Origin of the sequence: Novacetimonas sp. GS1, assembly GCF_036686925.1 — a bacterium.
Classification (GTDB): domain Bacteria; phylum Pseudomonadota; class Alphaproteobacteria; order Acetobacterales; family Acetobacteraceae; genus Novacetimonas; species Novacetimonas hansenii.
The window spans coordinates 3,377,501-3,462,033 of record NZ_VSZP01000001.1 but is presented as its reverse complement, the minus strand read 5'-3'; the positions used below and the strand labels follow the sequence as shown (position 1 = coordinate 3,462,033).

The 84,533-nt window shown below is 60.6% G+C and carries 95 protein-coding genes, 2 tRNA genes and 4 pseudogenes (1 of these 101 cut by a window edge); 67 read left to right on the top strand and 34 right to left on the bottom strand.

Translation table 11 applies throughout. From position 1 onward, the window contains the following. Positions 1–60 precede the first annotated feature (60 nt). Together FYB92_RS15355 and FYB92_RS15350 are read left to right on the top strand one after the other, a co-directional pair. A complete protein-coding gene (locus tag FYB92_RS15355) occupies positions 61–555 on the top strand; it encodes a hypothetical protein (protein WP_332828947.1) in 495 nt (164 codons plus the stop codon). A 23-nt stretch (positions 556–578) separates the two neighbouring features. Further along, on the top strand, positions 579–821 hold the full coding sequence (locus tag FYB92_RS15350) for a hypothetical protein (RefSeq protein ID WP_332828946.1): 243 nt from the start codon (positions 579–581) through the stop codon (positions 819–821). Positions 822–851: 30 nt separating this feature from the next. Here FYB92_RS15350 and FYB92_RS15345 read toward each other — a convergent pair whose 3' ends face one another. After that, positions 852–1,049: a hypothetical protein gene (locus FYB92_RS15345; RefSeq protein WP_332828945.1), complete on the bottom strand. Its 198-nt coding sequence runs from the start codon at positions 1,047–1,049 to the stop codon at positions 852–854. A 96-nt stretch (positions 1,050–1,145) separates the two neighbouring features. On the opposite strand from FYB92_RS15345, the gene FYB92_RS15340 reads away from it, so the two are divergent. From FYB92_RS15340 to FYB92_RS15255, 19 genes and pseudogenes are all read left to right on the top strand, one after another. Beyond that, positions 1,146–1,763 (top strand): S24 family peptidase, encoded by a 618-nt coding sequence (locus FYB92_RS15340; RefSeq protein WP_332828944.1) that lies wholly within the window; start codon positions 1,146–1,148, stop codon positions 1,761–1,763. Between the two features lie 93 nt (positions 1,764–1,856). Further along, positions 1,857–2,144: a hypothetical protein gene (locus FYB92_RS15335; RefSeq protein ID WP_332828943.1), complete on the top strand. Its 288-nt coding sequence runs from the start codon at positions 1,857–1,859 to the stop codon at positions 2,142–2,144. Next, entirely contained in the window at positions 2,141–2,431 is a 291-nt protein-coding gene (locus tag FYB92_RS15330) for a hypothetical protein (RefSeq protein WP_332828942.1), read from the top strand. The genes FYB92_RS15335 and FYB92_RS15330 overlap by 4 nt, the downstream gene beginning before the upstream one ends. 51 nt (positions 2,432–2,482) lie before the next feature. Next, positions 2,483–2,812, top strand: a complete 330-nt coding sequence (locus FYB92_RS15325) for a hypothetical protein (protein WP_332828941.1) — start codon at positions 2,483–2,485, stop codon at positions 2,810–2,812. A 47-nt stretch (positions 2,813–2,859) separates the two neighbouring features. Continuing rightward, a complete protein-coding gene (locus tag FYB92_RS15320; RefSeq protein WP_332828940.1) occupies positions 2,860–4,197 on the top strand; it encodes a DUF6745 domain-containing protein in 1,338 nt (445 codons plus the stop codon). Next, positions 4,194–5,147 carry a hypothetical protein gene (locus FYB92_RS15315; RefSeq protein ID WP_332828939.1) on the top strand — a complete coding sequence of 318 codons (954 nt, stop codon included), beginning with the start codon at positions 4,194–4,196 and terminating at the stop codon, positions 5,145–5,147. Before FYB92_RS15320 ends, FYB92_RS15315 begins: the two co-directional genes overlap by 4 nt. Beyond that, complete coding sequence (locus FYB92_RS15310) at positions 5,144–5,281, top strand: hypothetical protein (protein ID WP_332828938.1); 138 nt, start codon at positions 5,144–5,146, stop codon at positions 5,279–5,281. The genes FYB92_RS15315 and FYB92_RS15310 overlap by 4 nt, the downstream gene beginning before the upstream one ends. Then, positions 5,278–6,156: a DNA adenine methylase gene (locus FYB92_RS15305; protein WP_332828937.1), complete on the top strand. Its 879-nt coding sequence runs from the start codon at positions 5,278–5,280 to the stop codon at positions 6,154–6,156. Before FYB92_RS15310 ends, FYB92_RS15305 begins: the two co-directional genes overlap by 4 nt. Continuing rightward, the gene (locus FYB92_RS15300) at positions 6,153–7,049 is read left to right on the top strand and encodes a hypothetical protein (protein ID WP_332828936.1); all 897 of its coding nucleotides are present in this window, start codon (positions 6,153–6,155) and stop codon (positions 7,047–7,049) included. Before FYB92_RS15305 ends, FYB92_RS15300 begins: the two co-directional genes overlap by 4 nt. Continuing rightward, on the top strand, positions 7,046–7,726 hold the full coding sequence (locus FYB92_RS15295) for a DUF2786 domain-containing protein (protein WP_332828935.1): 681 nt from the start codon (positions 7,046–7,048) through the stop codon (positions 7,724–7,726). Before FYB92_RS15300 ends, FYB92_RS15295 begins: the two co-directional genes overlap by 4 nt. Beyond that, positions 7,723–8,181: a hypothetical protein gene (locus tag FYB92_RS15290; RefSeq protein ID WP_332828934.1), complete on the top strand. Its 459-nt coding sequence runs from the start codon at positions 7,723–7,725 to the stop codon at positions 8,179–8,181. The genes FYB92_RS15295 and FYB92_RS15290 overlap by 4 nt, the downstream gene beginning before the upstream one ends. Beyond that, on the top strand, positions 8,178–8,447 hold the full coding sequence (locus tag FYB92_RS15285) for a hypothetical protein (RefSeq protein WP_332828933.1): 270 nt from the start codon (positions 8,178–8,180) through the stop codon (positions 8,445–8,447). Before FYB92_RS15290 ends, FYB92_RS15285 begins: the two co-directional genes overlap by 4 nt. Continuing rightward, a pseudogene (locus tag FYB92_RS15520) lies at positions 8,419–8,589 on the top strand (helix-turn-helix domain-containing protein); the annotation flags it as partial. The gene FYB92_RS15285 and the pseudogene FYB92_RS15520, both read left to right, overlap by 29 nt. A 23-nt stretch (positions 8,590–8,612) precedes the next feature. Continuing rightward, positions 8,613–9,614 (top strand): site-specific integrase, encoded by a 1,002-nt coding sequence (locus FYB92_RS15280; protein WP_332828932.1) that lies wholly within the window; start codon positions 8,613–8,615, stop codon positions 9,612–9,614. 871 nt (positions 9,615–10,485) lie between these two features. After that, positions 10,486–10,983, top strand: coding sequence for a metallophosphoesterase family protein (locus tag FYB92_RS15275; RefSeq protein WP_003617408.1), 498 nt, complete (start codon positions 10,486–10,488; stop codon positions 10,981–10,983). A gap of 45 nt (positions 10,984–11,028) precedes the next feature. Continuing rightward, positions 11,029–11,592 carry a thioredoxin gene (locus FYB92_RS15270; RefSeq protein WP_332828931.1) on the top strand — a complete coding sequence of 188 codons (564 nt, stop codon included), beginning with the start codon at positions 11,029–11,031 and terminating at the stop codon, positions 11,590–11,592. A 71-nt stretch (positions 11,593–11,663) separates the two neighbouring features. Further along, positions 11,664–11,816, top strand: a complete 153-nt coding sequence (locus FYB92_RS15265; RefSeq protein WP_332828930.1) for a hypothetical protein — start codon at positions 11,664–11,666, stop codon at positions 11,814–11,816. A 139-nt stretch (positions 11,817–11,955) separates the two neighbouring features. After that, positions 11,956–13,167 carry a phage integrase central domain-containing protein gene (locus tag FYB92_RS15260; protein ID WP_332828929.1) on the top strand — a complete coding sequence of 404 codons (1,212 nt, stop codon included), beginning with the start codon at positions 11,956–11,958 and terminating at the stop codon, positions 13,165–13,167. Between the two features lie 455 nt (positions 13,168–13,622). After that, the gene (locus tag FYB92_RS15255) at positions 13,623–14,666 is read left to right on the top strand and encodes a helix-turn-helix domain-containing protein (protein ID WP_332828928.1); all 1,044 of its coding nucleotides are present in this window, start codon (positions 13,623–13,625) and stop codon (positions 14,664–14,666) included. Between the two features lie 305 nt (positions 14,667–14,971). On the opposite strand, the gene FYB92_RS15250 is transcribed toward FYB92_RS15255, so the two are convergent. The 3 genes from FYB92_RS15250 to FYB92_RS15240 all read right to left on the bottom strand — a co-directional run bounded on the left by FYB92_RS15250 (position 14,972) and on the right by FYB92_RS15240 (position 16,283). Then, the gene (locus FYB92_RS15250; RefSeq protein WP_332828927.1) at positions 14,972–15,250 is read right to left on the bottom strand and encodes a transcriptional regulator; all 279 of its coding nucleotides are present in this window, start codon (positions 15,248–15,250) and stop codon (positions 14,972–14,974) included. Between the two features lie 440 nt (positions 15,251–15,690). Continuing rightward, entirely contained in the window at positions 15,691–16,032 is a 342-nt protein-coding gene (locus tag FYB92_RS15245; protein WP_110557907.1) for a type II toxin-antitoxin system HicB family antitoxin, read from the bottom strand. Beyond that, complete coding sequence (locus tag FYB92_RS15240; RefSeq protein WP_019087476.1) at positions 16,029–16,283, bottom strand: type II toxin-antitoxin system HicA family toxin; 255 nt, start codon at positions 16,281–16,283, stop codon at positions 16,029–16,031. The genes FYB92_RS15245 and FYB92_RS15240 overlap by 4 nt, the downstream gene beginning before the upstream one ends. A gap of 454 nt (positions 16,284–16,737) precedes the next feature. On the opposite strand from FYB92_RS15240, the pseudogene FYB92_RS15235 reads away from it, so the two are divergent. Next, a pseudogene (locus tag FYB92_RS15235) lies at positions 16,738–16,899 on the top strand (integrase); the annotation flags it as partial. Between the two features lie 8 nt (positions 16,900–16,907). On the opposite strand, the gene FYB92_RS15230 reads toward FYB92_RS15235, so the two are convergent. The 3 genes from FYB92_RS15230 to FYB92_RS15220 form a co-directional block, all read right to left on the bottom strand. Next, on the bottom strand, positions 16,908–17,498 hold the full coding sequence (locus tag FYB92_RS15230; protein ID WP_332828926.1) for a hypothetical protein: 591 nt from the start codon (positions 17,496–17,498) through the stop codon (positions 16,908–16,910). A 21-nt stretch (positions 17,499–17,519) separates the two neighbouring features. Further along, positions 17,520–18,008, bottom strand: coding sequence for an ImmA/IrrE family metallo-endopeptidase (locus tag FYB92_RS15225; protein WP_332828925.1), 489 nt, complete (start codon positions 18,006–18,008; stop codon positions 17,520–17,522). Between the two features lie 656 nt (positions 18,009–18,664). Continuing rightward, positions 18,665–19,156 (bottom strand): hypothetical protein, encoded by a 492-nt coding sequence (locus FYB92_RS15220; RefSeq protein ID WP_332828924.1) that lies wholly within the window; start codon positions 19,154–19,156, stop codon positions 18,665–18,667. Positions 19,157–20,114: 958 nt separating this feature from the next. Between FYB92_RS15220 and FYB92_RS15215 the strand changes: the two genes are divergently transcribed. The 11 genes from FYB92_RS15215 to FYB92_RS15165 all read left to right on the top strand — a co-directional run bounded on the left by FYB92_RS15215 (position 20,115) and on the right by FYB92_RS15165 (position 27,251). Then, entirely contained in the window at positions 20,115–20,351 is a 237-nt protein-coding gene (locus FYB92_RS15215) for a hypothetical protein (RefSeq protein ID WP_332828923.1), read from the top strand. Beyond that, entirely contained in the window at positions 20,348–20,608 is a 261-nt protein-coding gene (locus FYB92_RS15210; protein WP_332828922.1) for a hypothetical protein, read from the top strand. The genes FYB92_RS15215 and FYB92_RS15210 overlap by 4 nt, the downstream gene beginning before the upstream one ends. Continuing rightward, a complete protein-coding gene (locus FYB92_RS15205) occupies positions 20,605–20,829 on the top strand; it encodes a hypothetical protein (RefSeq protein ID WP_332828921.1) in 225 nt (74 codons plus the stop codon). Before FYB92_RS15210 ends, FYB92_RS15205 begins: the two co-directional genes overlap by 4 nt. 120 nt (positions 20,830–20,949) lie before the next feature. Further along, positions 20,950–21,246: a hypothetical protein gene (locus FYB92_RS15200; RefSeq protein WP_332828920.1), complete on the top strand. Its 297-nt coding sequence runs from the start codon at positions 20,950–20,952 to the stop codon at positions 21,244–21,246. Continuing rightward, positions 21,243–21,572 (top strand): hypothetical protein, encoded by a 330-nt coding sequence (locus tag FYB92_RS15195; protein ID WP_332828919.1) that lies wholly within the window; start codon positions 21,243–21,245, stop codon positions 21,570–21,572. The genes FYB92_RS15200 and FYB92_RS15195 overlap by 4 nt, the downstream gene beginning before the upstream one ends. Positions 21,573–22,163: 591 nt before the next feature. Beyond that, on the top strand, positions 22,164–22,415 hold the full coding sequence (locus FYB92_RS15190) for a hypothetical protein (RefSeq protein WP_332828918.1): 252 nt from the start codon (positions 22,164–22,166) through the stop codon (positions 22,413–22,415). 82 nt (positions 22,416–22,497) lie between these two features. Continuing rightward, positions 22,498–22,656, top strand: a complete 159-nt coding sequence (locus tag FYB92_RS15185; protein WP_010515824.1) for a hypothetical protein — start codon at positions 22,498–22,500, stop codon at positions 22,654–22,656. Positions 22,657–22,775: 119 nt separating this feature from the next. Next, entirely contained in the window at positions 22,776–23,123 is a 348-nt protein-coding gene (locus tag FYB92_RS15180; RefSeq protein ID WP_332828917.1) for a hypothetical protein, read from the top strand. Then, on the top strand, positions 23,120–25,660 hold the full coding sequence (locus FYB92_RS15175; RefSeq protein WP_332828916.1) for a DUF927 domain-containing protein: 2,541 nt from the start codon (positions 23,120–23,122) through the stop codon (positions 25,658–25,660). Before FYB92_RS15180 ends, FYB92_RS15175 begins: the two co-directional genes overlap by 4 nt. Positions 25,661–25,948: 288 nt before the next feature. Further along, entirely contained in the window at positions 25,949–26,449 is a 501-nt protein-coding gene (locus FYB92_RS15170) for a hypothetical protein (RefSeq protein ID WP_332828915.1), read from the top strand. Position 26,450: 1 nt separating this feature from the next. After that, positions 26,451–27,251, top strand: coding sequence for a hypothetical protein (locus tag FYB92_RS15165; RefSeq protein ID WP_332828914.1), 801 nt, complete (start codon positions 26,451–26,453; stop codon positions 27,249–27,251). A 284-nt stretch (positions 27,252–27,535) separates the two neighbouring features. Here the strand turns inward: FYB92_RS15165 and FYB92_RS15160 are convergent. The 4 genes from FYB92_RS15160 to FYB92_RS15145 all read right to left on the bottom strand — a co-directional run bounded on the left by FYB92_RS15160 (position 27,536) and on the right by FYB92_RS15145 (position 30,544). After that, positions 27,536–27,626: transfer RNA gene (locus tag FYB92_RS15160), tRNA-Ser, on the bottom strand. A 133-nt stretch (positions 27,627–27,759) separates the two neighbouring features. Next, positions 27,760–29,565: a translation elongation factor 4 gene (gene lepA, locus FYB92_RS15155; RefSeq protein WP_003617413.1), complete on the bottom strand. Its 1,806-nt coding sequence runs from the start codon at positions 29,563–29,565 to the stop codon at positions 27,760–27,762. Between the two features lie 96 nt (positions 29,566–29,661). After that, the gene (locus tag FYB92_RS15150; protein ID WP_003617416.1) at positions 29,662–30,327 is read right to left on the bottom strand and encodes a helix-turn-helix transcriptional regulator; all 666 of its coding nucleotides are present in this window, start codon (positions 30,325–30,327) and stop codon (positions 29,662–29,664) included. Position 30,328: 1 nt separating this feature from the next. Beyond that, on the bottom strand, positions 30,329–30,544 hold the full coding sequence (locus FYB92_RS15145) for a hypothetical protein (RefSeq protein ID WP_003617418.1): 216 nt from the start codon (positions 30,542–30,544) through the stop codon (positions 30,329–30,331). Between the two features lie 113 nt (positions 30,545–30,657). Between FYB92_RS15145 and FYB92_RS15140 the strand changes: the two genes are divergently transcribed. Continuing rightward, positions 30,658–30,843, top strand: coding sequence for a hypothetical protein (locus FYB92_RS15140; RefSeq protein ID WP_003617419.1), 186 nt, complete (start codon positions 30,658–30,660; stop codon positions 30,841–30,843). A gap of 109 nt (positions 30,844–30,952) precedes the next feature. Further along, positions 30,953–31,435, top strand: coding sequence for a hypothetical protein (locus FYB92_RS15135; RefSeq protein WP_003617421.1), 483 nt, complete (start codon positions 30,953–30,955; stop codon positions 31,433–31,435). Positions 31,436–31,851: 416 nt separating this feature from the next. Here FYB92_RS15135 and FYB92_RS15130 read toward each other — a convergent pair whose 3' ends face one another. From FYB92_RS15130 to FYB92_RS15110, 5 genes are all read right to left on the bottom strand, one after another. Continuing rightward, positions 31,852–33,633: a DEAD/DEAH box helicase gene (locus tag FYB92_RS15130; protein WP_003617424.1), complete on the bottom strand. Its 1,782-nt coding sequence runs from the start codon at positions 33,631–33,633 to the stop codon at positions 31,852–31,854. A gap of 444 nt (positions 33,634–34,077) precedes the next feature. Then, complete coding sequence (locus FYB92_RS15125; RefSeq protein WP_062808524.1) at positions 34,078–35,064, bottom strand: zinc-dependent alcohol dehydrogenase family protein; 987 nt, start codon at positions 35,062–35,064, stop codon at positions 34,078–34,080. Positions 35,065–35,367: 303 nt separating this feature from the next. Continuing rightward, on the bottom strand, positions 35,368–36,543 hold the full coding sequence (locus FYB92_RS15120; RefSeq protein WP_075632401.1) for a GNAT family N-acetyltransferase: 1,176 nt from the start codon (positions 36,541–36,543) through the stop codon (positions 35,368–35,370). 65 nt (positions 36,544–36,608) lie between these two features. After that, positions 36,609–37,076 (bottom strand): RidA family protein, encoded by a 468-nt coding sequence (locus FYB92_RS15115; protein WP_003617435.1) that lies wholly within the window; start codon positions 37,074–37,076, stop codon positions 36,609–36,611. Between the two features lie 38 nt (positions 37,077–37,114). Then, entirely contained in the window at positions 37,115–38,743 is a 1,629-nt protein-coding gene (locus FYB92_RS15110) for a vitamin B12-dependent ribonucleotide reductase (RefSeq protein WP_239015804.1), read from the bottom strand. 230 nt (positions 38,744–38,973) lie between these two features. Between FYB92_RS15110 and FYB92_RS15105 the strand changes: the two genes are divergently transcribed. The 7 genes from FYB92_RS15105 (at position 38,974) to FYB92_RS15075 (ending at position 43,731) form a co-directional block, all read left to right on the top strand. Further along, a complete protein-coding gene (locus FYB92_RS15105) occupies positions 38,974–39,342 on the top strand; it encodes an NADH-ubiquinone oxidoreductase subunit NDUFA12 family protein (protein ID WP_040511351.1) in 369 nt (122 codons plus the stop codon). A gap of 58 nt (positions 39,343–39,400) precedes the next feature. Beyond that, on the top strand, positions 39,401–40,045 hold the full coding sequence (locus FYB92_RS15100) for an outer membrane lipid asymmetry maintenance protein MlaD (protein ID WP_062808527.1): 645 nt from the start codon (positions 39,401–39,403) through the stop codon (positions 40,043–40,045). Positions 40,046–40,047: 2 nt separating this feature from the next. Continuing rightward, the gene (locus tag FYB92_RS15095) at positions 40,048–40,278 is read left to right on the top strand and encodes a hypothetical protein (protein WP_003617442.1); all 231 of its coding nucleotides are present in this window, start codon (positions 40,048–40,050) and stop codon (positions 40,276–40,278) included. Beyond that, positions 40,275–41,018, top strand: coding sequence for a DUF2155 domain-containing protein (locus FYB92_RS15090; protein ID WP_332828913.1), 744 nt, complete (start codon positions 40,275–40,277; stop codon positions 41,016–41,018). Before FYB92_RS15095 ends, FYB92_RS15090 begins: the two co-directional genes overlap by 4 nt. Before the next feature lie 107 nt (positions 41,019–41,125). Then, the gene (otsB, locus tag FYB92_RS15085) at positions 41,126–41,878 is read left to right on the top strand and encodes a trehalose-phosphatase (RefSeq protein WP_003617445.1); all 753 of its coding nucleotides are present in this window, start codon (positions 41,126–41,128) and stop codon (positions 41,876–41,878) included. Next, positions 41,866–43,218 (top strand): trehalose-6-phosphate synthase, encoded by a 1,353-nt coding sequence (locus FYB92_RS15080; RefSeq protein WP_003617447.1) that lies wholly within the window; start codon positions 41,866–41,868, stop codon positions 43,216–43,218. The genes otsB and FYB92_RS15080 overlap by 13 nt, the downstream gene beginning before the upstream one ends. A gap of 27 nt (positions 43,219–43,245) precedes the next feature. Then, the gene (locus FYB92_RS15075) at positions 43,246–43,731 is read left to right on the top strand and encodes a disulfide bond formation protein B (protein WP_040511357.1); all 486 of its coding nucleotides are present in this window, start codon (positions 43,246–43,248) and stop codon (positions 43,729–43,731) included. On the opposite strand, the gene FYB92_RS15070 is transcribed toward FYB92_RS15075, so the two are convergent. Continuing rightward, a complete protein-coding gene (locus FYB92_RS15070; RefSeq protein ID WP_200146825.1) occupies positions 43,688–43,858 on the bottom strand; it encodes a DUF1328 family protein in 171 nt (56 codons plus the stop codon). The genes FYB92_RS15075 and FYB92_RS15070 overlap by 44 nt on opposite strands. Positions 43,859–44,106: 248 nt before the next feature. Between FYB92_RS15070 and FYB92_RS15065 the strand changes: the two genes are divergently transcribed. The 3 genes from FYB92_RS15065 (at position 44,107) to FYB92_RS15055 (ending at position 48,547) form a co-directional block, all read left to right on the top strand. After that, positions 44,107–46,152, top strand: a complete 2,046-nt coding sequence (locus FYB92_RS15065) for an NAD(+) synthase (protein ID WP_062808529.1) — start codon at positions 44,107–44,109, stop codon at positions 46,150–46,152. 243 nt (positions 46,153–46,395) lie between these two features. After that, positions 46,396–47,763, top strand: coding sequence for a hypothetical protein (locus tag FYB92_RS15060; RefSeq protein ID WP_332828912.1), 1,368 nt, complete (start codon positions 46,396–46,398; stop codon positions 47,761–47,763). Positions 47,764–48,277: 514 nt separating this feature from the next. After that, the gene (locus tag FYB92_RS15055) at positions 48,278–48,547 is read left to right on the top strand and encodes an HU family DNA-binding protein (protein WP_003617455.1); all 270 of its coding nucleotides are present in this window, start codon (positions 48,278–48,280) and stop codon (positions 48,545–48,547) included. Positions 48,548–48,636: 89 nt separating this feature from the next. Here the strand turns inward: FYB92_RS15055 and FYB92_RS15050 are convergent, their stop codons facing one another. The 3 genes and pseudogenes from FYB92_RS15050 to FYB92_RS15040 all read right to left on the bottom strand — a co-directional run bounded on the left by FYB92_RS15050 (position 48,637) and on the right by FYB92_RS15040 (position 51,365). Continuing rightward, positions 48,637–49,221 carry an LUD domain-containing protein gene (locus FYB92_RS15050; protein WP_003617457.1) on the bottom strand — a complete coding sequence of 195 codons (585 nt, stop codon included), beginning with the start codon at positions 49,219–49,221 and terminating at the stop codon, positions 48,637–48,639. After that, positions 49,218–50,625, bottom strand: a pseudogene (locus FYB92_RS15045) (lactate utilization protein B). The gene FYB92_RS15050 and the pseudogene FYB92_RS15045 overlap by 4 nt, the downstream one beginning before the upstream one ends. Further along, on the bottom strand, positions 50,622–51,365 hold the full coding sequence (locus FYB92_RS15040; RefSeq protein WP_332828911.1) for a (Fe-S)-binding protein: 744 nt from the start codon (positions 51,363–51,365) through the stop codon (positions 50,622–50,624). The pseudogene FYB92_RS15045 and the gene FYB92_RS15040 overlap by 4 nt, the downstream one beginning before the upstream one ends. Positions 51,366–51,468: 103 nt before the next feature. On the opposite strand from FYB92_RS15040, the gene FYB92_RS15035 reads away from it, so the two are divergent. Next, positions 51,469–52,413 (top strand): LysR family transcriptional regulator, encoded by a 945-nt coding sequence (locus FYB92_RS15035; protein WP_075632397.1) that lies wholly within the window; start codon positions 51,469–51,471, stop codon positions 52,411–52,413. 282 nt (positions 52,414–52,695) lie between these two features. Here the strand turns inward: FYB92_RS15035 and FYB92_RS15030 are convergent, their stop codons facing one another. The 3 genes from FYB92_RS15030 to FYB92_RS15020 form a co-directional block, all read right to left on the bottom strand. Then, on the bottom strand, positions 52,696–52,968 hold the full coding sequence (locus FYB92_RS15030) for a hypothetical protein (RefSeq protein WP_062808532.1): 273 nt from the start codon (positions 52,966–52,968) through the stop codon (positions 52,696–52,698). Between the two features lie 205 nt (positions 52,969–53,173). After that, positions 53,174–54,250: a putative zinc-binding peptidase gene (locus tag FYB92_RS15025; protein ID WP_332828910.1), complete on the bottom strand. Its 1,077-nt coding sequence runs from the start codon at positions 54,248–54,250 to the stop codon at positions 53,174–53,176. Between the two features lie 56 nt (positions 54,251–54,306). Beyond that, entirely contained in the window at positions 54,307–55,209 is a 903-nt protein-coding gene (locus tag FYB92_RS15020; RefSeq protein ID WP_081378624.1) for a transglutaminase family protein, read from the bottom strand. 300 nt (positions 55,210–55,509) lie between these two features. Between FYB92_RS15020 and FYB92_RS15015 the strand changes: the two genes are divergently transcribed. Together FYB92_RS15015 and FYB92_RS15010 are read left to right on the top strand one after the other, a co-directional pair. Continuing rightward, positions 55,510–56,982: a circularly permuted type 2 ATP-grasp protein gene (locus tag FYB92_RS15015; RefSeq protein WP_332828909.1), complete on the top strand. Its 1,473-nt coding sequence runs from the start codon at positions 55,510–55,512 to the stop codon at positions 56,980–56,982. Beyond that, complete coding sequence (locus FYB92_RS15010; RefSeq protein ID WP_040510386.1) at positions 56,964–58,013, top strand: alpha-E domain-containing protein; 1,050 nt, start codon at positions 56,964–56,966, stop codon at positions 58,011–58,013. The genes FYB92_RS15015 and FYB92_RS15010 overlap by 19 nt, the downstream gene beginning before the upstream one ends. Before the next feature lie 289 nt (positions 58,014–58,302). Here FYB92_RS15010 and FYB92_RS15005 read toward each other — a convergent pair whose 3' ends face one another. From FYB92_RS15005 to FYB92_RS14975, 7 genes are all read right to left on the bottom strand, one after another. Beyond that, the gene (locus tag FYB92_RS15005; protein WP_275881281.1) at positions 58,303–59,139 is read right to left on the bottom strand and encodes an IS5-like element IS1031C family transposase; all 837 of its coding nucleotides are present in this window, start codon (positions 59,137–59,139) and stop codon (positions 58,303–58,305) included. A 116-nt stretch (positions 59,140–59,255) separates the two neighbouring features. Further along, entirely contained in the window at positions 59,256–61,814 is a 2,559-nt protein-coding gene (locus FYB92_RS15000; protein ID WP_110550136.1) for an EAL domain-containing protein, read from the bottom strand. 791 nt (positions 61,815–62,605) lie between these two features. Next, a tRNA-Gln gene (locus tag FYB92_RS14995) sits at positions 62,606–62,680 on the bottom strand. Between the two features lie 98 nt (positions 62,681–62,778). After that, positions 62,779–63,435, bottom strand: coding sequence for a hypothetical protein (locus tag FYB92_RS14990; RefSeq protein WP_062808535.1), 657 nt, complete (start codon positions 63,433–63,435; stop codon positions 62,779–62,781). Positions 63,436–63,569: 134 nt separating this feature from the next. Further along, positions 63,570–64,400: a pyrroline-5-carboxylate reductase gene (gene proC / locus FYB92_RS14985; RefSeq protein ID WP_332828908.1), complete on the bottom strand. Its 831-nt coding sequence runs from the start codon at positions 64,398–64,400 to the stop codon at positions 63,570–63,572. Continuing rightward, positions 64,400–64,903 carry a YbjN domain-containing protein gene (locus tag FYB92_RS14980; protein ID WP_110095508.1) on the bottom strand — a complete coding sequence of 168 codons (504 nt, stop codon included), beginning with the start codon at positions 64,901–64,903 and terminating at the stop codon, positions 64,400–64,402. The genes proC and FYB92_RS14980 overlap by 1 nt, the downstream gene beginning before the upstream one ends. Before the next feature lie 300 nt (positions 64,904–65,203). Next, the gene (locus tag FYB92_RS14975) at positions 65,204–65,497 is read right to left on the bottom strand and encodes an accessory factor UbiK family protein (RefSeq protein WP_003617484.1); all 294 of its coding nucleotides are present in this window, start codon (positions 65,495–65,497) and stop codon (positions 65,204–65,206) included. Here FYB92_RS14975 and FYB92_RS14970 point away from each other — a divergent pair. The 15 genes and pseudogenes from FYB92_RS14970 to FYB92_RS14900 all read left to right on the top strand — a co-directional run bounded on the left by FYB92_RS14970 (position 65,478) and on the right by FYB92_RS14900 (position 79,126). Next, positions 65,478–65,717, top strand: coding sequence for a hypothetical protein (locus tag FYB92_RS14970; RefSeq protein ID WP_332828907.1), 240 nt, complete (start codon positions 65,478–65,480; stop codon positions 65,715–65,717). The two genes, FYB92_RS14975 and FYB92_RS14970, sit on opposite strands and share 20 nt — an antisense overlap. A 179-nt stretch (positions 65,718–65,896) precedes the next feature. Beyond that, positions 65,897–66,877, top strand: a complete 981-nt coding sequence (gene rfaD, locus FYB92_RS14965; protein ID WP_332828906.1) for an ADP-glyceromanno-heptose 6-epimerase — start codon at positions 65,897–65,899, stop codon at positions 66,875–66,877. Between the two features lie 335 nt (positions 66,878–67,212). Then, the gene (lgt, locus tag FYB92_RS14960) at positions 67,213–68,076 is read left to right on the top strand and encodes a prolipoprotein diacylglyceryl transferase (RefSeq protein WP_003617490.1); all 864 of its coding nucleotides are present in this window, start codon (positions 67,213–67,215) and stop codon (positions 68,074–68,076) included. Then, on the top strand, positions 68,073–69,176 hold the full coding sequence (locus FYB92_RS14955) for a class I SAM-dependent methyltransferase (RefSeq protein WP_075594865.1): 1,104 nt from the start codon (positions 68,073–68,075) through the stop codon (positions 69,174–69,176). Before lgt ends, FYB92_RS14955 begins: the two co-directional genes overlap by 4 nt. 77 nt (positions 69,177–69,253) lie before the next feature. Then, positions 69,254–70,069, top strand: coding sequence for a peptidoglycan editing factor PgeF (pgeF, locus tag FYB92_RS14950; RefSeq protein ID WP_332828905.1), 816 nt, complete (start codon positions 69,254–69,256; stop codon positions 70,067–70,069). Between the two features lie 37 nt (positions 70,070–70,106). After that, positions 70,107–71,549 carry a hypothetical protein gene (locus tag FYB92_RS14945; RefSeq protein ID WP_332828904.1) on the top strand — a complete coding sequence of 481 codons (1,443 nt, stop codon included), beginning with the start codon at positions 70,107–70,109 and terminating at the stop codon, positions 71,547–71,549. A gap of 202 nt (positions 71,550–71,751) precedes the next feature. After that, on the top strand, positions 71,752–72,735 hold the full coding sequence (locus FYB92_RS14940) for a ribose-phosphate pyrophosphokinase (protein ID WP_003617498.1): 984 nt from the start codon (positions 71,752–71,754) through the stop codon (positions 72,733–72,735). A 176-nt stretch (positions 72,736–72,911) separates the two neighbouring features. Continuing rightward, positions 72,912–73,502, top strand: coding sequence for a histidine phosphatase family protein (locus tag FYB92_RS14935; protein WP_003617501.1), 591 nt, complete (start codon positions 72,912–72,914; stop codon positions 73,500–73,502). 242 nt (positions 73,503–73,744) lie between these two features. Then, complete coding sequence (locus FYB92_RS14930) at positions 73,745–74,365, top strand: 50S ribosomal protein L25/general stress protein Ctc (protein WP_062808541.1); 621 nt, start codon at positions 73,745–73,747, stop codon at positions 74,363–74,365. A gap of 32 nt (positions 74,366–74,397) precedes the next feature. Then, positions 74,398–74,970 (top strand): aminoacyl-tRNA hydrolase, encoded by a 573-nt coding sequence (gene pth, locus FYB92_RS14925; RefSeq protein WP_040510392.1) that lies wholly within the window; start codon positions 74,398–74,400, stop codon positions 74,968–74,970. A 5-nt stretch (positions 74,971–74,975) separates the two neighbouring features. Beyond that, the gene (ychF, locus tag FYB92_RS14920; protein ID WP_003617507.1) at positions 74,976–76,070 is read left to right on the top strand and encodes a redox-regulated ATPase YchF; all 1,095 of its coding nucleotides are present in this window, start codon (positions 74,976–74,978) and stop codon (positions 76,068–76,070) included. 91 nt (positions 76,071–76,161) lie between these two features. Further along, positions 76,162–77,431: pseudogene (locus FYB92_RS14915) on the top strand (glutamate-5-semialdehyde dehydrogenase). Between the two features lie 20 nt (positions 77,432–77,451). Beyond that, positions 77,452–78,078 carry a nicotinate-nucleotide adenylyltransferase gene (locus FYB92_RS14910; protein ID WP_332828903.1) on the top strand — a complete coding sequence of 209 codons (627 nt, stop codon included), beginning with the start codon at positions 77,452–77,454 and terminating at the stop codon, positions 78,076–78,078. Between the two features lie 124 nt (positions 78,079–78,202). Next, positions 78,203–78,658, top strand: coding sequence for a ribosome silencing factor (gene rsfS / locus FYB92_RS14905; RefSeq protein WP_040511377.1), 456 nt, complete (start codon positions 78,203–78,205; stop codon positions 78,656–78,658). 15 nt (positions 78,659–78,673) lie between these two features. After that, positions 78,674–79,126 carry a 23S rRNA (pseudouridine(1915)-N(3))-methyltransferase RlmH gene (locus FYB92_RS14900; RefSeq protein WP_003617515.1) on the top strand — a complete coding sequence of 151 codons (453 nt, stop codon included), beginning with the start codon at positions 78,674–78,676 and terminating at the stop codon, positions 79,124–79,126. A 193-nt stretch (positions 79,127–79,319) separates the two neighbouring features. Here FYB92_RS14900 and FYB92_RS14895 read toward each other — a convergent pair whose 3' ends face one another. The 4 genes from FYB92_RS14895 to FYB92_RS14880 all read right to left on the bottom strand — a co-directional run bounded on the left by FYB92_RS14895 (position 79,320) and on the right by FYB92_RS14880 (position 82,629). After that, the gene (locus tag FYB92_RS14895; protein WP_332828902.1) at positions 79,320–80,078 is read right to left on the bottom strand and encodes a CHAP domain-containing protein; all 759 of its coding nucleotides are present in this window, start codon (positions 80,076–80,078) and stop codon (positions 79,320–79,322) included. Positions 80,079–80,406: 328 nt separating this feature from the next. Further along, on the bottom strand, positions 80,407–80,757 hold the full coding sequence (locus FYB92_RS14890) for a RidA family protein (protein ID WP_003617519.1): 351 nt from the start codon (positions 80,755–80,757) through the stop codon (positions 80,407–80,409). A gap of 106 nt (positions 80,758–80,863) precedes the next feature. Next, positions 80,864–81,520 carry a nucleotidyltransferase family protein gene (locus FYB92_RS14885; protein WP_332828901.1) on the bottom strand — a complete coding sequence of 219 codons (657 nt, stop codon included), beginning with the start codon at positions 81,518–81,520 and terminating at the stop codon, positions 80,864–80,866. 11 nt (positions 81,521–81,531) lie between these two features. After that, a complete protein-coding gene (locus tag FYB92_RS14880) occupies positions 81,532–82,629 on the bottom strand; it encodes an XdhC family protein (RefSeq protein WP_003617522.1) in 1,098 nt (365 codons plus the stop codon). 146 nt (positions 82,630–82,775) lie between these two features. Between FYB92_RS14880 and FYB92_RS14875 the strand changes: the two genes are divergently transcribed. The 4 genes from FYB92_RS14875 to FYB92_RS14860 form a co-directional block, all read left to right on the top strand. Then, positions 82,776–83,156 carry a host attachment protein gene (locus tag FYB92_RS14875; protein WP_003617524.1) on the top strand — a complete coding sequence of 127 codons (381 nt, stop codon included), beginning with the start codon at positions 82,776–82,778 and terminating at the stop codon, positions 83,154–83,156. An 80-nt stretch (positions 83,157–83,236) separates the two neighbouring features. Then, a complete protein-coding gene (locus FYB92_RS14870) occupies positions 83,237–83,905 on the top strand; it encodes an MBL fold metallo-hydrolase (protein ID WP_003617525.1) in 669 nt (222 codons plus the stop codon). A gap of 48 nt (positions 83,906–83,953) precedes the next feature. Continuing rightward, positions 83,954–84,463 (top strand): DUF192 domain-containing protein, encoded by a 510-nt coding sequence (locus tag FYB92_RS14865; RefSeq protein ID WP_062808546.1) that lies wholly within the window; start codon positions 83,954–83,956, stop codon positions 84,461–84,463. A gap of 12 nt (positions 84,464–84,475) precedes the next feature. Beyond that, a protein-coding gene (locus FYB92_RS14860) for a hypothetical protein (protein ID WP_332828900.1) crosses the window boundary here: on the top strand, positions 84,476–84,533 show its start. Its footprint extends 98 nt past the window's final position; only the first 58 of its 156 coding nucleotides appear in the window; it begins with the start codon at positions 84,476–84,478; its stop codon lies off the right edge, out of view.

Here is an 84,533-nt window from a genome sequence, read left to right as displayed (position 1 = left end):
GACATTGGCGATATGGGAGGCCGCTAAAGGGCGGCATGCGGATGAAGGACGGCGTGGCCGATGGGCCTGATTCTCATCCTTTTGATGCTGTCTCTGCCCGGCATTATCGCTGCCGTGAAGGGACGTTCGTTTTTCCTGTGGCTGATCTACGGCTGGCTTCTGTTCCCAGTAGCCATGATCCACGTCCTGTTTGCCAGAACGGGTGCGCAGAAGATCGTCCACGACTGGAATACGATCGAGGTCGCGCCGCCCAATCCGCGCCAGCCTCGCACCAAGCAGGAAATCACCACGGTCGAGATCCACAGGACGCGGATCATCATCGACTACGAGGATGGGGCAGGGGAGGCCACGCAGCGCACGATCGTGCCGCAGAAGCTCGATTTTTACGTCAACAAGGATAACGTGGTGATCATCACCGACATCCATGCGTATTGCGAGCTGCGCAGGGCACCGCGCCAGTTCAAATACAGCCGTATTCAGGGTGCAGCCGATGCCGAGACGGGAGAGGACATTCCCAATCTGGGCGCATGGCTTTGGTCGCACCGCGCCCGTTAACCAACCAAAAACAGAGGTAAAAGATGGCAATCCGTACAGTTCACTCTCTGAAATATACGCAGCTTTACGATAAGGAGAGCAAGAAGCCCTACTTTCTGGTGAAAGCCGTGGTTGTGATTCAGGACGCGAACACGACAAGCCTTCCGGCCTACCCGGATGAGATGATGACCACGTTGAGGTTTCAGGTATCGGCGCTGCCGGAAAAGAGCAGCATGAACGACCCAATCCCTTGGCTATCAGCCATTCTGCGGATGAGCGCGGCATAGAAGGAGGGTGGGCGGTATGAACCGGTAAGCTCATGCCGCCAATCCTTCTTCATTTGGGCTTCCGTAAGCGGCATTAACAATCCGGGTATAAACCCCAATCCGGGGCTCTGATTTTTTCTGCCGCCAGCGCGTGAATGTCGAAAACGCCACCCCCGCTAACCGGCACACCTGCGGCATGGTCAGGCCATTTTCCTTGGCGATCTCTTCAATCTCGTGGGGTGTGAGCAAGGGGTGCATAGGGCAACCGTAATTGCGCGAATGCAAACGCGTCAAGTGCGTAACTGCAAACGGACTTATTTTGCGCGGTGTGCGAAAATGCAATTCATGGATGACACACACAAAAAAGCTGTTGATTTCATTAAGAAGGCAATGGAGAAAACCGGCCTTGATGCGAGCAATTTGGCGCGAGCCGTTAAGTTATCTCCGTCCACCCTTACACGCGTAATTAAGGGGACCGCGACGACGACTTCGAGCGCCAAAACCATGCTCAAGATTGCCGAATTTGCTAGTATCCCGATCCCTCTTTCAGAGAACGGGAAACTGACGTCGAAGTCAGTACCGATTTATGGATATGTCGGGGCTGGCGAAAAAGTAATTCCCCCCGGTGATGATTGTGCGCTGGACATCACCGAAGCTCCGATCTGGGCGGAAGACGGCACATCGGCCCTTATTGTTAAGGGCGACAGCATGTTCCCAGCTTACTGGGCTGGAGACATCGTGTTCTTCGATGCCGACAAGCGTATGCCGCCAAATGACTGCTTATTTATGGAGTGTATTGTCTATCTGCGAACCGGTGAAGTTTACGTCAAGCAGATCCAAAAGGGCCGCGAATCGGGCAAATATGTTCTTTCGAGCTACAATGCACCGCCGATTTTGGAGGCAGATATAGAGTGGGCGTCCCCAATAACCTTTGTGGACCGACGAAACAGAAAGATGCCCTGATCGGGATGTTTGCATAAACGCAAATTTCCTCTTGTCGTATCGTTTGCGCTTATGCAAACTACCTCCATCGCCACCCGCGATGGAGGTTTTTTCGTGTCAATCGCTATTCTCAATCCCAGAGGCCCCGGCGCGCCGCCGGTGCGCCCTGATGCCCTGCAGGCTACCATTAACCGTCGACAGGCCGCAGCCCACGCATTGCGCAGCGTCCTGCCGCAACAGGCATGCGACGGCATTGTCCTGCTGATGTCCGAACGCCGCGCCATCCGCGCGGCCATGGCCCACCTCGAAAGCATGATCGTCGAGGAGGAGGCGCAGCTCGCCCGCCTCGCCCATCACCACGCCGCCAGCCGTCTGCTCCTGACCGGGCGAGGTGCGGCATGACCTACAATTTCACGCCCGTGGCCGCCGGCGAACTAGTGGAACGCCTGCCGCAGGCCGGGCAGGCCGCGGTCATCAACCTGCATGCGCAGTTCCGCACATATTTCCTGACGGTCAAGGATCGGCGCGTGGCGGGGCAGCGCGGCGTTGCACGCTTCCACGCCCGCCAGGCCGATGCGCGCATGCGGGACCTGGAGAATCTGGTCATGACCGCCTTCCGCGCCGACGGGCCGGAGATCGAGGCCCAGAACTGGGCCAACCGCGCGGCGACTGCCCGCAATCGCACCTGATTTTCCTACCAATTTCCCCCGGCACATGGCCGGGTATGGAGCCCATACCTCATGACCAAAATGTTTCTTGCCGCCCAGGGCGATATCCTGATCCAGCAGGTCGAGCATCTGCCCGACGCACTGGTCGATGTCGCGCCGGAGAATAACCGCCTGATCGTCGCCTATGGAGAGGCGACGGGCCATCACCATTCATTCGACGCCCATTCGGGCATGACCCTGTTCCGTGAGGACGGAACTAGCAACGGTCTGTTTGGTGTCGCGACCACGCCAGTTGCGCTGGAGCACCAGGAGCACAGCACGATCACCCTCCCGCCGGGCAAGTTCCGGTTTATCCAGCAGCGCACCATGCACAGCGGCATCGTCCAGCGGGTAGCCGACTGATGGCGCGCAGGAAGATCGAAACCCTGACGGACGCGGAAAAGGCTCTGATGCCCCGCTGCGTCGAGGAATGGACCCGGATCGGCCTCTCTGCAGAGGCCGCCGACCGCCCGCGTGCTGAGGCTGCGATCAGGCAGATGTATCGACAGGCGAACCTAAAGGAGCCGCGCATCGTGTGGTGCGGATCGCCACTCAGCATGGTGCTCACGCGACATGCGCTGAAAAGCGACGAGTTTCGTGAAGCGATGGAGCGAAGCCGGAACAGCGTCGGGGCCAGCGTCGGGGCCAGCGTCGGGGCCAGCGTCGGGGCCAGCGTCCGGGACAGCGTCCGGGCCAGCGTCGGGGCCAGCGTCGGGGCCAGCGTCCGGGCCAGCGTCGGGGCCAGCGTCTGGGACAGCGTCGGGGCCAGCGTCGGGGCCAGCGTCGGGGCCAGCGTCGGGGCCAGCGTCTGGGACAGCGTCCGGGCCAGCGTCGGGGCCAGCGTCTGGGACAGCGTCGGGGCCAGCGTCGGGGCCAGCGTCGGGGCCAGCGTCGGGGCCAGCGTCTGGGACAGCGTCTGGGACAGCGTCGGGGCCAGCGTCGGGGCCAGCGTCGGGGCCAGCGTCGGGGCCAGCGTCTGGGACAGCGTCTGGGACAGCGTCGGGGCCAGCGTCCGGGCCAGCGTCCGGGCCAGCGTCGGGGCCAGCGTCTGGGACAGCGTCCGGGACAGCATTTATGGTCAGCACGACGTCTCGTGGCTGAGCTTTTTCTGGTATTTCCACGAAATTCGCCTGCGCGACGAAACCGCGCCCCTGTCGGGAATGTGGGAACTAGCACGTTCGGCCGGATGGGCGCTCCCGTGCGAGGGCATTTGCTTCATCTCGGAGCGCACCAGCCTATTGAATCGCGACGAAAGCGGGCGGCTGCATTGCGAGGACGGTCCTGCGCTTGCCTATCCCGACGGATTTTCGATCTACGCCATCCATGGCGTGCGCGTTCCGTCGGAGATTGTTGAACGGCCTGACGCAATCACGATTGATGCGATTCATGCGCAGCGTAACAGCGAAATCCAGCGCGTGATGATCGAGTGCTATGGATGGGATCGCTACGCCGAGGACTGCAACGCGGAAATCGTCGACCATGATGAGCGATATGGTACCCTGTGCAGGTATACCCAGGCGCGGGGCGAACCGATCATGTTTCTGCGGGTCGTGAACGGGTCGCCCGAGCCTGATGGCTCATTCCGTAAATACATCCTGCCGCTGGCATCGGGACTGGAACCGCTTCCGGATCCAGATGATCCAGACGGGGAACTGGGAGCGCCACAGGATCTGACCGCGCTCAACGCCGTAGCATCGACTTATGGTCTGCGCGGGGAGGAATACGCAGCGCTGGCGGTGCGGACATGATTACCCGACGCGATCGTTACATGGACGCCCGTCGCGCACTGGCGGCGGCTGTTCGGGATCATGACGCCAGCCACGCACGCGGTGATAACACCGACGCCGACTATAAGGTTGATCTGGATCTGCGCGCGGCCCGTCATCTGTTGGCGGGCTGGCCGCCGCCGTCTGATCCGCATGACAGCGCCACCTGTTTTTCTGCCCGCTATGTGCCGTTCCTGCGTGGTGTGTTGTTGGATTTTCCCCCATGGAACATAAAATATCGTGGGATTACCGTGCTGCCGCATCCGGATGGCGGCGTTTCGCTGTGCGCAACAAACGGTCGGGTAATGCTGATCGCGCACGACCGTGCCGGGAGAGTGACGGCCGGCGGGTGCCGCGTCGTGATGAGCGCGGCAGCGATGGATGCCTGCAACCCACCTGAACCGTTTGAACTCTGGTTTGAGGGGGAGGAAATACCAGTTGGGGATGCGCCAGACTACGCGATCCCGGGAGAGGTTATGTGCGCTGGCGTCTCAATGCTCGTCATGCCGCAGGGGCAGCCGGAACAGGCCGAGCCAGATAACGGCGGCGCGCTGTATGCCGCGCCTCTGGAAACCGATAACTGGTGTGGCGGTGATCGCAGGGAGGCTCCATTTGACTGGAGCGGTTTCAGGAGGCGGTTCAGCGCAGCGGATCCGCCACTACAGCCCTGCGCCGTTACCGGTGTCACCCAGTCCGTTGTGGCAGCGGCCATGGTCGCTGCTGATTCCGAGCATGAAAAACTGGTGTGGGATATCCGCACAACGGCAGAGCAAATCACCTATATCCCGCAAGGGCGGGACGATCTGCTGATCGTTATCGCCACAGCCAGAAACCCGGTAGACAACCCGCAGATCCCCGAATGGGTTCTCCACGCATTGGAGGAACCGGAATTCGCCCCACCCGCCTCTCAGACGCAGGGGGGCACGCCATGACCCCGCTGTCAGACCGGCAGGTCGAACGCCTGCGCGATCGCCTGCCGACGTCCGAGGAAATCGCGGCCTATGCTCTGCTGTTTTCCGTGATCTGGGGCGCGCTGGTGCTGATGTTCATCGGGTGCCTGCCATGACGCGGCGAACACGCACGCTTGTCACGCGACCGCTGCTGCGGTGGCATGGCGGGAAATGGCGCATCGCACCGTGGGTTATCGAGCATTTCCCGCAGCACCGCTGCTATGTCGAGGCATTTGGCGGGGCGGCATCCGTACTGCTGCGCAAACCCCGTGTCGGTGCCGAGGTCTACAACGACCTGGACGATGACGTGGTCAATCTGTTTCGCGTGCTGCGCGATCCTGATTGCGCGGCGCAGCTGCTGCATGCCCTGGAACTGACGCCGTTCGCCCGCACGGAACGCAACGAATGTTGCGCCCTGGCTGATACGCCGGTGGAGCAGGCGCGTCGGTTGATCGTGCGCAGTTTCATGGGGTTTGGGTCGGACTCATCACGCATTGATCGCTGCACCGGGTTCCGGTCGTCATCCAATCGGGACGGCGGGGGCAGCACCCCGGCCCGCGACTGGGCGAACTATCCGCCCGCGCTGGAGGCGATCGTCAACCGGGTGCGCGGCGTGGTGATCGAACACAGGGATGCGCTGCAGGTCATGCAGACCCACGATCAGCCGTGGACGCTGCATTACGTGGACCCGCCATACCTGCCCGCCACGCGGCGCATCCATTCCGGCCACGGCTACGTGCACGAACTCTCGGCACAGGATCACCGCAGGCTGCTGCAGGGACTGCGGGACCTGCAGGGCATGGTCATCCTGTCCGGATATCCGCACGCCAGCTACAGCCGCGCCCTGCGCGACTGGCGTCCGGTTTCCCTCCAGACCTACGCCGACGGGGCGCAGCCCCGCACCGAAATGCTGTGGCTGAACCCAGCCACCCAACGCGCCCTGGCGCAACAGGAACTCCCGTTCGGGATCAATACAGGAGCAGCCGCATGACACGCCTGCAGACACCACCCGAAATCGCCGATCACCTGATGACGGAAGCTGAGGCCCGGACGTTCCATTTCCGGAAACCGAGCGGCGGATCGGCCTACTGGTTCAACCTGACATGGATACGCGGGAAACTGATCCTGTCCGGTGATTTCGGCGATATCACCCTGACCTGTTTCCCCGCATGCGCGACGTTCGCAGGCGCGATCACGTGGGCGGTCGACGCCGAGTTCGAATATCTGATGGAAAAAACAGGGGAGCGCCGGTCCTACGACGAGGTGCGTACGCTGGAGGACATCATCGCCTGGGCGAACGCGCCCGTCATTGAGGAGTTGAACGGTACCGAGAGACGGCGCGATGTCCTGGTCGAAAAGGACGGTCGCAAACGGTACGAGGTCATTCGCACGAAACTGCGCGACGGTTATCGCCACGCCTGCCAGGACTACCGCCGCGCGGTCGCGGCAGGCACGCGGGACGATTGCCGCACCGGTCTGGATGAGACAGATCCGCGCAGGTTTACCCTGCAGGTTCCCGAGGACGCGGTCATGTCCATGTGGTTCGACAAGCCCGATATCAGCCGGTTCTACAGTTACGAGCCGTGCTGGGATCGCTGGCTAAGTCTGTGGCGGGATACATACGGTCGCGACTGGAGCGGGCTACCGAAATATGATCCGCCATCCATGGTCACCACACATATGGGCCGTTGGGGAATCAAGGATGAACTGGAGCGCCGTCTTACTGACCCCGGCAGGGCCGATCTGACCTGCCTGTGCGAGGGTAGCGTGGAGGAAACCTACGACTACACCTATTCGCAGCGCCGACAGATCGGAGCCGTCCAGTTCGCCTGCCGCAAGATCATCGAGGCTGGCCTGGTAGATGCCGGGGAGTGCGCGGCATGAGCCAGAAAATCGTCATGGCGCGCATCAGGAAACTGCTGGCGCTGTCCAAATCGGGCAACCCGCACGAGGCGGCCGTCGCCCTGGAGCGTGCGCAGCAGCTGATGCGTGAACATGTCATCAGCGAGGATGATCTGGAACTGTCCGGCATCGGCGCGTTCCGCAGCCATCTGCCAGGCACCGCGAAATTGAGGCCTGCGCAATGGCAGGGGCTTCTCGCTGGCATGATCTGCCGGACGTTCGGCGTACGTGCAATGTTTGTGGTGGGGAAAGGGGCGTTCAGGTTCTACGGCAGGATCGAGCGTGCAGAGCCTGCGGCCTACACGCACGCAGTCCTGGGACGTCAGCTGCGCGAGGCGCGGTCTGACTTCCTGCGGAACCAGAACAAACGGATCAAGCGGACCACCAAGATCGCCCGTGCCGACAGTTTTGCCGAAGGGTGGATCTACGTGGTGCGATCCAAGGCGCAGGCCCTGTCCATCCCGGCTACGGAACTGCAGCTGATCGAGACATGGGCCGCGCGGGAATGCGGGACAATGGACACGGTAAAAACACGCAAGGCGCGCGACGTGCGCGGATCCGGCGGTGCCTTCATGTCTGGCGCCATAGCCGGGCAATCCGCCCAGTTGCACACCCCGATGCGCGCCGGTCAGCAGCCCCTGGCGCTGGGGAGGGGATGACGATGGACGTCACTCATTTTGTCGTGCCGGGAGAACTGACTTATGAACAGCGCGAGGCATTTTATCACGCGCTCGACTGCGTGACCCCTCTTGAGCAAGCATTTGCCATTGTCGGCACGCCCGTCCAGCCGTGCGCGGATGTGGAGACGGTAGGGTACGCATACGGGAAATACTTGAGCGCAGATCATTCTTATAAAATGATCGATCCAGTATCTCGCGTAGCCCCCCAGACAGAGGGACATTTTGATACGCCTCTCGTCCGCCGGACTGACATGGAGGCACAGGTTGCTGTCCGTGATGCGGAGATCGCGCGGCTACGTCGTGCGCTAACCAAGCTGCTGCCGAAAGCGAGCAATGCTGCCTGTGGCCGATCACTCTCGGGAAGGGAATGTAGGTTGCTGGCAGGCGCTTGTGTAGATGCGCGCGCAGCCCTCAATGAAGGAACAGCGGGATGACCGGGCATCGCAACGCAGGGGAACAAGACCTGTTCCACGACCTGCAGTTCGGACGGGAGGTCTACGACGTCGAAATCCAAGGCATCGGAAACGGACAGTTCATCGGACTCGTGAAAGAGGATGGCGGTCCATGCCGGATCGCATTCCGTGGCAACACTGTGGTGCGTGATGGTCGCAGGGTCGCGCTGGCGCGCGGATCGGCTGCGTGGATTGATCGGGGACTGCTGACTGGAACAAATGATACGGGGGAAGAAACCAGTGGGTAAGCGTATCCAGTTGCCCCGGGCCGCTGAGTTGCTGGGCGTTTCCCTGCGCCTGACACAGAAGCTGTGCCAGATGGGAAATCTAAGAGCCTGCAAAGTTGGGTCTCGCTGGACCACCACCGAAGCCGACGTTGATTCCTACCTCGAAAAACAAAGACAGATTGAACAGTGCCCAACGATAAAAACCTCTGGCGACACGACAACGGCACGTATTATGCCCGCATCCAGGTCAACGGTCGAGACGTGCGCAGGTCGTTACGCACAACTGATCTCCGGTCAGCTCGCAAACTCCTCAAGAAAGTCATCGAGCAGGCGGAGAAGCGCCGCGCGGGCATAGCCGAACCGGAGAAGCATACCTGGGAAGAAGCAGTCGTCCGCTGGTCCGATCTGCAAATGGGGGATCTGCGGCCGGGCACCCAAAAGCGTTATCTGACCAGTCTGGGGCAGATCCACCCCTATTTCGCTGGCCGCGATGTTGCCAGCATCACGTCCGTGGATGTCCATGACTATACAGCAGCCCGCAGGCGCAAGGGTGTCAGCGGCGCTACAGTGCGCCGCGACCTGACGATCATGAGCCGGGTAATGCGGGTGGCCAAGCGGGCAGGATGGATAACAGCCAATCCTGTACCTGAAGAAATGGAAGAGATCCCGGAACGTCGCGAACCGATTCGGCCAGTGCCGATTCGGGCGCTGGCGAAGCTGACCCGTCGCGCACCACCGGGATTTCGTGACTTGATCCGATTTCTGGCGCGGACTGGGTGCCGCCAAGAGGAGGGAGCATCGCTGGAATGGTCGCAACTGGATCTGAATTCGATCCCGGCGACCTGCACCTTTTCCCGGACCAAGACCCGGTCACCCCGCGTGATAGAACTGATGCCAAGACTGGCGGATGAACTGCGCCGGATGCCACGTGATCCTGATTCGCCCTATGTCTTCAGGTCGCCAGCAGGGAATCGCTACACCAATGTGCCTGGCCGATTCCGGGTGCTGGTACGCAAGGCCCTTGGAAAGGAGGAGGATGTCTTCCGCTGTCATGACCTGCGGCATACCTATGCCATCCGTGCATTGCAGAAGAAGACGCCTATCTATGATGTGGCTCGTCAGTTGGGCCACAGCTCCGTCAAAACAACGGAGATATATGCCGGGTGGCTAAGCCGGTCGATAAGGTAAAAGCCCAAAGACGTATGTTTAAAAATGTTCCCGAGCATGCGATTCCGCCAACCCGCGAGTGGCAAAAGTCTTATCCACGGCTTTGACTCCATTCTTGTGGATTTCCCATACGGCACTTCCTGGGATGGGCATGTCGTTATGGTCTAAGCGCGTAAACTCTCGCAGGCTCACTCCTTGCTTGTAGGCTTCAGTGTTGAAAGTGTTGACGCGATCACTGCACATGTTGGACTAACTTCTCGTTCTGAAAGGCACCGCAAATCCGAACAGCCGTTTGCGCATCGGCCCTTTCGAAGTGGGATGCAGATACGCAGAAAACAAGGAGATCATCATAACAGCCCGGCAAAAAACCCGTCATAGTCTTATAAATCTACGTATAATCAACCTGATAAAATGTATAAATAACAAGGTTCTATGTGATATTTCCTGCTTTATGATTCCGGTTTTGTAAACCGAAGGCCGGGGGTTCAAATCCCTCACCCGGCACCATATTTTCAAAAAACAAGATCGCTCGTGCGGATTTCGCGCCCAAGAGACTGTTTGAAAAGTCAGGCTCGATAACACCCTGAAATTATAAAGGTTTTTGGTGAAGCTTTTTCTAAAAAGCTTCAGAAGACGCCGCCTTTTTAAAAAAAAGGCGGCACCCAAAAACTTTTCTTGTTTTTTGTCAAGGACTTGTTTTCAAACACTCTCTAACGTGTCGTCAGCATCATCGCTGTCGCGGCGGGCTGCCCGTTGTTGGGAGATCAAGGTTCCCAAGGGACGAATCTTTCAAAATTCGTAGCGAAGGGGGGCACGGGATCAATGATGTCGTTCGTCGCTTCTGGGAACAGGCATCATCAAAAATATTCTGATGATCTGCTATGGTTGGGGAATGACAAAAATCTGGTTCACGTCCGATCAGCACTTTGGTCATGCGGGCATTCTCACATACTGTTCCCGCCCCTTTGCGGACGTGCAGGCGATGGATACCGCCATGGTGCAGCAGTGGAATGACCGGGTTGGCCCGATGGATGAGGTCTGGTGCCTTGGTGATTTCTGCGCCGGCAGGGATGCCGGGCATTATGCGCGCCACCTGAACGGGCGCAAACACCTGATTGTCGGCAATCATGACCGTCACGCCCGTAAATGGCAGGGCTGGGCCTCCATCCATGACTATCATGAAATGTCTGTTGCCGGCAGGCGGGTCGTCCTGTTCCATTATCCCATGCGGGTGTGGAATGCGTCCCATTACGGGTCGATCCACCTGTATGGGCATATGCATAATGCCCTGCCCCCTACGGCGCAGTCGTGCGATGTCGGGGTGGATGCCTGGTCCTTTGCCCCCGTTGGTTTCGATCAGATCACGCATCGCATGGCGCAGGCAACCTGATGCCCGCGCGTCCGAACCGTTTGGAAAATATCAAGGAGCCATAACATGCCTGGCATTTCCGCATCCCCTCATATCGATCCACTGGTCTGGGGGCATGGTCCCCGCCTGTTCGAGATTTTCGTGGAACCAACCTGCCCGTTTTCGGTCCGGGCCTTGGGCAAGCTGGATGCGTTGCTCCGGCAGGTGGGGGAGGAGCGGATTACGGTCCGTATCCTGTTTCAGTCGCAGCCATGGCATATGTTTTCAGGTGTGATCGTGCGTGCCATTCTTGCCGCCTCCACGCTGAAGGGCGGCAAGGAGACCGCGCGTCGGGTCATGGATGCCGTCGGTGCGCACCGCGAGGAATTCGAGTTCACCAATCATTGCGCCGGCCCCAATATGGACGCGACGCCCAACGACATCCTCCGTCGCATGGAACAATATAGTGGCGTAGCACTGGAGGAGGCCTTTGCCCTGCCGGACCTGCAGTCAGCCATCAAATGGCACTGCAAATACGCACGCCAGAATGGCATCCATGTCTCCCCCACCTTTATGGTCGATGGCTTGATTGATCCCGCCATCAGCAGTGGGGACAGCGTGGATGCATGGATCGAACGGATTTTTTCCTGATCCCGGATCATATCCGCAAATGCGGGCTGTGATCTTTGAACCCTGCTGAAAAAGACAGGAAGAAGTTTCTGATGAAGCTTTTTCCTGCACAGCATCCAAAAGACAGATCGCAGGCTTCTGCGCCTGTCATCATGCCGATGCTGCCCGAGCAGACTGACAGGGGCAGGATCATCAACAGGTTTTTTGTGAAAAACATGACCGTGGCGGAGAGAGTGTCCGCTTAACCCGCGTCCCGGAGTGTTTCAGGACGTACCAAAAACATAAGGTTTTCTAAGGTTTTGCTGGCGTGAGTGTCCCAGAGCGTCCCAGAGTGGCCCACGCAATCCCCGATTCTAAGAGGGGTAATAAGAGGGGTAAACTGGATTGAGCAGACTCGGACCCAATCAACTGACGGCCCTGCAGGTGTCACGTCACAGGGATGGCAGCATATGCGACGGTGGCGGGCTGTGGCTGGTGGCGTCTGGTGGATCGCGCCTGTGGGAGATGCGCTATACGTCGCCCGCCACCGGCAAGCGCAGGCAGATGGGCCTTGGCAGCTATCCCGGCCTTTCGTTGGCCGGTGCGCGTGACAGGGCTGTGGACCTCCGCCGCATGATTAAGGAGGGCACTGACCCCCTGGTGGAGCGGGCAAAGGAAAAAGCCGCCCGGAAGATGGAACAGGGCGGCACCTTTGCGGAGGTAGCGCAGGCATACATCACCGAACAGGCTCCGGCGTGGAAGGACCACAAGGCCGCCGCCACATGGAGTGGATCGCTTGCCAACCATGTGTTCCCGGTCTTTGGGGACAGGCCGGTCAAGGACATTGATACCGATGCCGTGCTGTCCGCCCTCCGTCCGATCTGGACAGACAGGACAGAGACAGCCGGACGGCTCAGGGGGCGCGTGGAGCGTATCCTTGATTATGCCCGTGTGCGTGGCTGGCGGGAGGGCGAGAACCCGGCCCGATGGAAAGGGCACCTGTCCGCATTGCTTCCGGCTCCCTCCAAGGTGGCGAAGGTCCAGCATCACAAAGCCATCCCGTGGAAGGACATTGCATCGGTCATGGCGGCCCTGAGCATGTCTGACGGACTGGCGGCCAAGGCTGTCCGCTTTGCCTGCCTGACAGCGGCGCGGTCTGGTGAGGTCCGGTCCTGCCTATGGTCTGAAATTGATATGACCACCCGTGTGTGGACGATACCGGCGGAGAGGATGAAGGCGGGGCGGTTGCACCGTGTTCCCCTGTCCATACCCGCAACGGATATTCTCGATAGCCTGCGCCAGCCAACAAATGGGATCGGCTTTGCCTTTCCCGGCTACAGGCCATCACGCCCCCTGACTGACGTGGCGCTGTCCAAGGCTTTGCATCTGGCGGCGGGCACGAAGGATGCAACCGTGCATGGCCTGCGCTCCACGTTCCGCGATTGGGCGGCGGAAGCGACAGACTACCCGAATGAGGTTGTGGAGATGGCCCTTGCACACGCGGTCGGAAACAAGGTGGAGGCGGCTTACCGGCGGGGCGACCTGTTTGAGAAGCGCCGCGCCCTGATGGATGAATGGGCTGCCTACTGCGGCGGATCACACCGGAACCGCCTATGACGCAACAGGTTGCACCCTCGATCTCCATTCGGGGTCTGTGTTTTCGGGTGTGACCGGTGTGACTGGTGTGACCAAGCAAAAGAATGGCGGAATACGGTCATTTTTCAGGGATGGATTTGGTCACACCTGCCTGTAATGGGTGTGTGACCGGTGTGACCGGCAATGGATCGGGGGCGGATAACAGCGTGATGGCACAGGCTCGTGCCCATGAAGGAGAGATACACGTCGGGCCACTGGCAGCCACCATGCCGCATTCTTCCAGTGCGATGGAAGGGGCCTGAGCGCCGTGCCTCTGTTTTGCGGGTGACCCCGAAAACCGCGCTACACCCCTAACACGTCCCGTCGATGTGTTATCAAAACCCAACGCCTTTAACATGTCCCCCCGGCGACGTGTTCAACTTGTACACCCTCCGCCCCTCCTGTAATGTTCAATTTGAACAGGGCGAGGGCAGGCAATGGCGCAATCCAGTATCAACCTTGAGCGTCTGGCGAAGGTCTGGGCACTGGCGGAGGGCGGGAAAGAAGGCGAGGCAGATGCCGCCCGGACCCGCGCCGCCGCAATGATCGAACCGTATGGCTATGTACTGGATGACATTCCGGGCCTGCTGGCGGATGGCGGGTTCGGTGACGGCGCTCCCCAGCCGGGACCGGGTGGTTTGCGGTTCTATGACATGGGCAACCCGGCCCATATGCGGGCCTACCAGCGGGAGTGTGATGCCAAGCGGCGGCGCTGGATGCGCGACAATGCAGACCGCATTGCGGAGGTGATCGCCCGCTATGGGTCAGAGGAAGCCGTGTTCGCATCCACGCCGGAAGAAAAGGCCATGGATGCGGCTATCGAGCCATTCCGCGAAACCCACCCCGATAATCAGGCGGATACGTTTGACGGTTCGCATTTCAGCCCCTCCGAACGGATGGTTGAGGCAATGGGCCGCGTGATCCCGTGGCCCGATACCATCCCGGCGGCACTGGCTGAATATGAGGCGTGGGAAAAGCTGTCTGATGACCGCAACGTGGCGGACGGGAATAACCAATATGATTACCTGAGCAATGGCGCTGACAAACGGCGGTGGCACCTGTGCGACATGGTGGAGAAGCTCATCCCGGCCCGTGACCTGTCCGACGTGATTGTGCGCCTGCGCTTCCAGTTGGACGGACAGGGAAGCCGCGATAGTCCCCAAGCTGTGCTTGATGACCTTGAGCGGTTACAGGCGGCAGGCTTCGGGGCATCGGAAACACGGGAGTCTCCCAGTTTATCACCCAATGCCGATATTCCCGGCAATGAGAGCGATAAGGTGGGAAATCCCCATGTTTGTGCCGGTCCAAATCTGGACACACCCCCTCCGTTCAAATTGAACACGGCAGGACAGCGACGGGCGGAGGTGGAGCGGATACTTGCCACCCCGGAAGGCAGGCATATGCCATTGCGCGAGATTGCCGCCCGTGTGGGCGTGTCACCCTCAACCGTGCTGAACATCAAGCGGCGTATGGCAGCATGACGGAGGTATGTTCAGATTGAACAGGGGTAGGGACCGCTTACTGTGCGGACCCTTTGGTTTATCTCTGCGGCCCAAACCGTACGCGAGTTACACAGGTGTGGCCGTTACAAATGGGACAGACCCTACGCGCGATGCGACTGACGACGAATTTCGTCGGCACAAACCGCACAAACCGCACAGGTCCAACGCGCGATGCACGCGCGCGAGACACGGATGACACACACCCTACGCGCAATGCGCACGAGGGACAGCACGACACAATGTACACAGGGTCTACGCGCGATGCGCGCGCGAGGCTACCCCATCTACTTAGGGGGGGCAGCGTCCTTGTGGCCCAATAGTCGGTCCACGGCCTGCTGATCCTTCTGGATCATCGCCAGCAAGGTCCGGGCTGCTGGATCAGGCTTCCGGCGTCCCTGCTCCCAGTCGGCCATAGCAGAAGCGGTAAAGCCATACCGCCGGGCAAAGGCGGCCTGTGACATTGGGTAGTACCGGTTTTGTGGGTTTCGTGCCCCTTGCCTGATGCTGAACACGTCCACCACCTCCGGCGGCGTCCATTCGGATATGGGTTTGGTGCCTGTCATGCCGCATCATATTGCAGGTTCATCTACCCCGGCAATGCCGGGATTAATGGCACAGTACGCGCGCGCACGCGAGGGAGTATGTTATTTTTGGCTGTATTCCGCCATTCCTGTGCAAAGTGCCTGTTAGCAAATGTTAGCATTGAGACGCTGGAATCCGCCACTCGGGAAATACCCCGACTGGGGGCATTTGCTGCCTGGCAGAAGGTATCAGGGCGCGGATGGGCGCGTCTAAAGTAGACGAAAATAGACCATGACCCACTGACTGGCTTTGCTGCGAGTTGCACAATACGCGCACGCGCGCGAGAGGATTGGTTCGCCAGTTCCGGCGGATTAAAACGACAGGCAGCGTTTGATTGTTTTTTCAAAGGAAATCAAATCGGCAGGTCGTTTGATTGTTTTTTAAACGATGGCTGTTTTCTGCCGGTTTTAGCGCGATTAAATCAAAACGGCTCCCCCGCAACCTGTTCCAATGCGTCCTGGACAAGCCGGTTGAGGCTAACGCCACGGGCGGCAGCGATCTCAGCCGCACGGGCGTGCTCATCTGGCGACAGGCGGACCTGAAACTTGCCGGAGTAGCGTTTCGTAGGGTCGATCCCCTTTTCCTCGCACATCTCCATAAACACGCGTAGAGAGGTCTCACCTTCCTTGCGCAATCCCTGCACGCTGTCCGCGTAGAAGTCCGCCCCACCGTGCAGGCCAAGGAACTCGCCCCGGAACATGCCGATTTCCGGGTCAAACTGGATGACGGCCCGGTGGCCGCCAATCTCCATCATGTTGTTCATGGCGTTACTCCGTTCTGCTCCAGCCATTTCCGCACCGATGCCACCGCGCCCTTGTCCGTGTCCGGCTTGGGGTGGGGCCGATGAAAGACCCTGATTTCCCCGAACAGGACCACGCCAATGCGCGATCCCTCCCGCTCCGACACCTCGGCACCAAGCGAGACGAACAGGGCTTCAATATCGCTCCACGGCACATTGCCGGAGACAGGGCGCTTGAAGATCAGTTCGAGGGTGCGGCGATGCTTGGCTTTCATCAATGGATGATACCATATTATGGTATCACTTCCAACAAAAAACCATTGAGTGCGAAGCGCGAGTAAGGCCGTGACCATAGGTAGGGTCACACATCTTGCCGATCCGTTTTCTTTCTTATTCGGCCTCAAACGGCCCGGTTTGGCATCAACTTGTTCCTTTTCATTCTTTTTCGTTCTTTCGGGCCAAGCCGGGCCGAATAGGAACGAGATGGAACAAAATCGGATAGGCAAGATATGTTGCCCCATACGGGGCACCGGCCTGACTTGCATTCCATGCTCGACGTTGATGCGGGTGATCTGCTGGTGTGCCGCAATGCTCCAAGCCCCCTGGAAGGGAGTAGTGCCGACACAGATGCCCGCCACAGCCTGTCAGGGACGCGCTCAGGCGTGTGTAACGGAATGCCCGTCTCTGTATTGCATTGGGCGTTTTTGGGCTTTCTGCGTGCCTCTGAGGGCGGCAGAGGGAACCGACTATCCCCGAGAGGTGGCTGAGATGGCGCTGGCTCACGCTGTCGGGGATAAGGTTGAAGCAGCTTATCGGAGAGGAGACCTATTTGATAAGCGGAGAGCGATGATAGAAGGATGGGGAGAGTTAATAAATTTCTATAAATTATGAAATTCTATTCATTTCATCCCGTCTTTCCAAGCATCTTTTACATTTTTTACAATAAATGACAGAGTTGATATTAATGATTTTATTGAATCAGATATATTTTCCGGCTTTTTTACATTGATAGATGAGGTTTTTTCATCGTTTTTATCATTTGATTTTTTCTTAAAAAGCTGCGCAAGGGTAATGAAAATGGTTAAAGGAACCGCTCCGACAACAGCAAATATTACGTTTACTGAAATAATTGCATAGAGAGAAGCAGTTGTATTGCGTTGCGATATTTTTTCTAGACCATTATTTATGTAGCTATAAACTTCAAAAGGTATAGCAAGAAACGATCCAAATGCAATTATTCCGAACATAAGAAAAAATACCCGCCGAGTGCCGCGAATATCTTCATTTTCTTTGAGGAGTTCGGCGCGTTCTAAATCAGAGATAGGGCGGCCAGCATCATCTGTGGGTGCTACTGGGCGAGCGCTGTCATCATGAGTGTCGCCACTGTCTGTAGAATATCCTGGAATATCGTCTTGTTCATCAGTGTTAGATGCATCATCTTTTCCTAAATTTTTTGAAGAAGATGATGCATTTTCACTGTTGCTAGACAATTTACCAATTTCCGCTAAGATTTAGAGAGAGTAATAGCCTAAGTTTTTCAGTCGATAATCCATTGCAGATGTAGATACACCTAAGATATGGCTTAATTTTTCAACAGAAGTAACCTTCCGCTGATTTATGAGGATGCTGACATAGTCCTTTGGCATTAAAAGATCGGCTGCAAATCGGTTAGCAGATACCTCATAAAAATCATTTTGATTGCCTATGACTTCACGCGTGTCTCTCATTCTGCGCCCATGACGCAAAAAATGGTGACCAAGTTCATGAGCGACAGTGAAACGGATCCTATTAATATTTTCAGTTGGATTATAATGGATGACTGGTCGACCTGAAGGACCAGTAGGGATGTATTCCCCGCTTGCGCCTTCACATTTGCCAGGAGAGAAGGGAATCACTTCAATGCCAGCGGCCTGTGCGATACTGACAGGGTCAACTGGCAGAGTGCCATGTCTCCAATAGGTGGAGAGCACCTCAGCCGGTGTCATGATATGAGCCGTCATACTTCCCTCCCTTTTGCTAATTAAGTCGATTCTCCCCGTAGGTTTACACGGTGATTTTGGCAAATGTTTATGCTGGAGGCTCCTCCGCATATTTTTTCCTGTGTGTAAAGTATGTTTTTTGGTGAAAACATCAATGCAGCCTGTTGATAAATATCATTAACGGGATTTAATGTTGTGGATTGCGTTAGTACTGGGGATAGCGTGGTGGGTTCATTCACTAGTTGCGTGATCGCCGTCCAGCAAGGCCGGAAAGGGCCGGATCCGTGGAATGGCGGGCAAGGGGATCGGGCAGCGATCTTCTGCAACTGGGTAAGGCTGATCGACCTCTGGTGCCTTCTGCATTGGCATAGTGCATGGGTTGTCTATCGCCGCCGAGATGCCTCGCATCGTGCCTCCAGCCTTCTCATCGCATCCGGCGGCATGGGTGCAGTCATCATGGCCCGGTAGTTCATGCACTCCGGCGTATCGTGCTGCCTATGTGGGGGATGCTGTGTGCAGCCCGCCAGCGTGAGACCAAGCACGATTGTGAGGCATCAGTTCCTGAGCTTTTGCATCCTGTTAGTCTTTCCTTCACCCTACCCCAGCACAGACCTGCCAAAACGAGAAAAGCGCATCTCCTGCAGGTGTCTACCGAAACGCACATAGTCGTCGGACTGTTATGTAGGAACCGGCTTCGCCTGCGGCATTTCGGCAGGACCAAGGTAGCCAAATCCTTGGTGCATCAGGCCGGAGGGGTCAGTCTGTAGTCCGTTATATCCCGCAAGCATCCAGGTACTGCTTCCAGCCGGGTGATACATCCACCATGCCCAGACCGGTTTACCATGCTTGTCGATCAGAGCATGAGGTCCGGTTTGTGTTGGCTGTGAAGGCTCTCCGGGGCGTTTCGGGTTAGGCCAAGCATGATTTTTGGTCGTCATTATATCAGCCTCAACATCATCTAACGTCAGGACTTCAAATTCGACATATTCTCCATCTTCCCACCGAGAGAGGGATGCATACTGATAATTTCCGGCTTTTAGGACTGTAAGGGCTCGCTCTCGTATTTCCTGTGCCGTGTCCCCAAATTCCTCCTGGTCCGCCTCTTCTTCGCTTTCTGGGTCCAACCAGTAGTCGATCCCAAACAGGCCATCTTCATGATTAATAGGCATTCCTAATCCTTCCTCAACCGCACCCCAGTCTCACTATTCCCCATCGACTGAGTGAAGAAATTCATCCGCAAGCTGACGGCGACTTGCGTAGAAGTTGACGTGCGCGCCTTTCGGAGCGTCGCTTGGAACAAGCTTGTGTTTGTAGTCCTTAACCATCCATCCCAGCTCATAGCCAAATAAGGGAGTGCATGGAGTCGGGAAATAGATTTCCCCAGGAGTCTTTCGAGGCTCGTGCTTTGCCAAGGGCATTCTAATCGCTTCGAGTTTCTCGAAAAGTGGCTCCAGTGAGGGGGATGCGGGAATCTTTCGATCCCTAATCATTACCCTACATGCCTCATACAGTCCCATAATCCACAACTTGGAATGGGCCTGGCATTCGCAAAAGATTGTATTTGGCTGCTGTCCTTTCATATTTTCACCCGCTCGCAAGGCTCGCGATACCTCACTTTCCAGCGTGATTAGATTTCGTTCCACCCATGCGAGATCCTGTATGGCGACAACCAGCCACGGATCTTCCTTCGGAGCCAACTGACGGCTCGCCTTCACCCAACGAGCATGACGACAGTCCCATTCCTCAGGAGTCATTTTGCACGCCCCCTCAGCCTCACCCCAGCCCCACCACCATTCTCAGCGATGAACTCGACCCCAGCCGCCTCCATGGCGGTGCGAATGGCAGTAAGCGTGGATTGGCGTGGTGTGACAGCATCGCTTTCCACTCGAACTAAAGTACTCTTGGGGACGCCGCTTTTTTCGACCAGGTGATCGCGTGTCCAGTCGAGAAGACCTCGAGCCGCTCTTATCTGAGATGCTGTAATGGTATCCACAATATCATTTCCGCTTGCAATGTAGCGGACAGAATGACATTCTGAGTATCACTTCGCAATAGCGGAGTGGCCGAACGGAAAGGGGTAGGAGCCTTCCCGTCCGGCCTAACCACAACCGAACCGGAGTTTCGGCAATGGCTAACCGTGCCTATAGCACGCCCAGACACACATGGGCATGCTTCCGGCTGGGTACAAGCGTACTCGGCTTCCTTTTTCCCAAAGCTGGGAAAAACCTCGTAAGCACATTTGAGCATCTGGCAGCCGGATTGATCTTCCCTGCGCTGCTCATGCTCGCCCTGGCTGGGTTCGCCCAGCCGGAGGTTCTGCGTCACGGCGGCGCGAAAGTGCAGATGATGGAGGCGGCCCGATGACCAGCCCCATCCGTAAGGCCACCATGGCCGCCCTTGCCGCTGATCGCCGGTGCTGGAAAGAACCCGCCACCTCCGACGCGGAAACACAGATGCGGCGCTTTGGCGTGGCCTACCGCAAAGCCATCCGCACACGCGCCCGGACCCTTGCCGATCTACAGGACAAGGCCCGGCTTGTAATGCTGTGCAATCCGAAGCCCGACACCATAGAGGGCAGCCTTGCCCGTGACATTCTGGCAATGAAAGGCGGTGCGGAATGAGCGACCTCCTACAGATCGACATCAAGCAGGTCAGGGCCGCCCAGGACGCCAGCCGGTCGCTTGCACGTCTCGCCATTCTCATGCGCTGGGCAGGTGAAGGGGTGGCCACTGCCAGCCGGTCGGACCTGACCCCGGCGCAGGCCCAATCCTTCGGGCTGGCTGTCACATGGGCCGGTGAAGAAATCGAGCGGCAATGCGCTGCCATTGATGAGGCGATTTGAGATGAAGCGCCTCTTTATCAATACCGCTCTGTTCGTTCTGATCCCCCTTACCGGCATCGCCGTCCGTATCAGTGGCACGATGGTCCGGCTCTCAAGTCGCATGTGGCAGGAGGTGAAGTCATGACGCCGGATGAAGCATACGCCACGCTGTTCGGGGTGCCTGACCCGATCCAGAGCGGGAAGCAATGGGCAGAATCCGTGTGGGGTGTGGACGGTCTGTCCTTACAGGAAGCGAAAAGGCTGGTGCAGGCGGAAGCCGAGGCTATGCGGCACAGGTTGAAAGACGCCCCCTGTGCCCGGTTTGAGCATGAGGGTATCCCGTTGGTGGACCGGCGTGTGGATTATTTCACCGTTGCGGCCAAAGCGCGTCTGTATGACCTCTATATGGCCCGCCAGCATCACAGGGGGCACGCATGAGCCGCCCCGCACGCACCTGGTCTGCTCGCGACCTCCGCCGGATTGAACACCTCCGCAAAGAGGGCCTGTCATGGCGCAAGGTAGGCGAGGCGATGGGCAGCAGTTCTGCGTCCTGCCACCGGGCATGGCGCGCGCATACCGTGCCGCCCTGCTTCGCCACACCCGACCGGCTGGCGGCCATACAGGCTGCCACCACGGAAATCAGCGTCATGGCCGGGATACTGGCCCGCATGGCGGATGGGGACAAACAGACCGGCACGGAACTGGCATGGCTGGCCGATGGGATTGGTCGATATGCCCATGCCATTGAGGACTGCATTTCATGAGAGACGATGTCCGGCTTAACCGTGGGGTTAACCCTCTTTGATGTTTGCCCGGCAGGGAATTGGCACTTGTGAACAAAAACCGGATTCCCCAAGCGGTTTGTCCTCATTTCGTTCTGATGGATGCAAAGGCAGTTTCCTATGCGATCAACAACATGCCCATAAGAGGCCCATAGAAGGCCGTACAGGTGGATCAAATATCTTTTTGTCTACCTGTAGCCGTACATTTCCAAAGCCGTTCTGTGCGACGTAGGAAGGACGTGCGGCATTAGGTGTTGGAACAGGCATGTTTTGGGGTGTATAGAGAACGGGTGGCGCGTGACTCGCTTCTTCGGGAGCGAATCGCCAAAAGAAAAGCCGCCCGGTGCGCCAACACCGAAAGCGGCTTCTCATTGGTAGTGTCATTGCTATCAGGACGGCGGAAAACCGCCAATTCTGTTAGAAAAACACGGGCTCCATCTCCATGGGTTCCTGTCGGTTTTCCTAACAGGAGTCTGATTTGGTTGACAAGGGAAAATCTGTGCATCTTTGCACAGGCCCTTGTGCTTTCCGACGTCCTGATAGCACCCTGAAACCCTTGGTTTACGGTGCTTTATGACCGAAGAAAACGACGACCTGATCCCTTTTGCGGATGCAATTGCGGAACTGAACAGCCAGCGTGCGACTCGGGGCGCGGGCAGCAGCTTCCATGCGATGACGACGGCTTACTCCTACGCGGCAAGCGGGATGATCCCCACAATCAAGCGGGGCCGCTTCCGCTTCGTGCGCCGGTCTGACCTGCCCGTCATTGCCGCCCGTCTGCCTGTTGGCCGCACTGGCTGCACGACCTCCCACGCGATGGCTTGAGGGGGTGCGCGTGATCGCTGGCAGCAATGAGAAGGCACCTCCGCATTATGTATCGGTGGTTGAGTGGGTGGCGCGGACGGGCATGTCCCGCACGGAAACATATCGCAAGTTGAATGACGGCAAGCTGATCGCAAAGAAGCTGGGACGCCGGACGGTGATTGATTTCCGGGCAGGACTGGCATGGCTCGCGTCCCTTCCCAGCGCAACATTCATCCCAAAAAGCAACGGCCCCCGTCATTAACTGAGGGAGCCGCGCCGGTGATGTATGATATCCAGAGGTCGCAATCATCATACATCACCGGGGCTGGATTTCCCAAGTAAAATGACGGGCGGCACCTGCATTAAGGTGGCACGCCTGACATGGCACAGACACATGCACACCCGGACTCCGTACACCCGAATCCGGGGGGTAAGATAGACTTCCAGGCAGTCAATAGCGCGGCCCTTGGCGTGCTGACGGCACTCCTCCTGCGCTGGCTGCCAGACGGCAGGCGTGAGGGGCACGAATGGGTATCACGCAACCCGCGCCGGGGGGACCGTAACCCCGGTTCGTTCAAAGTGAACATGAACACGGGGCGATGGTCTGATTTCGCTACGGGCGACCGGGGCGGTGATCCCGTCTCCCTTGCGGCCTATCTGTTCGGGCTGTCCCAGATCGAGGCGGCAAGGCAGTTATCCCTTATGCTTGGCGTGGGGGTGCAGACATGACCGGCATGACCTCCGAAGCCAGCAACCTTCCCGCAATGGCGTGCCTGTCTGGTGCGGCTCCGCTTGCGCCCCTGACAGATGAGGAAAAGGCGAAAGCCCGGACCCTTGGCGGCTCATCTGGCGAACAGTGGGAGCCGATCACCCCCGCCCCCTGTGAACCTGAATTGCCGCGTGGTGCATCGGTCATGTGGGTTTACCGGGATGCGGAGGGCCGCCCCCTCTGTGCCCGGTTCCGCAAGGAACGCGAGGACGGCGGCAAGGATATCCTGCCCCTGTCCTATGGCCGCCGTGTGTGGACGGACAGTAAGGGCAACCGCCGTGACGGCACAGGCTGGCACTGGAAGCAGGGACGCAAGCCGCTGCCGCTTTATGGACTGGATCAGTTGGCGGCCTTCCCTGACGTGCCCGTGCTGCTGGTGGAAGGCGAAAAGACGGCGGATGCGGCAGCCCGGCTGTTCCCTGATTATGTGGTCATGACCTCCCAGGGTGGCAGCAAGGCGGCAGCCAATAATGACTGGTCGCCTCTGGCGGGACGTAGCGTGACCATCTGGCCAGATAATGACGACGCTGGCAGCGGGTATGCCGATGCGGTCATTGCCGTCCTTGAGGATGCCGGGGCTGCGGTGGTGCGTACGGTGGCGGTCCCAGACAACCTGCCTCCCGGCTGGGATTTGGCCGATGACGTGCCGCTTGACCTGACAGGCGGAGATGACACCTCCGATGTGGACTTCCTGCGCCCCTATCTGGATCAGGCCACGCCAGCCGTCGCAAACGTCAGGATGCCGCACGGTTACAGCATGGAGCGCGGGGGGCTGTATTTCACCGAGGAACAGGGTGGCGACCTGCCCCCGAAGAAGTTTTGGATATGCATCCCCTTCAACGTGATTGCCGAAACGCGGGACGTGGATGGCAACGGATGGGGCGTCCTGATTAGCTGGCTGGACCCGGACGGAAGGCCTCACCAATGGGCATTACCGAGGCGCATGGTGCATGGGGACGGCAAGGACATTGCCGGTGAACTTGAGGACGCGGGTTTCGGGTGCGCTGTTTCTGGGACACGATTCCTTCGCCAGTTCTTTTCCTCCGTCCATACCGTGCGCCGCCTGCGCTGTGTCGATAAGTCGGGATGGTATCATGACAATGGCAACGCCACCTTTGTCCTGCCCAATGGGGTGACGGTTGGCGCAGGGCGGCGTGATGTGGTGTTCCAGACAACCCGCATGGCACGGGGCGCGGAATACGGCACAGCCGGGACACTGGCGGACTGGCAGCGCGATATTGCCGCGTATGCCGTGGGCAACAGCCGCCTTGCCTTTTCCCTGTCTGTGGCCTTTTGCGGGCCGCTGCTTGACCTGATGGGCGAACAGTCGGGTGGGTTCCACATCGTGGGCAAGAGCCAGTCCGGCAAGTCCACGTCCCTGTTCGCGGCGGGTTCGGTCTGGGGCAAGGGCGACCGTGACGGGCAGGTGCGGTCATGGCGTGGCACGTCCAACGGGACGGAGGGCATCGCGTCCGAGACCTCCGACACCCTGCTTGTCCTTGATGAGATGGGACAGGCCAACAGCCGCGAAGTGGGTGAAATCACCTATATGCTGGCGAACAACAGCGGCAAGCAGCGTGCCGGGCGCAATGGCGAAGCCCGTGCCCGCAAGAGCTGGCGCGTGCTGTTCCTGTCCACCGGCGAAATCACGCTGGCAACCAAGATGGGGGAGGCCGGACAGCGCCCGATGGCAGGGCAGGAGGTCCGCCTTGTGAACGTACAGGCCGATGCAGGGGGCGGGATGGGCCTGTTTGAAAACCTGCATGACATGACCTCACCGGGCGACCTTGCCGATCATATCCGCCGTGCGGCCCGGACAAGCTACGGCACCGCAAGCCGTGCCTGGTTGCAGGCCCTTGTGATGGACCGCAATGAGGATGAGGCTGCCCTTACCGATACCATCAAGCAGATCGTGGCACGGTTTGAGGAACAGGCATTGCCTGATGCTGCCCCTGTCGATGGGCAGGTGCGCTCTGTGGTGCGACGGTTCGGACTGGTGGCTGCTGCGGGGGAAATGGCAACCGCGTATGGCGTTCTGCCGTGGCAGCATGGGGAAGCAACACGGGCCGCTCTGGTGTGCTTCCGTTCATGGCTTGATGAACGCGGGGGCACCCAGGCGGCGGAGGACAGGACCGCAATCGAGCAGGTCCGCCTTTTCATTGAGGAACACGGGGAAAGCCGCTTTACCCTGCTGGGTAGTCCCGATGGTGACGGCGATGACAGCCGCTCCCGCACGATCAACCGCGCCGGATACCGCCGCAAGGTGACGACAGAGGGCGGTGCGGAGAAATGGGAATACCTGATATTCCCCGCCGTGTGGCGTGAGGTCGTGTGCAAGGGTCTGGATGCGAAGCGGGCCGCGCAAAGCCTGATCGCCGCCGGGTATCTGAGTTCGGGCAGGGGCGGCAAGGCATCCTCATTCCTCAAAGACCCCGAACACGGCAAGTCCGTGCGCGTCTACACAATCACTGACGACATTATGGGTGGGGACAAATGATGGCCCATCCGGTCCCGGTCACACCGGTCACACCGCGTGTTTTTGCTGGTGTGACCGAAAGTAATCCTGAAAAACGGCGGAAAACAGCTAATCAGAACGCTGGTCACACCGGTCACACCGGTCACACCGCATTTTACAGACCCCAAACCGGGTTGGCGCTGTTTTCACCTGATAGCAGGTGGTCTGAGGGACTGCCCGCTGCTGAGAACAGCGCAGATAACAGCGCGAGGCATTCGTTGAGAACAACGGGCCTGAACGGGACGCACATGCACATCGGAGGTGGGCATCATGGTTAGTGTCGCCCTTGCCGGACTGATGGAGTGGGCAAAGTCGGATTGCGCCCCGGCGATCCCGGACCCCTCCGCCCTGCTGGCGCAACTGGATGATCTGGGGTGCCGTGTCGTGCTGGTGGATGGGCAACCGGCCATAAGGGGCAATACCGCCGCCATTACCCCGGACCTTATCCGGATGATGAAGCACAGTCGGGACGCCATCATCCAGATGCTGGAAGCAGCCGGACCATCCACAGCGCAGCCCCAGCCGGATGAAAACCGTTCGGGCATCCGGCTCGACCCAAAGACCGGCAAGCTGCACCTATTCGGCTCACCAGACCCGCAATGGCTCAAAGAGCAGGGGTGGTCATGGGACCAGAACCGCCGCCGCTTCATGGCTCCCTATCCACACGACCGGGATGACGCCACGCCCGAACACATGATCGGCGGCGGCCCGCGTCTGCCTGATGACTTCCCCGAAATTACCTATGCCCCTGACAGCAATGAGGACGCCTGACATGACCAATCCCAAATATGCAACGGCCCGCGCTGTGCCGACCGTGATGGCTGATCCCGCAACACTGGACCCGAAGGCTGTGCGATGCCTGTGGACGCGGCCTGTCCCGGTGGCGGTGGGTGATGCTGCCTATCTTCCCTCTGTGGTGTTCGTGGACGGCACGGAATGTCCGCTTGCCTGTGCGATGGACGGGCTGGCGGCTCGCCAGTTCTGCCAGAAGATTGCCGCTGTCCATGACTGGCCCGTGAAGGATGGCCGTGCGCTGGATGAAAGCCGGGAAGTCGCACAGGCCCGTATTATGGCGTCACTGGATGATAATGACCGCAAGGAAGTGGATGGCGTGGGTATGGTGAACATGCCTGGCACAGGCAGGATCGCGGCCATGTTCGCGCATGATGCCGGGCTGCCATATGGATTCGCTGTGGAGGCAGTGACGCGACGGCTTACGGCGCTGTTTCGCCAGATGGTCATACCAGGGCAGGACACGGACGAACACAGGCAGGTGGCAATGGATGCAGCCACAGACAAGATGGCTGAACTCTACCGGGGCGAGAAGCCACAACCGGGCCTGTCTGAACTGGGCACGCACGGCGCTGGCGTGGTGATTGCCGATTACTGCCATGACTGGAACCGGACAGACGATGACTACCAGCGTGCCCTGACAGCAACCCTTGAGGCATTGGGTGATTTGTGGACGGAGCGTGGCATCGGGGAAGTGGAGCGCAACCGCATGACCGATGAAGTGATGGATACCAGCCTACGCCGCTGGTTTGCCCTCACAGGAAGGGCCGTGGCGGGGTGATGGCAGGCGGGCGGAGGTCAGCATGACCCGCAAAGGAATATGGATTAGACAGGCAAGGGGCTTCCAGAAATGGAGGCCCTTTTTTTATGTGTATGGGAAACACCCGTACACCGACCTTCTTACTGTGTAGGTCAACCTTTTTCATTACGATATCAAAACAATTATACACCCCATCCTGCCTGTCAAAGCCATCCAAGCGACAGTTTTAAGAGGGGTATTAAGGGGGGCAATCCAAAAGGCTACCCCTGAAAAATGGCTGTATTCTGCTGTTTTCTGGAAATGAATGGCGGAGAGAGTGGGATTCGAACCCACGGTACGCTATTAACGCACACACGCTTTCCAAGCGTGCGCCTTAAGCCGCTCGGCCATCTCTCCAACCGGTCAGTAACGGGACGCTAATCCTGCCTGACGGGTGCGGAACATAGCAGCAATTCGTCCAAGCGCAAGGGGAAAACGGCACGATTATCCCACTGATTCACGGGATAATCGTGCGGTGCCGCGTCGTGTGTCAGTGATCCATCTTCAGCGCGGCAAGGAACGCACTCTGCGGGATTTCCACCTTGCCGAACTGACGCATGCGCTTTTTGCCTTCCTTCTGCTTGTCCAGAAGCTTGCGCTTGCGCGAGATGTCGCCGCCATAACATTTGGCCGTCACATCCTTGGACATCGCGCCGAGTGTTTCACGTGCGATGATACGGCTGCCGATGGATGCCTGAATTGCGATCTTGAACAACTGCCGGGGGATCAGCTCCTTCAGCTTTGCGCAGATCGCACGTCCCCGCGTTTCGGCTGCCGAACGGTGCGCGATAAAGGACAGCGCATCCACAGGTTCCTGATTGACAAGGATGGAGATGCGCACAAGCTCGCTCTCTTCATAAGTGTCCATCTGGTAGTCAAAGCTGGCATACCCGCGTGAGACGGATTTCAACCGGTCATAGAAGTCAAAGACCACTTCATTCAACGGCAGGCGATAGACCGCCATTGCCCGGTTGCCAACATAGGTCAGGTCCTGCTGTATCCCGCGCCGTTCCGTACACAGCGTCAGCACCGCGCCCAGATATTCGTCCGGCACCATGATCGTCGCCTTGATCCACGGTTCCTCGATACGTTCAATCAGCGATCCGTCGGGCATGTCGGCGGGGTTATGCAGTTCCTCCATCGCGCCATTGGTGCGCCACAGGCGATAGACGACCGATGGGGCCGTGGCGATCAGGTCGAGGTTGAATTCCCGGCTGAGGCGTTCCTGGATGATTTCCAGATGCAAAAGCCCAAGGAAACCACAGCGGAAACCAAAGCCCAGCGCGGCGGAGGTCTCGGCCTCGTAATGGAACGACGCATCATTCAGGCGCAGTTTGGCAAGGCTGTCGCGCAGCTTCTCGAAATCATCGGCGACGATGGGATACAGCCCGCACCATACCACCGGTACGGATGGCTTGAACCCCGCAAGGGGCATGTCGGCGGGACGCCGGTCATCGGTCAGGGTATCGCCCACGTTACAATCGGCCACCGTCTTGATCGCCGCGTTGATATAGCCGATTTCCCCCGGGCCAAGTTCATCCATCGGGGTCAGGCGCGGGGCGAATACGCCCACCTGGTCAACATTGTGAACCACGCCGGTGGACATCATGCGAATGCGCATGCCCTTCTTCAGGCGGCCTTCCTTCACACGGACCAGTGTGATGACCCCAAGATAGGGGTCATACCAGCTATCGACCAGCAGCGCCTTGAGCGGGGCTTCGGCATCGCCCTTTGGCGGGGGCAGGCGCGTGACCAAGGCTTCGAGTACCGCCTCGATGTTCAGGCCGGTCTTGGCGGAAACTTCCACCGCGTCCTCGGCGTCGATGCCCACGACTTCCTCGATCTGCGCCTTGACGCGTTCGCAGTCAGCGGCGGGCAGGTCCACCTTGTTCAGGACGGGCACGATCTCATGGTTGGCGTCGATGGCCTGATACACATTGGCCAGCGTCTGCGCCTCCACCCCCTGTGACGCATCAACCACCAGCAGCGATCCCTCGCATGCCGCCAGCGAACGGCTGACCTCATAGGCGAAGTCGACATGGCCCGGCGTGTCCATCAGGTTCAGGATATAGGTCTTGCCATCCTTTGCCGGATAGGTCAGGCGCACGGTCTGTGCCTTGATCGTAATGCCGCGTTCACGTTCAAGGTCCATGTTGTCAAGGACCTGGTTCGTCATCTCGCGCTGTGTCAGCGCGCCACAGGCCTGGATCAGGCGATCGGCCAGCGTCGATTTCCCATGGTCGATATGGGCAATGATCGAGAAATTGCGGATCAGGGAAAGGGGCGTGTCGGTCATGCGCGAGACATAAGGTAAAAATTGCCAAAAGTCAGCCGGGACATCATGAATTAATCCTGTTTTCAGGGGCCGTCGCGCCTGAACCTGCGGCAATGGTCAAAGGCAGGCCATCGCAATGCGGTGAACACGTGTATCGCCGTCCATTTCGATGGTTTCCCCCTCTATGCGCCCAACGCCACGAATACGGATTCGTTCATGCAGCGGCGCGGTCAGGGGCACGTCATGCCACCGGTCGGTCACGATCCCGCAACAGGCATGGGAATCAGGACCATGCAGCAATACGCGGTCATGCTGCCGGATCGCAGCGGTGGGGGAGACCACAAGTACGGTCCCGGCGCGAAAGATCGGTTCCATGTTATCGGAATCGACCAGTACCGCGTAGGAATGATGGTCCGCCAACCCATGGAAATCCCATGTTTCCCAACGGTCGCCACTGGGCAGGCCGGATTCGTCAAACAGTTCGGCCTGCCCCAGTTCCGAAAATGGCACGATCATGAGGTGCGCATGATGCGTCCCGCCCAGCCTGTCGCCATGGCCCGTCATCAACCGCCCGAACCCTTCGAGCGAGATGCCGGTGGCCGACAGTGTGCGCGCCAGACTTTCGGTCCCGGGCCAGCGTGGCCGCCCCGATGATGTCATGCGTTTGGAGGGGTTGAAGGTCGTGCTGTCCAGCCCCGCCGCGCGGGCCAGTCCCGATGGGGTCATGCCGCGTTCCGTCGCCAGAAGATCCAGCGCCCGCCAGATGTCTTCATGGCTGATCATGTCAGGGCCGTTTCATGATTTCGCTGCAATGCCGTTTGGTTCCTGTTGCTGAAATTACAAACCGCCCGTCATCGCGTTGCAGGGCCAGCCCCATTCCCGCCAGCCGTTCCAGGCACGGTGTATCCGGCAGACCCGCCGGGCGCCCGGCCTGTTCACTCAGGCTCAGGCGGTGCAGGGCCGAACGGCAGCAGGTCTCAAGATAAGGCTGGTCCCACATGGCGTCAGTCACCCTGTCGCATGGGCACAGCGCCAGCCGGTGCCGATGCGGCAGGCTGGCGGGGCCCAGGGACGCAAAGCCCGCGTCGGTGGCCGCATGAAGGACGTATCATCATGAATGTCGATAAGAAAATGCAAAGCTTTCAATGGCGAACCATCAGTATACATCATCACAATATTTTAATAAATATGCTATTTTTCAATATAACCGAATTGGGCGGGTTTCGTGTCCCTTGTGCCACGGAAAAGGCAGCCATGTGTTATGGGGTCTCCCGTCCGGCGGAGGGGGACATTATGTGAGGTGCAGGGCGACAGGGTGCGATTTTGACACAACCTTGTCCAAATGCAGCCATATGTCCGTGGTTGTTTCCAGTCGGACCAGCTTATCTTGCAGTTGATGAGGGTAATAATGAAGTTTAATCGTTTTTTTCTTGCAGCGAGTCTGTCCGGTGCTGTTTTCGCCCTTTCCCCTGCGGCGCACGCCACGGATTGCAGCCAGAACTCAACCACGCCAAGCTGGGACGTGCTGGATCGTGCGGCGCAGGCGGGGGATTGTGCGAATAACCGTCTGCAGGCCTATCGTGACAAGAGCAACGCGCAGATGCAGCAGCGCCAGCAGGCCCTGAAGGACAAGGAAAACCAGTTGCGTGATAATACGACCGGCCGCTGGGACCGTGCCCGCAAGGCAGAGGAGCAGAAGCTGGCGAACGAACGTTCGAACCTGGACCAGCGCGTGCAGAATGGTCGCAATCGTCTTGATACGATCCGTAATGCCCCACAGCAGAAGATGGACCAGATCCGCAATGCTGGCGCCGCGGAAAAGCAGAACTGGAACAACATGCGCAACCAGACGCGTTCCGATGTCGATAGCCTGCTGGGCGGCGGGCAGTAACGCCTGATCCCTTAACGCCTGATCCCTTTCCCATCACGGGGACAGGGAACGACAATGGCGCGTATTGCGGTGTGCCCCGCGATACGCGCCATTTCTTTTTGTCCCCGGGACTTGTCCCAAACAACCGTGGGTATCCTGCCTGGGGATCACAATTTTTCTGGGGCAGGGTCCAAGATGTTGGGTTCTGTCCCGTCGCAAAAGGACAGCACCCAATATTCCTGAGAGACTGTTTGAAAAGTCAGGCTCGATAACATCCTGAAATCATAAAAGTTTTTGGTGAAGCTTTTTCCAAAAAGCTTCAGAAGACGCCGCCTTTTAAAAAAAGGCGGCACCCAAACACTTCTCTTGTTTTTTTATCAATGAGTTGTTTTCAAACACTCTTTTAGTTGTCTCGGAACGCCGTCAGGTCAGACCGTTCAGGCCGGTCGTGCGCTGCGCTTGCGTGACGATCCGGGTGCGCCCCCACGCGGGCCACCATGCCCACCCCCGCCACCAAAGGGGCGCGGACGACGGGCACCGGCGGGCGGGCGTCCACCAGGGCCACGCGGCCCCATGGAACGGCGCGGGCCCATGCCGCCACCGGGGGGGGCGGATGCCGGGGCGATCTGCACCTCGTCATTGTCGATCGCGGCGATGCAGGAACTGAACTTTTCCGCCGTATCGGGCGTGATTTCGAACAGGGTCTGCGTATCGGCGATGCGAATCGCGCCGATATCGGACTTGCGCACCCCGCCAAGGCGGCAGATCAGCGGCACCAGCCATTTCGGGTCTGCCTTGTCCTGCCGTCCGACGCTCATGGAAAACCATGATCCCGGCTCACGCGGGGCATGATCGCGGCCTTCGCGCGGCGCACGGGGGCCTTCGGCGCGCGGTGCGCGGGTGTCAGGCGTGATCTGGCGCACATTTTCCGGCTGCGGCAGGTGTGCGCGATAACTGCGCAACAGGGCGGCCGCCAACTGTTCGGGGGAATGGCCTTCCGTCAGGCGGGCAATCAGTTCATGATCCGCCTCGGGCACGGCGGCGGACAGGGCCGGGTCCGCCAGCAGGCGCTGTGTATCAAGCACACGGATTTCTTCCGCGCTGGGCACGGCGGACCATGTGGCCGAAATCTTGGCCCCCATCATCAGACGTTCCGCGCGGCGGCGCTGCGATACCGGCACCATCAGGACGCAGACGCCCTTGCGTCCCGCGCGGCCCGTGCGGCCCGAACGGTGCAGCAGGGTGGCCGGGTCGGTCGGCAGGGAGGCATGCACCACCAGCGCCAGCGCGGGAATGTCGATGCCGCGCGCCGCCACGTCGGTTGCGACGCAGACGCTGGCCTGGCCCTTGCGCAGGCTGTCGATCGCGCGGGTGCGTTCGGCCTGCCCCAGTTCGCCAGACAGCGCAACGGAGGAGAAGCCGCGTTCCACCAGCGCGGATTGCAGATGGCGCACCAGTTCACGCGTGGCGCAGAACACCATCGTCGTCGGGCTGTCGGTTTCGCGCAGGACATTGACAACGGACGGAATGATTTCCCGTGCATCCGTCAGCAGTGCGCGATATTCGATATCCGCATGTTGCTTGGTGCCCGACAGGGTGTCGATACGCAGGGCATCATGCTGGTAACGCTTGGCAAGCGAGGCGATCTCGCGCGCGATCGTGGCGGAAAACAGCAGTGTGCGCCGCGTTTTCGGCATCGCGTCAAGCAACTGTTCAAGCTCGTCACGAAAGCCGAGGTCAAGCATCTCGTCCGCTTCGTCCAGCACGACCACCCGCAGGTCCGTCATGACCAGACGCCCGCGTGACAGATGGTCACACAGGCGGCCGGGCGTGCCGACGACGATATGCGCGCCGATCTGCAGGGCGCGTGCCTCGCGTCGGGCGTCCATCCCCCCGATGCACGAGACGATGCGCGCGCCTGCCGCCGCGTACAGCCATGTCAGTTCACGCGTGACCTGCATGGCCAGTTCGCGCGTGGGGGCGATGATAACCGCAAGCGGTGCGCCGGCGGGACCCAGGCGTTCGTCACCGCCCAGCAGCGTATCGGCCATCGCCAGGCCAAAGGCGACCGTCTTGCCCGACCCGGTCTGGGCCGACACGAGGAGGTCACGCCCGTCGGCGGCGACGTCGAGAACGGCGGTCTGTACGGGCGTGGGGTTTTCATACCCCTGTTCGTCCAGCGCGCGCTGAAGTGCGGGATGGGTTTCAGGAAACGGCATATTATGAAGCAATCCGGGCAGAGTAAATTCAGGGCGACGCAGGAGGAGAGGCCGCCGGCCCTTCATGCGTCATGGGGGAAGGGGGTGCATAAAGAAAGATGGCCCGAAATGCCAGCAATAATGACGGGCCATGCCCAACGTCGCTTTGCGCGGGATGCTCACGCACGGCTTGTCACGCATGATCGGGGGCCCTCATGACAGGCCCGCCCGCGCCCGTTCCCGGCCGTGATGCACCTTCGACCCATCTCAGTGACCAGCCGTGGAGCGTCGTGAAAAAACGGTCAGGGCTGCTTTTGGCGCCCTGATTTCCCGGACCTGTTCCAAGGCGCGCCGCCTGATTTGGGCCGGGAGGCTTTTGGACATGGCCGCTTCGGGAGAAGGGGGGCATCGAAGAAATTTTGCATTTTCATCAATGCCGCGAAAATTCCTTGCGATCCGCACGTATCAGGGAACGAGGACGGCTGCCCCTTCGAAACGGCCATGGCGCAGGTCATCAAGCGCACGGTTGGCATCACGCAGGGGATAGGGCGTGGTTTTCGTGCGAACCCCCACGCGCGGGGCAAGTTCGAGGAAGTCTATCCCGTCCTGTCGCGTCAGGTTCGCGACCGAGACAAGCTGCCGTTCCTCCCACAGCAGGTCATATGAGAATGCCGGGATCTCGCTCATATGGATGCCCGCGCATACGACGCGCCCGGCCTTGTGTACGGCCTTCAGCGCAGCAGGCACGAGTGCGCCTACCGGGGCGAAGATGATCGCCGCGTCAAGCTGTTCAGGTGGGGCCTCATCAGATCCGCCCGCCCATGTCGCGCCAAGGTCGCGGGCGAAATCCTGTGTCTTCGTATCGCCAGGCCGGGTAAAGGCATAGACCCGGCGTCCCTGCCACAGTGCAACCTGTGCGATGATGTGGGCGGCGGCGCCGAACCCGTACAGGCCGATACTCTGCGCGTCCTTGCCTGCGATCACCAGTGAGCGCCATCCGATCAGGCCCGCGCACAGCAGGGGGGCCATGGCCACGTCATCTGTGCCATCGGGCAGGGGGAAGGCGAAATGCGCATCCGCCACGGCCATGGTGGCATAGCCGCCATCACGCGTATATCCGGTGAAGAGCGGGTGATCGCACAGGTTTTCCCGCCCGGTATCGCAATAATGACAATGCCCGCATGTATGGCCCAGCCATGGGATGCCGACGCGTTGGCCGATATGCAGGTCCGTGACATTGGCGCCAAGCGCGTCGATGCGACCGACAATTTCATGTCCCGGCGTCAGGGGATGGCCGGGAAAGGGCAGGTCGGCATCCACAACATGCAGGTCGGTGCGACAGACGCCACAGGCCCCGACCTTGACACGGATTTGTCCCGGTCCCGGGGCAGGGTCCGGCAGGGCCGTCCATTGCAGCGCTGTGTGCGGGGCGTTCAGTCTCATGGCATGCATGGCGTTATTCCTCCCTCGTCATCAGGCCCGTATGTGCGGGGCGCTGGAGAGGGGGCATCCTACCATCATGATGCGCGCGTGCGCATGACATGCGTCACACCGCCATACAACACCGACGCATGCGGCACATGCAGGCCACGGACAGGTCTCTGTCGGGAGCGCGCGCATATGATTGACAGGGTGCTGGGGCAGTCGTTCTGGAGCCGTCGTTGCTACATGGCGCCGGAAGGCGATGTCCGGGTTGGACGATACCTGCTGTAAAAAGGGATGCCATCCGCGCCGTCAGGCTGTTTCCGGCAGGGGTCAGTCAGATGTGCGGTAAGGGGTCATGGCATCAAGGGCCTGCATCTCGCCAAGGATGGCGGTACGTTCATGGCCCAGGAATTCCGCCACCGCATGGCGCAGGCCCGGATGTTCGATCCAGTGCGCGGAATGGGTCAGGCATGGGCGATAGCCACGTTGCAACTTGTGTTCGCCCTGTGCGCCCGCCTCCACCCGGCGCAGGCCGTGGCTGATGGCGAAATCCATGGCGCGGTAATAACAGAGTTCGAAATGCAGGAAGGGCCAGTCGCCACGTTCACAACCCCAGTTGCGGCCATAGAGCGTATCGCGGCCCATCAGGTTCAGCGCCCCGGCAACCGGCGTCCCGTCCTGTTGTCGCGCGATCATCAGGACGACCCGCGCGCCCAGACGTTGCGACAGAAGGGAGAAGAACGGGCGACGCAGGTAGGCGCTGCCCCATTTGCGGTCCACGGTGGAAAGGTAGAAGCGATAGAAATGATCCCACAGTTCCTCGGTAATGTCGGGGCCGCGTAGGGTTTCGAACACCAGGCCACAATTGTTGGCGTCGCGGCGTTCGCGTCGGAGTGTCTTGCGCTTGCGCGAGGCAAGGGTGCCAAGAAAATCGTCAAATCCGCCATAACCGGGATTGTCCCAGTGATACTGCACCCCCAGCCGCTGAAGCCATCCTTCGTCCCCCATCAGGTCATATTCGCCCGGTTCGCAGAATGTCACATGGGTGGAAGACAGACCCAGTTCGCCACAGACCTGCCGCAGGGCCGCAATCAGCGTACGCGCCATGTGTGCATCCCCGCGTAGGTCCGCGTGCACCAGCAGGCGCGGCCCTGGCACCGGGGAGAACGGCACGGCGACCTGTAGTTTGGGGTAATAGGCGCCACCCGCATCCTCGAATGCGCGGGCCCATTGCTGATCGAACACATATTCGCCGAATGAATGCGATTTGACATACATCGGGGCCACCGCGGCGATGGACCCGTCGGCCATGCGCAGGACCATATGCTGTGGCAGCCATCCGGTGCGTGCATCGACCGACCCGCTATCTTCAAGCGCGCAGAGGAAGGCATGGCTGACGAACGGATTGTCGTCGCCTGCGCACAGATCCCACTGCGTGGCCGCAATCTCCGCGATGCGACGGTGAAGGGTCAGGCCCGGCCGGGCCGGGGGGCGGGTGGAAGACATCGCGTTATCCCCGCATGTCGTGCGGCGGGCCTTCGCATTTCGACAGGAAGGCCCGCAATCGTGGATCAGGCGATTTCGAACAGGCCTTCGACCTCCACCGCCGAATCCAGCGGCAGGGAGGGTACGCCGACGGTCGAACGCGCATGACGCCCGGCATCGCCAAACACGGCAACGGCCAGGTCGGATGCGCCGTTCATGACAGTCGCATGCTGTGTGAAGTCAGGCGTGCAGGCAATGAAACCACCAAGGCGCACGACCCGCTTTACGCGCGACAGGTCGCCAATGGCGGCCTTTACCTGCGCGATGACGTTGATCATGCTGTATCGTGCGGCCTCCACCGCCAGTTCCACTGCGACATTGTCGCCCAGCTTTCCGGTGGCATACAGCTTGCCATCCACCAGCGGTAACTGCCCCGATACAATCAGGGAGGAGCCGTTGATGACGGCGGCGACGTAATTGGCAACCGGGGCGGCAGGCGTCGGCAGGACAATGCCATGCTGCTTGAGGCGCTCTTCGGGGGTGTGTGCGGACATCGGATCAATCCCTGTTTTTCACTGGCGCACGTGCGCCGTCATACAACCAGCCGCAGCCTGCCGCGTCGCGGTGGCGGCGTTTCGTCATTGTCACCGCCCGAATGCCCATTGGCCGGGTGTCCCTTGGCCATGTGCCCCTGTGCGGCATGTTCACGCGCAGGAAGGTCCAGCGGCAGCATGGGCGATGGCGTCGGTATCATGCTGTCCTCATGCGGGGCATCAGGCAGCCTGCGGCCAAGATAGGCATCGGACAATGCCCTGAAGGCGTAGTCCAGCATGGATGTCGCATAGGATGCAACCGCATCACCTTCGACCGTCCCGGCTGGGCCGAAATGGCTGTAGGCAAAGGCCTCGATATAGGTTTCCAGCGGCGCGCCATATTGCAGGCCGATGCTGACGGCCTGTCCCAGACTGTCCATCAGGCCACGTGTCATCGGGCTTTCGCGCGTGGGCGTGATCGAGATTTCGCCCAGCGTCCCGTCTTCGTATTCGCCAGTGCGCAGGTACAGGCGGTGACCGCCGACACTGGCCTTTTGGGTAAAGCCGCCATGGCGGGGGGGCAACGGGCGGCGCACGCCACGTTCCAGCAGTGCGCGGGTCTGCAACGTGTCACGCACGCAATCGGGGCGTGGTGGCATGCGGTCGATAAACCCGGCAAGCGCGCGATACATCGACTGGTGGGAGGACGCATCAGGCAGGGGCAGCACGACATCGCCCGCCAGTGTGGCGGCAAAAGCAGCCTCCAGCGTCAGGCCACGGCATGCCAGTCGCGCCAGCGTGCTTGTCGCCAGGCGCCCGTCGGGACGCAGGGGGGAAAATGCCGGGGCCAGCCCGCATGCTTCGACCCCAAGCAGTGCGTCGATCGGGCCGGGGGCGGAAAAGCCGGTTTCCACACGCGCCATGGGGCGTTCGGTTTCCACCGCCGCATCCTGCCATACGGTGCGTGCGATCTGGTTCACGCCGGGGACAACGCTGCGCACGGGCGGCAGGGGCAGGGCGTCCGCGCCTTCGCCTGCGTGGGCCACCAGCGTCGCCAGCGCGACAAGGCTGCATGCCGCGTCGCGTCCGCCCTCGCTATTGTAATCAAGGCCAAGGCCCGCAAGGCAGGCATCAAGGTTGGTCAGCAGGATTTCCCCCGCGACCATCGTGCGTGTTCCCGCCATGTCATCGGGCATCGTGGCCGGGGTCGGTGCGGGATCACCAAGCGGCAGTTCCCCGTTGCGCAGCGCCGCCTTCTGTTGCGCGATGGCGCGCAGCACGCGGGCCAGCAGGCGCAGCGCGGCCACAAAATCATCGGCACGGAAGCCGATGTCGGGATGCACGAATGCGGCAAGGTTGACGATAAATCCCGGCCTGCGGTCGAAATGCCCGTGCCACAGCGCCTCTGTCGGGGCGGCCTGGCGCAGCAGCAGCAGGCACGAGAGCGAGCGCGCGACCGGTTCGATGGCCGGCCCGGCGGTATCGCCCGCGCACAGGTCATCAATCCATCGCGCCGCCTCGTGCGTCAGGTCGATGGGACGGTGGCCCGGCGTCAGCCGCGCAAGCGCTTCCGCCGCCGTATCGTCCCAATCGGCGGGAAGTGTGACGGTGCGGGGGGTATCGTCGGGGTCCGCGGCGGCCTGCACGGTACGCATGCGAACGCCGTTCCAGTGGCTTCGTGCTGTCATGGGGGCAGTTTATCCCCGCCTGCCATCCGGCCGGAACCCGGTGGAAGGGGAGTCGCAACTATACATTCCACTGTATATCGTGGATATGGGGGATAACTTTGTGTGAATGACGCATGGGGCCATTGGCGGCGGCACGGTCGCGGCGTGATGCGTGCGATATGGGCACGATATGTGCGCGATCCCGCAGATGTGACGCCGTGTTCGCGGAAAATGCCGCTAGGTTGCGGGTCATGGCAAATCTCGGCACCCGTATCTATACCAGATTCAAGGGCCGGCTGGTTGGCAAGGATGCCGATGGCCGGTGCTATTATGAGGCCCGCACGGCCAACCGGACCGGTGGAGGTCTGAAGCGGCACGAACGCTGGGTCATCTATCACAAGGGGGAGGATGCGTCCGCCGTCCCGCCGGAATGGTGGGGATGGCTGCATCATGTCGATGACGCCCCCTTGCCCGAAAGCGCGCGCAAGGCGTGGCAGGCCCCGTACCAGCCCAACCAGACCGGCACGCCCGATGCCTATCGCCCGCCCGGCAGCGATTATCGCGGCGGGCAGCGGGCTTCAACCACCAGCGATTATGATGCATGGTTCCCCGAAGGGTGAAACGCACGGCATAACCTGTTATGGGTGATGCTGATCGATTTTGGGAAAGCATCGCGTCATGGTTGCTGCGGTTTCAGCGCGTCCGGAACGGAAGCCGGCTGATCTTCTGGCCGGGTTCGCGGTCCTTGCATTGCTGGGCGGGTTTCTGGCCTATGCCGTGATTGACAAGGGTCGGCCCGCCGAAAGTGGATACCGCCTGAATGCATCGTTCGCGCATATCGACGGGCTTGCCGTCGGGTCGGACGTGCGCCTTGCCGGGATTACGGTGGGACAGGTCGTTGAGGAACGGGTTGACCCCAAAACATTCGCCGCGGGCGTGACCTTTACGGTGCGCCCCGATATCAGGCTGCCCGATGATACGGCGGCCATCATCACCAGTGACAGCCTGTTGGGCGGGAAATATATCGCGTTGTCCCCCGGCGGGGATGACAGGATGCTGCGCCCCGGCGCCACGATCGGGGAAACGCAGGGGTCCATCAGCCTCGAACAGTTGCTTAGCAAGTTCATCTTCTCCGTCACCGACACATTGACGCAGGCCAATCAGGCGCGTGCCCATGCGCAGCAGTCCGGCGCGTCCCCTGTAGTAACTTCCCCTGTTGCGCCTGCCTCTGTCGCACCTTCCCCTGCCACGTCTGGCACTCCCACATCTGCCCCACCCCCTCTTGCGCCACTTGATGCGCCTGCCGTGGGCAAGGCGCCGTGACGATGGGACACGGTGAGAGTGAAGATGATGCGATTCCCGCGATCTGGCCCCAACCCGATGGACAGCCGGTGTCATGTCGGGAAAAACTGGTGGTGCTGCGTGAAAATTATGTCGAACTGCATGATGTCATGCGCGACGCGTTCGAGGATGCGATCCTGATGGGTGTGGATGAGGCGCAGATGCGGCGTATCCTGACTGAACTGGTCAACAGGATGCGGAGCCCGCACGCATGATCCGGCAGATGCGTGTTGCCGCCTTCGCCAGCTTGCTGCTGTGCGGGGGCATGGTCCTTCCTGTTGTGGCCCATGCCGATGCGCCGCAGTGGCTGGCGCCCCCCGTGATGTATCCGCCTGATACGTGGAAGGGGCGTGGCGTCGCGATCGTGCGTATCCTCGACAAGCTTGATGCCCATGTGCAGATCCTCAATATTCCCGCCGGGCAGGATGCGACCTACAAAAGCCTGACGCTGCATGCGCGGGCCTGTCTTGAACGGCCGCCGACGCTGCCTGCTGACACGGCGGCGTGGCTTGCCGTGCGTGACGCGCATGAGGGCATGACCCCCTTTGATGGCTGGATGCTGACGCAGGAACCCGCGCTCGGCCTTTTTCAGAATCCGCTTTATGACGTGCAGGTTGTCGGGTGTGCCGGGGCGGATGTCGCCCCGATTCCCCCGCCGCTTGCGGTGGTGCAGCAGCAGGCCACCCCTGCCGACGTTCCTGCCGCCCCCTCTGCCGCGGCGTTGGGGACAGCCGCCATGACACCCGATGGTGCGGCGTCCCCGGCCACACCGCAGACGGCCACACCGCAGCAGGCGACGACCCTGCCGCCGTTGCCGCCCCTTCCGCCTCAGCCGTCATCGCCGCCCCCGGCGCGCCCGGCAGCCCCTTCGCTGTCGTCCCCCGTTGCGCCCATGGCCGCCCCGCCACCGGCAGCGGAAGATAATTCGGCGGCTGCCCCACTCTTGCTGCATTGATATGCAAGCATGGTTCGACGCCACGTAAACGGGGGGCGGGCAGTACCGTTCCCTTCGTTTGCGTCGATATTTTCGCCTGTTCGGTTTCCCGGAGGTCATGAAACATGATGAGCCTGATGTCTTTCCTGCCTGGCCATGGCGACATGCCCCCCCCGGACAAGACCGCGTTCTTGCTGGATTTCGACGGGACTCTGGTGGAAATCGCGCCGACACCCGAATCGGTGAAGGTGCAGGCCGGGCTGCTGGCGACATTGCGGCGGTTGCGGGCGAAATGCGGGAATGCGGTGGCGGTCATTTCGGGCCGCCCGATTGACCAGATCGACTTCTTCCTGGGCGATGTGCCCTATGCCGTGGCGGGGGAACATGGCATCGCCGTGCGCCGCAGCCCCGGCGGTTCCATCGTGCGCGCCAACCTGCCGGCCGTGCCGTCCGCATGGCTGGTGCAGGCGGACGCGCTGGCGGCGGAATATCCCGGCGTGCGGATCGAGCGCAAGAAGGCGGCCGTTGTCCTGCATTTCCGTGGCGCGCCCGATGCCGGTCCGGCCCTGCGTGAGGTGGCCGATGGCTGGGTCGTGTCCGACCCGCGTTTCCATGTGCAGGAAGCCAAGATGGCGTGGGAAATCCGTCCCGCCGGTATCGACAAGGGCCACGCGGTGCGTGATCTGATGAAGGCGGCGCCGTTCGCGGGGCGTTATCCCGTGTTCATCGGCGATGATGTAACGGACGAGGACGGGATACGCGCGGCGGTCGCACTTGGCGGGATCGGCCTGCGTATCCCGCGTGACTTTACCGATCCCGCCGCCGTGCGGGCATGGCTTGGGGCACTGGCATGTGGGGGGGCTGACACATGGGGCGCCTGATTATCGTATCGAACCGTGTTCCCGCCCCGCGGGAGCGCAACCAGCCCGCAGGTGGGCTTGCCGTCGGGTTGAAAGATGCCCTGCGTGAAGGCGATGCCCTGTGGTTTGGCTGGTCCGGTCGGCAGGTGGAGCAGATGGAGGGGGACCCCACCCCCGGTATCGACCAGGTGGGGAACGTCACCTATGCCACCATCGACCTGACCCGCGCGCAGCATGACGGGTTTTACCAGAATTTTTCCAACGGCATCTTGTGGCCGCTGTTCCATTATCGTGTCGGGCTGATGAACTATTCCCGCATGGACTGGGAGATGTATCTGGGCGTCAATGCCATGTTCGCGCGCACGTTGCGCCCGCTTTTGCGGTCCGACGACACGATCTGGATCCATGACTACCACCTGTTTCCGCTTGGGCAGGCGCTGCGTGACCTTGGGGTAAAGTGCCGCATCGGATTTTTCCTGCATATCCCCTTCCCGCCATGGAGTCTGGTGCGCGCACTGCCGGGTGCGGAATTGCTGCTGGAGGATATGCAGAGCTATGACCTCGTTGGTGTGCAGACGCCCGAGGACGCGGAAAACCTGAACCATGCGCTGCGTATGAATCACATGGCCGAACGTGGGCAGGCGTTCCCGATCGGCATAGACCCGGTGGAATTCCGCGCGCAGGCCGAAACCAGCATGGAAGGGCCGGAGGTCAGCCGGTTGCATGACAGCCTGCGCGGGGCGCAACTGGTGCTGGGTGTGGACCGGCTGGATTATTCCAAGGGCTTGCCCGAACGTTTCAAGGGATACGAGGCGCTGCTCTCGCGCTATCCCGAACATCGTGGCAAGGTCACGTTCCTGCAGGTCGCCCCGATTTCACGCGGCAATGTGGAGGAATACCGACAGTTACGCTGTCAGCTTGATGAACTGACGGGACGGATCAACGGGGCCTATTCCGAATTCGACTGGACGCCGATCCGCTATATCACCCGTCCGATTTCGCGCGACGTGCTGGCCGGGTTCTATCGCATGGCGGATGTGGCGCTGATTACGCCGCTGCGTGATGGCATGAACCTTGTGGCCAAGGAATATATCGCGGCACAGGACCCGGCAGATCCCGGTGTGCTGATCCTGTCGCATTTCGCCGGGGCGGCGCCCGAACTGGACGAAGCGATTCTGGTCAATCCCTATGACACGGACGAAATTGCCGATGCGCTGCATCAGGCGCTGACGATGCAGCGCCCCGAACGCCAGACCCGCTGGATCGCGTTGGAAAAGGAAGTCAGCCGCACGACTGCCGTAAGCTGGGCCAATGATTTCCTGCAGGCGCTTGACGAGGCACCTGTTTGTGTTTCTTCGTAAGGAATGATGAAAGGCACAGGATTTGTGATGGCGCTGGCGGGTGCGCTGGCGCTCGCTCTGGCGTGGTGGACGGAACACGTGCTGGGACATGTCCCATGCGGGTTGTGCCTGTGGGAAAGATGGCCCTATCGCGTGCTGGTGGGGCTGGGGCTTGGGACCATGGTGCTGCCCCGTGATACGGCCCGCGTCATGCTGTGGCTGTGCATGCCGGTTCTGCTGGTGTCATGTGGGTTGTCCGTGCTGCATGTCGGGGTGGAACAGGGGTGGTGGCCCAGTCCGCTGCCGGAATGCATGGCCCCCACCTTTCATGGTGGCACCTTTGCCGAACGGCTGGCGTCGATGCCCGCGCGTCCGGCAAAGCCATGTGATGCCCCGACCTACCTGATTGCGTGGCTGCCGGTTTCCATGACCGCACTTAGCGGGCTTTACGCCCTTGGGCTGCTGTTGCTGGTGCCACGGGGGCTGAAGGTCAAGGGACGCTTCCGCGGCCGCGGCCGAAAAACAATCCAATGACGAACAGTATGATAAAGATAAAGAACAGGACCTTCCCGAAATAGGCGAAGGTCGATGAAATCCCGCCAAACCCGAAAACCGCAGCGATCAGGGCCAGGACGAGGAAAGTGATGGTCCAGCGTAACAGGTCCATATCCGCGTTCCTTCAGTTGGTATGTCGCATGGTGCCTGTGCGTCGCCGACGCCCATGCATGCAGTATAAATGTTTCACTCCCGATGAAGTTCATCGCGATGGGCATATCGTGAAGGCCGGGGGTTTGTGACGGGCTGGATGTAGGACTACATCTGACGGTCCGTGCTGCGTGCGCTGTCCCGTGGGGGCGGTACGTAGGGGCGCTACGTGGCCGGGTTGCGGCATCAGGCGGAGGCAGTTTCATGACGGATTTCCACGCACTCTATCGTCATGGGTTCGCGCGGGTCGCGGCCTGCACGCTGCCGGTGGCGCTGGCGGACCCGCAGGCCAATGTCGCGCGCACTGTACAGCAGGCAGGCGCCTGTGACGCGGATGGGGTGGCGGTTGCGGTTTTCCCCGAACTCGGCCTGTGCGGTTATGCCATTGAGGACCTGCGCCAGCAGGATGTCGTGCTGGAGCGTGTGGATGCGGCCGTGGCCGAACTGGCGGCGGCCACGGCCGGGCTGTTGCCGGTGCTGGTGGTGGGTGCGCCGTTGTGTCATGGGGGCGAACTGTATAACTGCGCCATCGTGATCCACCGTGGCCGCGTCCTTGGCGTGGTGCCCAAGTCCTACCTGCCCAATTACCGTGAATTCTATGAGGCGCGGCAGTTCGCCCCCGGCGCGGGCGTGCGCGACAGGCATATCCGCGTCGGCGGACAGGACGCGCCGTTCGGGACGGACCTCCTGTTCGATGCGGCTGACGTGCCGGGCCTGACGCTTGGGGTGGAAATCTGCGAGGATATGTGGGTGCCCCAGCCCCCCAGCACCCATGCCGCATTGGCGGGGGCAAGCGTGATCGCCAACCTGTCCGCCAGTGACATCACGGTTGGCAAGGCGCAGACCCGCACCCTGCTGTGCCAGGCCCATACGGCGCGGTGCCTCTGCGCCTATGTCTATGCCGCCGCGGGTGAGGGGGAATCGACCACAGACCTTGCCTGGGACGGACAGGTTTCGGTGTTTGAAAATGGGGCGGTCCTTGCGCGCAGTGCCCGCTTTCCCACAGGTGCCGTGCGTGCGGTGGCGGATGTCGATCTTGACCTGCTGCGGCAGGAACGCATGCGCATGGGCACATTTGGCGACAACCGCCGCGCGGCAGGCGGGGATGGCACATGGCGGCGGGTGGGGTTTGTCCTTGATCCACCGATGCGTGACATCGGGCTGCGGCGCGACATCGCACGCTTTCCCTTCGTGCCGTCCGATCCCACCCAGCTTGAGCAGGACTGCTACGAGGCATTTGCCATTCAGGTGTCCGCGCTGAAGCAGCGGATGCGGACATCGGGCGCACGACGCATGGTGATCGGCATTTCGGGGGGGCTTGATTCCACGCACGCACTGCTGGTCGCGGTCAGGGCGGCGGATGAACTCGGGCTGGGGCGCGATGTGGTGATGGCCTATACCATGCCCGGATTCGGTACGACGGCGGGAACACGTTCCAACGCACTGGCGTTGATGGAGGCCCTTGGCGTCACGGCGGCGGAAATCGACATCCGGCCAACCGCACGCATGATGCTGGAACAGATGGGGCACCCCTTTGCCGGGGGGGCGGCGGTATATGATGTAACGTTTGAAAATGTGCAGGCCGGGTTGCGCACCGATTTCCTGTTCCGGCTGGCGAACCAGTCAGGGGGCATCGTCATTGGCACAGGTGATCTGTCCGAACTTGCGCTGGGGTGGTGTACCTATGGCGTGGGGGACCAGATGTCGCATTACAATGTCAATGCCGGCCTGCCCAAAACGCTGATCCAGCACCTGATCCGCTGGGTCATGTCCAGCGGGGCAGAGGATGCGCGGACCTGTGTCATCTTGCGTGACATCCTCGATACGGAAATTTCGCCCGAACTGATCCCCGCGCATGAGGGGCACCCGGTCCAGAGCACCGAGGCACGAATCGGCCCATACGCCCTGCAGGACTTTAACCTGTATTATATCCTGCGCCATGGGTTCCGCCCGTCGCGCATCGCGTTCATGGCGTACCATGCCTGGGGTGATGCCACGTGTGGGGCATGGCCACCCGGATTCCCCGATGATCGCAAGGTGGCCTACCCGCTGGAGGAGATCCGTCGCTGGCTGCTGGTGTTCGTGGAGCGCTTCTTTGGCTTCAGCCAGTTCAAGCGTTCCGCCATGCCCAACGGCCCCAAGGTGCTGGCGGGTGGGGCATTGTCACCGCGCGGCGACTGGCGTGCGCCATCAGATGGGAATGCGCGCTTGTGGGTCGAGGAAATAGAGCGCGCTGTTCCCCTGAAGTAACGCCTGCCGGCCAATTTGCGCAATCCGTCGGCCCGGCCTGCCGTCTTCGAGAATTGTTAACTTCCTTCTGTCTAATTCCTGCGTGCGGGATCGGGTACGCCGCGCTGGTGACGGCGGCGGCCCCATTCACGGTGGGATGCAGGCGGTTGTTCCGTAACGCATGGATATCCCCCCACAGGTCGGAACAGGTTGGTGGCAGGGCGCGTGGCCCATGTCCGCACCACGGAACAGGGAGCGCAAAGCATGCAGGCTGTAAGCATCACGGGTGCGCAGGGCAGTACCGTATCCATTGCCACTGACAGTACGTTCACCAATACCCTTGCCCAGCAATATGCGCAGCAGGTGACTGCGACGCTGGCGGATGACACGATGGTCAGTGCGACGACCGGCACGAACCAGGCCACCGCCGCCCGCACCTTCGTCGATATCACGTCAGGCGGGACCTATACCCTTGATGGCAGCGATGCAGGCATCGTCATCGGTGGCCTGAACGGGCAGACGCTCAGTCAGGCCGTATCCGTCAACGCCACGGGTGTCACGACGCCGGTGGATGTGATCGCGGGTGACAGCGGCGGCGTGACCTATACCGCCGGCAGCCAGTCCGGGGTCTTTACGGCGGCATCAGGCAATAACGTGTTTGTCGGCGGGTCGGGTGATTACGTCATCAATACCGGTGCCGGGCGCGACACCATCAGCACCGGCACCGGTCAGGACACGATCAATGCCGGCATCGGGGCGGCCGCGATCTACCTTGCCGCCGCCAACAACACGCTGGACCTGAAAGGCGCGGATACCGTTTATTCCGCTGCTGGCGCGGCACAGAACGTCACGCTTGAAAGCAAGGGGTCGGTTTCTGGCGGTTCCAGCCTTGACCTTGGGGCAAAGTCGCGTGTGACCGATACCGGCAGCGACAACAGCATGACCGTGCATGGCGGCAGCACGATCACCGGCGGCACGGATGACAGTGTCACCCTGATGAACCAGCAGGGCCTGTACGGGCTTGAAGACCTGCTGGAGGCGCAGACGATGAACAGCGAGGCGGGGGATACGATTTCCGCCACCGGATTCGTGACGATCAACGATCCGACCGGCGGCGATGTCAGTGTCGATGGCTGCCTGCGGTTCCTCAATGCCCGCGGTAGCGCCACCGTAAGCGCATGGCGCAGCACCATTTATGGCGCGGCTGGCACCGATGACCTGAACATTACCGCCAGCGATGACACCTATACCGATTTTGATGGCAGCCAGGGGGCAGGCAATGAACTGTTCGATGGCAGCAATTCGACGGGTGACATCACTGCCATCGGCGGCAGCGGCCATAACACCCTGATCGGTGGCAGTGGCAACGACACGATGTCCGGCGCCAATGGCATCAATGATTTCATCTTTATCAAGGGGCATGCAGGCGGCCAGGACATCATCAAGGATTTTGGCAAGTCATCGGGAAATGTCGTGCAACTGAGTGGGTACAACATGACGCAGGCGTCCCTGCAGGACATGATCGCCGCCGCAACCGTGGCCGGTGGCAATACCACGGTGTCCCTGTCGGACCATACGCGCGTGACCTTCGTGGGTGTGACAGACCTCGGCGCACAGAATTTCAAGGCATAGGGTCTGATGACGGCGCTGTTGCCTGCCAATTGATCCACAGATGATCCGTCCCGGGAAATGGCCGGGGCGGATTTTTTATTTCCCTCACGTGACGGGGCGGGGTATCTGGGGCGATTTCAGGTATGCGCGCATATGATGCCATGATGCCATGATGCCATGATGCGACATGTGGCATGGTGTTGTCCCTGATTCCTGCTGGTCTTTTCGGGCATTTTGCGGGGATGCCTGTCCGGGGAAAGATGACAGGAATGTGAAATAATGATGCATATTCGATATAAAACATTCCCTCTTCGCCAAAGTTGGTATCATATCGTCTACTTCGGTAAGGGATGACGCTTTTGCTGATCAGAACAGCAATATTTGGCATGTAATGACAAAAATTCTCTGGCGTAACTCTATCTGCCGCGTTACAACCCGCGACCTCCCGGCCATGATGGTTCATGCACCATCGCGGGCGGGGACAGGATATGACCTGATTTTATACAGCATGGTTTGAAAGGAGCAGACAGTCTCGATGAGCAAAGCCTTTATTGCCGCCGTGATTCAGGATTCGATCGATTGCACTGGCGTGGCCGCCAACCAGGCTGCTTCGGACCTGATGGAAGCTATTATCAAGGAACTGAAGCGCGAAGGTGGGTTCACCCTGCCGTCATTCGGTACTTTTACCGTCAAGAAAACCAAGGCTCGCAAGGCGCTTAATCCGCGCACTGGCGAACCTGTCAAGGTCAAGGCAGGCAAGACCGTCCGTTTCAAGGCGAGTCCCAACCTGAAAAAGGCTGTCTGATATAACTTTGCCCGCCGACCGTCATGTGACGGTCGGCGGGCACATATATCATGTGACATCTATCACTGTGGCACGGCCCGTGGGCCGGATCAGGTGAACCATACGCTCAGGCTACGTACGCCCTGCGCGCCGCGGATCAGCACGCCCTGGATATCCGCCGTTGCGGAAGGGCCGCTCATCAACACGCCATAATGCGCAGTGTGGAATTCCGGCCGCGTCTGATAGGCCGTGTGCATATTGGCCGTGATCTCGCCCGGCGACAGCAGGATGACGATATGCTGTGCCAGATGCGCCAATGAATTCAGGGGCAATTGCGCCTCGCTCAGGAAAATTGACCCCGTCTCCGCAATGCCGAAGGCCGCGCGTACGACCGCGATGTCCACATCCTGGGCGTCCTGTGGGGTTTTCAGGGTTTCCGCGCGCATCGTGCCGTTGGTTTCGGGCACGGCGGAACAGACATTGCGCGCATCGGGGAAACGTCGTGCGATTGCCGCGTCAAGCGTTTCGTCACCCTGACGTTCCATCACGTCCCCGCCCAGGAGCTTGAGCGAGGCAACGAACCGTTCCACGCTGGCGTCAAGATTGCCCAGCGTCACAACGGGCGGCAGGGGATACTGCTCTGGCGCGGGGCGGTTGGTGCGCAGGGCCTGAAGGATTGTATCGCGCGCGTTCATCGTGAGTCCTCGGTCTTGCTGGCCTTGTCTGTCCGGTTGGCCTTGTACCATGCATGGAATGTCTGTTTGACCGGATGGGGATTTTCGCGGTGCTTGCCCCATGGATTGAGCCAGTTATACAGCGCAAAGCGTGGCAGCGTGCCCAGGGCTGTTTCCGTGGCGCTGATGGCGGCGCGGTACAGCTTTGGCTGTCCCATCAGCTTGCCCGCCATGTGCATGATCTCACGCTTGACGAACGGCATTTCATGGTGCTGCACCAGCACGCGGCGCCATTTGTACAACTGTTCGTGGATGTTGATCTTGACCGGGCAGACATTGGTGCAACTGCCATTCAGCGTGGAGGCATAGGGCAGGGTGCTGTATTTGCGTTCGTTGAAGGTCGGGTCGATGATCGCCCCGATCGGTCCCGAATACACCGCGCCATAGGACAGGCCACCCGACCGGCGATAGACGGGGCAGGTATTCATGCACGCCCCGCAACGGATGCATTTGAGCGAGGTCCAGAAATCCTCCATCCCCAGCCGTGCGGAGCGCCCGTTATCGACGAAGACGACATGCATTTCGCCCCCCTTCTGCGGGCCACGGAAATGCGTTGTGTATTGCGTGATGGGCGATCCCAGCGCACTGCGTGACAGCAGGCGGATGAAAACACCAAGGTCGGCCATGCGCGGCACAAGGCGTTCGATGCCGATGGTTGCGATATGCAGGTTTGGCACGGTGGCGCTGAGGTCGGCATTGCCTTCGTTCGTACAGACGACAAAGGTGCCGGTTTCCGCGACGACGAAATTGCCGCCCGTCATCCCCGCATCGGCGTGCAGGATTACGGGACGGGCCGCCTGTCGTTGTGCCTCCGCCAGCAGATGGGGGTCGCGGATGTCGGGGTCGGTCTTGTAATCCTTGGCAAAGATGCGTGCGACATCCGATGTCAGCTTATGCACGGCGGGTACGACGATGTGGCTGGGAAGCTGATCGTCAAGCTGCTGGATGCGTTCGCCAAGGTCGGTTTCGGTGACGGTGACGCCGCGTTTTTCAAGGTAGGGCCGCATGTCACATTCTTCAGTGACCATCGACTTGCTTTTGATCAGGCTGCGTGCGTTGTGGGCTTGGAGGATCTCGCCCACGATACGGTTATGTTCCGCCCCGTCACGTGCCCAGTGGACGTGAATGCCGTTTTTCTTTGCGTTCTCCTCGAACTGCTCCAGATATTCCGGCAGGCGGGCGAGCGTATGTTCCTTGATGCGCGAGGCCTCGGTGCGCAGTTCCTGCCATTCGGGCAGCATGTGCATCTGGTCATCGCGTTTCTGGCGCATGTCCCACAGGCGTTCATCATGGAACTGCAGGTGGGGGGCATCTTCGAGGAATTTTTTCGGCGGCTCTGGCGTGGTTGACCGGCCTGTTGCTCATGACCGTGCTCCGTTCAGGATCTGTGCGATATGGATGAAGCGGATCGGGATACCGGCACGTTCGGCGCAGCCCTGCTGGTGCATCACGCACGACGAATCCGCCGATACGATATATTCCGCGCCGGCCTGGTAATGGTCGCGCACCTTGTCCACGCCCATCCGTGCGGACACCGCTTCTTCCGTGACGGAGAATGTGCCGCCGAAACCACAGCATTCGTCAGGCCGCTTGGGGGTCGCAAAACGGATGCCCTTGACCTTCGTCAGCAGGTCCATCGGCTTGGAAAACGGCTTTTCACCCAGTTCCGACATGCTGGCGGTGCGGAGTGAGCGCAGGGTGCCGCAACTGTTATGCAGGCCGACTGTGTGGTTGAACTCCGCCCATGGGAATTCCTCCACCTTCAGGATGTCATGCAGGAATTCCACCAGTTCATAGGTGTTTTCACGCACATGACGGACCTCATCGGTCTGGAGGATGGCGTCGAAATTGTCGCGTACATGATGCGTGCAACTGCCTGATGGCATGACGATCTTGTCAAACCGGGCGAAGTTGCGCACGAACAGGGCCTCGGCAGCGGCGGCATCGGAATTGCAGCCGGAATTGCCCATTGGCTGTCCACAGCACGTCTGGTCAAGCGGGTATTCGACATCCTGTCCCAGTTTTTCCAGCAACTCCAGCGTGGCAATGCCGGCCTGCGGGTAGAAAGCATCAATATAACAGGGAATAAACAGGCCAATCTTCATCAGGGAGCACTCATCCGTAACAGATGGGGGGAACGTGGCGCATGGTATGTTATGGCGTCAAATATATATTGAACTAGGTTTCCATATATTATTTATATGGCAAATGGATTTAAGACATCTACGCTATTTTGTCGCTGTCGCGGAAAATGGCAGTTTCACACGCGCGGCCGAACAGTTGGGGATAGAGCAGCCCCCCCTGAGCCAGCAGATCAAGCAGTTCGAGAACGAACTTGGCGTCCTGCTGTTCCAGCGGCTGACACGTGGGGTGCGTCTGACGGATGTGGGCGTCGTACTGATGGATCAGGCCAAGGCCATCCTTGGCATGCAACAGCAGTTCCTGTCCATCGCGACCGGCCTTGCGCGGGGTGAACGTGGGCACCTGCGGGTCGGGCTGGCGGGGGCGGTGTCGCTGTTGCCGCTGATCCCGCAGACGGTGCGCCACTTTCGCGAGGAATGGCCTGATGTCACCATCTCGCTGGAGGAAAGCAATACGCCCGCCCTGCGCAAGGCGTTGCATGACCGGGCCATCGACATCGCAATCGTCCGCCCCCCTGTGCCCGATGGGGGGGAGGGGCTGGTTGTTTCGCCCCTGCTGGCGGAACCAACGGTGGTGGCGCTGCCCAAGGGGCACGAGCTGGCCTCCCGCCCAAGGCTGGAGCTTGAGATGCTGGCGGATGAACCATTGATCATCTTTCCGCGCGAACTTGGTCCCGGGTTTCATGACGCCATCCTGTCGGCGTGCCAGAATGCGGGCTTTACCCCCCGTATGGGACAGCAGGCCCCGCAGATCGCCTCGACCGTACCGCTGGTTGCGGCGGGTCTTGGCATTTCTGTGGTGCCACAATCACTGCACCAGATCCATTCGGGGGGGGTGACCTATCACTCGCTGGGGCCCAAGGCGCCCAAGGCGGACCTGGCGATTGCAATACGCGCGGGGCAGCATTCGCCGCTGATTGCGCATTTCGTGGCGATCTTGCGTGATTCGTGCCGTGATATGCAATTGCCAGAGGGGGACGGGATGACGTCCGATCCCCCGGAGAGTACCTGAAAAATTGCCCTAAAAGCTGACGCCTACAGGACAGTGGGCGATAGGGGCGGTTGGGCAATGGCCGGTTGGGAAAGAACAATGAAAGCTTTTGGACGCGGGCTGTTCAAAAAGACAATGTTTTTGTGATGTTTTTGAAAGCGGATTCTTTGGGAATCTGAACTTTCATTCTCATTTACCCGTGGGTCGATTTCAGATGGACATGGTAAAAAGGGGGAACCCCTCTATGGGAGTTCTCCCTTCATAACCAATCACGGCCCGCCATTCAGGCGGGATCACGGCAGGTCAGTTGTTGTTGCTGTCGTTGCTGGTGTTGCCGTCGTGGTTGTGGTGCTTGCCGCCATGGTGCCTGCCCTCGTGATGTTCACCTTCATGGTGCTCACCTTCTTTATGCTCGCCACCATTTTCGCCATCGCGATGTTCGCCGTGGTTGCCCTGCTCTTCATGGCGCTCTTCGTGGTGGTGGTTGTTTTGCTCGTCCTGCGCCATGGCGGGAACGCCATACGCACCAAGGGCACCAGCAACACCGGCAATCATCAGGAAACGTGTAAACTTCATGAAATGTCCCTCCTATTTATTTCATCAATAAAGCATTATGAACGCGACCTTATAGTGTCTTTAATGTGTACAAATGTTTCAGTCCGAAATAATTGAAAAATAAATTTATAGTTTTTTAATAAATATATTAAGGGCGGACAAGACTATACGATTCTGGACATGGATCATGGGTGTTCCACAAGATTTGTTTGCGGTGTGACGGGTTTTACTGTCTGTCACGTGCCGCATGTACCAGCGTATGGATAAATGACAGCTTGCGCAGAATGGCCGGTGTCAGCACGAAAGGATAGAAATCCGCCAGTCCCATGGACCGGTTCAGGCTGTTGACGGCATAGGTCAGTGGCAGCCACCCCTGCGCAATGGTATCGAATGCCGCCACGTCATAGGGATTGTCGTCAATCATGGCGCGCTGGCTCTGTGGATTGCCGGGCTGTTCACGCACCGTCATGCCATAGGCCCATGCCGTTTCCAGCGTGGAGACGATGTGCAGGTAATGCGCCCATGTCTCTGCAAAATCCTCCCACGGGTGGCAGGTGGCGTATTCGCTGACATAATGCGTCCGCCATCCCTGTGGTGGCCCATTTTCATAATGCCGTTGCAACGCCTGTTGGTAATCCATGCGGTCATCGCCGAAAATGGCCCTGCATTGCGTCAGGAACTGCTCGTCGCGTACCAGCAGGTTCCAGTAATAATGTCCGATTTCATGGCGGAAATGGCCCAGCAGCGTGCGGTAATGTTCGCCCATTTCCATGCGCATCTTCTCGCGCTGGGCATCATCGGCTTCGCGCAGGGCGATGGTGATCAGGCCGTTCTGGTGCCCCGTCATGACCGGTGGCCCCTTGGGTGCGTCATCAAGGAAATCGAAGGCCAGCCCCTCTGTGGGGTCCTGTTGGCGCGTATGCATCGGCAGGTGAAGGCGCAGCAACGTATAGAACAGGCGATGCTTGGCGATTTCGATCTTGTGCCATCGTTCCAGGTTGCCGGGCACGGACAGGTTGGGGATGATGCGGTTGAACTGGCATGCAACGCAGAATGCCTGTCCGGGCTGGCTGGCGGGGATCAGCCAGTTGCAGGTTCCATGGGCATGGTTGGCGCAGAATCGGTAAGGGCCGTCATCTGCACGTGTATCAAGCGCATGCCATGCGTTGCCATCTTCGGTCGGGGTCAGTGCAGACAGGCTGTTAAGGGTGGGGATATAGCCTAGCCGGTGCCCACAGCGTTCGCAGGCCGTATTTTCGAAAAACAGGACCTGATCGCAAGACTGGCATGAAAAGAGTTGCACGGCTGTTTGCTTTCCGTAACGCGAAGGGGTGCATGTGCCACGCCCCATGGGGAAAGTCAGGATATGGCATTCCCGTGTGGGTCGTGACAGTCCTTTATCTTCTGGGCCTTTATCTCATGGGCCTTTGTGTTGTCGCTGCGGCCTGCATGATGAAGGGTCATCGAAACGTCGAGGGTTGCGTTACAACTGTCGAGCAGCCCTGAAACCGGGGCGACCTGTTCGGGATGTGCCGCCGCTGCCAGCGCGATGTGTCCCCGTGACGTCAGCAGTCCCGACGTGGTGTCGAACCCCACCCATCCGATGTCGGGGATATGGGCCTGTGCCCAGGCATGCAGGTCGCATGTCGTGCCGCTGGCATCGGGTTGTATCAGGTATCCCGACACGAAACGCGCGGGTATGCCCATGTGGCGCAGGACCTGTATGAACAGCCACGCGCTGTCACGGCATGATCCCGTCTGGCGGCCCAGTGTTTCTTCGGCGTCCCAGACACCGGCCTCCATGCGGGTGCGGTAGGTGGTGCGGGTGGCAATCATCCGGTTGATCGCCGCCAGCCGGGCGCATGGGTCGGCAGTGTGGATCGACGCGGCCTCCGCAACGAAGGCGCGCAGGTGCGGCCCGGCGGCCTGTGGCGTCATGAAGGTGCCAAGCGCCGGGGCCGGGGTGGGGATAAGCTCGGCGCACGGGGCGGAACCTGTTGCTGGGGCAAGGTCCGCCGTCAGGCGCACCGTGATGTCGAAATCACGAACCTGCCGGTCAAATGTGATGTGGGCTTCGTGGTTGCCAAAATCATCATGTCGCCATGTCCTGTGGTGGTCATGGGGCGCAATATCCATGGCATAGGATACGATGGGGGTCGGGCATGCCGCGTGCGGGCGCAGGCGGATGGTCTGGGGGCCAAGGAAAACCGGGCGGTCGTAATGGTAGCTTGTCCGGTGAACCAGCGTGACGGGCCGGTTCATCACAGGGGGGCTTTCACGAAAGCATGTCGTACAAGAAAAGGCATCATGTTCCCGGACCGCCATGCGTACAATGTATCAGGCACGCGCCCCCCATGCATTGCATGACTTTGCCAGCAGCACCATACGCTGTGGTCATTTCGTTGAAGGAATGGCGAAAAAAGGAAATGGCATGCAGATTTCACCTTGGCAAGAACGTGTTTTCTTGCTCCGCTAAGTCGTAAGCGTAACGAAATGGCAGGTGGGTGGGCATGTTTCCGTCACGCCTGACCCCCCTTCCGCCAAGGGTACGGGAGCAGGGGCATGAATGATACGGTGGGGCGCGGCCAGGGACAGGGCGCGGGGCTGTTTGCGACATATGACGTGCCATCGTCCTTTTGCGAACTCATGCACCGTGCCGATCCCGCCACTCCGGGCCTGCGCTGCGTGCGCGACCGGCTGGCGCATTTCGAGCTTGATGAGCTGCGCCGTCGCACCGCGGCGGTGGAGGCACAGCTTTATCGCCTGGGTATTACCTTTACCGTCTATACCGATAATCAGGCCATCGACCGCATCCTGCCCTTTGACGTGGTGCCGCGGATCCTGACGGCGGCGGAATGGGATCATGTGGAACGCGGCGTGCGTCAGCGCGTGCAGGCGATCAACCTGTTCCTGTGGGACATTTACCATGACCGCCACATCCTGCGTGACGGGATCATCCCGTCGGAAATGGTGCTGGGCAATGCCAATTACTGTTCCGCGATGGTGGGGCTTGACGTGCCGGGCGGGGTCTATGTCCATGTCAACGGCACGGACCTGGTGCGCGACCCCGCCGGGCGTTTCCTGATATTGGAGGATAACGCCCGCACGCCGTCGGGCGTGTCCTATGTCATTGAAAACCGGCACATGATGTTGCGCATGATGCCTGACCTTGCCTCCGGTCTGGATATCCGCCCGGTTGACGAATATGGCCCCCGCCTGCATCGCGCGCTGGCGGAAACCGCGCCGCAGGGCGTGGACGACCCGCAGGTCGTGCTGCTGTCGCCGGGTATTTATAATGCGGCGTATTTCGAACATGTCTTCCTTGCACGCGAAATGGGCATTCCCCTTGTAGAGGGGCGTGACCTCATGGTTGTCGATGGTCGCGTTTTCATGCGTACGGTCGCGGGGCTGTCGCCGGTCCATACGATCTATCGTCGCCTGAATGACGATTTCCTTGACCCGGAGGTCTTCAATCCCGACAGCCTGCTTGGTGTGCCGGGGCTGGTGAATGCCTATCGCCGGGGGAATGTCACCATCGCCAATGCCCTTGGGACCGGTGTTGCCGATGACAAGGCGGTCTATGCCTATATGCCGCGTATCATCCGGTATTATCTGGATCAGGACCCCATCCTTGATAATGTGGAAACCCATATCTGCGCGGAGAAGGCGGGGCTGGATTACACGCTGGCGAATCTTGAACATCTCGTGGTCAAGCCGGTTGGGGAATCCGGGGGGTATGGGCTGCTGATCGGGCCGCATGCCACGGCGGCCGAACTGGATGATTTCCGTGCGCGCCTGATGGCTGATCCCGCCAATTATATCAGCCAGCCCGTCATCAACCTGTCGGTTTCACCCACATTGTGTCCGGCCGGGCTGGAGGCGCGACATGTGGACCTGCGTCCCTTCGCCGTGACGGGCAAGGATACATGGGTGCTGCCCGGTGGCCTGTCGCGCGTGGCGTTGCGCAAGGGATCGCTGGTGGTCAATTCCTCGCAGGGGGGTGGTTCAAAGGACACATGGGTGCTTGCGTCATGAAAAATCTTTCGGTTTTCCCCACACCCGTCCTGCCGGGCCTTCATAACCTGCTGTCACGTTATGCCGAGAGCATGACATGGATGGCGCGTTATATGGAGCGCATCGAAAACCTTGCCCGCCTGATTGAGGTGACGGGCACCTTTGTCCGTCCCCGCAATGGTCATGCGGGGTGGGAATCCCTGCTGCAGATCAACGCGGACGAGGACCGTTTCCATGCAATACATGAGGAGGCTTCGGAACATGCGGTCGTGGGATTTTATATCACCGAACGTGACAATCCCGGTTCCATTGCCGGGATGGCCCATGGCGTGCGTGAAAATGCCCGGGCGTTGCGTCCACTGATTTCCACGGAAATGTGGATGCACCTGAACGTCTTTACGCAATGGGTGCGCGACCTGACGCCGCGCGATGTCCGGGCCGGCAGCCTGTCGGGCATCTGCACGCGCCTGAAACAGGAATGCCAGACCCATTTCGGCATTACCGAAGGCACGTTGTACCGTGATCAGGCATGGCTGTTCTATGTGCTGGGCAAATATCTGGAACGGGCGGACCAGATCACCCGCCTGTTGGATATCAAATATCACATCCTGTTGCCGCGCGGGGTTGATGTCGGGTCTGATATCGACACCAGCCAGTGGACATCCGTCCTGCGATCTGCTGCGGCCTATCACGCGTTCCGCCGTGTGCTGCCATCGGGGATGACACCGGTGAACATCGTCGGATTCCTGCTCAAAAATGATGGGTTTCCGCGTTCACTTTCCACCAGCCTGCGTCAGGTTCATTCCGCGTTGGGGTTGCTGTCGGGGGAATATCGCCTGCGCCACAGCAGCCACATCCTTGAACGGGTGGAGGAATTGCGCGTAACCCTTGCGGAACAGACCGCCGAGGAAATCATCGGGCGCGGCCTGCATGAATATATGGAATGGATGCAGTGCCAGTTGCGCCAGATTCAGGAGGAAATCATGCAGGCGTTCTGGCCTGCCGTGCCGGTGCCTGTATCGGTCGCGATGTCAGGGGGGCAGGTGCAGTAATGCGCGTGGCCATGCCCCCGCCGGGGGTGGGTGACCCCATATAAAATGCAAGGGCGTGCCGCGCGCGGATATTTCCACTCCCCCCCGGGTCACGCCGCTTTTTTAAAAGACTGTTTGAAAAGTAAGTCTCAATAACATCCTGAAATCATAAAAGTTTTTGGTGAAGCTTTTTCCAAAAAGCTTCAGAAGACGCCGCCTTTTTAAAAAAAGGCAGCACCCAAAAACTTTTCGTGTTTTTTATCAGTGAGTTGTTTTCAAACACTCTCTAAGAACCTGATTCGAAAGTTTTTCAGCACTGACAATGCCTTGCGGTTCTGCGGGTCAGCATGCGGATTGAGGCGATCAAAGTCCACGCTGTTGATGAGGCTATGGACTTTTCCCAGTCTTTGGCGAGCCGCCTGCATCGACCGAGCCAGGCGAATGTTCGTTCGACCACCCAGCGGCGAGGCAGGATTTCAAAGCCTCTGGCTGTGTCTGATCGCCTGATGATTTCGACCGTCCATTTTCCCATGCTGGCGAGCGCGGATCGCAGTTTATTACCGGCATAGCCGCCATCGGCGAAGATGTGGCGAAGCCATGGAAAGTGTTTGCGTATTGCCGCCAGGACATCGACAGCCCCGTCACGATCCTGAATGTCAGCGGCATGAACAAGGAGGAAGATCAGGAAGCCGCAGGTATCCGTCAGAATATGGCGCTTGCGACCTTTGACCTTCTTTCCAGCGTCATAACCGGAAATTCCCCCACTTTCCGTGGTTTTCACCGACTGGCTATCAATCACGCCCGCGCTCGGGGAGGCCTTACGCCCTTCGATCTCCCGCAGGTTCATGACCAGTACTGTGTTCATCGCTTCGAACAGTCCGGCATCACGCCATGCGTAAAAGTAGCGCCTGACGGTCGAGACCGGTGGAAAGCATTTCGGCAGCAGACGCCACGCACACCCACCCGAGGCGATATAGAGTATCGCGTTTACAACCTCGCGCATATCCGCCGTGCGAGGCCGTCCGCCCCGTTTCGCCGGGGGCACGAACGGCATAATCAAAGCCCACTCCGCATCCGTCATATCCGATGGATATCGCAATCCCTCCCGGCTATGTTCGTGTCGGGCAATACCAGTCCATGCCACCATTCACTCCATCTCTTCGCAAAGACGGATGAATCACAACATGCTGGTATTGTTCAAAAACTTTCGGATCAGGCTCTTAGAAAAAGGCGGCACCCGGAAGCTCTTGCTCACCCCTGCCGTCAGGCCGGGGCAATTTCCTTGGGCGTATAGCCCGCAAGCCATGTGATGAGGTCGTCAGAGGCAAGCGGCTTTGAGAACATGTAGCCCTGCAGCACATCGCAATCCATGTTGACCAGGATCTGGCGCTGTTCTTCATGCTCCACCCCTTCGGCAACCACGGTCATGCCCAGACTCTGGCCAATGCGGATCACCGCGGTTACGACCGAACGGACCTTGTCCACTGTTTCCAGACCGTTCATGAAGCTGCGGTCGATCTTCACCTCATTGACCGGCAGGCCAGCAAGGTTCGACAGGCTGGAGAAGCCGGTCCCGAAATCGTCCATCGACATGCCGACCCCCAGTTCACGCAACGCCTGTGCGGCCTTGATGGTGCGGTCATAATTGTCGATCATCGTGCTTTCGGTAATTTCCACCATCAGGCGTGCAGGCGGGATACCTGTTTCTTCCAGGACTTCCGCCACGAATTCCGGCAGCTTTTCATCGCGGAAATGCAGCGGGGACAGGTTGACCGACACGGTGGGGACATCAATCCCGTCGCGGATCCATTCGGCCATCTGGCGGCATGCCGCGCGCATCGACCATTTGCCGATGGCCTCGATCTGTCCTGTTTCCTCCGCCACGGCGATGAAGCGCGCAGGGGAAATGAAGCCAAGGGTCGGGTCGTTCCAGCGTGACAGCGCCTCCACCCCATACATCTTGCCCGTGCGGGCATGTACCTGCGGCTGATAGACAAGGCGCAGGCGATCATGCGCAATCGCATCACGCAACGCCGCAGCAAGGATCAGGCGGTCCGTAGCCTGCTGGTTCATCTTGGGGCTGAAGAAGCAGTAATTGGCCCCCCCATGCGCCTTTGCCTGGAACATCGCCGTTTCGGCATGCTTGAGCAGTGTCTCCCCCGCCTCACCATTCTCGGGATAGACGCTGATCCCGATGCTGGCGGAAAATGTGACGGATACGTCGCCTACCTGCATCGGTTGGGACAGCAGGCGCAGGACCATGTCAGACAGGGATGACGCATGCTGCTGGATGCCGCTGGTGATGATCGTGAACTGATCGCCGCCGGACCGTACGATCGTGTCGTCGATGCCGATCGCATCACGCAGTTGCGTCGCGATATAGGAAATCAGGTCATCGCCCGCCGCATGGCCGAAGACATCGTTGATGTTCTTGAAATTATCCAGTCCCAACGACAGCAGCATGAAATTGCCGCGTGTGGGACGGCGCAGCATCTTGTCGAGGTGCTGGCGCAGCCACATCCGGTTCGGCAGGCCCGTCAGCGTATCGAAATGCGACAGCTTGGCGATATGTTCCTTTGCCTCGTACCGCTCCAGCGCCAGCGTACACAGGTGCAGGCTGGCGCTGACGGCCTTCTGGCACCATGATTGCGGCTGGCGCTTGGTGCGGAAATACAGGGTGAACACCCCGGCCACCCTGCCGCCACGCAGCACGATGGGGGTGGCCCATGCGGCGCGGATGCCGTTGCGCATGGCCGCCGAACGCAGCGTCAGCCATTTGGGGTCAATCTCGATATCGGGGGAGGTAATGCTTTTCCCGGTATAGGCGGCGACGCCGCTGCTGCCGACATCCGGCCCGATTTCAAGGGAATCGAACAGTTCGACCAGCGACAGCGGCAGGCTGGCGCGACCGACGCATTTCAGCTTGGAACTGTTATCCACCGTAAAGATGGCGGGCATCACGTCGAGGCCGTTATTTTCAATGCGGCGGCAGATGAAATCCATGATTTCGCGCAGGCTGAGATCGCTGGAGATTGCCTCCAGCGCGTCGCGCTGCAACGTTTCGAGGAAATGGTTTTCTGTAATGTCCGTCAGCACGACGACGATATTCTCGATATCGCCATGGTCTTCGAACACCGGGTTCATCGTGGCCGAAACCCAGATGTCGCGTCCGTTCTTGTGCCGTGCGCGGATGTCCAGGGTAAAGCCCTTGTCATTCTGCGCCCCGGCATGAAGCTGGTTCAGCGTGCTGATATCCGTCGTGTCGCCCGCCAGGATGACCGACAGGCCATGGCCGATGACGTGGCTGGGTTCATAGCCGAACATGTCGGTAAAGGCCCGGTTGACGTAAATCAGCCTGAATTCAGGATCGAGGATGACCACCCCACGATCGGTTTCGCGTACCACAAGTGATAGCAGGCGGATTTTTTCGCGGTCCGCCACCTCCTGGGAAATGTCACGGATCAACGCCATGTAGCCGATCTTGCCGCTGACTGAAATGCGTGACAGCGACAGTTCCGCCCAGAAGCTGGTACCGTCGAAACGTTCCACCTGCACCTCGCGCGAGGTGCCGACGATCTTGTTGATGCCCGTGTCGCGATTATGCTTGATCAGGTCATCATGGGATGAGCGGATCTTGCGCGGGACCAGCACGTTGACGTTGCGGCCCAGCACATCCGCGCGCGTGCAGTTCCACAGCCGTTCAGCCGCGCTGTTGAAGAATGTAACCGTGTTGGTCTCATCAATCAGGACGACCCCCAGAATGGTCTGTTCAAGGGCAGGCAGGACTGTGACCTGCGTGTCATCGAGGGTGTCCCGGGGCATGGCGAACTCCACAATTTCAGATGCGAACCAGATTACAGGCAGAAAATGCAAAAAGCCCCGCGACGGAAATGACGGGTCGCAGCGGGTGGGAATGAAGGGAATGAAATGCGGATGTGCGGGCGTATCATCGCGGCCCCGTGCCCATGTTGCATCGGGGCCAAGCCTGCAGCAAACAGGCGGGGCATTGTAAACGGGCAGCAGGAGACTGATTGTCGTAAAGAGGCATCCAGCAGTCTGATTTTATCATGGCACCAGAAGTAGATTTGTAAATTCGTGAAATAATATCAAAAACTTATGATCCTCTCTATAAGTTTAAAAAACATTAATAACTGTTGCGGCTAATTTAAATCACATTTTTGTGATATTTGCGTGTCATATCATATTCATACCGGCATCACGGGACCGGAACGTTCCCGTCCCGCGACTGTACACCGCCAGCGCACATTACGGGCAGTCCGCACTCTGGTGGGGGAATTCCCCCAACGTTCCTGTGTGCATGACGGGCAACGGCCATATGTGAACACATGTATGATAAATGTTAAAAAAGAATATCGGAAATACGGAAATCCAAGCGCTGACCCGGTCCTGATTGGCGTGGGGCCTGCGCATCATGCGCCATGCGGATTTTGCGTCGTACGATTCGAACAGAAGGGGCATTTGTCCCCCGTATCGCAATGGACGCGTCACAGTCGCAACGGTGCGCCACAAAAACAGCAATGCTGCCTGCACCCGGCAGGGGCCTCTCCAGAGAGGGGCGGCGTGCGGGGATAGGGATGATTTGGAAAATCGGCTGGCTGGGGCGGGAGGATTCGAACCTCCGCATGGCGGAATCAAAATCCGCTGCCTTACCGCTTGGCTACGCCCCAATCTTTACGAACGATTCGTCGTTGCTGCCGCACTTCTAAAGCGCGAAGCGGGTGCGCGTAAAGGGGCAACAGCACTTCGACGGATGGAAAAGCCGTTTTCAGGCAAAAGGTTCCAACGGCAGGTCCACACTCGGGTCCGTGGAGAAGTCATGCGCCCCGAGGCCCGTGGCGGATTCCGGTGCATCAGTGGCCTTGCCGCGTCCGGGCAGTGCGCTGAAACGCAGCGCCTTGTCGAGTGCCTTGTCGAGGGTGGCCATGGTGGTGCCCATGTCCTGGCTGTCATCCTTGTCCCATGCACGCAGTGTCAGGGTCCATGCCCCAAGCAGCGCCTGGACACGCAGCGCGCCCGCCAGTCCGCTGACTTCCAGACCTGCGGCGCCAAGCATCCATTTCATGCTTTCGACCGTCGCCCCACCCAGCAGCAGCGCCAGTGGCGGGTCGAACGGCAGCGCACGCAGCGCGGCGCGCACACCGGGGCGGTACTGTTGGAATACATCAAGGCGACGCATCAGCAGGTCGAACAGTTTTTCACGCGGGGTGCCGGTTGATCCGTCATCCACCAGCGCTGCTTCATCCGCAAGGCGCCCCAGCGTCAGCAGGATATTCGCCTTGAACGCAAAGCGCTTGCGCGCGACATCCAGACTCAGTCCCGCATCGCGTGCGGCATCAACAACCGTCATTCGCCGCCAGCCGTAAAGGGCGGCGCGCTCCATCGCGGCGCGGAGAAGGGCATCGTCAAACTGGTCGTTGTCCATGGAAATCACGATCTTCCGGATGTCTTGTCTGCCCGGGCGTGTCGGGTGCGCATATGATGCAATGACACGGGCCGGGCGCTGACGTGATATGGCGAAAGGTTTCGCCGGGTTGTGGCCGTTATATTGCGCGTATCTCAGGATGCAAGTTCACGTGCCCGTTCGGTTGCCGCCCGTACTGCCGCATGCAGGGCGGCAGGCCACGCATCGGGGGCCATCAGGACCGACAATGCCTGTTGCGTGGTGCCGCCCGGGCTTGTGACGTTGCGGCGCAGTTCGTCCGCGTCGATCCCGCTGCGCTGCATCAGCACGCCCGCGCCCGAAACCGTCTGGCGTGCGATCTGGCGTGCAAGGGCGGGGGGCAATCCCCCCTCTATGCCCGCCTGTTCAAGAAGTTCCGCCAGCAAGAAGACATAGGCCGGGCCGCTGCCGGAAATGGCGGTCACGACATTGATGTCATCTTCGTGCGTAACCCATGCGGTCTGTCCCACGGCGGACAGGACCCGGTCGCATAGCGCGCGTTGCGCCGCGCTGGCGCATGGTGGCGCATAGGAGACGGTCATGCCTTCGCCCACCGCCGCAGGGGTGTTGGGCATCGACCGGATGACGACGGGGTGCGCGCCGGGGGGCATATGGGCACGCAATGCGTCCGTCAGGCCACCGACCGTTCGCCCCGCGAGGACCGACAGTACCGGTGCATGGGTGGCCAACGGTGCGACGGCGGCGATGGCGGCCGCCACCTTCTGTGGCTTCATGGCCAGTACGATCAGGGCAGGGCGGAAATCCGCCGGCAGGTCCGCCACGTCACGGACCAGGCGGTGTGGCGCGGGCAGCGTGTCACGATGGCGATCGACGACGACGGAGGGGGCAAGCCCCTCCGCCAGCCAACCTTCGAGCATCGCGCCGCCCATTTTCCCGCATCCGATCAGCAGGATGGACGGAAGGGGAGTGGCCTGCGCATCCGCCATCACGCCATACCCGCACAGTCGAGCATTGCGGCTTCGAGTGCTTCTGCGGGGGATTTCCCGCCCCATAGTACGAACTGGAACGCGGGATAGAAGCGCTCGCACTCCGTCAGGGCGATGTCGATCATGTCCTCAAGGCTTTCGACCGATGCGCCGGGCGCGCCACGCAGCAGGACGGCATGGCGAAACAGGGGCATGCCATTGTCCAGGTCCATGCCAAAATGTCCGATCCACAGGCGTTCGTTCGCCAGCGCAACAAGTTCGAACAGGTTGCGCCGCTGCGCATGGGGGACCTTCAGGTCAAAGGTGCAGGTGAAATGCATCGCGCTGACTTCGCGTGACCACGAGAAGAACAGGCCGTAATCGCACCATTTGCCAGGTGCCTCGGCCGCCATTTCCGAATCATTGCGCCGGTCGAAAGCCCATTCATACCCGCCGACGATCTGTTCCATCAGATCAAGCGGGTTGGAGTCCTTGGGCGTGGTCGTGAAATTCAAGGCAGGCATTTTGGGACTCCCCGAAGCCGTCGTGGAGGGAATCCGGCATTCCCCGGATCCCGAGCGTCTGCAACCCGTCCCCCGCCACAATGGGGGCGTGGGAACGTAATCCCAACCCTATTGCCGGTATGGTCGTGGTGGCAAGCCTGTGGCGATGTGGCGGCGGCTGCATGTCCGGGGCGCATGTTGCGGATTCATGCGCCGGGGGCCGCACCAATGGCGGCAACCTGCGGGCGCGACCCGTCGGCGCGTCCACAGGTCATGCACGCGCTGCCCGCGATGGCGTGTCGCGCCGGACGCCGTGCCGCGTCAGCCGCGATAGGATGTGGCGGCGGGCGTCGTCATGCTGGCTTCAAGGTCGGCGATGCGGGTTTCAAGGGCCGCAATCTGCTTTTCGGTCGTTTCCTGTGCGATTCGCGCACGGGTCGCCATTTCGCGCACGACCTCGAATTCATCGCGGCGGACAAGGTTCAGGTTCGCAAGCGCCTCATCAACGCGGGCGCGGACCATGGCGCCGATTTCCTCGCGCACGCCGGACAGGGCGGAAAAGGCACCGCCGGCAACACCGGCAAGGTCATCAAAAATGCGTGGTCTGGCGGACATCGCGCGTAACTCCTTAGGTCATGGACCGGATGGGCATGGCACGCCGGGTCGCGACGTGCGGGGCATAAGTATAGCCCCATACCCGTCGCAGAGCCATCCGTGTGGCCATCCATGCCCGTGCGCCATCCGCGCGGCGGCATGGATGGCATTGTGGCATGACGAAGTTGGCGCTGTCTTTGTGGTGGTTTATGGCATGGTGTTGCGGCGTTTGCGGACATAAGAGAGTGTTTGAAAACAACCCATTGATAAAAAACAAGAAAAGTTTTTGGGTGCTGCCTTTTTTCAGACAAGGTGGCGTCTTTCGAAGCTTTTTGGGAAAAGCTTCACCAAAAACCTTTATAATTTCAGTATGTTATCGCGCCTGACTTTTCAAACAGTCTCTAATGGGATTTTGGCGTCATGATCATCATTACAGGCGGAGCGGGGTGTATCGGGTCGTGCCTGCATCAGGCGTTGCAGGCGCGGGGGGAACAGACCGCCATTGTCGATTCGCTGGGTAATGGCGGGAAATGGCATAACCTGTGCAAGCATGTGCCGGATTTCCTGATCGCACCGGCAGACCTGGATACTTTCCTCGACAGTCGGCCTGACGTGACGGCGGTTTTCCATCTTGGCGCGGTCAACGACACCACCGCCACCGATGGCGACATGGTGTGGCGCACCAATGTGGACCTGTCGCTGCGCCTGCTGGAATGGTGCACGCATGAAGAAGCCCGCTTCATTTATGCATCATCCGCCGCGACATATGGTGCGGCGGACCGGGCGGGAATGTTTTCCGATGATCCGGCGCACCTGCACACGCTGCGCCCCAACAGCCTGTATGGATGGTCCAAGCACGCATTCGACTGCCTGTTGCAACGCCGCCTTGCGCAGGGCGACCTGCAGGGGCTGTCATGGGCGGGGCTGAAGCTGTTCAACGTCTATGGCCCCAATGAATATCACAAGGGGGCCATGGCCTCGCTTGTGCATGCGAAATACGTCGAACTGCGTGCCGGTGGCCCGGCGCGCCTGTTTCGTTCCGACAGGCCGGACGTGGCTGACGGGCATCAGGCGCGTGATTTCATATGGGTGGGGGATGTGGTGTCGGTCATGTTGTGGCTGCTGGATCACCAGCATGTCCACGGGCTGTTCAATTGCGGGACCGGGGTGGCGCGCACCTGTCTCGACCTTGTGGATGCGGTGTGCGATGCGGCGCATGTCGCGCGGCGGGTCGAATTTATCGACATGCCTGCCGCCCTGCGCGGGCAGTACCAATCCTATACCTGCGCCGACATGACGCGCCTGCGCACGGCGGGTTACACACAGGCTTTCACTCCGCTTGCACAGGGTGTGGAACGCTATGTCCGTGCGTATCTTGCCGCTGCCGACCCGTATCTTTAAAGGTTTTGGGTATCGCCTCTTTTTGACATGATGACGCCTTCTGACCTTTGGGTTTGACAAAGCTCCGCCACGACATTGGGGAAATTCGCGATGGTGTGGGATTTTTCATGTCAAACGGATGTGGGGGATTGCCGGATGTGGCAGACCCAATAACATCTTGGGATTATGTGGGACCCTGGGAATGGATTTTCCGCGAACCTTCAGGTAACGCCGCCTTTGCCGCAGGTGGGGATGGCATCGGAAAACGTTTACTTTATTTATTATCAACGGGTTATTTTAATGAAGCAGGCACTGCGGTCCCGTGCCTGTAAAATCCCGATTGTGAAAGTCGCTGCATGCTGCCTGTCCTGATATTCCCGCAATTCGACCCGGTCATGGTGCATTTCGGACCGTTTGGCCTGCGCTGGTATGCGATGGCCTATATCGTGGCACTGGTGGTCGGGTGGCGCGTGGCGCGGCGCCTTGTGGCGCTGGCACCACGTGCGGCGTCCGCGCTGCAGGTCGATGACTTCCTGACCTGGGCGACGCTGGGTGTGGTGCTTGGCGGCAGGCTTGGCTACATCCTGTTTTATCAGCCGGGATACTATCTGTCCCACCCGCTGGCGATCCTGGAGGTCTGGCACGGGGGAATGTCGTTCCATGGCGGGGCCGCAGGGGTCATTATCGCGCTGATCATCTTTACGTGGCGTAATAAACTCAGCTTCCTTGGCTTTTCGGACCGGATCACCACGGTGGTGCCCATCGGGCTTGGGCTGGGGCGGGTCGCCAATTTCATCAATGGCGAATTATGGGGGCGTGAGGCCCCGGCCACCCTGCCGTGGGCGATGATCTTTCCCGATGCCGGGCCGGTGCCGCGCCATCCCTCCGAACTGTACGAGGCTTTTGCCGAAGGGCTGGTGCTCTTTACCGTGATGTGGCTGGTGTCACGCAGCCAGAAGGTGCGTGAACATCCCGGCTTCCTCGCGGGGCTGTTCCTGTTCGGTTATGCCATCGCACGCACGGTGTGCGAACTGTTTCGCGAACCGGACTCCTTTATCGGCTTCCTGCCGTTTGGCGTTACCATGGGGCAGGTACTGTGCGTGCCCATGGTGATCGGCGGGCTGGGGCTGATGCTCAATGCCTGCCTGCGTCCCGCGCGCACGGAGCTGATGCCCCCCGATGCCCCCGGGCTGGAGGAGGACGGGGACACCGCCCGATGAATGTTCCTGCCGCGCCTGTCCGGCTGGACCGTTTCATGGCCCGTGCCAATGCGGCGTATTACAGCGGGCGTGACCCGTTTGCCGATTTCATTACCGCGCCCGAAATCTCGCAGATGTTTGGCGAACTCCTTGGCGCATGGGTGGCGGTCACATGGCAGGCCATGGGCACCCCCACGCCCTTTGTCCTGGCGGAGGCCGGGCCGGGCCGCGGGACGCTGATGGCCGATGCGCTGCGCCTGCTGGCGCGCGTGGCCCCCGCCTGTTACGCTGCGGCGCGGGTGCATATGGTCGAAACCTCCCCCCGCCTGCGTCAGGTTCAGGCCACGTCGCTGGCGCCGCATGTGGGGGTGTGTGCGCCTGTCTGGCATGATGCGGTGACAGGACTGCCACCGGGGGCGATGATCCTGCTGGCCAATGAATTCCTTGATGCGCTGCCCATCCGGCAGTTCGTGCGCACCGCGCGGGGATGGGACGAACGCAGTGTGGTGGGGGAGGTGTTCGTGACCGCCCCCGCCACTGACCTGCCTGCCGATGGCCCCCTTGCGACACGCGATGTGCCCGAAGGCGAGGTGCTTGAAACCTGCGAGGGCGCGCTTGGCATCGCGCGTCAACTCGGGCGGCGGCTGATGGATGGGATGGGGGCCGCGCTGTTCATTGATTACGGGTATGACGGGCCGGGATGGGGCGATACGTTGCAGGCCCTGTGCGATGGGCGTCCGGCATGGCCGCTGGCCCGGCCGGGGATGGCGGACCTGACGGCGCATGTCGATTTTGCGGCATTCGGTATGGCCGCGCGTGCGGGCGGATGCACCACATGGGGCAGTGTGACACAGGGGGCGTTCCTGTCGGCGCTGGGCCTGTTTCCCCGTGCGCAGCAGCTTGCACGCAACCAGCCGCATGAGGTCGCACGCCAGATTGGCGAGGCCGCGCAGCGCCTTGCGGCGCCCGATCGCATGGGCGGCCTGTTTCGTGTCATGGCCCTGACATCGCCCGGCATAACCGGATTGGCGGGATTTGAGGGCTGCATGCCCACCGCGCCAACTTGTGCCGGTGGTGGCGGGAATGCTGGTCCAGCAGAAAGCGGCCAGACGAAAGATTAAGTCCAGGGAAAGATTAAGTAAGGAAAAGGTAAGTTGGGAAAAGGCGGGCCGGAATACGGCGGACAGGCAACGGGCGGATGATGCAAATGGCGGGGAAGGGGCAACTGGAAGACGATCAGCTGGATGGGGCGATCGTGCGGGCCGGGGCGCTGGGTCATGTGCCACATGGGTTTTTCACCCGCCTTGGGGGGGTATCGACCGGGCCATATGCATCGCTGAACTGCTCCATGCGCAGTGGCGATAATCCTGCCGCCCTGCGTGAAAACCGTGCACGGGTCGCACGCGCGGTGGGGGTCGCGCCAGAAAACCTCCTTGGTGTGACGCAGGTCCATGGCCGTGACGTGGTCAGCGTCAGCGCACCATGGGCCGAGGGGCAGGGCGCGTTGGCAGATGCCATGGTATGCGCCCGTCCCGGCCTTGCACTGGGGGTCATTACCGCTGATTGCGCACCGGTTCTGTTTGCTGATGTGCGGGGGCAGGTGGTGGGGGCCGCACATGCCGGATGGCGTGGCGCCGCCGCTGGCGTGCTGGAGGAAACGGTTGCTGCGATGTGCGCGCTGGGAAGCCGGGCAGGCGATATCCGTGCCGTGGTCGGCCCCTGTATCGCGCGTGACAGTTACGAGGTCGGGGCTGACATGCGGGACGCGGTGCTGGCGCTGGACGGTGCGGCGGGTGCGTTTTTCACCCCCGCGCGGCGGGAGGGGCATGACCAGTTCGACCTTGCCGCCTATTGCGTGGCGCGCCTGCATCGTGCGGGCGTGGGGGTGGCGCGGGCGCTGGGGATTGATACCCTGACGGACGAGGGCCGGTTCTTTAGCCATCGCCGCCGCACGCTGGCGGGGGGCGGGAAGATCGGGCACCAGATTTCAGTAATCACCGTGCCCCATGTATGATGCTGCAATGAGGGTAAAGTTTTTCAGGCATGGCGTGATGGCCCTGACGATGTCGGGCCTGTGCCTCCTTGCCGGGTGTCTCGACGTGCCGCATCCGTTCCGTCGCACTGGCCTGTCGCAGCTTTCTGATGCGCCGCCCGCACGACTTGCGGTACCGTTGCCCACGCAGGCGCTGCTGGTCAACATGGCCGCGCAGATATGGCAGAAGGACATGGTTGCCGCGATGCTGGACCAGTCGGTTCCCGCCGTGGGGCAGGCCGCGAAAAATGGCGACTGGTGGTTACGCATGACCGCCACACTTGAGGGGAACATGGTCGTCCCGACCTATGCCGTGATCACCCCGAAAGGGGAGGTCCGGGGGCAGGTCAAGGGGGCGCCCGTGCCCGCCGCGTCGTGGTCTGGCGGGTCAGATGCGGTAATGATGGCATCGGCGGGACAGGCCGCGCCAGAGGTCGCGACCCTGCTGACCGGTATTCAGGCCGCCCAGATGCAAAAAGACCCGAGCAGCCTGAAAAATCGGCCCGCCCATGTGTTTTTCCAGGGGGTGAGGGGCGCGCCGGGTGATGGGAATGCAGCACTGGCCCGGGCATTTTCCGCATCGTTGCGCGATGCCCACGATCAGGTCCAGCATACGCAGGGCGGGGCCGATTTTACCGTCCTGTGTACCGTGGTCGTAACACAGTTGCCCGCGCCCGGTCCGGCACGTCAGCGCCTGACGCTGACATGGCGTGTGACCGACCCCCATGGCAAGGAAGCCGGGGCCGCGACGCAGATCCATGATATCGCCGCGCATGCGCTTGACCGGAAATGGGGCGATGCCGCCGAAGCCGCGGGCGAGGAAGCCGCCGGGGGCGTGCGACAGATCATCTCGCGCTATTCCGGGCGGGATAACGTGCCGCTTTCTGCGAATGCCGCCACCGTTACGGCCCCGCCTGCCGCGAGTCCGCCCATCGTGCATTCAGCCGCCCCACCACATTCCGTGACCCGGCATGTGCCTGCCATGGCGGAGTCGCCCGTGGCCTCTATCCCCGTGGCCTCCACCCCTGCGGCCTCGACCCCCGTGATATCGACCCCAGTGGCGCCAGCTTCGGTGGCGCCAGTTCAGGTGGTGCCAACCCCGGCGGTGACGGCGTCACCGGCCCCGGTTGCCCGTGTTGCCCCTCCTGTTCCTGTGCCCCCCGTCCCTGCCGCTCCTGCCACACCGCCTGTGGTGGCCAGAGCCACCGCCGTTCCTGCTGTTGCTTCTGTCCCGGCTGCTGCGGTTGTGGCCTCTCCTGCCGCACCACCCGTGATGGTCCCCGCGACGGCGGTGCCGACGATATCGCCATCCGTACCGTCACCCGTGCAAGCGTCCGTTCCGCCTGCCCAGGCCGTATCGACACAGGTTCCATCTTCCGTATCGTCCGCCACGCCGTCCACCGCCACACCCGTCACCGTGCCTGCGCGGCACCTGCCGGGGGTGACCCTGCCGCCGCGATAACCGCCCGGCGGCAGGTGTGGCTGTCACGCCACGTTGGGGATGTGTGTTTATGATGCAGGTCCGCGTTGATGTGTTCTGGCCGCACTTCGGGGCGGTGCGGTGGTGACACGGACTGGCGCGATTGCTAGAACCCGGCCCATCCATGCAAACGGAAGTGCCCTGCACGGTCGCTCCGCCTCACGTCGTCCGGGAACGTCGCAAGATGAAAATCGTCGCCTGTAACAGTAATCTGCCCCTTGCTGAAAAAGTTGCGGTCGAACTGGGGATGCCCTTGTGCGACGTAACCGTCCGTCGCTTTGCCGACATGGAAATCTTTGTCGAGATCCATGAAAACGTGCGTGGCGAGGATGTGTTTGTCATCCAGAGCACCTGCTCGCCCACCAATGACAACCTGATGGAACTGCTGATCATGCTCGATGCGCTGCGTCGTGGCTCTGCCCGGCGCATCACGGCGGTCATGCCTTATTTCGGTTATGCGCGGCAGGATCGCAAATCCGGCCCCCGCACCCCCATCAGCGCAAAACTGGTGGCGAATATCCTGGTGGAGGCCGGTGCCAACCGCATCCTGACGATGGACCTGCATGCCATGCAGATCCAGGGATTTTTCGATGTCCCGGTGGATAACCTTTATGCCGCCCCACTATTTACCCGCGATATCAAGGGCCGCATGGGGCTGGAGGCGCCGTTGCCGTACGAGGCCCCGGAACTCAATATTCCCGGCGGACCGCATAACCTGATGATTGTCTCCCCCGATGTGGGGGGCGTGGTGCGTGCGCGGCAACTGGCGCAGCGGCTGAATGTGGACCTTGCCATTATCGACAAGCGGCGCGAACGCGCTGGTGTGTCGGAGGTGATGAATGTGATCGGTGATGTGCGCGGGCGGTACTGCGTGCTGGTTGATGATATCGTCGATAGTGGCGGATCGCTGTGCAATGCGGCGGAGGCCCTGATGCGCCATGGCGCCGCTGCGGTGGAGGCATATGTGACCCATGGCGTCCTGACGGGCGGTGCAGTCAGCCGCATCGGGCAGTCCCCGTTGCAGATGCTGACCCTGACCGACAGCATTGCCAAGACGGAGGACGTGCGCCAGTCGCATAATATCCGCCAGATCAGCACGGCCAACCTGCTGTCCCGCGCCATGCGTGCGGTGTCGGATGAAAGTTCTGTGTCGTCCCTGTTTGACTGATTTAACTGGGGCCACCGGACGGTGGGGGCCTGTGTGACGGGCACGGTCTGACTGGCACGGTCTGATGGGCCGGCGTCATGATGCGGGATTTATTTCATAGTATGTCACGGGGTTGAATTGACCCGGCAATGGGTGAAGGCTATCGCCGGGACAGCCAATCAGGAAGGAACCTGCTGATGACGGACCTGCTCGCCCGGCCATACTGGTATCTGCGACATGGGGAGACGGACTGGAATGCCGAGGGGCGTTCACAGGGCCGGACCGACATCCCGCTCAATCCCACGGGGGAGGCGCAGGCGCGGCAGGCGGGGCTGGTGCTGGCGCGGCATCTGGGGGAACATCCCATCGCGCGCATTGTCTCTTCCCCGCTGGGGCGTGCGCGGCGTACGGCGGAAATCGTGGCGCAAGTCCTTGCGGAACATGGTGCGCCGCTGTTCCAGGTGGACCTTGATGACGGGCTGAAAGAAGTCTGTTTCGGCGACCAGGAAGGCAAGCCGATGGGCAATTGGTACGATAGCTGGATCGCGGGGGAATATACGCCTGTGGATGGCGAAAGCTTTGCCGAACTGCGTGAACGCGCGGTTTGCGCCATCAACCGCGCGACCGAGGCCCCCGGCGTACCGCTTGTGGTCTGTCATGGCGGCATGTTTCGTGCCCTGCGCGCGGCAATGGGGTTGAAGCCCAACGTACGCCTGCCCAATGCAACGCCCATGTGGGCGCAGCCCGCAGGCCCCGCACAGCCATGGGAACTGACCGCCGTTTCCTGACACCGCTCTTCGCGTTTCGCGGGCCATTGCGCGACGCGGCGGCCGTTTCAAGGTGACGTGGTGGCCGTAAGACCCATCCCCGATGACGGAAGGGCAGGATGCGTATCGTGCGCGCCACATTGCCCGGCCCGATGGGGTAAAAATGCCTGTCCACATTGCATCGCGCAGCCTTTTCCGTTAAAGGCCGCGCACGCGCTGGCACCCCTGGAGGCTGGCGCGCCTTGTGATTCAGGAGCAGACAAGTGACCAAATTCACGAAAATCAATGTTTCTTCGCGCGCGAAGGCTGGTAAGGGGGCAGCGCGGGCGACGAGACGTGCCGGGCTTGTTCCCGGTGTTATCTATGGCGGCAAGCAGGAAGCCGTGCTGATCGCGCTCGACCCGCGTATCGTGGCCCGCGAACTGCACAAGCCGGGCTGGCGCTCGCGCATCTATGACATCTCCATCGATGGCAGCAAGACGGAGCATGCGCTCCTGCGTGAAATCCAGTTGCACCCGGTATCCGACGTGCCGCTGCATGTTGACTACCAGCGCCTTGCCGAAGGGCAGAAGGTGCATGTGGAAGTCTCCATCACCTTCACCGGTGAAGAAGTCTCCCCCGGTATCAAGCGTGGTGGTGTGCTGAACATCGTGCGTCATACCGTGGACGTCGTGGCCGACCCCGCCAACATGCCCGAGGGCTTCAGCGCGGATCTGTCAAAGCTCGACATCCATGACAACGTGCGTTGGGAAGACCTCAAGGGTACGGAACATGTGACCCCGGTCCAGCATATCCCGAACTTCGTCATCGCCACCATCGCCGCACCGACGGTCGAGGCTGACGACGCGGGTGGTGACGCCGCGGCCGCGGACGCCGCGGGCTGATCGCGCGAACCTGACACGACTGGACAGACGCCATGCTCCTTTGGACCGGATTGGGAAACCCCGAACCGGGGATGAGCCGGAATCGCCATAATGTCGGGTTCATGGCCGTTGACCGGATCGCCGAACGCCACGGGTTCGCCCCGTGGCGCAAGCGCTTTCGCGGTGAAGTCAGCGAAGGGCAGATTGGCCGCCACAAGGTCATGCTGCTCAAGCCGCTGACCTATATGAATCTTTCGGGTGAAAGTGTTCAGCAGGCGGCGGCGTTTTACAAGCTGTCGGCCGATGCCATCACGGCATTTCACGACGAACTCGACCTTGCCCCCGGCCGTATCCGCGTCAAGCGCGGTGGCGGGGCGGCAGGGCATAACGGGCTGCGGTCCATGGACCGCATGCTTGGCACACAGGATTACTGGCGTGTGCGGATCGGCATCGGCCATCCTGGCACCCGCGAACGGGTGACGGGGCATGTGCTGGGCGATTTTTCGCGCGATGACCGGCTGTGGCTCGATCCCATGCTTGATGCGCTGTCGGATACGGCGGCAATCCTTGCGGACGGGCAGCCGGAACTGTTCATGACCAGAATGGCCAGCCACACGGGGGAATAGGGGATATGGGCTTCAACTGCGGGATCGTGGGGCTGCCGAATGTCGGCAAGTCCACGCTGTTCAATGCCTTGACCGAAACGGCGTCGGCACAGGCGGCGAATTACCCCTTCTGCACGATCGAGCCGAATGTCGGCCGCGTTGCCGTGCCTGACCCGCGGCTGGCGGAACTGGCGCGTATCGGCAAGTCGCAGAAGATCCTGCCGACCAGCCTTGAATTCGTCGATATTGCGGGTCTGGTGCGTGGCGCGTCGCGTGGCGAAGGGCTGGGGAACCAGTTCCTTGCCAACATCCGCGAGGTGGACGCCATTATCCATGTCCTGCGCTGTTTCGAGGATGATGACATCACCCATGTCGAAGGTGGGGTCGATCCGCTGCGCGATGCGGAGATCATTGAAACCGAACTGATGCTGGCCGATCTCGAGTCGTTGGAAAAACGGATCGTGGCGCTACAGAAAAAGGCGCGCGGCAATGATCGTGAGGCCGCAGCCCAGGTCGAATTGATGGAGCCGTTGATCGCGGCCCTGCGTGAGGGGCAGCCCGCGCGCACCGCCATTCCCGCCGGACAGGAAGAGGCGGTGCGCCGCCTGAACCTGATGACGTCCAAGCCGGTGCTGTATGTCTGTAACGTGGACGAAGGCTCTGCCGCGACGGGCAACGCATTTTCCGACAAGGTCCGTGCCCGCGCCGAAGCCGAAGGGGCGGCCGTGGTCATCGTGTCTGCTGCGATCGAGGCCGAAGTCAGCCAGCTGGGCGCGGAAGACCGTGCCGAATTCCTTGATGGGCTGGGGCTGAGTGACAGTGGCCTCGACCGTGTCATCGCCGCAGGGTATCGCCTGCTGGGCCTGAGCACCTACTTCACGGTCGGGCCAAAGGAAACGCGCGCATGGACCATTACGGCCGGGATGCGCGCGCCGCAGGCCGCCGCCGTCATTCACAATGATTTTGAACGCGGGTTCATCGCCTGCGAAACCGTTGCGTATGACGACTATATCCAGTGCAATGGCGAGGCTGGCGCCAAGGAAGCTGGCAAGCTGCGAATCGAGGGACGTGATTATGTGGTGCAAGATGGTGATGTCTTGCTGTTCCGCTTTAACGTCTGATGCATGGTGCGATGTGGTCCGCATGGCCCGCATCGCGCATTGAATGACAGGGAAACCCAAGGGCATGACCATTTCCGCGACATCCACCCCCATGGATCATGCCCCGCTTTCCCCGACGGCCGCGACAGTGGTGGCCGATATGGCGCGCCGTGCCCGCATCGCAGGTCGCGCATTGGGCCACAGCAGCACAGCACAGCGTAACGAGGCCCTGTGCCAGGCGGCGGCCGCGCTGCGGGCTGTCCGGGCCGAGCTGCTGGCGGCCAATGCGCGCGATGTCGCGGCGTTTTCTGGCGCCGCGTCCTTTCGTGACCGCCTGACCCTTGATGCGGCACGGGTCGAGGCGATGGCGAAGGGGCTGGAGGATGTCGCGAAATTGCCCGACCCGTTGGGGCGGGTGCTGTCCGAATGGACGCGCCCCAACGGATTGAAAATACGCCGTGTCGCAACCCCGGTTGGCGTGATCGGCATGATTTATGAAAGCCGCCCGAATGTGGGGGCGGATGCCGCTGCTTTGTGCATCAAGTCGGGCAATGCGGTGATCCTGCGTGGCGGGTCCGACAGCATCCACAGTGCGCGTGTGATCCATGGTGCGATGCAGGCCGGGCTGCGGGCTGCGGGCCTACCGGTGGATGCGGTGCAGATCCCCCCCGATACGGACCGCCGCCATGTGGCCGACATGCTGGCGGCGTCGGGCCTGATCGACCTGCTGATCCCGCGTGGGGGCAAATCATTGGTGGAACGTGTGTGCCGTGAGGCCCGCGTTCCTGTCCTGTCGCATGCCGAAGGATTGTGCCACACCTATGTCCATGCTGCCGCCGACCTTGAAATGGCGCGGCGCATCGTTCTGAATGCCAAGATGCGGCGCACGGGCATCTGTGGCGCGACGGAAACGCTGTTGATCGACAATGCGATCGCCCCGGTGCTTCTGCCCGGACTGGTGGAGGATCTGGCGACGAAGGGATGTGCGTTCCGTGCGGATGCGCGCGCGCGCGCCATCGTGCCCGACCTGCCCCCCGCGACTGCGCAGGATTTTGCCACCGAATGGCTGGATGCGGTCATATCGGTTGCGGTGGTGGACGGGATTGACGACGCGCTGGCCCATATCGTGCGTTATGGAAGTTCCCATACCGAAGCGATCATCACCGAAGATGCGCACGCCGCGACCCGGTTCCTGAATGAAACCGACAGTGCGGTGGTGATGTGGAATGCCTCCACCCAGTTCTGTGACGGGGGGGGAATTCGGGTTTGGTGCGGAAATTGGCATCGCCACCGGGCGTTTTCATGCCCGCGGCCCCGTCGGGTTGGAACAGTTGACCACGTTCCGGTACGAAGTGATCGGCACCGGTCAGGTCCGTCCCTGACGCGTTATGATGGCTGTGTCATGACGGGGGCCTCTGCGACCATTCCCGTGCGTGGGGACCGTCGCCGCGCATCAATCGGGCTGCTGGGTGGGTCGTTCAATCCCATCCATGATGGGCATGTCCAATTGGCCTGCCGGGCGTTGCGCCAGCTTTCCCTGGATCAGGTATGGTTGCTGGTGTCGCCGGGGAATCCATTGAAACCCGTGGCGGGCATGGCCCCGCAGGCGCAGCGGCTGGAGCAGGCCCTCAGGCGTGTCGCCCCGTTCGGGCGGCGGATCATCGCCACCGATATCGAAGGCCGCATGGGAACCCGGTACACCATTGATACGATTACGCAGTTGCGACGCCGTTTCCCATGTGCCCGCTTTGTCTGGCTGATGGGGGCGGATGGCCTGGCGCAGATGGCATGCTGGCGGCGATGGCGGCGGATCATGCAGCTTGTGCCCGTCGCGATTTTACCGCGTCCGGGATATAATCCGGCGGCGTTGCGCGGGCAGGTGGCGCGATATATGGCGTCATCACGTCGCCCCGCGCGTGAGGCGCCGGTACTGACACGATATGGGGGATGCGCATGGGTCTTTCTTCCCGCGCCGCAGAACGCTATATCAGCGACAGAAATACGTGCATCGGGCCATCGCCCGGCCTAGCCATGCCTGACGGGCATGCGTAGGCACCCCGACAGGAGTGAGAGCCATCATCAGGAAGCCTTCAGCCGAAACGGGTGCAAAACGCCGTACGGGCACCAAGACCACGGTCGCGTCTGCAACCCCGCTGGGTGGTGCGATCACCGCGCCGGGAACCCCGCGCAAGAAAGCCGCCGTGGCAGGCCCCGCCGCATCGGAGCAGCGTGAGCCGGTGATCGACCCCATGGTCGAAACCTATCTGGACATCATCACGAACAGCCTTTCCGATGACAAGGGAGAGGATATCGTCGTGCTGGACCTGCGTGGGCGTGCGGCTTTTGCGGATCGCATGGTGATTGCCACCGGCGTGGCCGACCGTCAGATTTCGGCCATGGCATCCCATATCGAGCGCAAGTTGCGTGAAGTCGGGTTGAAGCGGGTCCTGATCGAGGGCGCCAATGGTTCTGACTGGGTGCTGATTGATGCGGGTGACATCATTGTCCACCTGTTCAAGGCCGAAGCGCGCGAGATGTATGGTCTGGAACGGATGTGGGGCAAGGAACTCGACATTCCCCCCGAAGAGCCTGCCGACCCGTTGGGCTAGGCAGTATTGCTGCATATGATCGCCATCGGGCGGATGAAGGATCGGGTCGAAAAGGATCTGTTCAACCGCTATGCCGACCGCCTTTCCCCGCGCCTTAAACTGACGGAACTGCCCGAAGGGCGCGGTGCGGCGGGGGAGGCCAAGCGGCGCGAAGGGCAGGCGCTTCTGGCCGCACTTCCACCGCGTGCACAGGTCGTGGCGATGGATGAGGGGGGCAGGACCTATGACAGCCTGTCTTTTGCGCGGGCGTTGGAACGCTGGATGGGCCTGTCACGTCCCATCTGTTTCCTGATCGGTGGTGCAGAAGGGCTTGATGGCTGCGTCATCGAACGCGCGGACGAGACCTTGTCACTGGGACAGATGACGTGGCCGCATATGCTGGTGCGGGGCCTGCTGGCGGAACAGCTTTATCGGGCACGGGCGATCGCGACGGGCCATCCCTATCATCGGGCGGGTCGACCGGGCTGATTATTCTCTCTTGATGGGGATAAAAGTTCTGGGATGCCGACTTTTTAAAAAAAGTGGCGTCTTTTGAAGCGTTCTCAGAAAAAAGCTTCACCAAAAACTTCTGGATGATATCGGGCGCCCTTCAGGCGGTCATGCCCGTACGGGCAATGCCCTGTCGCCGTGGTCTCGTATCAGGAGGTTCGCGCGGTCCCGGTTATTCCCAGGAACGGTTGGGCGCGTCGTCTTCAAAGGCGAGGGAGGAGGAATCCGCTGAAACGGGTTCTGGGGCTTCCGCGATTTCCGTCACCGCATGATGGCCCTTGCGGCTGGTGGCGACAGGCTGGCGGGCAACCTGCTGATAGGCGGTCATCATGTCGGCCTGCTGGCTGCTGTTTTCACGTCCGCTCCCTTCGGGGCGGCCATAAATGAAGCCATAGGTGGGATAGATGCTGCCAAACGCACCGTTACGGCTGTTCAGGGCAACGCGCACGGCGGACCAGTCATTGTTCGGCGAAACGTCGATGACGGACACATTCCGGCTGACACCGCGCTGGCCCCAGTGTGACTGATCAATGATGACCGTCCGGCTGTCGACCAGTTGCCGGACAACGGCGACATGGCCAAGGGGCATCCGGCGCGTGGCGCGGAAGTTCAGGACGCTTCCTTCCTCTGGCGTGTTGCCACGGGCATAACGACCTGCGGCATTGTGCCACCAGTCGGCCGCATTGCCCCGGATCATCACATTTGACGCGCTCTTGGCGAAGGCGACGCACTGGATGACATGACCGGTTTCATGACGGTGCGTGCGATAGGAAGCGTGATGCACGCCACTGCGATGTGTGGTGGGGGCATGCGTCGCGCGGGACGCTGCATGATGAATGGTGCGGGCCTGTGTGGTGCCCGATATCAGCAACCCGAAAGAGGCTGTAAAGACGGATAGGTAAAAGCCACGCTTCAGACTGCCGATCCGCATTCTCTTAAAGTCTCCGCCTCTGGGTTATGCCGTAAGGGGTCGTTGCATCCCGCCCATGTGAAGTAGCAAGCCGTTTGCAATCCTGACAAGCCTGCGTGGCGCATCTCGATCGCGAGTATGTAAGTTTTCGCAGAATAACCTGTCAAAAACGAAAAAATAGGAATTAATTCCTTAACTGGACTAAAAACATCTGCTTTCTCCAGCGCTTTTCACGGCTTTATGTCTTGATTCGCACTGCGCGAAGATCAGCATGTAGATACGAAGAGTGGCATAAATGTGACACTTGATTCGCGCCCCGCCACCCTTCGCCATGGTCTGCCGAAACGGATTATTTCGTGCAGATGATCATGATTTCGACACGTACGTCGGGGTGGGCCATCTTGGCTTCGACGCATGCGCGTGCCGGGGCGCCACCCTTGGGCAGCCATGCGCTCCAGACCTTGTTCAGGGCATCACGTTCGGTGATGTCCTTGACCCAGATCTGGGCCTGCAGCAGGCGTGTATTGTCGGTGCCGTGCGCTTCCAGTGCCGCGTCGATCTGTTCCAGGACGTCCTTGGTCTGTGCGGTGATGTCGGCGGACAGGTCACGCGCGACGAAGCCCTGCGTGAACAGGAAGCCGTGATATTCGACAACCTTTGACAGGATCTCGTTCGAATCACTGCGGATAATCTTGCTCATGTTTTTATTCCCTGTGTGAAAGATTTAAGGAACGTTGCCGCAACGGCTGCCCGTTCGCCCGTTCTGTGTGCCACGCCCGTTCCGCAGGTCAAGTCAGACCCGCAGGTCAGGAGACGAGCGACAGCATGGAAAACTGCGCCAGCCGTTCGGGCGTGTCGAAATCCGCGTGGATTTCCGGCCCCGCCGGCAATCGCCGCAGGTCATCGCCCATCTGGCGCAGCAGGTCGCGCGCGCCGCGATCGCCCTGCATCCGCAGCAGCGCGGGGAACATCCGCCGGTCCCACAGGACGGGATGGCCGCGCCTGCCGCCCTGCATCACGACCACCGCGGCGGGATGGCTGTCGTGATGGGTCTGGATCATGCGGTCAAGCAGTCCCGTCGGCACCAGTGGCATGTCACCAAGGCAGATGAGCGCCCCGCCCGCCCCCTCTGCCTGCGCGGCTGCGACGCCTGCGCGCAGGCTGGCGGACAGGCCGGACGCATGCCCGGCTGCGTGGATCAGGTGGGGCGGTGGGTGGCGGGGATCCATATAGGGCATGATCGCGTCACGTATATCGTGCGCGCGATGGCCCAGTACGACGATGATGCGCCGCGCGGTGCTGGCCTGTATGCGTCGGATGGTCGTGGCGAGCATGGGGCGGCCATCCGCATCGCGGGCCAGCAGCTTGTGCTGTGGAAATGTCCTGCGTGACTGTCCCGCGGCCAGGACGATGGCATCTATATCGCCCGGTATGGCCGCAATGTCCGCGATTCCAGGGGGCATGCCTGATCGGGTCATGCCCAGCCGGGATGATGCCCCAGCGGCGCGTTACGGCGGACCGCGACGATTTCCGCAAGGATGGACAGCGCGATTTCCGCAGCCCCGATCGCCCCGATCGCCAGCCCGACGGGGCCGTGGATGCGCCGGGCCTGATCGTCGGTAAAGCCATCTTCGCGCAATCGTTCCAGCCGCGATGCCTGTGTCTTGCGTGACCCAAGCGCCCCTATATAGAAAGCTGGCCCCTGCAGGGCATGGCGCAGCGTCGGGTCGTCAAGCTTGGCGTCATGGGTCAGGGTGACGATTGCGGTCTGGTTGTCGATGCACAGGTGGTCAAGGGCTTCGTCAGGCCATTGCGTATCCAGCGTGATGCCGGGGAAACGTTCCGCCGTGGCCAGTTGCGTGCGCGGGTCAATGACCGTCACGGCAAAGCCCGCCGCCTGCGCCATGGGGGCCAGGACCTGCGCGATATGGACGGCGCCCACGATCATCAGGCGCGGCTGCATCGGGATCAGGTGCAAAAACCATGCCTCGTCATGTGCATCCGTATGGCGCAGGCTGCGTCCGGCATGAAAGGCCTGGCGTGCGGTTTCACGCAGGGAGGCGACGTGACGCGCATCCTCTGGCAACGCATCGGGTGCCTGCACGCCATCGGCCGTGCGGGTCAGGATGATGTGCCTGCCATCTGACAGACGTGTCGCAAGGATGACGGGGCGACGCGCGCATCGCAGGGCAACAAGCCGCTCCAGCAGGTCAAGCCCCAGCGTGCCTGCGGGATGTTCGGGGGTGCGTATCGATTCGACATACACGTCGAGCAGTCCGCCGCAGGCCAGCCCCACGGACCATGCCTCCTCGCTGCTGACGCCATAGGACAGGCTGCGCGGTTGCCCCTTACGCATGACCTCGCCCGCTTCCTCGATCACGGCGCCTTCGACGCAGCCGCCGCTGACCGATCCTTCGATCCGGCCCGTGGCGCTGATGCTCATCATGCTGCCGGCGGGGCGGGGGGAACTGCCCCATGTTGAGGTGACGCAGGCAAGGGCGGTGGCCTGTCCGGCGCGGGCCCACGCGATGGCGAGGTCCAGCGGATCGTGGGAGGTGAGGGTCTGTGTCATGGCAGGGCTACTCTATCAGCACGGATACGGGTGCGTCACCTGCTGGAAATCGCGTGCGTTCGTCTCCATGTTCGTGCTTGTGCACGCACTGGCGTGATGTGGTCATGGCCTCTGCGTTTCGTTTTATATCAAGGAGCTGATATTTCATGAGTTACATTGATCCCGTCTGGTATGTTGTGGCCGACAGCCTGCATGCGCGTATCCTCAAGCATGGTGAACATGGTCTTGCGACGATTGCCCATCTCAAAAGCGATGATGCGAAAGGCCCCACGGCGCCGCATGATGGTGCTTATGGCAAGGTAGTCGCGGCATATCTGAATGACGCCGTGCGCAAGAAGGAGGCACCGGGCCTTGCGATCGCCGCGCCGGGCGAAGTGATGCACCAGATCATTGCCCATCTGGATGTCGAGGCACGCCCCGCCGTGGTGGCAAAGCTGGAAAAGGATCTGACCAACATCCCAGACCATAATCTGGTTTCACACTTCGATATTCCTGCGACGGGATGGCCGCTGCCTAAAATCCGTTGATAAACGGTGGTCCCGTCTGTGTGTTTATGGCTCAATGACGGGACCATCCGGTCAACAGGACCCACAGGAGTAGTCCCGAGATGTCGCAACCCCCGTCACTTGCGCTGGAGGTCGTCGCGGTTACGGCCTTTGCCCAGAACTGTTCCATCCTGTGGGACAGGCGGTCACGTCACGCGGTTGTCGTGGACCCGGGGGGCGATGTGCCCCGCCTGTTGCAGGTGATCGCGGACAAGAACCTGACGGTTGATGCCATCATCCTGACACATGGCCATCTTGACCATGCCGGTGGGGCCGATGCCCTGCGCGATGCCCTGACCACACGGCAGGATGGGGTCACGGTGCCCCTGATCGGGCCGGATGCACGCGATCAGTTCCTGTTGGAAAGCATTACACAGCAGGCCGCCCGCTTTGGCGTGGATGGCATGCATGATGCCCATGTCGATCGTTTCGTCACCGATGGCGAACGGCTTGACCTGCTTGGACATGAATTCCAGGTGCTGCATGTGCCCGGACATACGCCGGGGCATGTCGTCTATTTCAACCCGCAGACCCGCTTTGCCTTTGTCGGGGATACCCTTTTTCAGGGATCGGTCGGACGCACCGACTTTGCCTATGGCGATGCGGATGTGCTGAAGGAAGCCATCGTGCGGCAATTGCTTCCATTAGGCGATGATGTCACGATCCTGCCCGGTCATGGACCGACCACCACGATCGGGGCGGAACGGCAGGGCAACCTCTTTCTGCGCTGATCGTGCGGGACCGATTGCTGGAGAGAGAGATTGATGAAGTCATCCGTGATGACACCTGCCCGGATTGCCGGTGCGTGTCTGTGTGGGCTGTTGCTGTGCGGTCCCGTCGCCACGCATGCGCAGGAAACGGGCGAGCCCACCCATGCACAGCCCGAACTGCCCAAGGTTGCCCTGACCATTACGGGCCATGACAATGCGCGGCATGTCTTTTCCGTGGAAAAAGCCACGACCCCCCGTGAACAGCAGGTAGGGGAAATGTATCGCAAGTCCGTTCCCGCCGACGGGGGGATGATTTTCGTCTGGTCTTTCCCGCGCCAGAGCGACATGTGGATGCAACATACGCTCGTGCCACTCGATATCGTCTTTATCGGCACGGATAACCGCGTTTCCTCCATCGTTGAAAATGCCGTCCCGCTCAGCCTTGCGCATATCAGCAGTCATGGCGCGGTGCGCGCGACGTTGGAACTGCAGGGCGGATTGACCGAAAAGTTGGGAATCGTCGTGGGTGACAAGGTCGAATCTGCCGCCCTGCCGGAGGCTGCGAAACCGTCACCCTGATTCGCTAACTTCATGAAAATCAAAAGAAATGGCGGTTTTCCGCTGTTTCTTCCTGATTGCGCCATGTGGC

What these genes read in the sequence shown, in the direction of transcription:
- FYB92_RS15355 (WP_332828947.1), top strand. Translation starts at nt 61, where the DNA reads ATGGGCCTGATTCTCATCCTTTTGATGCTGTCTCTGCCCGGCATTATC.
- FYB92_RS15350 (WP_332828946.1), top strand. Translation starts at nt 579, where the DNA reads ATGGCAATCCGTACAGTTCACTCTCTGAAATATACGCAGCTTTACGAT.
- FYB92_RS15340 (WP_332828944.1), top strand. Translation starts at nt 1,146, where the DNA reads ATGGATGACACACACAAAAAAGCTGTTGATTTCATTAAGAAGGCAATG.
- FYB92_RS15330 (WP_332828942.1), top strand. Translation starts at nt 2,141, where the DNA reads ATGACCTACAATTTCACGCCCGTGGCCGCCGGCGAACTAGTGGAACGC.
- FYB92_RS15325 (WP_332828941.1), top strand. Translation starts at nt 2,483, where the DNA reads ATGACCAAAATGTTTCTTGCCGCCCAGGGCGATATCCTGATCCAGCAG.
- FYB92_RS15320 (WP_332828940.1), top strand. Translation starts at nt 2,860, where the DNA reads ATGCCCCGCTGCGTCGAGGAATGGACCCGGATCGGCCTCTCTGCAGAG.
- FYB92_RS15315 (WP_332828939.1), top strand. Translation starts at nt 4,194, where the DNA reads ATGATTACCCGACGCGATCGTTACATGGACGCCCGTCGCGCACTGGCG.
- FYB92_RS15310 (WP_332828938.1), top strand. Translation starts at nt 5,144, where the DNA reads ATGACCCCGCTGTCAGACCGGCAGGTCGAACGCCTGCGCGATCGCCTG.
- FYB92_RS15305 (WP_332828937.1), top strand. Translation starts at nt 5,278, where the DNA reads ATGACGCGGCGAACACGCACGCTTGTCACGCGACCGCTGCTGCGGTGG.
- FYB92_RS15300 (WP_332828936.1), top strand. Translation starts at nt 6,153, where the DNA reads ATGACACGCCTGCAGACACCACCCGAAATCGCCGATCACCTGATGACG.
- FYB92_RS15295 (WP_332828935.1), top strand. Translation starts at nt 7,046, where the DNA reads ATGAGCCAGAAAATCGTCATGGCGCGCATCAGGAAACTGCTGGCGCTG.
- FYB92_RS15290 (WP_332828934.1), top strand. Translation starts at nt 7,723, where the DNA reads ATGACGATGGACGTCACTCATTTTGTCGTGCCGGGAGAACTGACTTAT.
- FYB92_RS15285 (WP_332828933.1), top strand. Translation starts at nt 8,178, where the DNA reads ATGACCGGGCATCGCAACGCAGGGGAACAAGACCTGTTCCACGACCTG.
- FYB92_RS15275 (WP_003617408.1), top strand. Translation starts at nt 10,486, where the DNA reads ATGACAAAAATCTGGTTCACGTCCGATCAGCACTTTGGTCATGCGGGC.
- FYB92_RS15270 (WP_332828931.1), top strand. Translation starts at nt 11,029, where the DNA reads ATGCCTGGCATTTCCGCATCCCCTCATATCGATCCACTGGTCTGGGGG.
- FYB92_RS15265 (WP_332828930.1), top strand. Translation starts at nt 11,664, where the DNA reads ATGAAGCTTTTTCCTGCACAGCATCCAAAAGACAGATCGCAGGCTTCT.
- FYB92_RS15255 (WP_332828928.1), top strand. Translation starts at nt 13,623, where the DNA reads ATGGCGCAATCCAGTATCAACCTTGAGCGTCTGGCGAAGGTCTGGGCA.
- FYB92_RS15250 (WP_332828927.1), bottom strand. Translation starts at nt 15,250, where the DNA reads ATGACAGGCACCAAACCCATATCCGAATGGACGCCGCCGGAGGTGGTG.
- FYB92_RS15245 (WP_110557907.1), bottom strand. Translation starts at nt 16,032, where the DNA reads ATGAACAACATGATGGAGATTGGCGGCCACCGGGCCGTCATCCAGTTT.
- FYB92_RS15240 (WP_019087476.1), bottom strand. Translation starts at nt 16,283, where the DNA reads ATGAAAGCCAAGCATCGCCGCACCCTCGAACTGATCTTCAAGCGCCCT.
- FYB92_RS15225 (WP_332828925.1), bottom strand. Translation starts at nt 18,008, where the DNA reads ATGACGGCTCATATCATGACACCGGCTGAGGTGCTCTCCACCTATTGG.
- FYB92_RS15220 (WP_332828924.1), bottom strand. Translation starts at nt 19,156, where the DNA reads ATGCCTATTAATCATGAAGATGGCCTGTTTGGGATCGACTACTGGTTG.
- FYB92_RS15215 (WP_332828923.1), top strand. Translation starts at nt 20,115, where the DNA reads ATGGCTAACCGTGCCTATAGCACGCCCAGACACACATGGGCATGCTTC.
- FYB92_RS15210 (WP_332828922.1), top strand. Translation starts at nt 20,348, where the DNA reads ATGACCAGCCCCATCCGTAAGGCCACCATGGCCGCCCTTGCCGCTGAT.
- FYB92_RS15205 (WP_332828921.1), top strand. Translation starts at nt 20,605, where the DNA reads ATGAGCGACCTCCTACAGATCGACATCAAGCAGGTCAGGGCCGCCCAG.
- FYB92_RS15200 (WP_332828920.1), top strand. Translation starts at nt 20,950, where the DNA reads ATGACGCCGGATGAAGCATACGCCACGCTGTTCGGGGTGCCTGACCCG.
- FYB92_RS15195 (WP_332828919.1), top strand. Translation starts at nt 21,243, where the DNA reads ATGAGCCGCCCCGCACGCACCTGGTCTGCTCGCGACCTCCGCCGGATT.
- FYB92_RS15190 (WP_332828918.1), top strand. Translation starts at nt 22,164, where the DNA reads ATGACCGAAGAAAACGACGACCTGATCCCTTTTGCGGATGCAATTGCG.
- FYB92_RS15185 (WP_010515824.1), top strand. Translation starts at nt 22,498, where the DNA reads ATGTCCCGCACGGAAACATATCGCAAGTTGAATGACGGCAAGCTGATC.
- FYB92_RS15180 (WP_332828917.1), top strand. Translation starts at nt 22,776, where the DNA reads ATGGCACAGACACATGCACACCCGGACTCCGTACACCCGAATCCGGGG.
- FYB92_RS15175 (WP_332828916.1), top strand. Translation starts at nt 23,120, where the DNA reads ATGACCGGCATGACCTCCGAAGCCAGCAACCTTCCCGCAATGGCGTGC.
- FYB92_RS15170 (WP_332828915.1), top strand. Translation starts at nt 25,949, where the DNA reads ATGGTTAGTGTCGCCCTTGCCGGACTGATGGAGTGGGCAAAGTCGGAT.
- FYB92_RS15165 (WP_332828914.1), top strand. Translation starts at nt 26,451, where the DNA reads ATGACCAATCCCAAATATGCAACGGCCCGCGCTGTGCCGACCGTGATG.
- lepA (WP_003617413.1), bottom strand. Translation starts at nt 29,565, where the DNA reads ATGACCGACACGCCCCTTTCCCTGATCCGCAATTTCTCGATCATTGCC.
- FYB92_RS15150 (WP_003617416.1), bottom strand. Translation starts at nt 30,327, where the DNA reads ATGATCAGCCATGAAGACATCTGGCGGGCGCTGGATCTTCTGGCGACG.
- FYB92_RS15145 (WP_003617418.1), bottom strand. Translation starts at nt 30,544, where the DNA reads ATGTGGGACCAGCCTTATCTTGAGACCTGCTGCCGTTCGGCCCTGCAC.
- FYB92_RS15140 (WP_003617419.1), top strand. Translation starts at nt 30,658, where the DNA reads ATGAATGTCGATAAGAAAATGCAAAGCTTTCAATGGCGAACCATCAGT.
- FYB92_RS15135 (WP_003617421.1), top strand. Translation starts at nt 30,953, where the DNA reads ATGAAGTTTAATCGTTTTTTTCTTGCAGCGAGTCTGTCCGGTGCTGTT.
- FYB92_RS15130 (WP_003617424.1), bottom strand. Translation starts at nt 33,633, where the DNA reads ATGCCGTTTCCTGAAACCCATCCCGCACTTCAGCGCGCGCTGGACGAA.
- FYB92_RS15125 (WP_062808524.1), bottom strand. Translation starts at nt 35,064, where the DNA reads ATGCATGCCATGAGACTGAACGCCCCGCACACAGCGCTGCAATGGACG.
- FYB92_RS15120 (WP_075632401.1), bottom strand. Translation starts at nt 36,543, where the DNA reads ATGTCTTCCACCCGCCCCCCGGCCCGGCCGGGCCTGACCCTTCACCGT.
- FYB92_RS15115 (WP_003617435.1), bottom strand. Translation starts at nt 37,076, where the DNA reads ATGTCCGCACACACCCCCGAAGAGCGCCTCAAGCAGCATGGCATTGTC.
- FYB92_RS15110 (WP_239015804.1), bottom strand. Translation starts at nt 38,743, where the DNA reads ATGACAGCACGAAGCCACTGGAACGGCGTTCGCATGCGTACCGTGCAG.
- FYB92_RS15105 (WP_040511351.1), top strand. Translation starts at nt 38,974, where the DNA reads ATGGCAAATCTCGGCACCCGTATCTATACCAGATTCAAGGGCCGGCTG.
- FYB92_RS15100 (WP_062808527.1), top strand. Translation starts at nt 39,401, where the DNA reads ATGGTTGCTGCGGTTTCAGCGCGTCCGGAACGGAAGCCGGCTGATCTT.
- FYB92_RS15095 (WP_003617442.1), top strand. Translation starts at nt 40,048, where the DNA reads ATGGGACACGGTGAGAGTGAAGATGATGCGATTCCCGCGATCTGGCCC.
- FYB92_RS15090 (WP_332828913.1), top strand. Translation starts at nt 40,275, where the DNA reads ATGATCCGGCAGATGCGTGTTGCCGCCTTCGCCAGCTTGCTGCTGTGC.
- otsB (WP_003617445.1), top strand. Translation starts at nt 41,126, where the DNA reads ATGAGCCTGATGTCTTTCCTGCCTGGCCATGGCGACATGCCCCCCCCG.
- FYB92_RS15080 (WP_003617447.1), top strand. Translation starts at nt 41,866, where the DNA reads ATGGGGCGCCTGATTATCGTATCGAACCGTGTTCCCGCCCCGCGGGAG.
- FYB92_RS15075 (WP_040511357.1), top strand. Translation starts at nt 43,246, where the DNA reads ATGGCGCTGGCGGGTGCGCTGGCGCTCGCTCTGGCGTGGTGGACGGAA.
- FYB92_RS15065 (WP_062808529.1), top strand. Translation starts at nt 44,107, where the DNA reads ATGACGGATTTCCACGCACTCTATCGTCATGGGTTCGCGCGGGTCGCG.
- FYB92_RS15060 (WP_332828912.1), top strand. Translation starts at nt 46,396, where the DNA reads ATGCAGGCTGTAAGCATCACGGGTGCGCAGGGCAGTACCGTATCCATT.
- FYB92_RS15055 (WP_003617455.1), top strand. Translation starts at nt 48,278, where the DNA reads ATGAGCAAAGCCTTTATTGCCGCCGTGATTCAGGATTCGATCGATTGC.
- FYB92_RS15050 (WP_003617457.1), bottom strand. Translation starts at nt 49,221, where the DNA reads ATGAACGCGCGCGATACAATCCTTCAGGCCCTGCGCACCAACCGCCCC.
- FYB92_RS15040 (WP_332828911.1), bottom strand. Translation starts at nt 51,365, where the DNA reads ATGAAGATTGGCCTGTTTATTCCCTGTTATATTGATGCTTTCTACCCG.
- FYB92_RS15035 (WP_075632397.1), top strand. Translation starts at nt 51,469, where the DNA reads ATGGATTTAAGACATCTACGCTATTTTGTCGCTGTCGCGGAAAATGGC.
- FYB92_RS15030 (WP_062808532.1), bottom strand. Translation starts at nt 52,968, where the DNA reads ATGAAGTTTACACGTTTCCTGATGATTGCCGGTGTTGCTGGTGCCCTT.
- FYB92_RS15020 (WP_081378624.1), bottom strand. Translation starts at nt 55,209, where the DNA reads ATGAACCGGCCCGTCACGCTGGTTCACCGGACAAGCTACCATTACGAC.
- FYB92_RS15015 (WP_332828909.1), top strand. Translation starts at nt 55,510, where the DNA reads ATGAATGATACGGTGGGGCGCGGCCAGGGACAGGGCGCGGGGCTGTTT.
- FYB92_RS15010 (WP_040510386.1), top strand. Translation starts at nt 56,964, where the DNA reads ATGGGTGCTTGCGTCATGAAAAATCTTTCGGTTTTCCCCACACCCGTC.
- FYB92_RS15005 (WP_275881281.1), bottom strand. Translation starts at nt 59,139, where the DNA reads ATGGTGGCATGGACTGGTATTGCCCGACACGAACATAGCCGGGAGGGA.
- FYB92_RS15000 (WP_110550136.1), bottom strand. Translation starts at nt 61,814, where the DNA reads ATGCCCCGGGACACCCTCGATGACACGCAGGTCACAGTCCTGCCTGCC.
- FYB92_RS14990 (WP_062808535.1), bottom strand. Translation starts at nt 63,435, where the DNA reads ATGGACAACGACCAGTTTGACGATGCCCTTCTCCGCGCCGCGATGGAG.
- proC (WP_332828908.1), bottom strand. Translation starts at nt 64,400, where the DNA reads ATGGCGGATGCGCAGGCCACTCCCCTTCCGTCCATCCTGCTGATCGGA.
- FYB92_RS14980 (WP_110095508.1), bottom strand. Translation starts at nt 64,903, where the DNA reads ATGCCTGCCTTGAATTTCACGACCACGCCCAAGGACTCCAACCCGCTT.
- FYB92_RS14970 (WP_332828907.1), top strand. Translation starts at nt 65,478, where the DNA reads ATGCGTGGTCTGGCGGACATCGCGCGTAACTCCTTAGGTCATGGACCG.
- FYB92_RS14975 (WP_003617484.1), bottom strand. Translation starts at nt 65,497, where the DNA reads ATGTCCGCCAGACCACGCATTTTTGATGACCTTGCCGGTGTTGCCGGC.
- rfaD (WP_332828906.1), top strand. Translation starts at nt 65,897, where the DNA reads ATGATCATCATTACAGGCGGAGCGGGGTGTATCGGGTCGTGCCTGCAT.
- lgt (WP_003617490.1), top strand. Translation starts at nt 67,213, where the DNA reads ATGCTGCCTGTCCTGATATTCCCGCAATTCGACCCGGTCATGGTGCAT.
- FYB92_RS14955 (WP_075594865.1), top strand. Translation starts at nt 68,073, where the DNA reads ATGAATGTTCCTGCCGCGCCTGTCCGGCTGGACCGTTTCATGGCCCGT.
- pgeF (WP_332828905.1), top strand. Translation starts at nt 69,254, where the DNA reads ATGATGCAAATGGCGGGGAAGGGGCAACTGGAAGACGATCAGCTGGAT.
- FYB92_RS14945 (WP_332828904.1), top strand. Translation starts at nt 70,107, where the DNA reads ATGGCCCTGACGATGTCGGGCCTGTGCCTCCTTGCCGGGTGTCTCGAC.
- FYB92_RS14940 (WP_003617498.1), top strand. Translation starts at nt 71,752, where the DNA reads ATGAAAATCGTCGCCTGTAACAGTAATCTGCCCCTTGCTGAAAAAGTT.
- FYB92_RS14935 (WP_003617501.1), top strand. Translation starts at nt 72,912, where the DNA reads ATGACGGACCTGCTCGCCCGGCCATACTGGTATCTGCGACATGGGGAG.
- pth (WP_040510392.1), top strand. Translation starts at nt 74,398, where the DNA reads ATGCTCCTTTGGACCGGATTGGGAAACCCCGAACCGGGGATGAGCCGG.
- ychF (WP_003617507.1), top strand. Translation starts at nt 74,976, where the DNA reads ATGGGCTTCAACTGCGGGATCGTGGGGCTGCCGAATGTCGGCAAGTCC.
- FYB92_RS14910 (WP_332828903.1), top strand. Translation starts at nt 77,452, where the DNA reads ATGACGGGGGCCTCTGCGACCATTCCCGTGCGTGGGGACCGTCGCCGC.
- FYB92_RS14900 (WP_003617515.1), top strand. Translation starts at nt 78,674, where the DNA reads ATGATCGCCATCGGGCGGATGAAGGATCGGGTCGAAAAGGATCTGTTC.
- FYB92_RS14895 (WP_332828902.1), bottom strand. Translation starts at nt 80,078, where the DNA reads ATGCGGATCGGCAGTCTGAAGCGTGGCTTTTACCTATCCGTCTTTACA.
- FYB92_RS14890 (WP_003617519.1), bottom strand. Translation starts at nt 80,757, where the DNA reads ATGAGCAAGATTATCCGCAGTGATTCGAACGAGATCCTGTCAAAGGTT.
- FYB92_RS14885 (WP_332828901.1), bottom strand. Translation starts at nt 81,520, where the DNA reads ATGCCCCCTGGAATCGCGGACATTGCGGCCATACCGGGCGATATAGAT.
- FYB92_RS14880 (WP_003617522.1), bottom strand. Translation starts at nt 82,629, where the DNA reads ATGACACAGACCCTCACCTCCCACGATCCGCTGGACCTCGCCATCGCG.
- FYB92_RS14875 (WP_003617524.1), top strand. Translation starts at nt 82,776, where the DNA reads ATGAGTTACATTGATCCCGTCTGGTATGTTGTGGCCGACAGCCTGCAT.
- FYB92_RS14870 (WP_003617525.1), top strand. Translation starts at nt 83,237, where the DNA reads ATGTCGCAACCCCCGTCACTTGCGCTGGAGGTCGTCGCGGTTACGGCC.
- FYB92_RS14865 (WP_062808546.1), top strand. Translation starts at nt 83,954, where the DNA reads ATGACACCTGCCCGGATTGCCGGTGCGTGTCTGTGTGGGCTGTTGCTG.